Origin of the sequence: Mycobacteroides salmoniphilum (genome assembly GCF_004924335.1) — a bacterium.
Taxonomy (GTDB): Bacteria; Actinomycetota; Actinomycetes; order Mycobacteriales; family Mycobacteriaceae; genus Mycobacterium; species Mycobacterium salmoniphilum.
Genome location: NZ_CP024633.1, coordinates 1,590,891 through 1,702,985 on the forward strand (window position 1 = coordinate 1,590,891; position 112,095 = coordinate 1,702,985).

The window sequence follows — 112,095 nt, forward strand, 5'->3', positions numbered from 1 at the left end:
CGCATACTCTCCGGTGGATGCTGGCTCATATACCATCAACTGGGGTAGAGGCGAAGATATCCGGTTCTCCACGCCGAATGGAGTGGACTGCTCATTTTCCGCCACGCCGACCGAGGTTCCATACGTACACAATTCGGTAAGGTGCTCCGGGGATATGCCAGGAATACCGTCGAGTGCAGGAAATGGACCGTGCGCTCTGGTTAACAAATCCGGCGGGCCGGGCGGGTCGTATGTGTTTGATAAGTCAAGTGACGCGTGCCCTGGCGGAGGGTACAAGCTGCTAAGCGCCGGGCAGAAGATCTCGTCTGCGGGTATTACATGCCTTGTGGGGGAAGGGGACCTGACTGCATGCATTGAATCAGGTACAGGTCGTGGTTTCGTCTTGCAACCGTCAGGTTCTCGTGTCATCTAGTTGCGTCAGCGCAAGGTCGGATGCCTTCAGAAGTTGAGGCTGCCGTGGGCGACAGTGCTGTCGCTATTGGCGGAGCTCTCAGTTTCTTCGGGGTTGTCCGCTCCGGTGGACGCGGGCGCATATACCCATCATGGTGGACGTGCCAGTGGTGATTCCATTGGATTTACCGCTCCGGGCGGTCGGTACGGGTGTGGCTTCGTCCTCTCGGGCGGTTGACCTGGGAATGCGGCTCGTATTAATTGCAGTGGCGATATTCCAGGCGCCCCTGATGACCAAGTGTCTGCCTCAAACCCACCAGAATCATGCTCAATCAAGAGAATCAATTGGACGGGACCGGGTACGCCCTATGCCTTTGGCGGATTCAAGGGTCGTTGCGGCGAATATCAATCGAATGCCCCGGTGTTACCTGTAGGCAAGAAGATCCGGTACGGACCGATAGCATGTGCCGCAGAAGAAGGGGCTATTGCGTGTGTTGACACCACCAGTGGTAGCCACGGGTTCATTCTTCGCGAGGATGGCAATAGCACCGTCTTCTGACGAAGTCGTGGTCGTTAATCTGTTAGTCCATGGTTTGTCGATGGTCTGACGTCCAGGCGCGGCGAGGTTTCGGGCTCAACCCGCCGGTGCTCTGAGGAGTGGCTCGGGCGCCTGGTGTTCCTCGGCTAAGAGGTCGATGGTTCATGTTGGCTGGCGCCCACCCGAAGGATCCGCCGGCGGCCACACCGTATCCCGTATCGCCGGAAACCGTTGGTGCAGTTGCTTAATCAGCCGCTGCGCTTCGTAGATGTTCTTGCGCATGGCAGCCACGCGGAGTCGGTGGTGCCGGTGTGGGGAGCCGTGGCGCGGGGTACGTCGGATCAGGTGCTCGGCCTCGGCCATCGACTGCGCTACCTCGTTGACATGCTCGTAGAGCGCGACCAGCAGTGTCCGCGCCTGCGCCACGGACGAGTCCTCCGACACTGCAACATGCTCTCATCAATTTGCTCATCCCGCTTTATTGAACTCTGGGGAAATTATGTACGGTCGTTCTGAAAACTATGGGCTGATCGACACCGAGTTACCAGCAGGTCCTTCAGCTGAACCTTCTCCGTCATTAATGCAGCTTTTAACTGGTAGCTATCGGCTAGCGCAGCGATCGGTGGCCCGTGATTAAGATAGCTGTACGGAATCCTTTCCGTTGCGTAGCGAAATGGTGGTACTGCTAGTACGGTAACTTCGCCATGGTTGCTAGCCGATGGCCACACGCAGGCGGCCTTCGAGGCTGTCCGGGGAAGGGGAGTAGGTGGTACGCGCCATATGGGAGTTCGAACATCCGCGCACACAGGTGTGGGACGCGATCATCGATCCAGACCAATGGCCGGTGAGTGTGCGGGGATTTCGCCCAGAGCTTGGCGCGAAGTTTGTCATCGGATCGGTGCCGGCCGTGGGGACGGGATACGCGGGCACGCTGGAATGTCACGTTGTGGAATTGACGGCAGGCGAATTCATCTCGGTAGATTCCTTCGCGCCCAAGAACTGTGGACCCGGTACCCACTGGCGGGTGACTGGCGAGCTGTATGAGCGCGACTGCGGTACGTCAGCGGTCGCCAACATCTATGGGGTGGATACGCAGGATCCCGAGCAGCAGATCCTGCTACACCTCGTCAGCCGCGTCATCTTCTGGATCTACGGGCAGGCGGGGGAGGATTTGGACGAAATGAAACGGCCATCGCGCATGCTCCCCAACACGGTCCGATAGGCGACCAGAGTCACGCCAACGCCGCAGTCCGCGCGCGGGACCAGGTCTATTCTGGAGATATGAAGCGACCACGAAATGTGGCGCGAACTCTCTGCTCGGCACTCATTGTCGGAGCTCTGGCTTCAGCGCCATTGATATTGCCCAGCCCCGCCGCGGGTACCGCTCAGGCGACGGTTTGCGCCTCCGCAGGAAACACCGCCAAATGTGAGGGTGTGCCCAGCTCGGCCTGGTATGGCTACGGCTATTACCCGCCCGGCGCGTATTGGGGATCGCCCGGGTACCCGCCCCTTGCTGCGGGGGCGGGCATCCCGGTTCGGCCTATCCCTTAACGGCGTTGACGGCCTTCACGAAGACGTCAGACAGCTCGTTGCGGTCCACATCACCCATGCCGGAGACTGAAACAGCGTGGTGATCATCGAGCTGAGCGGAGTAGGCGATCTGCACCATCTCCTTCTCCATACCGGGCGCGCTGATCTTGATGTTCGTTGAGGTACCCGTCGTCTTCACGCCATCGATGGCAGGTGCGTCAATCTTCTCGCCGGTGCCCTCGGCCATGCCGGCGATCGACAGGCTGAACTTGTCGCACGCTCCGCCGGTGTTGTCCTCAGGGATCGCGCTGACCGTCTCCATGGCTGCGGCGATGATCATCGTCTTGGACATCGGGTCGCCATTGCCCTTGGCGCCGGTAACACCCTGCATGGACGTCCCGGTCACCTGGGGGAAGGCGCCCAGCATCTTGTCGGCGCATTCCTGCGGGGTGAAGGTGGCCTTGTCGAAGATGCCCTTCATCTGATCGAGCATTTCCTGGGTCACCGTGGTCTTGGGCTGTACCTCGACGGTGTACCCGGCGGGGAACTGGTCCTTGATGGCGTCGATCTTGGCGATGTCGAAGGCGCTTGCGGCCGCGGCTGAGGTGGTGGCGCTGCTGCTGGCCGACGAGCTCGCGGACTCGTCCTTCTTGTCATTGCTCGAACACGCAAGCATCAGCCCGCCGGCCAACACCGCGGTGCCGAAAACAGTCAATGAACGCTTCATATCGGTAATTCCCCTCTGAGCAGTGCGTTTTCAGCAACCTGGAAGTAGATTCAATCATCGTGGCACTCGACGGCTCTGCGGGATCTGCCGAACTACCGCATGAATTTGACCACACGCACCCAGACGTGTCCGGGGGATGGCTGCGTGCGGCCACGTTCGGCGCCATGGACGGCCTGGTTACCAACACGGCTCTGGTCGCCGGTGTGGGTGCCAGCGGGCTCGACACGCAGGCGATCGTGCTGACCGGGGTCGCCAGCCTGGTGGCGGGCGCGTTCTCGATGGCGCTGGGCGAGTTCACCTCGGTATCGACCTCCAATTCGCAGATCGAGCATGAGGTGGGCGTGGAACGTCGCGCCATCCAGCTGCACCCCGATGCCGAGAAGCGCGAGCTCATCGCCATGCTCGGCGATATCGGGCTCTCGCCGCAGACCGCGGCCGCGGCCGCCGACGAGATCCACCAGGACGAGAACACCGCGGTGACGATTCACCTCACCCGAGAGCTTGGCGTCAATCCCAACGAGACTCCGTCGCCGTGGGTGGCCGCGATCTCCTCATTCGTGACGTTTTCGGTGGGCGCGGTAGTGCCGCTGATCCCATTCCTGCTGGGATTCGCGTCACTTCTGGCCGGTCTGGTCTGCGGAGGAGTGGGTCTGGTGATCGCCGGATGGGTCGCCGGGCGCTTTACGGCACGAGCCCCGTGGCTGAGTGCCTTGCGGCAGTTGGCGTTTGGTGTCATCGCTATCGGCGCCACCTACGTGATAGGTCATTTGATCGGCGTCGCAGTGAATTAGCGGCGTGCCGGGCGAAGCTGAGAATGTCCTGAGAGCGGGCAAACCTGCTGGCAGAATTGTGAAGTGAATTTCACCAGGGTGCCCCTGAAACCCGATGAACTGGCTCAGGCGGCCGTCATGGCCGCGCTCACCGCCGCCATGGTCATCGTCGGGGTCGCCCTGCCGATCTTGGGTGCCGTGCAACTACTCGGTGCCGTACCCATGGGTCTGCTCGGATATCGCTACCGCGTCCGCGTGCTGCTAGCCGCCGCTGTGGCCGGCGGCGTCATCGCGTTTCTGCTTGCGGGGCTCGGCGGTCTGATCGCCATGGCCAATTGCGTCTACATCGGTGGCCTCACCGGCGTCGTGCGCCGACGCGGACACGGCATGCCCCTGCTGACGGTGCTCGGGGTCATCTGCAGTGCGATCATTGCGGCGCTGGCGGTCGGCGCTCTGGCCCTGCTGGACCGGATGCGCAACCTGCTCTTCGATGCGCTGCGCGCCTCGCTGGAGGGCCTGTTCAAGATGATCGGCCACCTCCCGCATCTGGAGGCCGTCGGTGTGAACGCGACGAGCGCGATCGACTTCGCGATACGCAACTGGGCGTGGTTCATCGGTGGCATCGTCTTTGTCTTCGTGCTGTTTAACGCGCTGTTCGGCTGGTGGGTGCTCTCGCGGGTGATCCAGCGCTTGGCGGTGATTCCCGATGTGCACCAGCTCGATCCGCCGACGCCGGCGGGTGCGGTAGGTCCGGTTCCCGCTCGCCTGCGGGATGTGCGATTCCGCTATCCGCGTGGTGAATCCGATGCGCTGGCGCCGCTGACGATGAGCATCGAGGTCGGCGAGCATGTCGCGATCACCGGCCCCAACGGTTCGGGCAAGAGCACCCTGATGCGCATCCTGGCCGGGCGTGAACCCACATCGGGAGAGATCGAGCGGCCGGGTTCAGTGGGGCTCGGCGCCATCGGCGGAACCGCAATCGTCATGCAGCACCCGGAAAGCCAGGTGCTGGGCACCAAGGTCGCCGACGATGTGGTGTGGGGCCTGCCCGCCGATCACGACGTGGATATCGAAGGTCTGCTGCGCGAGGTCGGTCTGGAGGGGATGGGCGAGCACAGCACCTCCTCACTCTCGGGTGGGGAGCTGCAACGTCTGGCGGTGGCCTCGGCCCTGGCGCGCGACCCCGCGCTGTTGGTGGCCGACGAGATCACCAGCATGGTCGATCCGAAGGGCCGCGAGGACCTGCTCGGCGTACTGTCACGGCTCACCGCGCAGCACCGGATGTCTTTGGTGCACATCACCCATTTCCAGTCCGAGGCCGCCGCCGCGGACCGCGAGATCGCCCTGCGCGCGGTCAACGGCAAGACGGCGCGCACGGCGATACAGACCGTGCCAGTGCCCGCCACCACGGCCGCGCAGCCCAATGTCGAGTCACCCGTCGTTCTCGAGTTCGATTCCGTCGCCCACCAGTACGCCAGCGGAACCCCCTGGGCCAAAACGGCATTGCATGACGTGTCGCTGGCGGTGCACGAGGGCGATGGTGTGCTGATTCATGGCGGCAACGGATCGGGCAAGTCGACGCTGGCCTGGATCGCGGCGGGGCTCACCAAGCCAACCTCGGGGCAGTGCCTACTGGACGGCAAGCCGGTGTCCGATCAGGTGGGGTCGGTGGCCATCAGTTTCCAGGCGGCCCGCTTGCAGCTGCTGCGTAGCCGCGTTGACTATGAGATAGCTTCGGCGGCAGGGTTTTCCGCCCGCGACACCGACCGCGTGGTGCGGGCGCTTGCCAGTGTTGGGCTCGATGCGGACCTCCTCAAGCGTCCCATCGATCAGCTCAGCGGTGGCCAGATGCGCCGGGTGGTGCTGGCCGGGCTGCTGGCGCGTTCCCCACGTGCCCTGATTCTCGATGAGCCGCTGGCGGGTCTGGACGCCGAGTCGCAGGCCGGTCTGCTGCGGCTGCTGGTTCAGGTACGGGAGCGCGAACGCCTCACCATCGTGGTCATCTCGCACGACTTCGATGGCATGCAGGAACTGTGTCCGCGGACCGTGCATCTGCAATCCGGGGTGCTGCTGGCCGAATCGGTGGGGTCGGGGAACCGCTCATGACGACGACACGTGCGCCGCGCCGCCCGGTGGTACTGCTGCGCCCGGTCCCCGGTACTTCCCCGATCCACGAACTGTGGGCCGGAACCAAACTTATTGCGGTCTTCCTTATTTCGGTGCTGCTGACATTGTTCCCCACGTGGACGGCAATCGGCGCGGTGGCGGCTCTGGTGGTCCTCACCGCGTGGTTGGCCCATATACCGCGCGGTGCGATGCCCACCATCCCGATCTGGATGGTGGCCCTGGTGATCGGTGGCAGCCTCACGGTGTTCTTCAGCGGCGGGGCGCCCTTCTGGCATATCGGCGGGATGACTATCGGATTCCACGGTGTGCTCGCGGTCGCGCGCACCACCGCGGTGGCGATTGTGCTGCTCGGCACGGGAGCCATGGTGTCGTGGACGACGAATGTTTCCGAGATCGCGCCCGCCGTGGCCATGCTGGGACGGCCGTTGAAGGTCTTCGGGATTCCGGTCGACGAGCGCGCCGCCACCCTGGCGCTCGCGCTGCGCTCCTTTCCCATGCTGTCCGACGAGTTCCGGGTGCTCATCGCGGCGCGCAGGTTGCGTCCGCCGCAGGTGCGCGAGGGCAGACGCGGGCTGCGATGGGTGGCCGAGGTGGTCGACATGCTGACCGCAGCGATCACCGTCGCCTTGCGGCGTGCCTCCGAGATGGGGGATGCCATCACCGCGCGTGGTGGCACCGGGCAGATCGCGGCACATCCGACACGGCCGGGACTGCGTGATGCGGTCGCGCTGCTGATCATCATCGCGATCGGAACCGCCGTCGTATTGTTCGAGGTGCTGTAGCGCGAACGCGTCTGGGCAGGGGGAAACGATGGCAGGCAAATACCGATGGATTGGCTCGGCGGTTGTTGGGGGAGCTGTTGCAGCCGGTGTCGTCGGGATTGCGTTAGCGATCAACGCACTGGCCCTGCGCGCGTCGGTCAACGGCGCCCCGGCACCCGTAGAAGCCGCGGGTGTCATCGCATTGACCGCATCGGGTGTGGCCCTGATTGGCGTGGGTGCGCGGCCCATTATTCGAAGACTGAATCTCTGGTCGTCTGCCATAGTGGCGATCAACCTCATTGTCGTGGGCCTGATTATCGGCGCGGTATGGCGGCTTGATGGCTTGTTTGGGGAGCACGTGCCGCTCCGGTTCGTAGACACCGAAGGTGTCGTTGTGCTGTCGCGCGCAGCAGTCGTGGTGGGGTTTGTTGCGTTGGCCTTGGCTGTTTTTGCGATGTTCCCGGTGGATAAGACGCAGCGGTTGGCGGCAACAGGCGCCTTTGTTGTTGTTGCTCTTGTTGTTTCGATGACAAGTTACGTCTTCGTCAACCGGTACCGTGCCGATGTCTGGTATCCCAGCACCACATCGCAGGCTACGTCTCCCGCGCCGCTACCCGCCACGGTCGGGAATCTTCGTTACAGGGTGCGGCTGTATGTGGGAGTTCCTCCCGGCTATGCCAGAACGGTGAGCGTTGCGTCCGTCGGTAACGGATTCATGACGTATACCGAAGATGGGCTGGCCGCGTATGACGGTCCAACGGGTCGTTTGCGTTGGCGTGTAGCCGGGTTTAGCGGATATAGGCAAGCGGTTCTCATACCGCGGGACGGCGGCGATGCTGCCGGCATTGTTGTTCTCGTTCGCGATGGTGCGTTGATCGCGCTCGATGGCGGCTCGGGAAAGGTGTTGTGGCGCCGCCCGTATAGCGGGGTAGCGGGAGATCTTGTGAGTGGGGCGGACTCGCTTGGATACAAGGACGGCGACGGAGAATTCACGTCGCTCGATCCCGCTAGTGGATCAACGCGCTGGAGCAAGCAGATATCCTGTCGGGGAGGGAGTGCTCCGCAATCGGTCTCTGGGCAATTTCTCTGTGACGGTGATCGCGAGACCACGTTGATCGTCGATGCGTACCGGGGGAACACCATTGCCGAGGTGGCTTACGGGGAGAGTGCCGCCTCTCCGGGTGGCGATGTTTATGTCATCGTTCACTACAATCGCGAGCGGCCGCTTGGGGTTGACGGTGTTTCTATCGTGGATTCTCGTGGGCTAACGGTCGATGAGATCCCCGGAGCCAGACCGATTTCGCCAGCGAGGCAAGGATATTTACTTCTCGCAGGCGGTGATGGTATGCCGTTCTGGCGCAACTATCGTGCTCGGCAGTCGAGTCCAGCCAAGTTCAGTAAGGTCCAATTCCCCGCACACTTCAATACCACCTGGGTCGGGGATCAACTTCTGATCGGTGTGCCCGAAAAGGGTTCACCGTTGCGGGTTCTCGATCCTGGTCGGCCGGCCGCGGAACCTATCGACATGGCTTCGCCCTGCATGGACTCCACATACCAGATTCAGGCAGTGCCCGGCGCGGTTGTCGTGTCGTGCAACGGCTACGACTCCGGGTCTGAGATCGTCGGGTTCGTCGAGTAAGAAAATCGAGTGTGCGGTTTGTGTCGAAATCCGGACGGAAATCGACACAAACCGCACACTCGGCGCGAAGCTAGCGCTCGATCGCCCTGTTCGCCGCCTGCTGCGCCTGTTGCAGCGCGGTATGGACATCAAGGCGTCCCAGGAACATCTCGGCGAAATACGGCTTCAGCGCGGCGAATCCGGCTCCGAATCCTTGCCCGCCCGGCGCGGCGATCTGCGCACCGTTCAATACCTGGAAGAACGGCGCGACGTCGACGCCCTTGCCGGTCCAATGCTCAAAGTACGGCTCACGCGCACCCAGCACGGCGGGTATCGCCGAGCCGCTGCGGCCCAGGAAGGCGTTGCCGTCGGTGCTACCCATCCAGGCCAGCACCCGCTGGGTGGCCTCGGGGTGGGGCGAGGACGAATTGGCGGCGGCCACAATGCCGTTGGTGACGCTGACCCGGCCTTCCGGCCCGGCCGGCATCATCGCCACACCCCACGGGAAGGTGGCGTTCGCCTGGATCTGGGCCAGGTTGTAGGTGCCCGATTGAAACAGTGCCATCCGCCCCTGCAGGAACTGGTTGCGTGAGAAGTCGTTGTTGGTGTTGGTGTCGGCGGCCGACGGCGCCACCTTGTCGACGTTGATGAGCTGGACCAGGTAGGTGAACGCCATCTCGGCCCGAGGATTGGCGAACGCGAACTTGTCGCCGGCCTGGAATACGGCACCCGCCGACCCGAGGTAGTTCAGGTAGATGCCCTGCAAGTCGTTGGCGGCGTTGTAGGCCCAGTGCCCGGGCCCGGTGAGCCGGTGCAGCATCGGGCGCAGGGTATCGACGGCAGGGTCGGCGTCCCACCGCAGCTCCGCCAGCTCAGCGGGATCCACCTGCGCCTGGTCGAGAAGATTCTTGTTGTAGTACAGCGCAATCCCGGCGTCGCTGAGCTGCGGGACGCCCCACAGCTTGCCGCCGCGGGTGAACTGGGTGACGACCGAAGGATCCCAATCCTCTTGCGGATCAACGGGGATAAGATTCCCAGTATCGGCGTAGTCGGACAGATAGGCGTTACTGAGCCAGAAGATGTCGTCGGCACCGTGCCCAGCCACGTCGGTGCGCAGGCTGTTGAAGTAGCTCGCATACGACGTCACCGCGACCGCGACCTCGATCTCGGGATCGCGCCGGGTGAACTCGTCGAACGAGCTGCGGTAGGCCTCGGCCACTCGCTCATCCCAGACCCGGACGGTGACGACCGTTTTCCCCTGCGGTGTTTTCGGAATTCCGAGCCATCCCGCGATGCCGAACAGCAGCAGGGCGATCAGCCCGAGGGTCAGGGCGGCGCGGGTGGAGGACTTCACTATTTGAGCCCGCTTAGGGTGATGGACCGGACGATGTACTTCTGGAACGTCACGAACAGAATCACCAACGGCACGATCGCCACGGTGGTCGCGGCCATCACGATGGGCCACTGCGCGTTGAACTGTGACTGCAGCCCGGCGGTCGCCACGGTGAGCACCCGCCAGTTGCCTCCGCTGGTGATCACCAACGGCCACATGAAGTTGTTCCACTGCGACACCACGGTGATGAGGGTCAGCGTGATGAGGATGGGCCGGCTGACCGGCACCACCACATACCACAGGATGTCGAGCGTGTTGGCGCCATCCAGGCGGGCCGCGCGAATCAGGTCGTTGGGAATGGTGCGGAAATGCTCACGCAGCAGGAAGATCGCGTAGGGCGATCCGAACATGAACGGGATAACCAACGCCCAGAACGTGTTCCGAAGCCCGACCTGCGTCAGCATCAAATACATCGGCACCACGGTCACCGTCGCCGGAATCATCAGCGTGGCCAGGTACACCCAGAACAGACCGTCACGCCCCGGAAACTGCAGTCGCGCAAAGGCATAGGCGGCCAGCACGGAGAACGTCAGCTGGCCGATCACGATGATGGCCGTCATCAACACCGTCACCAGCGCGGCGCGGCCGAACCCTGCATCGGTCAAACCGGTGTAGTTGGCGACCGTGAAGGGATTGGGCGGTGCCAGCGGAGAATCGGTCGCGAACTGTCGCGTCGACTTCAGCGACGCCGACAGGGCGAACAGGAACGGAGTGAGAGTGACGGCCGCCCCCGCTGTCAGCAGCAAATAAACTGCAATATTTCGAGAGCTGTTCTCGAGCGCTGCTAAGGCGCGGGGACGGTGATACGATCTCGTCGCCGACGTTCCTGTTGGCTTCATATAGAGGGGATTTCCAATGTTGTTTTGGGGGTGGGGTGGGCGCTCGAATCAGCTTGAGCTGTCGCCGACTCAAATGCTGGCATTCGCGTACCGCTACTTTCACTTGTTCTTCGTTTTTACGGTGACCTTCGGTGGCAGCTACTCGATACACACCTTGACTGAGCACGGATGGGCCGCGGCGTCCATCCCCAAGGAACAGGCCGAAGAGATCCTGGCTGGACGTTCATTGCAGCCCAATCCGTGGCGACGTTTCAGCCTGTACGGCTTGATCGCAGTGTTCGCGCTATTCATCGCCGTGAACTCGCTGCGGCACGGAGCCTGATACGCGTTTCTACACAAGGTCATAGCTGACCCGCGTCCGGAAGTAGCGGTGCTGAATCACCGTGACGGCGACCAGGATCAGAAACAGGATCAGCGACATGGCGGCTGAGCGCCCCACGTGGGCAGACTCGAACGCCTCGGCATACACGCGGTGCGCGGCCAGGTCGGTGCGGTTCTGCGGGCCACCGCCGGTGAGCGCGTACACGGTGTCGAAGGTCTGCACCGCACTCACCACCCCGGTGACGAGCACGAAGAAGAACGTGGGCCGCAGCATCGGCAGCGTGATGCGGCGGAACCGCTGCCATGCCGTCGCACCGTCCACCCGGGCCGCGTTGTGCACATCGCCGGGGATGGCCAGCAGACCCGCCATGAAGAACAGCGCCACGTAGCCGACGTTCGTCCACACACTGACCGCCGCCACCACCGGCAGCGCCAAGGCGGGATCGGTGAGCCATTCGATACGCGTGCCGAGCAGAGCACCAATGGCACCGTCGGTGGGCGCCAGCATCCAATGCCACAGCACGCCGATGGCCAGGGGCGCGCAGATCCAGGGGATGACGTAGATGGTCCGGAACAGCACGGTGCCGGGCAGGCCGCGTACCAGCAGCGTCGCCGCCAACAGTCCAAGCGCTGTCTGCGCCGGGATCACCAGCGCCACAAAAAGCAGCGTCACCAGCAAGGAGTGGCCAAAGGCGCCGTCGGTGAGCACCGAGCGCCAGTTGTCCAGGCCGATGAATTCGATGGGGCCCAGCAGATCCCAGCGGCACAGGCTCAGCCACACCACCACCAGGATCGGCAAAAGCAAAAACGCGGTGACGCCGAACAGGCTCGGGGCCAGGAGCCCGTACGCGAGCGCAGAACGTCGGAGACCTGCGCGGTGTTCCTGCACGGGGACATTAAACCGTGGACGCCACCGGTAGCGTTGAGCGCGTGACTCGGTCCGTAGATTCCGATTTCCTGGCGCTGCCTCGCGCCGCACTCGCCGACGCCGCCCTGAACGCAGCGCGTGCCGCCGGTGCCAGCTATGCCGACTTGCGCATCCACCGGCTGATCAACGAAGAGCTGGTGCTGCGCGACGAGCAAGTCGAGACCGCGGTATCCGGACGCACCATCGGTTTGGCGGTGCGGGTGATCGTCGACGGCACCTGGGGATTCGCCTCGCACGTGCAGCTCGACACCACCGCCGCGGCCGACACCGCGCGCCGGGCCGTGGCCGTCGCGCGCGGTCTGCGCAGCCTGAACCGCGAGCGTGTCGAGCTGGCGGCCGAGCCCGTGTATGCCGACGTTCAGTGGGTGTCCGAGTACGAGATCGATCCGTTCGGTGTGCCGCAGGCCGACAAGATCGCGGTGCTGCAGGAGTATTCGGCGCGGCTGTTGGCCTCCGACGGGGTGGATCACGCCTCGGCGACCCTGACAGCCGTCAAGGAGCAGACCTTCTACGCCGACACCTTCGGCTCATCCATCACCCAGCAGCGGGTCCGGGTCATGTCGCAGCTGGACGCCATCGCCGTCGATGCCGCCACCGGGTCCTTCGAGACCATGCGCACCCTGGCACCGCCGATGGGGCGCGGCTGGGAAGCGATCGGCACCGACGGCGTGTGGGATTGGAGCGCCGAGCTGCGCGAGATCCCGGAGCTGCTCACCGAGAAGGTGAAGGCGCCCAGCGTGGTCGCCGGCCCCACTGACCTGGTGATCGACCCGACCAACCTGTGGCTGACCATCCACGAATCCATTGGCCACGCCACCGAATACGACAGGGCCATCGGCTACGAGGCTGCGTATGCGGGCACCTCGTTCGCGACCCCCGACAAGCTCGGCGCCATGAAGTACGGCTCACCCGTCATGAACGTCACCGCCGACCGCAACGAGGTCCACGGCCTGGCCTCGGTGGGCTACGACGATGAGGGGGTGGCCTCGCAGCGCTGGGATCTGGTGCGCGACGGCATCTTCGTCGGTTACCAGCTGGACCGGGTGTTCGCGCCCCGGCTGGGGCAGGAGCGTTCCAACGGCTGCTCGTACGCCGACTCGCCGCACCATGTGCCGATCCAGCGGATGGCCAATGTGTCACTGCAGGCCTCGCCGCAGGAGCGCAGCACCTCCGACCTGATCTCCGGGGTGGAGGACGGCATCTACATCGTGGGCGACAAGTCGTGGTCAATCGATATGCAGCGCTACAACTTCCAGTTCACCGGGCAGCGGTTCTACCGCATCCGCGGCGGCAAGCTGGACGGCCAGCTGCGCGACGTCGCCTACCAGGCCACCACCACCGACTTCTGGGGGTCGATGGAAGCCGTTGGCGGCCAATCCACCTGGCGGCTGGGCGGAGCCTTCAACTGCGGTAAGGCCCAGCCCGGACAGGTGGCGGCCGTAAGCCACGGCTGCCCGTCGGCGCTGTTCCGCGGCGTCAACGTTCTGAACACCAAGCAGGAAGGTGGGGCCGCGTGATCCCCGCACAGCAGGTCGCTGAGGATGTCCTGGCCGAGGCCGCGCGGCGCGGCGGCGCCGACGACACCATCGTCTTGATCCAGGACAGCAGCGAGGCATCGCTGCGCTGGGCGGGCAGTTCCATGACCACCAACGGCGAGTCGGTGAAGCGCGGCATCGCGGTGGTATCGATTCTGCGGCAAGGGGATCAGACCCGAGTCGGTTCGGTACTCACCGAGGACGCCGATCCGGCCGCGCTCGCCGATCTGGTGGCGGCCAGTCAGGCCGAGGCCGCATCGGCGCCTCCGTCGCGGGATGCCATGCCGCTGCTCGGACCCGGTGAGGGTGCGGGGGAGAGCTGGGATGCGCCGATCTCACCGACCAGTGCCGACGTCTTCGGATCGCTGGCCGCCGATCTGTCGACGGGTTTTGACGGCCCCGACACCCTCTACGGCTACGCGCGCCACGAACGTCAGACCACGTTCCTGGCCTCGTCCACCGGGCTGCGCCGCAGGTTCACCCAGCCGACGGGCCAGGTGGAGATCAACGCCAAACGCGGCGTGGGCAGCGCCTGGGCTGGAGTGTGCACCCCCGAATTCGTGGATGTGCCCACCGAATTGCTGCTGCGCCAACTCAATGAACGGCTCACGGCCTCCCAGAATCAGATCGAGCTCAAGGCCGGTCGTTACGAGACGCTGCTGCCGCCGTCGGCCACCGGTGACCTGATGCAGTACCTGGTGTGGACGATGGGCGGCCGCGGTGCGCACGAGGGCCGCAACGCTTTCGCCGGGCCCGGCGGCACCCGGATCGGGGAGCGGCTCACCGAGCTTCCGGTCACGGTGTACTCGGACCCGTCGTACCCGGGGCTGGAAAGCAGCCCGTTCGTGGCGACCCCCATCTCCAGGGAATCGTTGTCGGTCTTCGACAACGGCGTGGGCATCGAGCGGGTCGACTGGGTGCGCGACGGTGTGATCAACGCGCTGAGCTACTCGCGCGCCGACGCCGCCGAATTCGGTGCCGCCCCCACGGTGGGCGCCGACAACCTCATCATGACCGGAGACGGCGGGGCGACGCTGGAGGAGATGATCGCCGCCACCGAGAACGGGCTGCTGCTGACCACGCTGTGGTACATCCGCGACGTGGACCCGACGACGCTGCTGCTGACGGGGCTCACCCGTGACGGGGTGTACCTGGTGCGCGACGGCCAGATCACCGGCGCCGTCAACAACTTCCGGTTCAACGAGAGCCCGATCGATCTGCTGCGACGGGTGACGCAGGTCGGCGTTACCGAGTACACGCTGCCGCGCGAGTGGAGCGACTACGCGACCCGCCAGGCCATGCCGGCGCTGCGGATCCCGGACTTTCACATGTCCTCGGTCAGCGCAGCACAGTAGGTCGCTCCCAGCACCTCCACAGAACCTTCACAAAAGGCTCCAGCGATCACCACAACCGTCAAATAGGCTGTTCATGTGCCCAGTCAGCGAAGAATCTTGGTTGTCGATGACGAGCCCACGATCTGTGCGTCCATATCCGCGCGGCTGCGCGCCGAGGGGTATGCGGTAGACACCGAGGACAACGGCCTGGACGCGGTGCGGCATTGCCGCGAAAACCCGCCGGACCTGATGGTGCTGGATGTCATGCTGCCCGGCCTCGACGGCCTGGAGGTCTGCCGCCAGGTGCAGGCGCACGCCCCGATCCCAGTGCTGATGCTCACCGCGCGCGGCACCGAGACCGACATGCTGGTGGGCCTGGGGGTGGGTGCCGACGACTACCTGCCCAAACCGTTCAGCATGCGGGTGCTGGTGGCCCGGGTGGCGGCGCTGCTGCGGCGCACCGAACGCGTGGCGGCGCCGAGCACCGATGTGCGGGTCGGGCAGGTGCGCATCGACGTCTCCGAGCGCCGCGTCTATCACCGTGACGACGAGGTGCATCTGACCCGCACCGAGTTCGATCTGCTGGCCTATCTGGCCGATAACCCGCGGGTGGCGATCAGCCGGGAGCGCCTGCTCGATCAGGTATGGGGCTGGAGCGAGGGGCTGCCGTCGGGCCAGCGCACCGTCGACAGCCACATCAAGGCGTTGCGCCGCAAGCTCGGTCAAGAGCTGATCCGCACCGTGCACGGCATCGGATACGCGTTGGAGGTACCACGATGAGCCCATTGCTGGAACTGCTGCCGCGACCGTTGGATCCGTTGCGCTCCTTCAAGTTCAAGACCGCGGTGCTGGTGGGGGTGGCGCTGCTGATCGCCACCTGCCTGCTGTGGATCACCGCCGAATGGAAGCTGCGGTACGCGCTCACGCTGGCGTTGTTCGTGTCCTTCGGGGTGACGTGGTTCCTGGCGCACGGCATGACCTCGCCGCTGCGCGATATGACGGCGGCGGCGCGCTCGATGGCGCAGGGCGACTATTCACGCCGGATTCGGTCGACCTCCCGCGATGAAGTGGGACAGCTGGCAACGGCTTTCAATCACATGGCCGCCGAGCTGCAGTCCGCCGAGAAGTACCGGCGTGAGTTGGTGGGCAATGTCTCGCACGAGCTGCGCACACCGATCACGGCGCTGCAGGCGGTGTTGGAGAACATTGTCGACGGGGTGGCTGAGCCTGACCCGGCGACACTGAAAACCGCACTGGCGCAGACCGAACGGCTGGGCCGGCTCGTGGACGACCTACTGGATCTGTCCAAACTCGAGAACGGATCGGTGCCGGTGCAACGCGAACCGTTCGCGGTGCGTGAGTTCGTCGACGGCGCGGTGGCCGAGGCCAAGACCACCGGACGTCAGGTGCGCTATCACGTGACGGTCGAGCCGTTCGATTTGCAAGCGGTCGCCGACACCGCCCGGCTGCATCAGGTGGTGGCCAACCTGCTGGACAACGCATCCCGGCACAGCCCGCCCGGGGGACAGGTGTCGGTGTTCGCGCGCACCGAGAACGACGCGCTGCTGCTGGAAGTCGCCGACACCGGGCCCGGCATCGCGCCGCACGAAAGATCACGAGTGTTTGAACGATTCACCCATGGGGGATCGCGTGATGGCGGCACCGGTTTGGGGCTGGCCATCGCGCAGTGGGCCGTCGATCTGCATGGCGGCCGCATCGAAGTCGTGGACGCACCCGGCTGCCGGGTGCGCGTCACATTGCCGCAGTTCGACAACGAGGAGGGGAATTCATGACCACTGGTTCGATAGTGCCGCCGCCGTATCCGATTCCGGGGGCGCCGGCCGAGGCTCCAGGGCGGCCCGTGCCGCGTCCGCCGGTCCCGATCTTCGGGCCGCCGACGCGGTTCCTGACGGCCTGGCCGCGCGACATCCGCTCGAAGATGACGCAGGGCGCGCTGCTCAGCGGTATCGGGGCGGGCCTAGTCGCGGCGCTGTGCTGGCGGTCCTCGCTCCCGGGCCTGGGCTGGACGCTGACGGCTTTCGCGGTGGCCCTTGCCGCCTTCGCCACGCAGAAAGTGCAGTGGACGCCGACGCGCATTGGCGCGCTAGTGCTGGCGCTGTGCCTGGCGGTGGTGCCGACCGTGCGGGATGCGGAATGGCTTGTGGCGCTGTGTGTCCTGACCTCGCTGGCGCTGTTCGTCTATGCGCTGGCTCCGGCCCGGACGTGGACGGGGCTGGTCTATGGGCAGTTCGTCATGCTGCGGTCACCTTTCCGGGTGGCGGGATGGATGCGCCGCGGTAGGCGAGCGATGTCGCGTGGCCACAAGATCAATCCGGACCGGGCGGCCATCGTGGTGTTGGTGACTGTTGGTTTGGTGGCAGCGTTTGGGGCGCTGCTGGCTGATGCCGATGCACGGTTCAGCGCATTGATCAGCGGGGTCTTGCCGTTCGTGTCACTCGGTGATGTTGCTGGTCGGGTGATCGTGGGCGTGCTGGTCGGCGGGTTCGCGCTGGCCGCCATCTATGTGCTGTCCAGGCCGCCGAGCTTTGATCGGTTGGCGCCTACGGAGCCCAAGAAGCTGCCGCGCTGGGAATGGAGCTTGCCACTGGCCGCGCTGAACCTGCTGTTCATCGCCTTTGTGGGCGTGCAGATTTCGGTGCTGTTCGGGGGAGATGAGCACGTGCAGGTCACTGAGGGGTTGACCTACGCGGAGTATGCGCGCCAGGGTTTTTGGCAGCTGCTGTTCGTCACCATCTTGGTGATGGGGGTGATCGCGGTGGCGATCCGGGTGGCGGGGCGCGAGGATGCCCGCGACCGATTGTTCCTGCGGGTGCTGATCGGTGGGCTGTGCGTGACCACCCTGGTGATCGTGGCCTCGGCCATTCACCGGATGTCGTTGTACGAGGGGGCCTATGGGTACAGCGTGGAGCGGCTGCTGGTGCGCTGGATCGAGCTGGGTATGGCGTTGGTGCTGGTGTTGATTCTGGTGGCGGGGATTCGGATGAGTGCCCGGTGGCTGCCTACCGCGGTGGTGGCGGTCGGCTCGTTCGGGATGCTGGGTCTGGCGATCTTCAACCCGGAAAGCTATGTGGCGCAGCGCAATGTGCAGTTCTTTGAGCAGACCGGCACGATCGACCAGTGGTACATGGCCAGATTGTCCTCGGATGCTTTTGAGGCGACGAAGTCGCTGCCCGAGGATGTGCGGGGATGCGTGCAGGACAAGATCGCCTACAAGGTGGGGCCGAGCGCGCCGTGGTACGAGTACAACGTGAGCCGGGCGAAGGTGCGGGCTGCCGACGTCAAGGAGGCGTCATGCAACCTGGAGTACGACGGTAGGTGACCTGGCTTCCAGGGGTTTGGCAGCCGATCGGCTAGAGTTCAGTGCTGCTAGGGGCGGTAGCTCAGTTGGTTAGAGCCGTGGACTCATAATCCATTGGTCGCGGGTTCGAGCCCCGCCCGCCCTACAAAACGGTGAGTATATTGATTCGGCCGACGGACGACGTGCGTCGTTCGCGCGTCATTTCGAGGTTGGCGAGTCAATTGGTTAGACGCTGACGTGCCAACATGGCAGACCTCTAAGTAGCACAGTTTTTGGTGCATAAGCCGCCGGTAGGAACCTGAGTATCGAGGAGCTTGCAGAGTTCTCAAAGGGAACAACTATGAGTTGGTGTCGTCTGCAAAATCGGTAACCGCCAACCAGTGGGCCAGACATAGATAGCGTGCGTAGGCGCTGAGTGTAGGCGACCTGTCTTCGCGTAATCAGTCCTCATCGAGCGTCCTAACCTTGGCCGGGCCCGGGTGGGCAACCGTTGGAACTGTTGGGTTAGCGTAGGAGAATCGTAGGTCTTGCCACCGCCTGGATATATCCGAGGGGATATCATTATCAGCTACTATTACTTGCATGTTTCTTCCGTATGTAGCCGCCAATGTATCGAGAACTCGGTACAGCTCGTCTACCATATGCGAGTTCAGTACACCGATTGACTTCCGAGGGGAGTCGATAATTAGTAACGTAGGATAATTTGTTTGACGTTCACGCAACGCCGTTGCCAGTACTGTGACCCAGTATGCGGTCACTAACGCCGTCGTAATTCCCCCAGTGCTAATTTTATCGAATCTATCATCATTTGCGAATGGTAAGTACGAGTTTCGGTCGATATGGGCATCCGTTACTGTCGGTACCCCTGTTCGCGCAATTATCTGACGATAATCAGAACTAAGTGCTTGAAGTAGGTGCTCTCGTGTCTCTTCCACGGCTTGCTCGGCCTGTTTTCGCTCGTTGCGTAGTTCATCCAGACTATGTTCAGCGCCAGTTCTTGCTGTTGCCAGATCCCCTGCTCTATCCCACTGTCTAAGGATCACCTCCATCGACTCCAGAATTGCATCTGAACTGGCGAGCTTCGCGGCTGCATCTGCATACTGCTCCAGTCGGGGGCTAACAAAGTAGCGGGTACGTTGATCCAACAGCCCTTCTAGATTTGCCAGGTTCTCTCGTGCTTTGACGAGATTGCTGGTTACTGCTACCCGCGCCTGCTGAGCCGATGTGAGTAGCGTCTCGACTTCCTGAGTTTGCGATGCAAGTCGCTCCGTCTCGTACATAGATCGATGGGTAAGGAACCGGTCGGGCAGTGGCTCAGGCTGAAAGCACAGAGTGCAAGCACCAGGTGGGTGCTCCCGCCCAGTGATGGACTGGGCGCAACGGGGGCAGATTACAAACTCGATCGGCGCGAGAATGCTCGCAGCTTCGTCTGTTCGTTCAATCTCTGCTTTACGGGTTTGAAGTCGCCTGAGTAGACGAGTTTGCTCTTCGTAGGAAAGCTCTACCTCGCGCAGTTGGTTCTGCAGGTAACCTACCTCGTCTCGTGCCTGCAAGACGAGGTCTCGTACCACGCCGACGTCACCTCTGATGGTTTCTGCCTCCTGATGCAAGGCCTCCATTTGACGTTGTGCTTCAGCCTTCCGTTCCTGCTCGGCGTGCACGACCTCCTCTACCTGCAGCCGTGTATCTGTCCGGCTGTCCTGCAGAAAATCAAGAACTGTACGCTCTTCCTTCTGGGAGGATTTCAGTATTTCTTCGGCCTCAAGTTCGGCTTTCTTCAAATGTAAGACGTGGGAATCCGTAAGCCCGAAAAGTAGCTCGAATGTCGTCCTTCGCGCAGGCTGACTCCAAGTGTCGTTGCTTCGTGCGATACTTCGATCGATTTCTCTTTGTTCGACGTATATGAATGACCAAACATTGTTGAAGGTAATGCGCTGCGTTTTTACTCTACCGGTGGAATAGACATCGATAGGCAAGCCCATCGCAGTCATCAAAAGAGCGTTGAGATTCTGATTGGGAAGTGAGTTCTTGGAATCATTTAATGGTAGTGGTCCATAGTCTATTCCGTTATTTATATCTACTACATTGACAGTGCTCGTATCGTTACCTATGTAACGTGTGAGCTGAAAAGTGCTTTCACCAACTTGAATCTCTAAGCGGACTTTATTCACATGATCGCGAATCACTGGGGCAATTCGCGCTTGGCCGCCGATTGCATACTTTGCGCATTCGAAGAGAGAGCTCTTTCCGACCCCAACCGGCCCGCTTAGTACAGTCAATGGACCAGAGAAGGAGTGTCGGACCAACCCAGATACCGTATCGAGCTCGATCGAATTGATCCGCATCTGGACGCTCATTGCAGCTCCGTTCTCAGAGGGACATCCATTCGGTCGGGAAGCGCTTCATAGATCGCGTCTTTAAGTGCAGAACCAGTGTGTCGCCCGTACCGATCTGCGATGGATTCGTAACGGTCAACGACAGAAGCCCATAAAGGATCCCACCGGAGTTGAGCCACTAGATCAGCGCCGAGAGCGGTTGGAGTTAGTCCTACCGAACCGCGTTTTCCGCGGACGTATCGGGCAAGCCCTCTCCCGACAAGCGCACCAAGTACAGGGTAGTACTGGTCATCCCACGGGCCGTATCGGTAGCGGATCATCGGAGCGTCGGTAATCCCGGTAGCGGGCAGGCTTTGGATTAATACTGTAGGAGTGTTTAGGATATTCGCGATTAAAGGTTCTAAATCTTGATAGCGAGCTATGAAGTCTAGTTTGGCCAATTTAGTAAGCCCATCAAGCTTCTTTGCGTTCCCGGCAATATCTGATACCGCCGTTATAAGTATTAACACGCGAAGTTGTTGATGTTCGAGATCTTCTGTTCGTAGACGAACTTCATTAAGGTGGTCAGTCATTGCTGACCTCCGACTCAATGGCACTAACCGCTCTATCTGGAAACATGTCTCTCGCGGCGCCTAAATCGAATGCGTCGCTAAACCAGATCCGACATTGGCTGGCGAGATCGCAAATCAGGCCTAAGGCCAAGTCTTCGTCGAGGGTCAGCAATGGATCGGCAATTTCTATTGTTGATAGGGACGTACGCAATGCAGCCCACATTTGCGGTCCGTAATCAGTACCTTTTGCCTCCAGGGCTGTTGATTCCTGAATTCCTGACGCTACGATCAATGCTCGAGTCTTGACTTTCTCGAGGTTGGCAGAGAGCCCTACTGTGGACAGTGCTACGTCGCTCTCGTACTCTCGCCAGAGTCTGGCGGCAGCCTCTGCGGCATGAATTGTAGTGTTCCGGCATCCGGAATTGTACAACTTTAACGCTAATCTGGTCGGAGCTAGCGGAAGATGCCGATCTAGAGGTGAAATCTCGATTTGTTGTACTACTTTTAGGACGTCAATAATGTCTGCGCAGGTGATTGTGCGCTCACTTATTTTTAGTTCCAGTAATTGTTCTTCACTGAGGTGCTGGATGTTGCGCATCGCGGCGAGAAAAGCATCGTCCGGAGGTGTATTTCGCCCCCGCATCCTTCGTCGAAATATGTTGCTGACCGCTTCCCAGAATGAATGAGCTAGTTCGACAGGATGGTCAATTGCTGTGAGAAACGGGACTGCGTACATGCTAGCGGCAGCGCTCGGGAGTATGTCGCGTGTAGGGCGCCCGCAGTCGAATAAAAGAGCCGACAGAAATTGTTGTATATGCCAGAGGAAAGCAGATGTCGGCGATTTATCATCGTTCACCCACTTGGTGATGTTCTCGTCAGTTAGTGTGTTGATAATACGCTTCGCGGTGGTGAGTATCAGTGCCCAATGCTCTGTGCGGTGAGGCCCGAAAGGGAATTCACGGAGATACTGGCACAATTTATGCAGTTGTGCTGGAGGTCCACTTGCTAGGCCCGCATTTGTTACGAGACGTGCGTAGGATTTGCCGCCCAACGCGGACCATCGGCTAAATAGGTGAGCGATTCCCCCTTCTGTAAACAATGTAGCGAAAGTCCATGAACCGCGACTTAGGTCGCGGTGCTTAACGCTTACAAGTTGAATTTCCTCATTAAGGCATAAGATGAAATCCTCATGGTGCTCACATATTATCTTGACATTATTCGAGCCCTGCAAACTTCCGTTCATTTCTTTCGCGACCGCAAGAAGGTAGTCAGCGGCGGCGGTTAGCGCTTGCCAATCGTATCGGTCAGCGGTTTCGGCGCCGGAATCATCCGGTGGTGGTGCCAAGAGCGTAACTGGAATCGACAACAGGCCCCCTCCCGAGCTCGGGTTTCGAGCTGTTGGCTGACCATAGAGATTGCCCGCTCTAACCAATCAGCTCGTCCTTCGATGCTTTCCCCGGATGCTATCTGACTCATTGTCAACCCGTGCTCGGTTCGATGCCGACTGTTTGCGCATCTTCGGCTGAAGGTCTTGCTTGCGTGAGCCCGCGCCGCCCTACTGCGCCCGTGGGTGGGGGGGAGACTCGGGCTTTTGGCCCGGTGTGCGTTGAGCACCTTCGTTAGGTGAGATTCGGTTCATCTTCCAGCCAGAGCGCTGCAAAGCCGACTGCTGCGGAAAGTAATGTGCAGGCGGCGGACGGAGCGAACGGTGCTTGCGCTCGTTACGGACACGTGAGTGGCCTTCCTCAGCCGAAGTCCCTGCCGTTACGCGATCATCGGGTCGATCGCCGCCCGGGGCACCAGCACCTGCAACGCCCCGTATGAGTCGGGCAATATCGCGCCCTGGTCGAAGAAGAACATCACCCCGTCGTTGAGCACCGCGAAATTCTGGTAGTTGGAGGGGTTGTACAGCGAAGCGGGAGCGAACGGCAACGGCGGAGGGGGCGGTGGCGGCGTAGTTGTGGTCGACGTGGTGGTGGTCGGCTGTCCGGAGGTTGTCGTCGGCGTGGGAGTCGCCACCGGCGGCGGGGCCAGCTGCTGCTGCAGCTGAGCCTGGACAATCGGCGCGACGGTCTTCAGCGGATCATCCACCCGCCACAGCGGCGCACTGTCTTTGTCGTCCTGCGCGACCGTGTAGAGAATCGGCTTGCGGTAGCTCTGGTCCCAGTTGTATGCCTTGAACGTCGTCTGCGCGCTGCCGGTGTTTTGGTACACCTTGAACACCACGGTCTGCGTGCCGCGCGGGGGAATCGCCGAGGTGTAGGCCGTCGGCTTGATGCTCAACTGATACGGCGTGCTGCGGGCGGTACTGGACTTAGCTGTGTTGAGGAAAGCGTCGCGCGTCTTGGCGACGTATTCGGCGATCGGCTTCTGTTCCGGGTAGTTCAGCGGAATGGTGATGTCGACGCTATACCCGGGGTCTGAGAGGCGGATCTCACACGTGGTGCCGGTGTTATTGCCCTTGAGGTCGACGCAGTAGTCGTGCGGCGCCGCCCCCGCTACGCCAGAAAAGCCGAAGATGGCGGCAGCCGTGGCCAGTACGGACACGCTTACCGAGCGTATGGATAAGTAGGGCACGTTTGCACTCTAACTTCGCAAGGTGAACCAAGTGCCCGGACTGCAGAACTGACGATCGGACTGAACTGCGCCTTTGAAGCTCCTGATAATCGGATGGAAGCCCCTCAGTGGCCCCGGCACCTCGCTACGATCACTGCGTCCTTGGATCTTGAACCCCTACGAGGGAGTAGCCATGACGGGATCACCAGACACCGGATTCAACGGCAAAATCGCCCTGGACATAAGGGATTCCGAACCGGACTGGACCCCGTACGCCGCACCCACCGCGCCCGAGGGCGCGCCCAACGTCCTGTATCTCGTGTGGGATGACACCGGCATCGCCACCTGGGACTGCTTTGGCGGGCTGGTGCAGATGCCCGCCATGAGCCGCATCGCCGAGCGCGGTGTGCGCCTCTCGCAGTTTCACACCACTGCGCTGTGTTCACCCACCCGCGCCTCGCTGCTCACCGGCCGCAACGCCACCACCGTCGGCATGGCCACCATCGAGGAGTTCACCGACGGCTTTCCGAACTGCAGCGGCCGCATCCCGTTCGACACCGCGCTGCTCTCGGAGGTGCTCGCCGAAAAGGGCTGGAACACCTACTGCGTGGGCAAGTGGCACCTGACTCCACTGGAAGAAGCCAATCTCGCGGCTACCAAACGGCATTGGCCGCTCTCGCGAGGCTTCGAACGGTTCTACGGATTCATGGGCGGAGAGACCGACCAGTGGTACCCCGACCTGGTCTACGACAACCACCCCGTCGAGCCGCCCGCGACTCCCGAAGAGGGTTATCACCTGTCCAAGGACATCGCCGACAAGACCATCGAGTTCATCCGCGACGCCAAGGTGATCGCCCCCGACAAGCCCTGGTTTTCCTACGTCTGCCCGGGTGCTGGGCACGCCCCGCATCACGTCTTCAAGGAATGGGCCGACAAGTACGCCGGTAAATTCGACATGGGCTACGAGTTGTATCGCGAGATCGTGCTGGAGAACCAGAAGAAGCTCGGCATCGTCCCGTCGGACACCGAATTGTCGCCCGTCAACCCGTATCTCGACGTCAAGGGACCCAACGGCGAACCCTGGCCGCTGCAGGACACCGTGCGCCCGTGGGACTCGCTCAACGACGAGGAGAAGCGCCTCTTCTCCCGCATGGCCGAGGTGTTCGCCGGCTTCCTCAGCTACACCGACGACCAGATCGGCCGCATCCTGGACTACCTGGAGGAATCGGGCCAGCTCGACAACACCATCATCGTGGTGATCTCCGATAACGGCGCCAGTGGTGAGGGCGGCCCCAACGGCTCGGTCAACGAGGTCAAGTTCTTCAACGGTTACATCGACACCGTCGAGGAGAGCCTGCGCTTCTACGACAACCTCGGCGGCACCGACACCTACAACCACTACCCAATCGGGTGGGCGATGGCGTTCAACACGCCTTACAAGCTCTACAAGCGCTATGCCTCTCATGAGGGCGGCATCGCCGATACTGCAATCATCAGCTGGCCCAAGGGGATCGCCGCGCACGGCGAGGTTCGCGACACCTATGTGAACGTCAGCGATATCACTCCGACCATCTACGAGCTGTTGGGCATCACGCCGCCGGACACCGTGAAGGGCATCGCCCAAAAACCGCTCGACGGCATCAGTTTCACGGCGGCGCTGAAAGATGCAAACGCTGACACCGGTAAGGACACTCAGTTCTATACGATGCTCGGCACCCGGGGCATCTGGCACAAGGGCTGGTTCGCCAACACCGTGCACGCCGCCACCCCCTCGGGCTGGTCAAACTTCGACAAGGACCGCTGGGAGTTGTTTCACATCGAATCCGACCGCAGCCAATGCCACGACCTCGCCGACACCCACCCGGAGAAACTCGAAGAGCTCAAACAACTCTGGTTTGACGAGGCCGCCAAGTACAACGGTCTGCCGCTGGCCGACCTGAATATCTTGGAGACCCTGACCCGTTGGCGGCCGTACCTGGCGGGGGAGCGGACGTCGTTCACGTACTACCCGAACACCGCAGAGGTCGGACTCGGTGCCGCGGTAGAGATTCGGGGACAGTCGTTTTCGGTGCTCGCCGAAGTATCCGTCGACACCGCCGATGCCGAGGGCGTGATCTTCAAGCAGGGCGGTGCGCACGGCGGCAATGTGCTGTTCATTCAGGACGGACGGCTGCACTACATCTACAACTTCATGGGGGAGAAGGAGCAGAAGGTGTCCTCGCCGGGCACGGTGCCGTTGGGCGCGCACGTGTTCGGGGCCCGCTTCGCCAAGACCGGCACGGTCGCGGGCAGCCACACCCCGGTCGGCGACGTGACGCTGTTCATCGACGAGCAAGCCGTCGGCTCACTCGCCGGAGTTGAAATCCACCCGGGCACATTCGGTCTCGCGGGTGCCAGCCTGTCGGTCGGACGCAATAGCGGTTCGGCGGTCTCGTCGGATTACGAGGTGCCGTATGCCTTCACCGGCGGAACCATCGCGCAGGTGGTCGTCGACATCTCGGGGGAGCCCTACGAAAACCTGGAGAAGAAACTCGCGATCGCCTTCGCGAAAGACTAGGCGGGCCACTCGGTGAGCTGTTCCCACTCACCGAACGGCGGCTTCTTCGCGGCCTGGATCACGATCTGGCCGGTGACGGCCGAGCCGGGGTGGTACTCGTCGATCGCGAATCCGCCCTGGCGGTCCTCGGGCGTGGTGCCGTCCCAGATGTAGATCGGGCCGGGTGCAGCGGCGGCCTCGGCGACTTCCTGACCGCACTCGGCGGCAGGCTCGTCGCGACCCACACCGGTGTGCTTGCCATCGATACGCCGCCAGATGCTCACGAATCGGATGCTACGCGCTGGCGTGCGCTCTGGGCAGCCACAACTTGACCAGGCGGTGAACTCACGGAACGAGTAGGTGTCTACTTGCGCCATCGCGGCCGCAGTGTGTCACCGTGGGGTGGTGATGAAAAAGTTTGGCGCGTTGGTGGTTGCGGCCGCGCTGCTGCTCGTGACGGCGCCGCTGGCCTCCGCCTGGGGTCCGCAGGGGCACAGCATTGTGGGCGCGGTCGCCGATGCGCAGCTCACGCCCGCGGCCCGCGCGGAGGTTTCGCGCCTGCTGACCGGCGAGACCACCCCAACGCTGGCGGGGGTGGCCAACTGGGCCGACCAGGTACGTCCGAGCCGGCCCGAGACCGCACCCTGGCATTACGCCGACATCGCCGAGAACAACTGCCAATATGTGCCTGCGATCAATGGCGACAACGGCAACAACGTCATCGAGGCCATTCGCAACCAGACCGCGATCCTGGCTGACAGATCCAAATCGGATGCCGAACGCCGGGAGGCCCTAAAGTTCGTCGTGCATTTCGTCGGCGACATTCACCAGCCGATGCACGACGCTTACGCCCGCGACCGCGGCGGCAACGACATCCCGCTGACCTACAACGGCCGGTCCACCAACCTGCATTCGGTGTGGGACAGCGGATTACTGAACACCCGTGGTCTCAAGGACGCTCAGTACACCCAGGTGGTCCAGGCGCTGCCCGCGCCCGATCTCGGCAGCACCGATCCCGTCGACTGGGCGCAGGACACCTGCCACATCGCGGTGGGCGCCTATCCCAACACGTCGACCATCGGCACGGACTACACCAACCAGTACCGCCCGATCGCCGAGGCGCAGCTGCGCCTGGCCGGTGATCGCCTGGCGCGGTTGATCAATGAGACCCTGGCCTAGCGCCTTAAAAGCCCGCTCTACAGGTACTTTCCAAAAAACTCGGCGAGCTTTTCGACGGCCGGACCAACATACTGCGGCCTGTCGTACAGGTCGATATGTGTGGCGCCCTCGATCAGAAAGAGCTCCTTGGGCTCCTGTGCCTTCTCAATGGCCTGTTCGCTGAAGTACAGCGTGTCCGCTTCGGTGCCCGCGATCATCAGCAGCGGACGCGGCGAAATGAGATCGACGTGGTCGTATGAGGAGTACGCCGCGATCGGAACGATGCTCGACGCCACATACCAATTCGGAGAGTTCGGATGCTGTGCCCGGGGTGTGCGGTAGTAGTCCGAGCCTTCTGCGAACAACACAGGGGTGTCGGCGGTGATTTCGTCCGATTCGGGAACCACATGTGCGAGTGCTGGTTTGGCGCCTTGCGCCTGGGCGGTGCGATCGGCGGCCGCCACGGCGAGCGCGTGTTGGAGCTGTTCCACACTCTGGCCACCGCCGAGCCCGTCGCGGTACAGCGATCCAATGTCGGCGCCGCTGACAGTCGCGACGGCCTTGATCCGCTGATCGGTGGCGGCGGCGTTGGGGACGTAGCCGCCGGATGCGCAAATGCCCAGAGCACCAATCCGATCAGGGTCTACCCGAGCCACGGTGGTCAAGAACGAGACCGCCGAACGAATGTCCTCGACCCGTGTGAACGGATCTTCCAGGAAACGTGGCTCGCCCTCGCTCTCACCCTGATAGCTCGCGTCGAAGGTCAGCGCCACGAACCCCTTTGTGGCCAATTCCTGCGCGTACAGGCCGGCAGTTTGTTCCTTCACTCCGCCGAACGGATGGCTGACCACGACGGCAGGTACGCCGTCTTCCGTGGACTCGGGGTAGTAGAGGTTCCCTGCGAGTTGAAGGTCCTTGCTGGTGAACCGGACGTTCTCGGGCATTGCGCGCATCCTTTGTCTGCTGTGGTCGGCGGTGAACCATCCGCTCTACTGCATTCTGGTGCGGCCCACGGGACATAACCAGTGACAGTCTTTCCTAGGTAGAAATTGCCTACCCTTAACCAAACAGTCACTCCGATCCCGGGTGGCATGCTCTGGTCATGGCACAAGCATCCAAAGCCAATGCCGAACTCGGTGCCTTCCTGCGAACTCGCCGGGCCGAACTGAGTTCCGATCTGGCCGGATTGCCGCGTTCGGTCGGTGCCCGACGCGTAACCGGGTTGCGCCGTGAAGAAGTGGCGCTGTTAGCGGGTATCAGTTCGGACTACTACGCCCGCATTGAGCAGGGACGCCTGGCCAGCGTCTCCGAGGGCACCGTCGAGGCGATATGTCGCGCCCTCCAGCTCAGTCCCGATCAGGAGGCGTACGTTCGCACGTTGGCCCGTAAGCCTACGGCTCCGCGAACAACACAGGACGCACCCATCGACCCGGTGACGCGCAACCTGCTCACCCACATCAACGAAATCCCTACCTTGGCCCTTGGCCCGTACTTAGACATCCACGGCTGGAACTCGTTGGCATCGTTGTTGTTCCTTGATTTCGCGGAGCTATCACACGAGCGCCGCAATCTCGTCTGGTTGGCGTTTCTGCACCCACAAATACGCGCTATGTATGTGGACTGGGAGGCGGTGGGCCGGGAATGTGTGGCATTCCTGCGCATGGACGCCGCACGTCAACCAGACAACCCCCGTCTGGCCGACCTCATCGGTGAACTATCCGCCAGCGACCGCGATTTCCGATCCTGGTGGTCATCACAGGACGTGTCGCACCACAACACGTCCGGGCGGAAGCGCTATCGGCATCACGCCGTCGGTGAATTCAGCCTTGACTGGCAGATCTATCACCGCGCGACCAGTTTCACGACCAGCCTTGCGTTCCTGGTCCCCTCCGACACGCATGCGGCTGCCGCGCTCACCGCGTTGAGTCGTGCGGGTCTGAACTACCAGACCCGCACGTAGTCGACGAGCATCTCCGCGGGGTAGGAACCACCCGACGGATCGCCACCACCGGAGCCGGAAACAGCCAGGTTCAGCATCGGCTGCAGCGTGTAGCCCGGGTCGTTAAACGGCCAATCGTCAAGGGAATTCGCGTCGACCGTCAGGTACGGCTCCGCGCCGTCGTGGTAGTCCATCCAGAAGTACAGCCCGGCCTCGGTCCAGGTGCAGCGCCAGGTGTGCCAGTTGCTGTCCACCGGCATCGGCAGCGTCTCAAACGAGGTGCCATCCAGACGTGCGTGCACCGTGGTGCCCGAGGGCCAGTCACGGTTGCCGTACCACTCCGCGAGGTCGATCTCGCCGCCACGCTCGGGGTTGTCGTTTAGCAGCCACCACGCCGGCCACGCACCGTCGGTCAGGCAGTTGAACTTGATGCGCGCCTCGAAGGTGTGGCCGATGCCGCCGCGGAAGGTGCCGTGCAGCTTGCCGCTGAAGTACTTGTTGCCTTCCTTCGTCGCACGGATCACCAGGTTGGAGTTACCGTCGAGGAAGATGTTGGTACGGCTGTCGCGGTACTCGCCCATGTTCTCGGGGCGGTCCCAGAACACCGGGTTCTTGATCTTCTCGCGGAACTTCGCGGCCACCCACTTGGAACCGTCGGGGGCTGAACCTGCGGGGCCGTCGAACTCGTCGCGGAACACAAAACCGGCCGTCTGGGCATCAGGCGGTGCCGCGGGCTGACGTCTCGGGTCGGCCTGAGCCGTGGCGAGAGGCAGGGCGGCTGCGGCAATGCCGAAGCCCATGGTCAGTATCAACTTGCGACGATCCATTTCGGGCACCCCGAAACGATAATGGTTGTACCTGGGCCACGGGCGCAGCCCCGGCCGTTTTGGCTGCTAGTGGCGCGGAAGCATTCTGGCCAGTAGTCCGTCCCGCAACCCGATCGTGTGAAACAGCACGGCGCTGACATGGGCAACTATGCAGGCGAGCAACGCGTAAGCGACCCACGCGTGTGCCTCGCGCAGCACGCCGTACCACCCGATGCTGGTGGGCGCGATCGACGGAAAGCGCAGTCCGGCGACCTGGACCGGAACCCCGGACGCCGACACCAGCGCCCATCCGATCACCGGTTGCGCCAGGAACAACGTGTACATCGCGAGCTCGGAACCGGCGGCGATGAAGCGCTCCGGCTGGGCGAGCGACAGCGGTGGCGGTTTATGCCAGATCCGGTTAGCGAGGCGCAGCACCGCGAGCACCAACACCAGCACGCCCACGGCCTTATGCCAGGCCAGCACTATCGGGTAGTCGCCCAGTGACCCGACGAGCAGCGCGCCCAGCACCAGCATCGTGATGATCGAAACCGCCATCAGCCAATGCAGAAGCTGCGCCGCCAATCCGAAACGCTCGACACCCGTGGATTCAGTCATCACATGTCCTGACCGAACTGCTCCACCGGCGCCGGAGTCTCTCGCGCGCGGCGCCGAAACGACTCGGCATAGACGGCCGCGCGGGCCGCAAGGATCGGATCATCGGATATCTCAATTCCCTTGGGCAGCACTGTCGGATCGAAGTTGGTATCCCGGATGCGTTCCTGCTCTTGGGCTATCGCGTGGCCAAGTACCAGTGTTCCGGCATCGATCTGCTCGCGGTCGGCAGGCCAGGGCAGTGTCGGATCATGTGTCTGATCCACACCCGGCATACCGATCTGAAGCAGCAGCCGGTAGCGCAGCTCACCGCGGCGCACCCGCTGGGCCAGCGCCTCGAACATCCAATGGGGCCCGTTCTTCGCCGGGGTCCCGGCCTCGTCCCCGTTGGGAATCACCCGCCACCGCACCGGAGTCCGGTCGCCGTTCTTGGTGACGAAGATGAAGGTGTTGAGGCTGGAATAGCTGGCCTGCGCGAACGACGAAGCCTTGGGTGCCGCCTCGATCAGCTTCTGCGCGGCCGCCGCAGCGGGGTTATCCCGCAGGAACGCCGCCACCTTCTCCTTGTCACCCGAGGTCCGCGCCGCGATCAGCCCGTAGAACATCTCCGGCGTCGGGGCCATGAACACCGGCGCAGCGGCCATCGCGGTGCGCCACTGCTGCCCGCCGGGAAGCGAAAACTCCAGGGCCAGCGCCTGTCCGGACCCGGTATCGGGCTGGTGCGGATTCTGGCCGCCCACCGAGAACCGCCCGACGACGGGATGCACGCCCTTGACGAACACCGACGCTGACGAGACTTCCGCTCCCGCTCCATTGCTTTCGAAACGGCCCGATACCGCAAGAGCTTTGGCGTGGTTGCGTCGATACCCGACGAACTTTCCACCGGTCGTCTCGAACAGGTCGATGAAGGAGCGCCCGGTCAGTCGGACGCCGCCCCGGCCCTCCAGAGCCACGAAGCCACCCAGTCCCGTCACGGTGACTGCCCCGGCGGCGACCAGACCCATGAACATGCGGCGGTCTAGCTTGTGTGCGACCACGAAACGAGCCTAATACGCGAATCTGTGAGCGCACCGGGGACAATGAAACGATGATGAAGCGTCTCATCCTCGGTCTCGGATACGCCGCCCTCGGTCTCGGGTGCGCTCTGAGTCAGTTCGCACCCGCCAGCGCCGACCCGGGAGTGCCACCCGTGAGCGAGGCCGCCCGCGCCGCCGGGCTGCTGGACGTGCGCAGCATCGTGCCCGACGCGGTCATCGACCTGCGCTACGCCACCACCAACAACTTCACCGGCGTGCAGCTGTACCCGGCCGATGCCCGCTGCCTGGTGCACGAGTCGATGGCGCCGGGCCTCAAGACCGCCGCCGACACGCTGCGCGCCAACGGTGAGCGGCTCGTCTTCTGGGACTGTTACCGCCCGCACGATGTGCAGATCCGCATGTTCCAGGTAGTGCCCAACCCGAACTGGGTCGCCAAGCCCGGCCAGTACGCCCGCAGCCACGAGGCCGGGCGCTCGGTGGACGTCACGCTGGCCAACGCGCGGGGTCTGGTCGATATGGGTACCGGATTCGACGATTTCTCCCCGCGTTCCCTGGCCTACGCCACCGACGGGGTCAGCGCCGAGCAGCAGGCCAACCGGGCCCGCCTGCGCGGTGCCATGCAGGCTGGCGGGCTTCAGGTGTACTCGGGTGAGTGGTGGCATTTCGACGGGCCCGGAGCGGGTGTGGACCGCCCGGTTCTGCAGGTGCCGGTCAACTGACCAGACGGTTGTTCCACTACCCGGGAGAAATTGAGTAGTCCAGTACCCGGTGCGATGGCGCTCTACCGGAGTAATTTCCCTTTCGGGTCGAATGATCCTGCTGGGAGGTTGCCATGCCTGCATCGCCGATTCCCGTGGGGACAGTGCGCCGCTGTGTCCCGCTCGCGGTGCTGGCCGGCGCCCTCGCGGTGGCCTGTGGCGGCACCGGTGAATCTGTCACGCGCACCGTGACCCAGACCGTCACCGATCAGACGACCATCACCCACGGGGGCGACGGTGGTTCGCACGGAAGTACCAGCGGCGGTGGGTCGTCCACGTCCGGGAAGACGCCCACGGACGACGGGCTCGCGTGGGTGCCCTATGGCCCCAAGGACCCTGCCTTCCCGACACCGGGCTGGGACGTCTACGTCTACTTTCTCAAACATGATTGCGACAGCCTCAAGAATGTCCAGAAACCCGAGGGCAACCTCTACGAGGCGGCGGTGGGTGTGTGCCGTGCCGCGGTGAACGGCGAAGAGAGCCAATGGGATGTGGCGGCCAAGGCCTTTGCGGCGCGCGGTGCGGGTGTCGAGATCGGCCCGGCGCAGTGCGTCGACGACACCATCGCGGCCATGGTCACCAAGCTCCTTGCCTGGCATGAGGAGCACCCGGGCGGCCAGCCCGCGCTGACGTTCCCGCAGACCGACGGCCGCACCGCATGCTCGAAGGACAACAACAGCTTCGTGCCCCCGGACGAGACCGATTCCTCCACAACCAGTTCCACGACGTCGAGCACCACCACATCGAGTACGACCTCCACCACGACCACTTCGAGCACGACAACCACCACCACACCGGCGCGGTGAGGTCAGTGCGAGAACTGCCAGTGCACCGACTGGTCCTCGTCCAGCACGATGATGCTGCCGTTGCGGACGGTCCACCCCTCGGTCATCAAGAACAGCCGGCCCCCGGACTCGGCGAGCAGCCGCAATCCCGTGGTGCGGTAGAGCTTTTTCGGCCCCGTGGTGATCTCCTCGGTGCGCACCACGGGAGAGTCGATGCCCAACGGGCTCTCGCTGACGGCCGTCGCCCGGGGCAGTGACGACACCGAGTCTTCGTAGCGCTGCGCATACCCGCGTCCGACGATATCGGCGTACCCCTGTACCGCCCAGAACATCGCTGCCGCAATCACAATGCCGACGAGCACGGCCTCGAGCACATCGGGGGGACGGGCAATGGCACTGCGTGGCCGCGTGCGTTCCTGCCCCTGGCGGCTCAGATGCCTGCCGTACACCGCCAGTGCCGTGCCGATCGCGATCATGAGCGGCCACACCACCGTCCCGGGTTCCCAGGCACGCGTCAGCGCGGGCATCACCACGCCCAGGATGGCGACAGCCAGCCCGCCGAGCATGGTGACCCGGCAGATCACCCGGATCGTATCGGTCACGCCGTCGCGCTCGATCTTCTCGGTCAACGCGCGATGCGCTGCCAGCCAGGCGATTCCGATGACCGCCATCGCCAGGATCGGCAGATACAGCGTGCTGATGCTGCGTAACACGTAGTCCTGAGTGGTGAAGCGGAACAGGCTTACCTCGATGCCCATCCACTGGGACTGCGCGTCGCTGCGGGCCCAGCCGAAGTACAGCAGCAGCGCGGTGATCATCGTCAACGGTGTTCCCACCGTGGTGATTACGGCGATGACGGGGCGAATAATCGACACCGGATCCGGTGAGTCCGCGGCGGCCGGAGCGTCGAGCTTCCCCGGCGCGTCGGCAGATTGACGCGCTGGCTCCTCCGACGCTTCTTCGGCCGGCATGCGAGCATGCTACGCGCGAGGGGCCTGACCAGGGAGGAAAATCCCCTTGCCGCTTCCATGTGCGGCGCCTATTCTGGCTGGCGTCCTGGTCCCCGACGAAAGGTACGACATGGATCTGTGAGGTCTGGCAATCCGCCGGCGCGCCCTCGCGCGTTTTCGGCGACCCCACCTCACAGGAAGTCCTTTCCATGTCTGCTGTCATATCCTCGAACGCTCTCACCTACGTACATCCCGACGGTTCCGTCGTTCTCGACGGGCTCGACATGCTGGTTCCGGCAGGGCGCTCCGGGCTGGTCGGTGTCAACGGCTCCGGCAAGTCCACCCTGCTCAAGCTCATCGCGGGTGAGCTACTGCCCACCTCGGGGATGGTCCATGCCTCGGGCCATATCGGTTACCTGCCACAGGATCTCACTATCCGCGCCGATCAGTCGGTTCCCGATCTGCTGGGTCTGACGCCCGTGCTGGCGGCCATCGCGGCCATTGAGCACGGGTCCACCGATCAGGCCGACTTCGACACCGTCGGCGACGACTGGGATCTGGCCGAGCGGGTGCGCGCCGAGCTGGATCGTCTCGGCCTGCCGGCCGCGGTGCTGGACCGCACGCTGGGCGATCTGTCCGGAGGCGAGGTGATTCGGCTCGGTCTGGCCCGGCTGCTGTTGCGGCGCCCCGACGTACTGCTACTCGACGAGCCGACCAACAACCTCGACGGCGAATCCCGCCGGCACCTGTACGACGTGGTGTCGTCTTGGCCGCGCACGCTGCTGGTGGTCAGCCACGACCGTGAGCTGCTGGAGCACGTGGAGCGCATCGGGGATCTGCGCGACGGCGGCGTGACGTGGTACGGCGGCGGATACAGCGAGTACGCGGCAGCGATCACGGCTGAACAAGAGGCTGCCGCGCAGGCGATCTCGACGGCCAAGGCTGAAGTGCGCCGCGAACGCCGCGATCTGGTCGAGGCCGAAAGGGTTATCGCGCAGCGGCGCCGCTACGGCGCCAAGATGCAAGCCAACAAGCGTGAGCCCAAGATCGTGATGGGGCTGCGCAAGCGATCCGCGCAGGAATCGGCGGCAGCGCTCACGCAGACACAGACCGATCGGCTGGACAAGGCCCGCGAGAATCTGGATGAGGCGCAGACCCGGCTGCGAGCCGACCGCTCCATCCGTATCGACCTGCCGGGCACCGAGGTTCCCGCCGGTCGCGTCGTCGTCACCACCGACAACCTGGTACTTCGTCACGGAGTCGCCGCGCACCTGGAGCTGCGCGGGCCGCAGCGGGTGGGCCTGGTGGGGCCCAACGGCTCGGGAAAGACCACGCTGCTGCACACCCTCGCGGGGCGCATCCCTGCCGCTGAAGGTGCTGTGACGGTACATGTTCCGATGGGCCTACTCCCGCAGCGTCTTGATCTGCTGGACGATGCGCGCAGTGTCGCCGACAACGTGGCACGCCGTGCTCCGCACGCCGATATGAACACCATCCGTGCCAGACTGGCGCGATTTCTGTTCCGCGGCAATGCCGCCGACAGGCTTGTCGGTGCGCTGTCCGGTGGCGAACGGTTCCGGGCGACGCTGGCCGCGGTGCTGCTGGCCGACCCTGCTCCACAACTGCTGCTGCTGGACGAACCCACCAACAACCTGGACTTCGCGTCCTACGACGCGCTGGTCTCGGGGCTAGGGGAGTACCGGGGTGCGGTGATCGTGGCCAGCCACGACCTCGGCTTTCTCGACGACATCGGGGCCCGGCATAGGGACTGGAGGACGGAGCCGGTAATCGGGTAGTGCGGTACGCACGTCAGGGGGATACCTCCACACGCACGCTGAGCTGGTCACGTTCCCACCCCGCGTACGCGCGGCCATGTCAAGGAGACTCACGATGTGTTTCATTATCCCCCAAGATGTCCTGCTGCGATTAGCCGACGATGACAGCGTCGCCGACGATTCGCGAACGGCCCTGGCGGCCACGGCCGCGTCCGAATCGGCCTGGCGCACATTGCGCGACGCGCACACCGAGGCCACCCAGGCCGGACTGCTGGCTCGCGCCGACGCATTCGCCGGCGTCGCCAAGGCGCTGGCCACGGCCCCCGGCACCCCGGTGTTCGACTGCAAGCACACCACCTCGCTGCCCGGTATCACGATCGCGAATCCAGGCACCTCCACCGATACCTCCGCCAAGCACGCGTTCACCGAAACCGCTTCGGTGGCGAAGTTTTACAAGGAATGCTTCGGGCGCAACTCGGTCGACGACGAAGGTATGACGTTGGTGTCCTCGGTGCACTACAGCGTGAACTACTCCAACGCGTTCTGGAATGGCTCGCAGATGACCTACGGCGACGGCGACGGCGAGATCTTCGTCGACTTCACCGGATCCAACGACGTGATCGGCCACGAGCTGACGCACGGCGTCACCCAATACACGGCGGGCCTGCTCTACAAGAACGAGGCCGGTGGCCTCAACGAGAGCATGTCCGATGTATTCGGATCGATGTTCCGGCAGTGGAGCGCCGGACAAACGGTCGGTCAAGCCGACTGGCTGATCGGCAAGGACATCATGGGTCCGCGGGCCATCGCCAAGGGCTTCACGTGCCTGCGCGATATGGCCGACCCGGGCGCCCGGCACTGCCTCGCGCCGCAGCCGTCGCACTATCGCGACTATGTGCCCGGCAGTGACCCGCATGAGAGCAGCGGCATCCCCAACTACGCGTTCTACCTCGCGGCGACCAAGCACGGCTCGTACTCCTGGCAGGGCGTGGGCACGGTCTGGTACGAGGCTCTGACCAGCTCGAAAGCCCGTCCCAACATGAAGATGAAGGCCTTCGCCAACCTGACGCGCGAGATCTCCGCAGCCAACGCGGCCGCCGAATCTGTACATAAGGCGATAGACGACGCGTGGACCGCGGTCGGGCTGTAGCGTCGCCGTCATGGTGGAGTACCTCATCGACAGACGGGGCGGATTCACCGGGCTTCCGGCCAGCGGTACGTGTACTGACCAGAGCTTGGACCCCGAGGCGCGACGCGTACTGGATGGATTGTTGGACAGCCCCGGGTCGCTTCCGGGCGACCCGGGTGCTGACCGCTTCACGTACACGGTGACCCGGGTCAGCGGGTCTGATCGGATCACTCGGGCCATCCCGGAGAGCCTGCTGCCCGACGCCGTCCGTCAGGTGGTCAAAGAACCGATCTGACGGCCGGACCTGACAGTTCACCGTTCACGAGCCGAGCGGGTATGCACGCTGCCCGGTAGGGTGATGTGTAATGTGCACGCGTTTCATCATCCCGCCGGCCGTACTGTCGCGACTGGCCGAGGATGGTGACATCGCCGAAGACTCACGGGTCGCACTCTTGGCCACGGCGGCATCCGAATTGTCTTGGCGTACCTTGCGCAATGCGCACACGCGAGCTACCCAGGCGGCAACCGGTAACACCATCAGTGCAGCCGCCACGGCGTTGGCCAAGGTCCCCGAAACGCCGGTGTTCGATTCCCGGCAGACCACCTCACTGCCGGGCGTGGCCGTCGCCGATCCGGCCGCGTCCAAGGACGCCACCGTCCAGCGGGCATTCGCCGAAACGGCCGCGGTCGTGCGCTTCTACCGGGAGTGCTTCGGGCGCAACTCTGTTGACAATGCGGGCATGACGCTGATCTCGTCCGTCCACTATGGCGTCAAGTACGCGAACGCGTTCTGGAACGGTTCGCAGATGGCCTACGGCGACGGTGACGGCCAGATCTTCCTGGACTTCACCAAGGCCAACGATGTGATCGGTCATGAACTGACACACGGGGTTACGCAATTTACCGCGGGCCTGAACTACGAGAACGAGGCCGGGGCGTTGAACGAGAGTGTCTCGGATGTCTTCGGGTCGATGTTCCGGCAATGGCAAGCAGAGCAGACCGCGGACGCGGCCGATTGGCTGATCGGCAAGGACATTCTGGGGCCGCGCGCGCTCGACAAGGGGTACACCTGCCTCCGGGATCTCGCTGACCCCGGTGCTGCGCACTGCCTCTCGCCGCAACCGGCTCACTACCGCGACTATGTTCCCGGCAGTGACCCGCACGACGGCAGCGGCATCCCCAACCACGCGTTCTACCTCGCGGCGACCACACACGGCTCAAAGTCCTGGGAGGCCGTGGGGACTGTCTGGTACGAGGCGCTGACCAGCCCGAAGGCAAGAAAGAACATGACGTTCAAGGCTTTCGCGAAACTCACCCGGCAGATCGCCGCGGCCCGGACCGGTGCTGAGTCACCCAAGGCGGCCATTGACGAGGCATGGACCGAGGTCGGGCTCTAGCGGCTTAGTCGCCGGTGTCCCAGTAGTTGGGGCAGGAGACGTCGACGTAGACGGTCGTGTTGGCCTTGACCTGCGTGCCTGAGCGGTCGGGATTGTTGATGCCGTTGACGGTGCAGAACTCCAGCGGGGTCAGGGTGTTGCCGTTGACCCAGTTGATCTGGACCTCGTACCCCTGACTTTCCAGTTCCGAGATGGTTTCGCTGGCAGAGCCGGATCCGGCGATCGGCCAGTTAGGGTCTGCGACGGCCATCGGCGCAAGTGACAGCGCCATCACTGCCGATGCGAACACTGCTGCGAACCTCATGGGAGACCTCCACCACCATGTTAGCTCGCGCGGCTGAGGCAAGATGGCTCCCAACACCGATACAAGGAGAGACCGATGCCGTTCTCGTCCGAGCACGACGACTTCCGCAGTACCGTCCGCCGGTACATCGAGGAGAAGATCAACCCCCACGTCGATGAGTGGGAACGCGAGCAGATGATGCCGCTGCACGACGTGATCGCCGATATGGCCACACTCGGATTGGTCGGCCTCGAATACGACCCCGAGTACGGCGGGCAGGGTGCCGATCACCTCTTCACGCTGGTGCTCGCCGAGGAACTGGGCCGGGTGGATCACGGCTCGTTCCCGATGGCCTTCGGCGTTCACGTCGCGATGGCGACCCCGTCGCTGCACAAGCACGGCACCGATGAGCTCAAGCGCGAGTTCCTGGCTCCGGCGTTGCAGGGCGAGCAGATCGCCGCGATCGCGGTGACGGAGCCGGACGCCGGATCCGATGTGGCCGCCATCAAGACCCATGCCCGCCGTGATGGCGACGACTGGGTGATCAACGGCTCAAAGATGTTCATCACCAACTCCGTTCAGGCCGACTGGTTGTGCGTGCTGGCCCGCACCTCCGATGAGGGCGGATACGCGGGGATGAGCCAGATCATCGTGCCGACCAAGACTCCCGGATACGAGGTTCGCAAGCTCGACAAGCTTGGCATGCACGCCTCCGACACGGGCCTGATCACGTTCGACGACGTGCGGGTGCCGGTGTCCAACACCATCGGCGAGGTCGGCCGCGGGTTCCAGCAGCAGATGTCCCAGTTCGTCATGGAGCGCATGTTCGGCGCCTACGGCATCCCCGCCAGTGTGAACAGGGCCTTGCAGCGCACCAAGGAATACGCGTTGGCGCGACAGGTGTTTGGCAAGCCGCTGACCAAGAATCAGCATCTGGCCTACCAGTACGCGGGCTTTGCCGCGCGGGCCGACATGTTGGAGGTTTACAACCGCGATATCGCCGGCCGGTATATGGCGGGGGAGAATGTGACCCGCAAGGTGACCATCGCCAAGCTCACCGCCGGACCGTTGGTTCGCGAGGCTGGCGACTGGTGCCTGCAGGTGCACGGCGGCATGGGGTACATGACCGAGACGTGGACGTCGCGATTCTTCCGGGATCAGCGTCTGCTCAGCATCGGCGGCGGCGCCGACGAGGTGATGATGCGGGTGCTATCCCAGATCGACGGATTCTCCTGAGTGATGGACCGAGTAGGGAGTCGGGCGGGAAGACACTTCGAAGTGCCCACCTCTGAGCGACAGCAAGTCACCGACCGTGTGTGACGGTTGCATCTCTAGAGGCCACGATTCCGTCAAGGCTACGAGACCCAACCATCGGCTATCTGTATGTGGCTTCCGTGCTGGGATATCTCAGACCAGCTGGCGCAGTCGCCAAAAGGTAGTTGCAACTCCGCTTCGTTGGTGATTGTTGTGTACCAATCTGCTTGGCCGTCGTACCCCGCGATGCGTATCGCTGCGAGGTACATACCGTTGATTGAGAAACGAACCACCGCGAGGTTTTCGCGAAGTCGTTGGTCCTGTGGTTTTAGGGCATCCCATCGCGAAACGACTGCGAAGGCTCGCAAACGTATCGCCAGATCGGTCCATCTCATCACTTCGTTGATCGAACCCCAGTTATCCGTTGCTGTTGTCTCCCAGTAACTTCCCCTTCGTACCGCGATGTAGTTGTATCGGCCCTTGCTTTTTGAGAATCGAATAACTGACCCATCTGCGGGCTCTGGTGGTATCGGTCGCGTTGCCTTGGGTACCAGCGGAAGTGGCGTCATCAACGATTGCAGGGGTGATGTGTTGTATTGACGCGGGTCCATCAGTTCTGGCGTAAGCGCTGGGATTGTGATCGGAGGGCCATCGAGGACATCCGTCGATGCTTCGTTGGCCTTTACAGCTGCGATGCGTAATTCAGCTGCGACAGCAGAGCCCGTGATGTCTGCCCAACATGCGGTAACAAGACCGCGAGCTTCGAGATGCCGGATCATCGGTATATACCGCTGGCTCATCTGCGGTGTCAGTTGCCCTACGCGTTGGTTGTCTATGCGGACTTCGACATGCGGCTTTGCTCGCCCACCGGGCGCGTTCTCGCAGAGGGTGGCGAACAGTACTCCGTATCCGCCAAGAGGAACGCATTTTGATAGGACATCGAAGTGCTCGTCCTCTTTTGTCACCTGGACGATCGACGATTGCGGAAGCATTGTGTAGGCGACTTTGGGTGGTTCGTTCACTGGGATTGCCTCGTTTGGTGCGCCAAGGCAAACGCGAACTGAACACCTCACCTCAACTCCGTCCCATCCATCCCACTCGCTTATCCAGATGCGGCCAGATGTCGTTGGTACAAAGCCTGATCCGATGATACGTAGAAGTATCGCTATCCATTTCGAGGTCTCGTCCTCGTCGAGGTAACCGACGGTCCGGCCGCCGGCTCTGACGGATACTCGAAACGTGCGACTTCCTTGGTCGAGCTCAGGTATCAGTTGGATTTCGAGTCGGAGCTCCTGTTGATCGTCCGGAATGTCAGCGGGGAACAGACTCCGGATCGCGGGGATGAACTGATCTTCGGTCTCGACTTCGCAGTCCGCCCATGACCGAGCGGCATTCCAGAGGTGATATGGAGCTGACATGCTTGCTTGATTCCCCCTACGTAGGCATATTGCAACCGCTCGTGATCTTGTCACTTTGGTGACCTGTTGTGTGTGAAATTGCAACGCCGCTTTGGAATCCCAATTTGGGCAACGCTTAGCTCAGTCCCAGTTCAGGCATCTGATATCAAGTTGTCGCTTACAGCCGGGCACTAGAGACATGTCCCGAAAATCGGGCCAAGCCTCAGGCCCGCGCCAGCTCCTGTTCCACCGATGCCACATCGGTCACGTTCACCCCGATGAGCGTGAGATCGTGCAGCCGCTCCGGGGTGACTTGCGAGGTGGCGTCCTCGACGATCACCGCGCGGTAGTCCCGCTCGGAAGCGTCGAACAGGGTGGCACGCGGGCAGTTCGGCAGATTGCAGCCCGCCACCACCACCGTGGTGATGCCCCGCGCACGCAGATGTTGCTCCAAGTCGGTCCGGTGAAAGGCGCTCCAGCGCGGCTTGAACAGGATGTGTTCCGCTGGCCCGACCTGCTGAAACCCACCCGCCAACAGCAGCTCTGAATCCAGCCGCTCGCCGTGCGGCAGCAGCTCGGCGGGGATCTGTGACCCGTCACTACCCGGCGCGGCGACCTCGCGGCCGGCGAGAATCTCTGCGCGACGGGGCAAATCGGTGTCGGTGCCGCCCGGTACATAGAGCCGCACCACGTGCACGATGGGCCGACCGGCCCTACGGAACGCCGCCACCAGCCGGCCGAGCTGGGGTATCCGATCGGCGGTCCCCGGCACCGTCATGGCGCCGGAGACGAACTCCGTCTGCACATCGATGACCACCAGGGCCGAGTTGTCCCATTCGGGGGCGATGAAGCTTGTCACGCCACCACAGTAGGGGCCCAATCCGGCGAACGCCCGAGGTGACGCAGGATGCGGTCGATGTCGCGCTCACCGTCGACCTCGTCGAGCGCCCGCGCGAACGGCGAGCCCTCGGCCGCTCGGAAGTCGCCGTCGGGTACCCCCAAGGCGATCGGAACCGCCGCGGTGATCACGTCGTCGGGGAGAGCGAACGGAGCGCCGATGCTGCGCGCCGCATCCCACCCGTGCGCCACGTAGTCGATGAAGTGGAAGCCGATGGCCGTCGCGCCGGGAAACGAAGCCTCGGCGCCGAACTCGGGCAGCGCGAACATCGCCTCCAGCACCCCGTCGGCGGCAAACGCATCCAGCACATCGTCCACGGCGGCGCGATAGGCGCCCGCGGGATCGGCCATCACCGCGTCGGCGACAGTATGGGGATTCCAGACAGTCAGGTCGCCGCCGGCACCACGAGCGGCGGCCGCGAATCCGCGATGTTGGACGGTCATGTGGGTCAGCAGGTCGGCCAGCGTCCACCCGGCGCACGGGGTCGGGCGTCGCAGGTCATCCACAGTGATGGCCGAGACAACATCGGCGGATGCCAATACCGCCGTTCTGTGCGCGGCACGAAGATCAAGTGGCGTGTTCATGTACACATCATATGCTCATACATATGATGTGCCAAGGTGTATATCCGGGAGTGGCTACACCTGCACGGTGACGGGCTGCACACCCCAGATCTCGTCGCAGTACTCGGCGATGGCGCGGTCCGAGGAGAACTTGCCGCCGCGCGCGGTGTTCAGGATCGACATCCGTGTCCACGCCGTCACGTCGTGCCAGGCCTGCGACACCCGCTCCTGGCACTCGATGTACGACGAGTAGTCGGCTAGCACCAGGAATGGGTCGTGACCGCGCAGCGAGTCCACGATCGGCGCGAACACCGACGGATCTCCATCCGAGAAGTGGCCGCTGGCAATCAGATCCAGCACGGTGCGGAGTTCTTCGTCGAGCCCGACGAAGTCCTCGGGCCGGTATCCCTCGTGCACCAGGCGCTGTACCTCATCGACCGTGAGCCCGAACAGGAAGAAGTTCTCGGCCCCGGCCTCCTCGAGCATCTCGACGTTGGCGCCGTCCAGCGTGCCGATGGTGAGCGCCCCGTTGAGCATGAACTTCATGTTGCCGGTGCCCGACGCCTCCTTGCCCGCCGTCGAAATCTGTTCGGACAGATCGGCGGCCGGGTAGATCAGGTGCGCGCTCTTGACATTGAAGTTCGGCAGGAACGCCACCTTGAGGAACTGGCTGACGTGGGGGTCGTTGTTGACGGTCTCGCCGACCGCATTGATGAGCTTGATGATTCGCTTGGCCATGAAGTATCCGGGGGCGGCCTTACCGCCGAAAATGAAGGCGCGTGGCGCGATCCGCAGATCCGGATTCTGCTTGAGCCGGTGGTACAGCGCGACGATGTGCAGCACGTTGAGGTGCTGGCGCTTGTACTCGTGGATTCGCTTGACCTGAATGTCGAACATCCAGGTGGGGTCCAGATCCACCCCGGTGCTCGCCAGCACATATTCGGCGAGCCGGGCCTTATTGAGGCGCTTGACCTCTCGCCACTGCATCCGGAAGGACGAGTCCTCGGCGTAGGGCTCCAGCTCGCGCAGCCGGGTCAGATCCGCCACCCAGCCCTCGCCGATGGCGTCGTCGAGCAGCTCCCGCAGGCCCGGATTGGCCAGCGCCAGGAACCGGCGCGGCGTCACCCCATTGGTCTTATTGCTGAACCGCTCGGGCCACAGCTCGTAGAAGTCCTTGAGCACGCTCTCCTTGAGAAGCTCCGAATGTAGCGCGGCCACACCGTTGATGGCGTGGCTGCCGACGGTGGCCAGGTGCGCCATCCGCACGCTCTTGCCGCCCTCTTCGCCGATGAGCGACATGCGCCGCACCCGCGCGTCGTCACCGGGGAAGCGGGACCGAACCTCGTCCAGGAACCGGCGGTTGATCTCGTAGATGATCTCCAGGTGCCGCGGCAGCGATTCGGCGAACAGTCCCAGCGGCCACGTCTCGAGTGCCTCGGGCAGCAGGGTGTGGTTGGTGTACCCGAAGGCCGCCACGGTGATCTCCCAGGCTTCGTCCCAGCCCAGGGCGCGTTCGTCGAGCAGCAGCCGCATCAACTCGGCGACACCGATGGACGGGTGAGTGTCATTGAGCTGCAAGGCGAATTGCTCGGCCAGCTCGTTGACCGGGCGCTCGGCCACGTCCTCCAAGATATGTAGCACGCGCTGCAGTGAGCAGGAGACGAAGAAGTGCTGCTGCAGCAGCCGCAGCCGCTTACCGGCTTCGGGCTCGTCATTGGGGTAGAGCACCTTGGTGACGGTCTCGGAGGACACCTCGTCCTCGACGGCCTTGTAGTAATCGCCGGCGTTGAAGGCGTCCAGTTCAAAGGACTGCACGGCGCGGGCGCTCCACAGCGTCAGGGTGTTGCAGGTATTGACGCCGTAGCCCTGGATGGGGGTGTCGTACGGAATGCCCTTGAGGAAGCGCTGCGGGATCCAGCGCGCCCGGAAGTTCCCGTTCTCGTCCAGATATTGCTCGGTGTGGCCACCCCATCCGACGAGGAAGTTGAGGTCGGGCTTGGCGATTTCCCAGGGGTTTCCGTTATCGAGCCAGTTGTCGGTCTTCTCGACCTGCCAGCCGTCGCGAATCTCCTGGTCGAAGATCCCGTATTCGTACCGGATGCCGTAGCCGATCGCGGGACGATCCAGGGTGGCCAGCGAGTCCATGTAGCACGCCGCCAGGCGGCCCAGGCCACCGTTGCCCAGCCCCGGCTCCTCCTCGCACTCCAGCACCTCGTCGAGGTCCTGCCCCAGCGCGGACAACGCGTCGCGGGCCTGCGCCTCGATCTGCAGGTTGAGCAGGTTGTTGCCCAGCTGCGGCCCCATCAGGAACTCCGCCGACAGGTACACCGCCACCTTGCGGCTCAGGTCCAGGTAGGTCTGCATGCTGGCAATCCAGCGCTGCTGCATGCGATCTCGGACCGCGAGCGCCAGGGCCCGGTAGTAGTGCGCGGGGGTCAACACGCTCGCCGGACGCCCGATCGAGTACCGCAGATGGTCGATGATGGCCCGTTGCAGCGTGTCGGCATTCAATCCGGTGCGGGAGTGTTCGTCGTGATCGAGCTCGGCGAAGTGCGTCATGTCCACACCGTGCCATCGAATGGCGCACGGGAAAACCGGAAATAGGCGACCGGCAGGTTACTAGGGAGTGACCACCACCCGCACCCCGGACGGCTCCTTTGTCGCCCAGACGGTTTCGATATCGGCCAACGGCCGGGCGAGTGTCTGCAACTGCAGGTCTCCGCTGTCGACCATGGCGAACAGCTTCGGCAGGGCCTCGGTGCGTGCCTGCAGCAGGGCTTCAGGCGGCACACTGCCGATCCCGACACCGGACAGGGTGATGCCGGTGCTGCGCAGGGTGGAGGCGTTGACGCTGACCGTCTCGCCGGTCATCGCGCCGATCTGGACGAAACGGGTGGCGTGGAAGTGCGCCGACGGGTGGCTGGCGGCCAGCGCGTTCAGGGTCTGTTCGGCGGGGGAGCCCCACAGGTAGTCCAGCACGGCGTCGAACGGGCGCACCGCGTGCTGTGCGGTGATGCTGTCGGTGAGGTCATCGCTGCCCAGCGTGATGACATCGTCGGCGCCCACGGTGCGCAGCCAGGCCAGCCGCTCGGTGTTGCGGCCGGCGACCGTCACATGTGCGGCGCCGAACACAGATTTGGCCAGCTGGACCGCCAGCGAGCCGGTCACTCCGGTGGCTCCCAGCACCAGCACATGCTGGCCGGGCCGCACCGAGGCGCCGTAGGACAGGGCCAACCAGGCCGATATTCCGGGATTGGGTATCGCGGCGGCGGTCACCGAATCGACATGCTCGGGCACCTCGACGGCCCCGGCGGGGTACACGATGGTGCGCTCGGCCATCAGGCCGTGCGGCGCGATAGACCCGGTGTACACCCGCTTGCCGCTGGCCAGCCGGGCGACACCGTCGACACCGGCGATCGCCGGAAGGGTGATTTCCTTGCTGCTGTAGTGCTTTCCGGAGATGACGGCCCGGGTCAGGTTGGTCAGGGCCGATGCCTCCACGATGGCGATCTCGGCGCCCTCGGGCGCCTGGGGGTCGGGGAAGTCGGTGTAGGCGGGCTGTTGTCCCCACGCGTGCACGACTGCTGCCTTCATGGCGTGCTCCTCAAGTTTCTGTGGAAATGGTTTCCATAGAAACCATGTAGACAATGTACGGCGCGACTCGCCGGATGGCAATATGGTTTCCATGAAAACCAAGTCGGCGTTGATCGGCAGCATCAACAGCCTGGTGGGCGCGGTGGGGGACAAGTTCGACCCGGACGAGGACGCGGATGCCGAGCGCGATTTCCTGGCCGAGCGGCTCCCGCGCCGGATGGAACACCTCATCAGGACACTGCCGACGCTGTCGCTACATCTGTTGGCGGCGATCGCCGACGGGCCGGTCAGCGTGGTGGGTCTGGCCGCGCGCTCGGGCCAGCTCAAGGGCACGGTGTCCAAGCATGTGCAGCGGCTGGTGGACGCGGGCTGGGTTGAGCGTGTGCCGATTCCCGGTAACCGTAAGGAGATTGAGCTCATCCTGACCGTCGACGGCGGCATCGTCGTCGATGTGCACAGCACCCTGCATGAGGAGATGGAGCATGGTGTGCGCGACTTCTTGCAGCGTTACAGCAATGCCGACCTGCAGGTTGTCGAGAAGGTGCTGCAGGACCTACTGGCCTCCGGTAGGGACGGGGTGCGGATCGTGGCGAAGAGCGGCTAGGCCGGGATCCAGTTGCCGTGAAACTGAAACGGTATCCGCGCTGGAAGGTGAATGGTGGCAAGCTTTTCCATCGACTGAGCATCGATGATCAACATATTGCTCAGCTGGGTGCTGCGATCGTATTCATATCCGATGAGCACCCCGTCGCCCTCCTCGGCGTCCTCGGAACGCGGCACGGGGGAGAACTCGCCCGGTATGTGTCCGGCCTCCAGTTTGTGTTCGGTGGTGCCGCCGTCGGTGAGGTCGTAGCGGAGTAGCGAGGCGCGTGCGTCATCGAGGCTTTCCAGGGTGTCGATGTCGGTGTCGCCGACACTGGTGGTGAAGCCGTATCGATGCGGCAGGCTGACCCGGCGCGGGTCGACCATGGGGAATTCCTGGAGGCGTTCGTCCGTCCATGATTCCTTGACTACTCCCGATTCCAGGTCGACTTCCCACCGGTGCAGCCGTGGCCGCCCCGCCCCCAACACGTCGGCGATGTTGTACGCCGAGTCATCGTCGGGGCCGGTGATACGGCAGGCATCGATGACGATGGTGCCGTTTTCCTCGTGGGCGTTGAGGGTGTGGAACACGTAGCACGGTTCGATCTCGAACCAGCGCACCGTGGCGGGACCCTGGCGGGGAATCACCCCAATTCGGCTGGGGTGTGAGCTCTTCCACCGCAGCGGCACTTCGGCAGTCTTGGGCAGGGGTGCCCGGGCCACCAGCGGGCCGAACAATGCGGGCGGCTCGAATCGGCCGAGCAGTCCCGCCGCCATCCGGGTGATGAACGGCGGTGTCGCCGAGGGCGCGACCTTGCGCGTCAGCAGGTTGAGGTCGATCACCAGCGGGCAGTCGAAGATCATCACGTAGTTCTCGCTCAGGGCGATGTCGTGCAGTAATGGCCTGCCCGGCACGTCGAGTGGCACGCTCTTGCGCACCGTGCCGTGGGGATCGATGACCACATAGCGGGCCACCGCCGGGCCGACGAGTTGGTAGGTGACAGCGTGCAACTCGCCGGTCACCGGATCCAGCTTGGGATGTCCGGTGTATCCGCCTTCCAGTGTTCGGCCGAAATCGCAGGTTCCGATGGTTTCCAGCTCATCGTTCAGCTCATAGGGTGCGACACCGCCCTCGGCGCTGACGATCGTCTTGCCGGCGAAGCCATACACATTCGTCTGCGGAGACACGGTCGTGACACCGGCGCGATAGTTGGCCGGCTTCGGCTTCTCACCCAGTAGTCTGGACACCTTCGGTGTGCGCACCCACCGGCTGCGATACCACTCGGCGCGGCCATCGCGCAGCCGCACTCCGTGCACCATGCCGTCGCCGGTCAGACCGAATACCGAGTAGTTGTCGGGGTCGTATTGCCCGGGAAGCGGATTGGGGCCGGTGCGAACGTAACGGCCATTCAGGAACTTCGGTATCTCACCGGTCACGCGCAGGGCGGTGGCCGTTGTCTCCCGATCGACGGGGAGCACATGCTCGTCCGCAAGCAGATCTATATCCATGTCGACATCCTTTGGCTGCATCATCAGAGCTAGAACGTAGAGTCAAGCTCGACGGTAGACCGCATGAATGGGTATGGCAAGAGCCAAATTCGGTGGCACCGCCACAGGGGTGTGAGTTAGGTGGGCTCCGGATAGGCGGCGCTGATGCCGGCGACGATATATGCCGCGCACGTGCGTACCGAGACCTCGGGGTCGATGTGGTGAGCGATGGCGGTCAAGACTCCCGACCTGATGGCCTGTGCGCTCATGGTCGCCAGCAGCAAGCGCCGGTGCGTCTCGGCCTCGTCGTGCACCGGCTCCCAGAGGTCGAGGATGCTCATGATCCGGGACACGGCATCGGTGAGCACCTGCTGATCAAATCCTGGGACATGCGGCGCGGTGGAGTCGGCCAGCAGCCGCATGCCCAGCGGGCGGGCGGCGGCATGGATGAAGAACGGCTTCAGGGCATCACTCAGCGAAGCCGCCGGGTCATTCAGGTCGACGTTCTCCGGCATCGACACGTCGTCGAAGATCGCGCGCATCAGGGTTGCCTCGCGCCCGACGAGTCGGATGAGTAATCCGTCCTTGGAGCCGAAGTGCGCGTAGAGCGTCTGTTTGGTCACCTGGCCGGAAGCCACTATCTGGTCCATAGTGACTGCCCCGCAACCCTGTTCGGCCACCACAGGTAACACTAAATCGAGTAGCTCGTCATCGGTGGGCCGATAGCCGGGGCTGCGTGACGTCACTGCAGTACCGTAACCGCTTGGGGTGGCGGTTAGTCGAGCACTTTGATGGATAGCGTGGGCTTCGGGGTGTCCCCGTGCTCCAGCCGGTCCCATACCGCGTCGATCAGGGGTTGCAGCAGCAGGGCGCCCATCTGCCGAACCATCACGGACACAACCTGGGTGGACTCGGCGCGATCAGTGGGGGCCATGCCCTCCTCGCGGAGTGTGGCGACCTCGTCGCGCGTCAGCTGAATCAACGCATTCAACATGCTGAGCTGTTCTCCGGAGGGCTCGAGGACCGCCCGGCGCACGTAGTTCACGATCGGGGGATTCGCCTTGAGCATCGCGATAACGGCGGCATCGCGGGCCGCGGCGAGCTTGCGCGGGTCCTTCTCCTCGTAGACGGAGCGCAACGCGTCGATGTGGTAGTCGACGACCAGCTGATCAACCGCCTCGCGCAGACCGGCCTTGGTCTTGAAATGGTGTTGCACCAACCCGAGTGTCACCCCGGCCTCGGATGCCACTGCGCGCAACGAAATTCGCTCCTCGCCGTATTGGGCATACAAATCCAGTGCGGTATTGCGAATGCGCGCCTTCGCGGTGAGGTCCTCGTCGGTCGCGCGCGGGTTTGCCATGAGCCTCATCGTACCGCACCCCTTTACAAACGAATCTGAAACGATACACTTGTATCGTTTCGACGAGGAGGTCAAGGAAGATGTCCGCACTATTCCCGTCCTATCGCGCGTCCTGGGAGACCGATGCGCACCGCGACCTGCGCAAGCATGCTGCCGAGTTTCTGCGCAAGGAGTCCACGCCCAACCAGGAACGCTGGAGCGCGCAGCACCAGGTGGACCGCGAATTCTGGAACAAGCTGGGCGACGCCGGTCTGCTCGGCCTGGACCTGCCCGAGGAATACGGCGGCGCCGGAGGCGATTTCGGATTCTCCGCGGTGGTCGCCGAGGAGCTGGCCCTAGCCCAGGACACCGCGACGGGCTGGGGTGTGCACTCGCCGATCGTCGCGCACTACATCAACACCTATGGCAACGCCGAGCAGAAGGCTCGCTGGATGCCGGGCATCATCAGTGGTGATCTGGTGCTGGCCATCGCCATGACCGAGCCCGGCACCGGATCCGACCTGCAAGGGGTGCGCACCAGCGCGGTCCGGGATGGTGATCACTACGTGATCAACGGCTCGAAGACGTTCATCTCCAACGGCACACACTGTGACCTGCTGGTGATCGTGGCCAAGACCGATCCGTCTCAGGGTGCCAAGGGGATATCGCTCATCGTCGCCGAGACCAAGGACCTGCCCGGATTCGAGCGAGGCCGGGTGCTGGAAAAGGTGGGGCAACACGGGCAGGACACCCGTGAGCTGTTCTTCAGCGATATGCGGGTGCCGGTGGCCAACCGGCTCGGTGAGGAAGATGGCCAGGGGTTCATCCAGCTCATGACGCAGCTGGCACGCGAGCGCCTCATCATCGCCTCGGGGAACGCCGGCATGGCCGAGGCTGCGGTGCTGGAGTCGATCAAGTACACCAAGGAGCGTGAGGCATTCGGCCAGCCGCTCATCAAGTTTCAGAACACCAGGTTCCAGCTGGCCGAGCTGAAGGCCGAGGTGCTGTCGATCAAGACGACCGTCGACTGGTGCATCCAGAACTACATCGACGGCGCCAATGACCCCGCGACGGCCTCCATCGCGAAGCTGGTGGCCACCGATAAGGGGGTTGCGGTGGTCGATCGGTGTGTCCAGTTCTTCGGCGGATACGGATACATGATGGAGTATCCGATCGCCCGGGCGTACGCCGCGGCACGCGTCAACAAGATCTACGGCGGCACAAGCGAAATCATGAAAGAACTCATCTCTCGGTCTCTGTGACCAGATGCGACAAGGAGCGGCAATGAAGCAGCAGAACAGGGCGTTCGTCGTCGGCGTCGGCATGACGAAGTTCGAGAAGCCGGGGAGTCGCGAGGGCTGGGATTACCCGGCGATGGTCAAGGAGAGCGGAACCAAGGCGCTCGACGACGCCGGGGTCCGGTACGAACAGATTGAGCAGGCCTTCATCGGAAACGTCTATGGGGATTCGTGTTCCGGGCATCGCGCGCTCTACGAGCTGGGCCACACCGGCATCCCGATCTACAACGTCAACAGCAACTGCTCGACGGGCTCGACCGCACTGTTCCTGGCGGCCAACGCTATTCGCAGCGGTCAGTCCGACGTCGTCATGGCCGCCGGGTTCGAAAAGATGGAGCGCGGCTCGCTGAGTATGAAGTTCACCGACCGCGAGTCGCCGTTGATGCCGCAGCTCAACCGGCTCGGTGAACTGACGCCGCCGCAAATGCCCATGACCGCATGGATGTTCGCCGCCGCGGCCGAGGAGTACATGCGCGAGTACGGCCTGACCGCCGAGCAGCTGGCGTGGATCGGCTACAAGAACCACAAGCACTCGGTGAACAACCCGTACAGCCAATTCCAGGACGAATACTCGTTGGAAGAGATCCTGTCGTCACGGAGCATCGTGGCGCCGCTGACCAAGCTGCAGTGCTCACCGACCTCCGATGGGTCGGCGGCGGCCATCGTGGCCAGTGAAGAGTTCGTCGACAAGCACGGACTCGCCGATCAGGCCGTCGAGATCGTCGGGCAGGCCACCGTCACCGACCGGGCCGACACGTTCGACGGGACCGCGGCGGGCATCGTCGGCGCGCACATGAACAAGGCGGCGATCGCCGCCGTGTACGAGCAGGCGCAGATCGGCCCCGAGGACATCGACGTGGTGGAGCTGCATGACTGCTTCTCGGCCAACGAGATCCTGGTGTACGAGGCGCTCGGCTTCTGCGAGCAGGGCGAGGCAGGCAAGCTGATCGACAACCAGGACACCACCTTTGGTGGCAAATGGGTGGTCAACCCGTCGGGCGGCCTGATCTCCAAGGGACACCCGCTGGGCGCCACCGGGCTGGCCCAGTGTGCCGAACTGAACTGGCAGCTGCGCGGGCAGGCCGACAAGCGTCAGGTCGCGAGCGCGGCCACCAAGGACAGCGTGGCCTTGCAGCACAACATCGGGCTCGGCGGTTCGGTGGTCGTCACGGCGTACCGCCCGGCTCAGCGCTAGGCGGCGCGCACCAGCCCGGACCGGGCGAACCGGCCGGCGGGGGAGAACCGCTCCAGGATGGCGTCGGCGGGTTCCCCCGCCCACTCGGTGATGAGCTCCTTGGCCGTCTCGATCGAGGTGACCCTCTCGAAGGGCTTCGGATCGTCGAGCAGGCTGAACAGTTTGGATGCGAATCCCTCGTGGACGTGACCCGCCGCGAAGAATAGGTCGCCGTAGTCGTGCAGCTCGTCATCACCGAGGTAGAGCCTCGTGACCAGCTGCGCGGCGCGTGCCCGCCGGTCGTAAAACTCCTCGAAAGCGGCAGAGAGCCAGGCGGTGTCGAAGGGTCCGTCATGCGCGGCGGCCTTGTGGACCAGTGCTGCGGCCTGGACCAGGCCGCCCTGCGCGCCCTGCCCGGCGATCGGGTCATAGGCCACCGCACTGTCACCGAGTGCCGCCACGGGATGTCCGCCGGCGGTGTGCCCCACGCCGTGCCGCACCAGCTGGGTGACCGCACCGGTGATCCACGAATGCGGGTCATCCTCGATGACGTTGAGCGACAACACTTCCGGCAGATCCCAGTCGATGTACTCGCGATGCACATCGGTGACGGCTTCCAACGCGGAGGCGGCGCTGTCGACGGCGGCGTACCGCCGTTCCCAGTCGCTACCGGGTTTGGCCCAGGTCAGGAACGACCAGGACGGTCCGGCGTCCTTGTGCAGGTACGGACCCCACCACGCCTCGCCCTGATCGGTAATGAAGGAGAACGCGCTGTGGCGCCCGCCGGCCGGTCCCCGGTGGGCGAAGACATCGGGCCCGTGCCCCAGGCCCGCGACCGTCAGCATCAGCAGCCGCCGTTGTGGGTGGTCGTACACCGTGCGGGAGGCATCCACCGGGAACAGCGAGGACAGCCCGCCGCGCCCGGTCGCCACCAAGGTCAGGTCGTGGCCGGCAGCGATCGAGTCAAGCTTTTCTGGATCCACCTGTTCCACGACGAAACGCCCACCGCGTTCCTGGAACTGGGTGAGGCGATCATCGGCCTTGAGCCGGGTGTCGACGGCGACCCCTCGGGTGCCGCGGTCGAAGTCGGCGTCGAAGGCGATGACCTCGGGGCGGCCGGGCTCGTTGCCGTCGACCAGGCGCACGCTGAGCCCTGTGGAGGTGGGGCCCGGCTCCAGGTAGTTGGTCAGCTCCAGGCTCGCCTCGGCACGCTGCGCTTCCCCGAAGATCAGCGCGGTGCCGGTCGCGGGCACATCTTCCCGCAAACTTCTCTGATCGCGGTCGCTATAGATTGTGACGTCAAAACCTTTGTCCAGCAGTCCCAGTGCGGCCGTGGCGCCGGTCTGTCCCGCGCCGATGATCGCCGCCCTGCGCCCGTGTGGTGTCGTCATGCCCGCCACTATCGGCCGTGCGACCTTGTGCGCGAAAGGCACCTGCTCATGGTGATTGCAAGGGCCATAATCGGGTGTGCAAAATCGGCAGCAGCTAGAGCCAGGGTTTCAGTACCTTCTGGTTACCGATGCGCTTCGCGGTGCCGGGCAGTTGAGGCAGCTCAAGGTGGGCATCGGGCTCTTGTGCTTCTCGATTGTGATTCTGGCGGGAGCCACCCAGTTCAACCCGCTGGGACCGCAGGGGCTGTGGCCTCGCACGATCCAGGCCATCGCGGCCGCGATAGCGGTGATCGTCGGCATGTGCTGGATCTTGTTTCCCTGGCCGAGCCGGCGCGGCATGGTGGCGTTCGTGGCGTGGGCAGACGTGACTCTGGCGATAGCGGCCGCCACGTTTTCCGACCCGACGGCCAGGATCTGCGCGGTCGCATACCTGGGCCTGGTGGGCCTTCTTCCCACCTTTTTCCTGGGTAGACGCGCCTTGGTGATCCACTGTGGGTTCGCCGTGGCGTTGTTCGGCGCGCTGGTGGCGATGAACGTCATGGTCGACGGAGCGACGTGGTCCGCGCAGTTCACCTACGGAGCACCTACGCTCGCCGCGGTGGTGCTGATGCCAGCCATCATCCAGCTGGTTCTGGAAGGAGGTCGGGACTCGATCCTGGCAGCGGCGGTCTCGGCAAACAGAGATCCGCTGACGGGCCTGTTGAACCGTCGCGGCGTGACGACGGCGATTGACCTGCTGCACCGGGGTCGCATCGACGCCGTCGACGTCGTGGTGGTCTTGATGGATGTGAACGGGCTCAAAGAACTCAACGACACCCGCGGTCACGGTGCGGGCGATGCGATGTTGAAAGCGGTGGCCGCCATGCTCACCGCGAGTACACGGGTCGGCGAGATCGCCGCGCGCATCGGTGGCGACGAGTTCTTGGTGGTGGCATTTCCCGGCCGTGCCGAGAACATCGACACCACCATTCGCCGTGTCAGCACTCCGCGCGCGGGGATTGACACGTGGAGCGTCAGCGTCGGCGCCGCCTGGCAGTCTCAAACCGGCGGCAAAGTCGACTTGGATTCGCTTGTCCAACAGGCGGATTACGAGTTGTACAAGGTCAAAAGCTCTCGCGGGATGCTTGATCCCCAACACTGAGTGCGGCTACAGCACCACGACGGAGCGCAGTACCTGTCCGTGGTGCATCTTGTCGAAGGCTTCTTCGATGTTGTCGATGCCGATGCGTTCGGTGACGAAGCGATCCAGTGGCAGGCGGCCTTGTTGGTAGAGGCTGACCAGAGTGGGGAAGTCGCGTTCGGGCAGGCAGTCGCCGTACCAGGAAGACTTCAACGATCCGCCGCGGGAGAAGAAGTCGATCAGCGGCATCTCAAGTTTCATGTCGGGGGTGGGGACTCCGACGAGCACCACGGTGCCGGCCAGATCGCGGGCGTAGAAGGCCTGCTTCCAGGTTTCCGGGCGCCCGACCGCATCGATGACGACATCGGCACCGAACTCGTCGGTGAGGTCCTGCACCGCGGTGATCACATCGTCGACCTCGCGGGCGTTGATGGTGTGCGTGGCACCGAAGTCCTTGGCCCAGGCCAGTTTTTTGTCGTCGGTGTCGATGGCGATGATGGTGCGGGCCCCGGCGAGTTTGGCGCCGGCGATGGCGGCGTCGCCGACTCCGCCGCAACCGATCACGGCCACGGTGTCATCGCGACCCACGTTGCCGGTGTTCACGGCCGCTCCTAGGCCGGCCATCACCCCGCACCCCAACAGGCCGACCACGGCCGGATCGGCCGAGGGGTCGACCTTGGTGCACTGCCCGGCGTGTACCAGTGTTTTTTCGATGAACGCGCCGATCCCCAGGGCCGGAGTCAGCTCGGTGCCATCGGTGAGCGTCATCTTCTGCGTCGCGTTGAAAGTGTCGAAGCAGTACTGCGGACGCCCACGCTTGCAGGCCCGGCACACCCCGCACACCGCGCGCCAGTTCAGGATCACGAAATCGCCCGGCGCCACGGTGGTCACGCCGTCGCCGACGGTCTCCACGATTCCGGCGGCCTCATGGCCGAGCAGGAACGGGAATTCGTCGTTGATCCCGCCCTCGCGGTAGGTCAGATCGGTGTGGCACACCCCGCACGCCTGCACCTTCACCACAACCTCACCCGGGCCCGGATCGGGAACCACAATGTCCACCAATTCCACGGGAGCCTTCACCGACCGAGCGATCACACCGCGCACCGTTTGAGCCATGCGCCAGACACTATCGTCATCCCTGTGAGTGCCCTCGATCTCGTCGCCGATTGGCCGGTGCCCGCCGTTTCCGCCGCGGTGGTGGGGCCGGAGGGGATCAGAGCCCGCATTGGCCCGGTGACGCACCAATTCGCCCTCGCGTCGGTGACCAAGCCTCTCGTCGCCCGGGCCGCACAGGTGGCGCTCGAAGAGGGGGCCGTCGATCTCGCCACCCCGGCTGGGCCTCCCGGCTCGACCGTCGAGCACTTGCTCGCACATGCTTCGGGGCTGTCGCTGCTCTCTGACGCCATCATCGCCAAGCCGGGCACGCGTCGCGTCTATTCGAACTACGGATTCGCGGTGCTGGCGCATGCCGTGGCCGCCGGGGCCACCATCGAGTTCGGTACGTATCTGCGCGAGGCCGTGTTGGAGCCGCTGGGTATGGGGGACACGGTGTTACCTGGCGGGGCAGACACCGCCGGGTATGGGGGAGCCTCCACGGTCGTGGACCTCGCGGCCTTCGCCGGTGACCTGTTGCGGCCGCGTCTTGTCACGGCCGAGACACATCATCGTGCGACGAACGTCGTGTTTCCGGGGCTGGACGGAGTGCTGCCCGGGTATGGCGTGCAACGCCCCAACGACTGGGGGCTGGGTTTCGAGATCAAGGGCACCAAGCTCCCGCACTGGACCGGCAGCGAGAACTCACCGGCCACCTATGGCCACTTCGGGCAGGCGGGCACCTTCCTCTGGGTGGACCCGAGCGTCGACCTGGCGCTCGTCGTGCTCACGGACAGATCCTTCGACGGCTGGGCCAATCAGGTGTGGCCGCAGCTGTCCGATGCCGTGCTGGCCGAGTTCGGATAAGGGCTCCCCACAAACTCTCAGGAAGCCGTTACCTCAAATTGGCCCCTAGGACTGGCGCAACACGCGCATCAGAAGGCACAATGGTGTCACAAGGCACATAGGTGTAATTCAGTAACACGCTCTAGAAGCTTCGCGAGCCGTTGGGGAAGACGTCCTCGTCGAAGACAAAGGAGCACTACGAATGCACGCGTCGCCTCAGTTCGCCGACTCGACAACCGGCGTGGTGTATGTCCATGCCTCACCGGCCGCAGTGTGCCCGCACGTCGAGTGGGCCTTGTCGTCGACTCTGTCGGCGATCACGTCCGGTCGCACCGCTGACGCGGTGAAGCTGCGCTGGCAGGCGCAACCCGCCATGCCGGGGCAGCTGCGCGCCGTCACCAACTGGGTGGGCCCGGTGGGTACCGGTGCGCGCCTGGCCAACGCCCTGCGCTCGTGGCCGGTGCTTCGTTTCGAAGTCACCGAGGATGCCAGTGACGGCGTGGACGGCCAGCGCTTCAGCCACGTTCCGCAGCTCGGCATGTGGAGCGGCAGCACGAGTGCCAACGGCGACATCATGGTCAGCGAGATGCGGTTGCGCGGTCTGATGGATGCCGATCCCGGCAGCATCACCGCCGAACTCGACACCATGCTGGGCAGCGCGTGGGATGACGCCCTGGAGCCGTACCGCAGCGGCGGCGACGGCGCCGAGGTCACCTGGCTCCGCGGAGTCGGATAGAGCCTCAGCTCTTGTTGGCGACCAGCCGGCTCACCAGGAAACCGATGTAGGCAAGGCCGCCAAGGCTACCCACGATGCGGGTACGCCGGAACGCCAGTGCGAGTCCGAGCAACAGCTCGGTGACGCCGTTCTGGTAGACCCAGCGGCGGGTGTCCTCCGGGAAGGCGACCTTGGAGATGGACTCGAACGGCTGGGGCGCGACGAAATGCGCAACGCCGGTGGCGGCCAGGCCCGCGCCGCCCGCCCGGAATCCGATACCGGTAAGGCGAACACCGAGGCGAACCAGAGTCTGGATGAGCGCCGACAGCCGCTGGAACAGGCTTGGGCCGACCTTGGTCGTGACGAGCGTCGCGGTCGGCTGACCGTCGACAAGCAACTTGAGTGCCTTCTTACGCCGCAGTGCCATTCCCCAGACTCCCTTGTCGATTATGTGAATGAAACGTCACTCTAACAGTAGGGAGGTGGCTAGGCATCGGCTTGTCGAGCGGTGACGTCGATGCCGAACGTCTCCACCAGGAAACTCACGATCGCGGGTGTCACCCGGCGCGGCCAGAACCGCAAGGTGGCCAACGTTCCGGCCGAAACTACTTGCGCACCAACGATATCGATGGCGAGGTTGTGTGCGTCGGCCGCCGGATGTAGCGGGTCCGCGGTGAGCGCGAGAATCATCGTCGGCGCAATCACGGCCCGGCGCACCGCGCGTGGCGGTGCCATCCGGCCCACCAGCATGCCCTTCATGAATGCCGCGGAACGTGACGGGGGAGCCGTCAGGAATTCGCGCAGCAAGCCGAGGGTGGGTTGTTCAGTTTCGGGGAAGGATCGGGCCACCGCGCCGACCAGCCACACCAGCGGCCGCCCAAGGGTGAAGAGGGTGAGCCCGGCAGACCACAGGTAACCGGCGGCGCCGATACCCCGCTCCAGGAATGGCCCCTCCAGCAGCAGGCCGGCCACCCGCTCGGGTGCCCATGCCGCCGCCTCCACCGAGATGTTCGCGCCGATGGAGGTGCCGCCGAGCACCGCGCGTTCGATGCCGAGGGCATCCAGCGCGCCAATGAGCTGGCGCCCCAGCGCCTGCGAGTTGTAGCGGTCGGGCTCCAGCGGGTGCTCGTCGGCGGTAGTGCCGAGTAGATCCAGGCAGATCACCCGAAAGCCGCGCTCGGCCAACTCCTTGGCCCAGGCGTGCTCCAAATAATGCGAGGTGAGGAAGGCGTGTGACAGCACCACAACACGGTCCCCGGAACCGAACTGGCGATAAGCCAGCCGGTGTCCGTCGACGGTGAGTGTGGTGCCGACCGTCACAGCGGGATGTTCTTGTGCCGGCCGCGCCGCGACGGCGCTTCGGCGAGTGCGCGGGTGAGGACGGCGCGGGTTTGTGAGGGTTCGATTTCTTCGTCGACGACGCCGATTTCGATGGCGCGGTCCACGCCGCCGGCGATGCGTTCGTGTTCGAGGGCGAGTTCTTCGTGGAGGGCTTCGCGTTCGTCTGCGGGGGCGGCGGCGAGTTGTTTTTTGTGCAGGATGCCGACGGCGGCTTTGGCGCCCATGACGGCGACTTCGGCGTCGGGCCAGGCGAAGACTTTGGTGGCCCCTAGTGAGCGTGAGTTCATGGCGATGTAGGCCCCGCCATAGATTTTGCGGGTCACCAGGGTGACGCGGGGCACGGTGGCTTCACCGAAGGCGTGCAGCAGTTTGGCGCCGCGGCGCACGACTCCGCCCCATTCCTGGCCGACGCCGGGTAGGTAGCCGGGTACGTCCACGAGCACGATCAGTGGGATGCCGAAGGCGTTGCATAGGCGTACGAAACGTGCTGCTTTTTCGGCGCTTTCGGAGTTCAGGCAGCCGCCCAGGCGCAGTGGGTTGTTGGCCAGGACTCCGACGCTGCGTCCGGCCAGGCGGCCCAGGCCGATGACCATGGAGGGGGCCCATTTGCCTTGGAACTCTTCGAACGGGTCATCGGCGTCGAGCAGGGCGTTGACGATGGGGTGTACGTCGTAGGCGCGTTTGGCTGATGCGGGCAGCAGTGCGCGTAGGTCGGTGTGATCGGATTCGGCGCGGCCGCGATCGAAAACGCCTTGCTGGCAAAAGAAGCCGATCAGTTTGCGCCCGCGGGCGTAGGAGTCCAGTTCGTCGTCGGCCACGATGTGGCAGACCCCGGATTTTTTGTGGTGGGCTTCGGGGCCGCCCAGGGTGGCCATGTCGACGTCTTCGCCGGTCACCGAGCGCACCACGTCCGGGCCGGTGACGAACACGCGGCTTTGGGGGGCCATGATGATGACGTCGGTCAGGGCGGGGCCGTAGGCGGCACCGCCAGCGGCGAATCCGACCACGATCGAGATCTGCGGGATGTAACCGGAGGCCCGGATCATGGCCTCAAAGACCAGCCCGACCGCGTGCAGGGCCGAGACCCCTTCGGCCAGGCGGGCACCGCCGGAGTGCCAGATCCCCACGATGGGGCTTTGCTCCTCGATGGCGGTGTCGTAGGCGTTCACGATGTGCCGGCAGCCCTCGATACCCATGGCTCCGCCCATGACGGTGCCATCGGTGCAAAAGGCGATGGTCCTGACTCCGTTGACCGTGCCAGCGGCGGCCAGCACACCCGAGCGATCACGCTCATGCAGCAACTCCACCGTGCCGTCATCGAAGAACATGTTCAGACGCAGCAACGGATCACGCGGATCGAGCGATTCGTCGATGGCCTCGGGAGCCAGGATCGTCATCTTGAGCCTCTCTGGTGCTTAATACTTGCCAAAGGCAAGCGCAACGTTGTGCCCGCCGAATCCGAACGAGTTATTGATTGCGTATTTAAAATCCCCGTGTCGTGGCTCGCCCGCAACGACATCCAGGTCGATTTCGGGATCAAGGTTGTCAAGATTGAGCGTCGGCGGGATAACGCCGTCGCGCAGCGCGAGCACGGTGAGCACCGATTCCAGGGCGCCGACGGCGCCAATCGAGTGACCCAGTGCCGACTTGGGCGCGTAGACCGCGGCGTGCTGCACACCGGCGACATGGATGGCGTTGGCCTCGGCGATATCGCCGATCGGGGTGGCCGTGCCGTGCGCGTTGATGTGGTCAATGTCCTTGGGGGACAAGCCTGCTGTCTGAATCGCACGGGTCATCGCCGCACCGGCGCGCACACCGTCGGGGCCCGGGGCCACCATGTGGTACGCGTCGGAGGTGATGCCTGCGCCCATCACGCGGGCCAGGATCTGCGCGCCGCGAGCCTTGGCGTGCTCCTCGGTCTCGATGACCATGAGCGCACCGGCTTCGCCGAACACGAATCCGTCGCGGTCCTTGTCGAACGGGCGAGAAGCCTTCTCCGGCTCGTCATTTCGTGTCGACATGGCACGCATCATGGAGAACGCGGCAATCGGCAGGGCCTCGATCATGCCCTCCACGCCACCGCAGACGACCATGTCGGCATCGCCCATCACGATCTGGCGCCATGCGTGTGCGATGGCTTCCGAGCCGGAGGAACACGCCGACACCGGCGTGATGACGCCCGCGCGGGCGCCGATCTCCAGGCCCACCACTGCGGCGGCACCGTTGGGCATACACATCTGTACGGCGAGCGGCGAAACCTTGCGAATGCCATGTTCATTCATGGTGTCGTAGGTTTCGACGATGCGCTCGCCACCGCCGAGCCCGGTACCGATGACGACCGCGAGGCGGTCCTTGTCGATGTCATCGGGCGTGCCGGCGTTCTGCCACACCTGACGGCCTACGAGCAGCGCCATGCGCTGCACGTAGGCCATCCGGCGAAGCTCCAGCCGGGTCATGTGGGTATCGATGGGCTCCTTGAGGTGCCCACCGATCCACACGGGCAGACCGAACTTCTCGACGAATTCGTCCTCGAGAACCTCGATACCGCTTTCCCCGGCGATGAGTCCCTTCCACGTGCCCTCGATGTCAGGCGCGATAGAGGTCGTTGCGGCGAGAGCCGTCACAACGACATTGGGGAAGCCACCGTTTGCAGTGGAAGGGGTTGTCACTGGTCCTAGCCCTCCAGCTGCGCGCGGATGTTGGCTGCGGCCTCGGGGTTTTCCTGCTCGAGCTTCTCGATGTAGTTGACGACATCGCCAACGGTCCGCAGACCGGCCAGATCCTCATCGGGGATCTTCACGCCGTACTTGTCCTCGGTCTGAACGGCGATCTCAACCATCGACAGCGAGTCGATGTCCAGGTCGTCGACGAACGACTTCTCGAGGGTGACCTCGGAGGGCTCGATACCGGTGACCTCTTCGATGATCTCGGCGAGACCGGCGACGATGCGATCTTTTTCTTCTGCGGTGGCCACTCGGTGGCTCCCTTCGGTGTTATGGACTGCAGGCGCAGCCCTGGGGTGAACTCTGATATTTGAAACTGGATGAGCGGGCGGCTCTGCCCACTCATCCGGGGGTACTACTTTTTGGTGGTTGGCCGCTTACAGCTCGGCCAGGGCGTCGAGGTCTTCGAGGGCTTTCAGTGCGTGATTGGTGACGCCACGCATCTCACGCTTGGCGATGCCGGACAACGCACCCGAGGGCGGCAGTTCGACGACGGCCTGTACGTCCGCCGTCTTGAAGTACTCGGTGCACAGGTCCCAGCGCACCGGCGAGGTGAGCTGGTTGATGAGCTTGTCCATGGCATCGGCGCCGGAGGCGACGGGAGTGCCGTCGAAGTTGGACAGCAAGGTGGTGACCGGTTCGGCCGGGGCGATCGCGGCGGCCGCGGCGGCGTAGGCCTCCTGCGCGGGAGCCATGAAGTGGGTGTGGAAGGCGCCGGCGGTGGCGAGCTGGCGGACACGCGCCTTGGCCGGGGGATCCTCGGCCAGCTTCTCCAGGGCCGTGATGCGTCCGGCGGCGACAATCTGTCCGACGGCGTTGCGGTTGGCGGGGATCAGTTCGAGGGCCTCCAGGCGCTCGAGCACCTCGGCCTCGTCGCCACCCAGCACGGCGGCCATGCCGGTCGGGTCCAGCGCGCACGCCTTGGCCATCTCAGCGCCGCGGGTGGCGGCAAGAGCGACGGCGTCGTCGGCGGAAATGACCCCGGCGATGGCGTAGGCGGCGATCTCACCGACGGAGTGGCCGGCGACCACGGTGGTCTTGGCGTTGAGGTGGCCACGCTTGGTCAGCTCGTCGTAGGCCAGCAGGGTCAGGGCGACCACCAGCGGCTGGGTGATGGAGGTATCGGTGATCTCCTCGGCGGTGGCTGTGGTTCCCAGGCGCACCAGATCGAGTCCGCTGACCTTCGACCACTGCTCAACCTGGTCGGTGGCACCGGGCAATTCGAGCCACGGGGTCAGCATGCCGGGAGTCTGGGATCCCTGTCCGGGAGCAAGCAGCGCGATCACGTGTTTAAGAGAACACTGTGAAGGGTGGTTTGCGCCGTGTAAGAGAAAATGAATCTTGTCTTAAGTATTTGTGGGAAGTCTACAAAAAGGCATCCATTGCGACCCGATCTATACCGTCTCGCAATGTGGGACCTCGCAGGTGACCGGTCAGTAACCGTTCTAAGCCTTGATGACGTTGATTGTGACTGGCGTGATTCCTGGTTCAGGAGTGAAAACATCCGCGTGGTCCTGGGCCAGTCTGCCGACGGTTGCCGCGACTCGCAAGACATAGGCATCACGCGGGGACGTTGGGTCTCTTCCGGTGAAATCGGTGATTCGCTTGAGTCGATAACGGACGGTATTCGGGTGAACAAACAGTGCGCGCGCGCACGCCTCGATGGCGCCCCCGGAATCTAAGTAAGCGTCCAGGGTTTCGGTGAGCGCCGGGCCGGCATCGGCGAGTGGGCGCATCACTTCGGTGTTGAGGGACGCGATGGCCGCCTTATCGCCCAGGAGCGCACGTTCGGGCAGCAGCTCGCGCGATGACACCGGACGAGGGGCGCCGCGCCACCCCGATACCGCGTCCATACCCGAAAGTGCCTCCACGGCGCTGTTGTGCGACGCGCTCAGCGTTCCGGAGGTGGGGCCCACGACGACCGGACCGTCGGAGAAGACCTTGATCAGGTCTGCCAGGAACTTGTCGTGTGTGGTGAACGTGCCCGACACGATGGTCAGCAGCCGGGTGCCCTGGATGACGGCGAGTGCTCCACGCCCGTGGCGCTGTGCCACCTCGTGCACCAGCGTTGTCGATGTCGCGATGTTTTCTGGCCGGGGGGTGCCGACGATGACGGTCGCCGGCGCGGTGGTGTCCCAGTTCAGGGCCGCCGCGCGCGAGAGCATGTCCGGTCCGGTGTCGCCGCGCACCACCGCGTCGACCACCGTCGCTTCCAGCCGGGAGTCCCAGGCGCCCCGGGTTTCCGCCGCCTCGGCGTAGGCGCTGGCAGCTCCGAAGGCAAGGTCACGGCTGTAGCGCAGGATGCCCTCGGTGAGCGTCACCAGCTGCTCGTCGTTGCGGGCGAGCAGGGGCAGCACCTCTTCGAAAAACTCCATCGCGGTGCGCACCATGTCGACGGAATGGCGCAACGCGATGCGTTTGGCGAGGTCCTGGGGTACCACCTCAAAGGCCTGCATGGTGAAGCCGACAGTGCCCTCGGGGTCGCGGATCCACTCGACGAAATTGTTGATCGCCGTCTGGACCACCAGCGCCACGCTGGAGCGTTGTGAGGCCTCCAGGTCGGCGAAGAACGGCAGCCGGTCCTCCATGACGTGTACGGCCTCGGTGGAGAGGCGTCCGGAAAACTGCTTGATCCGGTGCAGTAGCGCCTCGGGCACCTCGGCCCGCTCCCGCGGGGGCCGGGCGGCGCGAAACCCACGCAGCGCGCTCACCGAATTGTCGGCCATCCCTAAAAGGTACCCCGGATTCCTGGTGGGAACCGCTAAATGTCTGCACTTTTGGGTCAGGTGCGCAGTTTGCGCCGAATACCTTCGATGGCCAGCTCGAGGCTGTCGCGCAGGACGGTGATGTCCATGGTCGCCCGCCCCATCAACATGCCGCCCTGCAGGGTGGCAAGGATTGTCGCGGCCAGCCGCTGGGGATCTTCGGTGCGGTCAAGGTCGCCGCGATCCTGCATCCGGGTTAAACCGTCGGCAAGCAATGACTGCCATTGGTGAAACGCGGCGGCGAGCGCGGGCTGATACGCCGGATCGTTCTTGAGTTCGGCGGCCATGCTGCCCAACGGGCACCCGAACGGGCCATCGGGCACTTCGTGCATGGTCAAGATCGCCTGGGCCCACTGCTCAACACCCTCCATCGAGTCGATCTGGGCGAGTGTCGGCTGTGCCTGCAGGACGAGCTCGGTCTGACGTTCGAGGACGGCCTTCACCAAGTCGGACTTGTCCTTGAAATAGTGGTACAGCTGCGACTTGCCGGTATGGGAGGCGGCCAGGATGTCGTCGAGACTGGTTGCGGTGACGCCCTTTTGGTACATCATCTGGGCGGCCGCATCGACGATGGCCGCCCGGGTGCGGCGTCCGTGCGCGGTCGCGGGCAGCTTGGCGGCGCTTTGGGGTGACGACTTACCTACCATCCCGAACAACATTAGCTCTGACCTTGGCGCGTCTGAGTGGCCGTATGGAGTAGTGACCGCTTGCCGCCGGAAACGCGATGATCAGCGCCGACAGCGCCGCCATCACCGGATATTGGCTGATCAGTTGGTCTGAGGTCCAGTAGGTCACGAGCGTCAACAGCGAAATCATGGCCGCGGGTCGGGGAAACAGCCCCAGGATCAGGATTGCCCCGAGTGCCGTCTCCAACAGGGGGATGGCGACACCGAAAAGGCCCGGCCACGCGTACAGGGTGTTATCCGAGACTGCCGTGAAGTAGTCCGGTATGCGGGAGTTGGACCGGGCGCTGTGCGCGATGAGCAGGATGTCGACCCTGCCGAAGCCTGCGCTGTACTTGAAAAGGCCCTCGTGTAGCCACAGTGCGCCCAGCGCCACCCTTGCCACGCCGAGGGCGATCGGCGCGGCAAGGGCGATCCATCGTGCGGGGGTTCTCACATCAAGGCCGCCGCGCCGAAGGCCTCTTTGGCCTTATCGCAGTTGATGAGGACGGTGTCGTACATCGAGGTGTCGGTGCCGCTGAGGTCGAATGTCTGCGAGGCCGTGTCGGAGGCGACCGCGCCGAGCTGTTTCCCTGTGCCCACAGCGCTCTGGTCGGACCCCTTGGTGAGATGGATGTGCAGGTCGGGGCCCTTGTCTGAAGAGAATCCCGACAAGATGACCTTCCCGTCGGCGATCGTGACGGTTCCCGAGACGTGCTTGTCGTTGAGGCCGGTGAACGAACCCGTCCGTGTTGCACCGGCCGTGGCCGGCGATGTCATGGGCTGTGACGACATTGCCTGCGGTGACTGCATGCTCGGTTGAGTGTCGCGAGAGGGCGCGTTACACGCGGCAACGGCTAAGCCGATGCCCAGAAGTGCTGTGCCAGTGAGAACTGTGAACCGCATGGGGGATTCCTTTCCGAGGGTGTGAGCGAGCGATCTCGATTGTACCGATCGGTACAATTGATGTCGACGAGAAAACGCGAGCAGACACGCACTGCACTGACGATCTGCGATTTATGTGCAGTACATGTCTGCTCGCGCCAGAGGGGTTATGCGCTGCCGGTGTCCTTGAACGACACGTCGGCGGCCGCCACGTCATCGATCTTGTACTGGGCAGCCGCACGGATGGCGACATCGGCCCCCACGCTGCCTTCCTGGGCCAGTGCCTCCAGGACCGCGACCACGACCGACTCGGCGTCGGTGTTGAAGTACCGGCGCGCGGCGGGTCGGGTGTCGGAGATGCCGAATCCGTCGGTGCCGAGTGTCCGGTAGGTGCCGGGCACCCAGGGCCGGATCTGCTCGGGTACCGCGCGCATCCAGTCCGAGAAGGCCACCTTGGGTCCCTGTGCGCTCTCCAGTGCCTGCGTCACGTACGGAACAACCTTGGGGCGGTCCGGGTGGCGCAGCGCCTGGTGATCGATGGCGAGGCCGTCACGGTTGAGCTCACCCCAGGACGTCACCGACCACACATCGGCGGCCACATCCCAGTGCTCGGCCAGCAGATCGGCCGCTCGCAGTGCATCCGGCAGCGATACCCCGGAGGCCAGGATCTGTGCCTGATGCTTGCGCGCCTCGGGTGCCGCTCGGAACTTGTAGATGCCGCGCAGAATGCCCTCAACATCGACGTTCTCCGGCTCTACCGGCTGCACGTACGGCTCGTTGTACAGCGTGATGTAGAAGTACACGTTCTCGCTGTTCTCGCCGTACATCCGCTGCAGGCCGTGTTCGACGATATGGGCGATCTCGTAGGCGAACGCCGGATCGTAAGCCACCACAGCGGGGTTGGTGCTGGCCAGCAGCAGCGAGTGGCCGTCGGCGTGCTGCAGACCCTCGCCGGTCAGCGTGGTGCGGCCGGCCGTGGCGCCCAGGACGAACCCGCGGGCCATCTGGTCGGCGGCGGCCCACAGGCCGTCACCGGTGCGCTGGAACCCGAACATCGAATAGAAGATGTACAGCGGGATCATCGGCTCGTCGTGGGTCGAGTACGCCGTGCCCACCGCGGTGAACGTGGCGGTGGACCCGGCCTCGTTGATGCCCTCGTGCAGGATCTGGCCCTGCGCGCTCTCCTTATACGCCAACATCAGTTCGGCATCCACCGAGGTGTACAGCTGGCCGTTGCGGTTGTAGATCTTCAGCGACGGGAACCATGAGTCCATGCCGAAGGTGCGCGCCTCGTCGGGGATGATCGGGACGATGCGGTTGCCAATGTTCTTGTCGCGCAACAGTTCCTTGAACGTACGCACCAAGGCCATGGTGGTGGCGATCTCCTGCTTGCCCGAGCCCTTCTTCAGCGGGGCGTAGGTCTCCGGGCTCGGCAGGGTGAGCGGGCGCGACTTGGTGCGCCGCGCGGGCACGAATCCGCCCAGCGCACGGCGCCGGTCGAGCATGTAGCGGACTTCGGGCGCCTCCGGGCCGGGGTGGTAGTACGGCGGCAGGTACGGATTCTCCTCGAGCTGGGCGTCGGAGATCGGGATGCGCTGCTTGTCGCGGAAGTCCTTGAGGTCGTCCAGCGTCAGCTTCTTCATCTGGTGGGTGGCATTGCGACCCTCGAAATGCTTGCCGAGCGTGTAGCCCTTGATGGTCTTGGCCAGGATGACCGTGGGCTGGCCCTTGTGCTCGGTGGCGGCCCGGTAGGCGGCATACACCTTGCGGTAGTCGTGGCCACCGCGCTTGAGGTTCCAGACCTGGTCGTCGGTAAGGTTTTTCACCAGCTCCTTGGTGCGCGGATCGCGCCCGAAGAAGTGCTCGCGGACGTACGCGCCGTCGTTGGCCTTGTAGGTCTGGTAGTCGCCGTCGGCCGTGGTGTTCATCAGATTGACCAGCGCGCCGTCACGGTCGGCGTGCAGCAGGGCATCCCATTCGCGACCCCACACCACCTTGATGACGTTCCAGCCGGCGCCACGGAAGAAGGACTCTAGCTCCTGGATGATCTTGCCGTTGCCGCGCACCGGGCCGTCCAGACGCTGCAGGTTGCAGTTGACGACGAACGTCAGGTTGTCCAGGCCCTCCGTCGCCGCGATATGTGCCAGGCCGCGCGATTCTGGCTCGTCCATCTCGCCGTCGCCGAGGAACGCCCAGACCCGCTGATCGGAGGTGTCCTTGATGCCACGGTCGCGTAGGTAGTGGTTGAACCGCGCCTGCATGATCGCGTTCATCGGCCCCAGGCCCATGGAAACCGTTGGGAATTGCCAGAAATCGGGCATGAGCCGCGGGTGTGGGTAGGAGGGCAAGCCACCGCCGGGGTGGCTCTTTTCCTGTCGGAACCCGTCAAGCTGATCGGTGGTCAACCGGCCTTCCAGGAAGGCGCGGGCGTAGATGCCGGGGGAGGCGTGGCCCTGGATGAACACCTGGTCGCCGCCGCCCGGATGGGCATTGCCGCGGAAGAAGTGGTTGAACCCGACCTCGTAGAGGGCCGCCGACGAGGCGTATGTCGAAATATGGCCGCCCACACCGACCCCTGGCCGCTGCGCGCGGTGCACCATGATCGCGGCGTTCCAGCGGATCCAGGCGCGGAAACGGCGTTCGGTGTCTTCATCGCCGGGGAACCACGGCTCATTCTCGGTGGCGATGGTGTTCACGTAGTCGGTGGAGGTCAGTGCCGGGATGGCCACCCGGCCGGCATTCGCTCGTTCCAGCAGCCGCAGCATCAGGTACCGCGCGCGGGCCGGACCCGACCGGGCCAGCAGGCCGTCAAACGATTCCAGCCACTCGCCCGTCTCGTCGGGGTCGATATCGGGCAGATACGACGCGACACCTTCGCGGATCACCCGAACGCGCTCGGATTGATTTGCGGCGCTTGAATTTCCGGCCAGGTCTTGGCGAGCGAACTCCGTGGTCAACTTTTCTGCTCCTTAGGGGTGGGGGTGCAGATCTCAGTCACAATCAGATCGGTACCTCCATCGTGCCGCAAGTCACTTGCTACTAGCGAGTCTGGTCCAGTCACCAGGTCTGGAGCTGCCACAGCGGGTACCGTCATGAGATGCGTATTGCGGCGCTGTTCATCGCGCTGGCGGCCATCTGTGCCGCGGCGGTGGCGGGTTGCACCGTGACCACCGGAGGGCGGGCGTCGGCGCCCAGTGAATCGGTGTCGGAATACCGCACGTACGTCTCACAGTCCCTCGAGACGTCGCGCACCGAGGAGTCCAAGCGCCAGGAGACGTCCCGGGCGCAGGCGATAGCCGATGCGTGTGAGACCTTCGCGATGACATCGAACGCGGCCGTTTCCGCCGGTAATGACCTGATCTCCGTGATGAACGACGAGGGCGGTTACGGGTCGAGCGCGGAGTCCAAGGTGGGGCCGGTCGTCAATGCCCTCAACACCAGCGCCGGGCAAATCGACTCCGCCAAGGCGAGCGCTCAGACCGACGAGCTGCGCGACGCGTTCACGCAGTACGCCGAGCAGTCGCGAAAACTGGCCGGGGCGTTCGATAATCGGCTGAGTGGCAGCACTCTCAACTCGGTGGTCCGTACTTTCAACGATGCGCGGGAGCGTGCGGGGAAGATCTGCGAGCCGCTTCTCCAGACAAAAGGTCGATAGTGCCTGACGAGGATTGCCGGTGGCATGCGACGATGTGAGCATTCATCCCAAGTGCGAAAGCACGCATCTGTGAACAAGGAGGGGCCGAACGGTGGTCGCGGCGGCTGACGCCTCGAACTACGCCCACAAGCTGGGCGTCCAGCGAGATCAGCTTGTGCAGGAGCTGGGCTGGGATGAGGACACGGACGACAATATCCGGGCCGATGTCGAGGACGCGTGCGGTTCGGAGCTTCTCGACGAGAGCTCCGACGACGTCGTCGATGTGGTCTTACTGTGGTGGCGCGATGACGACGGCGACCTGGTCGACGCGTTGATGGACGCCATCACTCCACTTGCTGAGGACGGCGTGATCTGGGTGTTGACACCCAAGACCGGCTTGCCGGGCCATGTGCAACCCTCGGAAATCGCCGAATCGGCGCCGACCGCGGGCCTGGTGCAGACCTCGTCGGTCAACCTGGGGGACTGGAGCGCGACGCGTTTGGTGCAGCCCAAGACCTCACGCGGCGGGCGGCGCTAATGCTGCCCGTGGGCACCGTCGCGCCCGATTTCACCCTGCGTAACCAGAACAACCAGCTCGTCAGCCTGAGCGATTTCCGCGGCAAGAAGGCCGCGCTGCTGGTGTTCTTCCCGCTGGCGTTCACCGGAGTCTGTCAGGGCGAGCTGGACCATGTGCGCGACCACATCGGGGACTTCGAGAACGACGACGTGCAGATCATCGGGCTGTCGGTGAGTGCCGGGCCGATCCACAAGATCTGGTCGAGCTACAGCGGCTTCACCTTCCCGATCCTGTCCGACTTCTGGCCGCACGGGGCTGTTGCCGAGGCGTACGGGGTGCTCAACGAGAAGGCCGGCTATCCGAACCGCGGAACTTTCGTGGTGGACGCCGACGGAATCATCCGATTCGCCGAGATGCTGGATCCCGGGCAAGCCCGTGACCAGGGAGGTTGGGTAGAAGCGCTCGCCGCGCTACATTCGTGAGCTGATTCCCACGTCGGTGACGACGTGGACCGGGCGTGTAGCTCAGTGGTAGAGCTCTGGTTTTACACACCAGCGGTCGGGGGTTCGAAACCCTCCGCGCCCACCAACATTGTGCAGGCCAGCCCTATATTGGGCGGTCGTCGCGGGTCGGGTCTGGTGCCCGATAGAGGGGCAAGTTGCCAATCGCGTGTGATCCGCGCGGGGTAGGCGCTGTAGATGTAGGCGCTTCAAACATTCGGCGCGGTGAGGTCAATTTGTCCCGCGCGATAGATACGCTCAACCACTCAGTCTTTGGAAGGGTTAGGCGAATGCAGCCGACCCAAGACCACCTGGGTATGGATCCGGTCCAGGAGTGCCGCCCTCGATCTTGGCATCCTTGGCATCCTTGGCATCCTTGGCACCGTACCGGGCTCGGGGGGATCGGTGCGCGGCCCGGAGAGGTCCTTCTTCTCCTTGTCCAGCCGGTCCTTGGCGTCATCCTGGGTGACTTGCGATCGCCGTCATCAAGCATGTGCACCGTGCCGTCGCGGCCCGGGTGTCGAGCTTAATACCTTCTAACTCAGTGGCTTTGGTGGCCAGATCTTCGCCCACTTTCGTATCGGCTGCGACCAGGGCACCTGCGCGCCAGCGGATGAACGCGGCATGCTCCTTGGCGGCCTTCGCGCGCTGGCCTGTGCATCCTCGCCCGATGACGAGCTGGCGTCGGTGATAGACAGGTCATCGGCCACAGTGAAGCCCTTGCCCTCCGCATCAGCGATGGACTCAGGGCTTTGCGTTGTGCACCTCGAACGTCCTCGGCGCCCCTGGTTGCGGTGTCGGCAGCCTTCCGGAGCGCTTCGCTTTGCCTGCGCACCACCGACAGATCGGCGGTCACCCGATCCCACGCGGCGTCCTTGGCCGCACCTTTCCACTCGGTGCCACCGGGGGCCGCGATGTTCGCCTGGTGACATGGGCGGTTAGCTAGCAGCAAATACTTTGGTCGTATGATCGTCGCCATGGCTGACGGGTCCAGCTGCCAGCGCCGCTGGCGGGGTGTTCAGGCAGCTGCGGTGATCGCAGCGGCGACTGTCATTGGATGTCACACAGATGCGCCGCCAGCGGAGGCTGACCCGTTGCCGTCATGTGATCGGATCAGCACCTGGGATGAGGGCGATCAGAAGGATTGCCAGTTGACATCCAGCGACCGTGTGGGGCTGTTTTTCCAAGGACGGACGATCCAGAAAAATACTGGGGCACAACGTTTTGGCGATCCAATGGGGTATGAGGTCGATGTCCGTGTGATATCGCCGAGCGGGCGAGAGCAGCAGGTGATTGCCGAACCGGCATCCAGGCCATGCGGCAATGGGTTCTTCTTGCGTGACCTTGATGGTGATGGTCGAGACGAGCTGCTGACCATCACTGGCTGCGGCGGCACAGGTGGCGAGAACTTGGCAATCTGGCGAGCAACGGGGGATTCGACCCAGTTCGTACGTGCCGGGGAGACGTTCGGGTTTTTGAAATTTTGGCGTACCTCTGACGGTTTTTTCGCGCAGTATGCGCATTCGAGCGCCGCTTCTGGTGTGGTGTCGCTCTACGAGTTCGTTGATGATCGGCTGGTGCAAGCCGGCGCCCTTGAGGTCGCGGTGGCAAGTTTCGATGACCCGTATGTGACTCACTCGTGGATAGTGACCGGCAACACCAAATGTGCGTTGAGCCGTGAGGGCCGCCCGCCCAAGACGTTGGCAGCTGGTGATGAGCGGCTGAAGGCTCATGGGATCGATCCGGCTACCGCCGGACAGCATCTGTGCGCCGCGTTGGGCGACTATTACGCGAAAAAGTAGGCACCTGCCTCAAATGGATCGGATTATCATGACTACGCGAGTCTCATTACTGCATAGGATGATTGACGCGTTTCGCGCGGCCTTCCGCGTTCGGGAGGTCTCGCTCCATCTGGTGGCAACCAGGCCCCAGCGTTGGGCGCTCGGACTAACCGGGGTACTTCCGGTGCCGCTATGGTCGCAGTCATTTGGCTTCATCGCGGCTTTCGTGACAGCGTTGGGGTGTTTTGGGGTTTGCGCACCGCCAGCGCTGGCCGATACTTATGGCGTCAGGCACTTCGCCACGCCGTCGGGCAATATCTCCTGCATTATCGACAACGAATGGCCAAAGCCTTCCGTGCGGTGCGACCTCAATGAGGCCGGATTCACCCCGCCGCCAAGGCCGTCCACAGATTGTCATGGCGTCTGGGGGCGAAGTGTAACGATGACTATCGGCGAGAACCCTGCATTCCATTGCATCTCAGACTGGGCAGGTGGCGAGAACTTGTTCGTGCTGAAGTACGGCGACGACACGAAGGTGGGCCCATTCCAATGCTCGAGCCGAGTCGACGGCATCACCTGTGTCGACACCACCACCGGCCGCGGGTTCCGACTCGCACGGCAATCCTACGAATTCCTGCGTTGACAAGGCCAAATTCGTCCACTGCTTGAACAGCGAGAACGGCTATCGCCCGCTAGCCTGCGTGGGTCCGGGCCTTGCGGCGGATGTATTCGCGTCGGGCCCAGGCGATGGCGATTGCCCATCCGGCGATACCCAAAGCCGTTGCCGCCACAGCCATGATCCGGTTGTAGGTGCTCTGACGATGTATGTCGTATCCGCTGCTGGGCATGTGATCCGGGGAACCAGTGAGCAGTTGTTCTTTGGTTCTTCCGTAGTGGTTGCAGCGATCCCACTGGCTCATGGGTTTGTGATCGCAAGTCGCTGGGTGGAGGTACGTGGTGGGTGCGATTGCCAGAAAGAGTGTGCACATAGGTACTGCGATCACAAGGCGCCAGTCCGCGTAAGGGTTCTTCGACAGGAACGGACGCCGCCTGCTGTCTTCGGAATGTTTGCCAGCCATGGCCGGGCTATCTGGGCCCAGGCAGGTACGGGTACGGATTCCCGTACGGGTGCTGCGGTGGTGGTTTGCGTCGCCGTGACGCGGTGATGGCGACCACGATGGTTCCCGCTCCGACGAGCGTGATGCCGCCGATGGGGCCCGCGAAAGCCGCTGTGATGGCGCCGTTGCCTGCGCGGGGCCCAAGTCCGTAGGTGATGTCTGAGTACCCGGCGCAGCTAACGGTGTAGGTGCCTGCCTGGTGGGCGCTCACCACGTAGAGGGCATGCCATTGGTTGATACTCATGGAGCCGTTGTAGCGGCTGACGGTGGCGTCGTTGTTGTTCTCGTCGCGGGCCACGCAGCGTGTGTTTTGGGTCAGCTTCGGTACGGGTTCGACATCGGCGACGTAGATGATCATCGAGTCGCCTGATGCGAATTGTGCAGTGGCAGAGCCGTTTGCGTTGAACTGGCTGGTGGGTCCTTTGAGGGCGTAGACCAGCCCTGCGACGAATAGGCTAATGCCACCGATCAGGCCGGTCGCTATCAGTGCCGCGCCGATGGCGTACCAATAGCGCGGCATCTGCCGGTGCGGTGCAGCGGGAGCAGGTGCCGGCCACTGCGGAGGCGGTGGTGGCGGGCCCCAGGGATACGCGCCGGGTTGCGTGGGCGAAGCACCGTCAGGATTGTCGTCTTGCATCCTGTAACCCCCGATTGCATTGCACCTGTTCAGAACGAATACGAGGATAACTGACAGTCGGGGCGGATTGCGAGGGCCTGCATGACTTCGGCGCTATCGTGGGCTCGTGAAAAGCGGGCCTGTCATCGCATGGATACTGCGCATCGTTGATGCGGGATTTGTCATTGCGGTGGGATTCCTGTGTTGGACGCTGGTGTGGTGTGACAGCCCGTTTGAGCGCGTGAGCTGGCTTGGGGTGCTGGCATTCCTGGCTGGACCCCCGCTATTATTAATTGCCGCAGTGTATTTCGGTATCACTGCCTTGCGCGAGCGGCATGTGGCGGTACCGCTGGTTGTGATCGCATTGCTGGTGGGTTCGTCGGTGATCGTGATCGGCACGGGGGTTCTGCAGAAAATACGTTGGGCCCAAGCCAGGCCCGAGATACTGGCTGTGGCTGAGCATCCACCGGGCCCGGGTGAAACACAGCATCGTTGGCTGGGTACGTACGCGGCCAGTATCTATGGGCACAGGGACGGCACGGTGCTGGTCGTGTTCGGGGGCAGCTGGGACGGGCTGCTGTACGTGCCGCCGGGGCTGCCGGAACCGGAGCGCAAGAAGTACGCCGGTCGCGAAGTCATGCCGCATTGGCTCTGCTACGACACAGACTAAACGCCGCAGCATTTCGGGCACCTACCGAGCTTTTGGACAGGAGTCGGCGGCCCGGATCGCGGGTGCGGGACCCGGCATTATGAGGTTGCTGGACATCGCTATAGTTGTTGGTTCTGGAGCTAGTTGAGGGGGTGGACGAGTTGCTTGCTGAATAGGGCGTCGATGCTTTGCGCCTGGAACTTAATCCGGCCCTTCAGTGGTCTGGATCGAGAGTGTCGTGATGAGGGAGGAATCGGAATGACATATGGACAACCGCCCTACGGTGGGCCATGGGGAGCAGAGCCTGGAGACGGTGACCGTCTCGGCTATGGGCGCGGGCAGCCGCAAGGCAACCCGCAGTATGCAGGTCAGTCCTACCCGCCACCGATGTATCCGGCGCCGGGTGGCGTTTGGCCGCAATCGAATCCAGGGGCTCGTGACCCGCGAGACCTGGCCCTACCGCTGTACGGCGCTACGTTCGGGCAGGCAGTGAACAGGTTCTTTCGCAGCTACGCGAAGTTTTCAGGGCGGGCCTCGCAGAGTGAGTACTGGTGGTCGGTACTCGCCTATGTCCTCGTCCTCGTGGCGTTGTTCGCACTGGCAATCATCTCGGCGAACGTCGCCGATGGGGATACGGCCGCGGGCGTTTTCGGCATTGTGATCCTCTTGGTTGCGCTGGGGTTCGCTCTCCCGACGATCGCGGTGTCGGTGCGTCGCCTGCACGATGCGAACATGTCCGGTTGGTTGTACTTGCTGAACTTCATTCCGCTGGTCAACTACGTCGTGTGGATCGTGATCGGCCTACTGAGCACGAACCCCCTCGGCGCCCGCTACGACAACCCCTCGATTTCGGGGTAACACGCTTCCTGGATTGTGAGGTCGGTTGCGCGACGAGCACATTTGTTTTTCATTGGGGATGGAACACGGCGAGGAACTAACCACATGCGCATCTCCCAAGCCGCTATCACCGCGGTCTGCTTCTCGATAGTTGCTGTGGCCAGTTCAGGTTGCCAGACCATTGGGCAACTCTACGGCGATCTTCGTGGCACCAACCCCAACTGCATGCGGATCGCTGAATACACAGCCGATGTCCATGATAAGCGCGCTTTCGTGGGCGCGGCCGATAACGTCTTTGTCGGCAAAGTCGAGACGTCGGACGGGCAGCACGTTGAAGGCAAGGACATCTACTCGCTCTTCACAGTCCGGGTGCTGAAGAACCTCAAAGGCCAACTCTTGGGCCAAGTCACCGTCAGTCAAGTCGGCAGTAATCTCAATGGCCGCGAATGCTTCCAAAATAGCGACGAAATACTCAGCACCGGAATGACCTACCTCTTCGCGTCGTGCGGGGCAAGACTTACGGCAGTCCCATCGCGTCAGGATGAGGGTTGATTGCTGGTACGGCCCCATCCCAGCAATCCAACAAGTACCAGCCAGCAGGCCACCGCACTGAAGGCGAGCACCTTCTCTAATTCCAGGCTGGTATCGAGCAACTCGGGACTCCATCCGAGGATATTGATCAGAACGGATTCCTCGCGGCTTTGGTCATCCACATCGACGATCACAACACCGAGTATCAGCATGATCAGCCAAAACGTCGCCTGGGCGATTGCCTGGGCGGAGGAAAGTCGCACCGGTCTTCGGGGCTGCGAGAACGCAAGGGCTGTCGAGGCAATTAACGCTACGACGAGAACTGGGACGATGAACACCAGCATGAGTAGCGCGATCCAGCCCAGCGTTGCGCCGAACACGCCACGGCCCACCCACACCCACAGCGCCGCCATTACATTGAACGGGATCATCAAATCGAACACTGCCCGGCGGAATTTGATCATCTAGCAAACATTAACATCGGGGCAAGCCGCCAAGAGGGTCTCCTGCGCCAGCCACCTACCACCGGTATTGATGACCAACTGGTTCCTGGGGTGGAACTGCGGTAAAGGCTGCGAAGCAACGTCTTTCGAAGCATACGGAATTGAGCGGGACGCTGACCGGACGGATTGCCACCAACCGGCCCTGGGACGTCGAGGACTAGGCGTTGCGGGCATTGATGCGATCAACCTGGTTCTGGGCAAGGTCCTGCCACAGCGCAAGGTCAGCGGGCTCGTCCCCCGTGGGCTCCAATTCCAGGTAGCCGAGAATGCCGCCGGTGACGTACACAACTCCGGGAGTGGGCAGCTGTCCATCCTTCTTTATGGTGAAGATCTGGGCGACCTGTGCTTCGACTCCACGCAGCCTCATAGGGCTGGGGCGGGCGCCATACTCACCGGGCCGAAGGCCCGTGTCCGGACAGCTCGCCAGGATGGGGCCCAAACTTGCGATGGCGGCGCGGCCCACCTGTGGATCATCGAGGCTAACCAGCACCGAATACGCGGTCGTACGCCGCGATCCGTCCGCAGCGATGCGACTGATATCGCCCCGGTAGGCGACAGCATCCGTGGGCATCTTCGACACCGAATCGGCGATGGCGGCGCGGCACGCGGGATTCAACTCGTACTTGCCCAGCCCGCCGCCCAACTTGCTACCCGTTTCGTACACGTCGACGCTGTAGCCCGGCAGCCCATTCAGGACCAGGCTCGCTGTTGCCGTCGCGGCACTGGCCGATGGCAAGTGCCCAATGGTCACCAGTGCCCCCGCCGCAACCATGCTGATAGCTGTTTGCCCAAGATTCCGCATAAGCCACCGCCCCCTAGTCTGTTTCCTGCAGAAACCACTCGATGATAACTGACAGCCGGTCTCAGTAGACGTCAGCGGACATTTCTGGCACATTGAAGAAAATTCGCCACGTTTCCATGGCGGGGTGAAATCCGGCGGTGGCCGCCACACGATCGCTACTTTGAGGAGCTGTGTTGTCATCTCGTTTGCCACAGAAGTAGGCCGGTGGGGTTGGTGCGACCACCCGCTGTGGATATCTATCAGAAGACGCAGGAGTTGCCCGAACGGTTCGATGATCAAACTTCTGCTTGAGCGTGGCTAATCGGAACACGAGCGAGTCAGGCAGCCAGCCAGATTCCAGCCAGGAAGTAGCCCTCGGCGTCGTGCCCGTAACCGCCGCAGGGCCGATAAGGCCGCTCAGTACGCCGAAATAGCCACCGACAGAAGAGGTAGCTGATTAAGAAGGTTGTCACAGCGGTCTTGTTGCTCGTGGGGGTTACCGCGGGTATCTACTTGACCGGCGTCGGAATCGTATTGCAGGGCTGGGACGAAGCCATGCGCAGGTTCGAGCAGCAGCCCACTGCGCCGTCATACCTGTGGTGGGGACTAAGTGCCGTCGGGCTGGCTCTGATAGCGGCGTGCGTATGGGGCGGCATCCGAACGCTGCGCCGCCGGCACAGCGATGCCGATGTTCGGTGCGTGCACGAGCCCTGCGAGTAGTTGCGCGCGGGCTCAAGTGGTGGGGGATAGAGCCACCAAAAAACTGCGATGCCCGTGAAGGCGGCAGCATTGCAGACTGTGGAGAAGCTGATCGTTGCTCCGAAAGCTGAGATGCTCAGCTGGATAAGAACATTGACAGCCATGAATCCGATGAGAGACTTACGCACCGCGGGCGATATGACACGAGCTGACGTTCAACTGTGTTCTGGGCAAGCGTGCTGCCGATCATCCGGGTGATGGAAGCGCTATCCCGGCGACGCCCTATGTGGGCAGCGTGACAGACGGCCCGGTAGGCGCATGAGGTCTCCCGTAGATGGCTTGCGAAGGGCCGGGCAGATCGGACCCCGCAGCTGCTTGAGTCAACGAGCACCTGTTGTCCCCGTAGGCGGCGGGTGCGTTGGGTCTGCTGTCGTTGGGTATCTCGTCGGGCTTACCTGCCACCACGAAGTACTCCGTACCAATGTCGTACCCACGCCCGCAGGATGGCCCGAAGTTCTCGACCTTGACTGTTGTCACTGCACCGACATCACCCTTGTAGACCTCGCGGACTGCGAACTCGTAGATGGTGCGACCGGTGTCGGGGTTGCCGATCCCCAGAGTGTCGGTAGGTGTCCCGACGAAGATTGCTTGCGCCCGCCCGAGCCATTCCTTGACCGAGGTCGCGTCCTTGCGGACAGCGACGCATGAGCAAGCACACGCTACGCCCGGCGCTACAACAGCAGATGCGGTAATACCACCGGCTGCAAGTGTGAACACTGTCGCAGCGGATCCCATCCAGCGAATCATGAGCAAAGTATGCATGGAACAGTCCGCAGATGTAACCGCACACACAGATTTCAGGACAAAAGTGTGTGCTGTCGGCGTGGCGTTTCCACGGCTGCCAGTGCGAAACCCTTGCCGGGAGCTCGGTCTCGGGTTCCGTGAACGCACCATTGATCCGCGCGAGGGCGCTGAGAGTGGCGCGACGATCGGTGAGCCCGCGGTTCTGACGATCTAGTCGCTGCAACCAGGCCGCCAGGCGGCTTGGGTCCGTCTCGATACCGGGGAATGGCTCGCGCTGGTCTTCGTCGGCGTCCAGACCGCCGACGGCCGCTCCAAGCTCACCCTCCAGTTGTGGCTGCAGCGTCACATGTTCAGGCCCGTCTGATGGATGTCGATGTGGTCAGTGGAAGACGTTCTTGCAGGTATCGAGGACGGGCCGTGTTTCGTCGTACATTTGGTTGATGATTTTGTTGTAGCTGACTTGCCGTTCCGCTGTTTGTACTTCATTGGCGCCGGGGTCATTTCGGGTATCGCGTACGAGAGTGAGTGCCTGCTTGGATAGGTCGGCCACGTGGCGCATGGGCGCTCCGATATCACCTGCCGATATCGGAGCCGCGTATCGGTTGATCTCGTCGGACCAGTCTTGGTAGGCGGAGAGGCTGGGTCCGTTGGGCAGGATCGTTGGCCCCTCGACCATCTCTTTATGCTGAGTGAAGTAGTAGAGATCGTGGACAGCATTACTGCAGTCTCGCTTGAGGGTTCGATTCGGTAGGTCGGCGAAGTAGGTAACCGCACCGGCAAAGCTGGCGGTCGCCAGTGCTACTGCTATCGCGATCAGCACCTGCCGGCGCGGTGGCATCAGCGCCGGGTAGTCGACTTCAGCGAGAGGCGGAGCGGCTCCGGCAGCGCTTGCGGCGGAGTGTAAGAGATCGAGACGGTTCTGCATGCGGTGTCTGGCGTATTCGCTCCACAGCACTGAAGCTGCGAGCAGCACCGCGAATACGGCATAGGCCAGTGCGTGCTGCTGCTTTCCCTCGATGAAATCGCCAATTGCGAAGGCACTGAACAAGATCGGTGACATCCGCTGAAACCACTTGGCCCAGGCCGGTGCTCGGCGCTGGGCGCGGAGGGCAATGGTGCCCAGTTGAACGGCCGCAGATAGCACCGCGGGATCACGCGGAGTGTCGCCGCGCCAGATAGCCGTGGCGGATTGTCGCCGCTGGGCCCGGTTGAGTCCCGCAAGCGCTGCGGCGAACGAACGTCGAACCGGCCGCTGGATCAGTACAAACGTGGTCGCCAACCCCACGCTGAACGCAGTCACTTTAACGACGAAGAACCGCCATCCTGGGGTGTCGCTGTCTGACTGCATCAGCAGCCACATCGGCCCCGAGGCGGCCGCTATCAGGAACACCATCACAATCCAGTTGGCCCACCAGGGTGCCGCCGATAGACGAATCCACACAGCAAACATCCTTGCATATTGCTTGCAGGGTGCTTCTTGCGCTCAGGAAATGGGCTCCTTGCGGGGCCGAAGGCCGGGGAGAGCGCGCTGGGCGTCAAACCGCGTAGTCAGAGCCCGCCTGCGGTTGCATCCGGGGCGCCCTGGATGCCACCCTCGTTGATTATGCCGCTGTCGCGGTATTCGTCGAGGTACTCGGCGTGCCAGCGCGGCCAGTCGAGATAGGTCTCACCCGCGTCGTCGCGGTAACGCCGGTACTGCCCGCGAGCGGTGCGCAGCGAACGGCGAGACTGTCGCGCGGCTCGCCGTGCCGCGCGCCTGGCGCTCGACTCCTGCGCTGGTGTCAGAGCAACTGCCGGGTCACGGAAGATTTGCCGGTTGCTGAACATAGCGCGGAGTGTATGTCCCAGCGCCCAACGTTGCATGGAAGGCTGTAGCCCGACGGACCGAATGCGACGTGCTCGTAGCGGTTCTCGCGCAGCAATTCGCCGCGCACTACCACGCCAAGCACTAGCAATGGGCATAGACCTCAAGGCCTGATTAAGCTGTCGTTGGCTGCAATCCCGGTGCTGCAAAGACGGGCGATCGGGTAGTGGATACCGGGAGTTTCCCCTTCCTCGCGCCCGTACCAACATTCAGTGAGGTGCGCGATGAAGATCCTGCCCGCAACGTGTGTTGCCGGGGTGCTGCTGGCTGGTTGCTCCGTGCCCGCTCCACCGGAGAGTCCATCGAGTACCCCAGCAAAGTCCTCTAACGTGCAGCCCAAGGCCACTGCGGCTACACCGCCTCTGGTGGTCATGCCTGGTTTGACGGGGATGCAGTGGACAGATGTCGTGCCCGTTTGTTTCGATCTTGGCTTGGTCAATTTTCTGCCCAAGGAGGTCGCGGTCGGCGATCTCGACAAGGTCGGGCGAGTCATTTCTCAAGATCCTCCCGCAGGAGCCCATGTCAGGCCAGGCTCCCTCGTCACCCTCACTTTCGGGACCAATGCCGAGCCTGAACATAGTGGCGTCGAGAAGCGCTGACGCCTAGGGCTCCGCGTCCGTGCCCAGTGTCTGGATGTCCCAATCTGATCCGCTTCACCCGCTACTGTCCTGAGCACACTGAGGCGTGGAGCGGACCACGCACAGTTTCCAGTGAGGTGACGCGTCAGCGCCGATGGCGAGAGCTGGCCCCGAAGATCCTGGACCGAGACCGCTACCGCTGCCGCGTCCAGTACGAGGGCATCTGCACAGGGCGAGCCACTGTGGTGGACAAGGAGCAGCCAGCGTCGCGCCGGCCGGATCTGGCATTCGAGGCGAGGAACCTGCGTGCTGCATGCCAGCCATGCAATGACCACAAGGCCCGGGGTGAGGATCGAGGATGACTTCCCGTCAGAGGGCTTAGATGGTGTGGCTGCCGTTGGGGGACAGGACAAAACCCTCGCGCCAGTTCTCGCCGTCGTTGGTGCTTTCGACTACACAGATGGTGTCCAGAGCTCGCACGCCGCAGGTCACGTTGGCGCCAGGGCCTTGCGCGGACAGCTTCGACCCCGATGGCAACAGGTGGTACGCACTCGGGTCCACAAGATCGGGGCCTTGCCGCGGTTCGTAGCTGTAGACGTGGCGGGTCTCGAATCCGCTGATGTCGGCCAGTTTCTGCACGCCTGACAGCGGCTCGGAGTTGTCACCGCTCGATCTGTGCGCAATCGCGAACGCGTAGTTCTCGCCTGAATCGACACCTGGCAGTGAGCCCCAGCATTTTGCTTCTGGTGGTCCTGACCAGCGCATGTACGTCATGATTCGGCAATGAAACCCGCCAGGGGCGATGAACAGCCAGCCACCCGCACCGTAGGTCGAGTAGGTGTGAAACGTCTTGTCATCCACCTGACTCAAACCGTCGAGGCCTGGGTCGCTGTGAGCAACAGGGCTGAATGCAATGCCTAGACACAAAGCCATCACGCCGCCAGCCCACCGGCCAATTCTCCGCATAGCGACATTCTAGTTAGCTGATACGGTCTGTTTCCTAGTCTGAAACCCGAATGTGTTCGCCTGAGGCTTGATGAGAGCGACGCCGACAGCCATGCTGACCGCATGGCGCAGGGCATCGTGAAGTTCTTCAAGCCCGAGAAGGGCTGGGGTGCGATCACGTCACCTGAGCTGCCTGACGGGTCGGACGCCTTCGCGCACTACACGGCGATTGAGGGTGAGGGCTTTCGGATGCTCAATGAAGGGGAGCGCGTCGAGTTCGACTACGAGCAGAGACGACAGGACAGCTTCCAGTACGTCGTAACACGCGTGCGTCAGCTCTGAGCGCCGTCAACCCGATGGACTGTTGCGAACCAGCGCGCGTACATCCTCGTAAGGAACGCCTTGGTGATCGGATACCCCGAATCCTCGGCGAGCACGCTATCGATTCCACACTTCGGGCACAGAGCCGAGTCGTCATAGTCAGTCCACTCCGTGATCGCGCTTGGTGAGTAGATCGCCAGACAGTAGAAGCAGCCGCAGACGTTTGACCTGCTTAGTGCGACGCGGTTGTTCCTGCAGTGAGCATGCGCCTTCTCGACCGACTTTCGTCCCCACATGGGGCGATCGTCGCACACGCTGACGCACACCCCAGGCCACCACCCCTTCCCCGGGCCACCCTGGACAGCCGGAATGCACTGTGAATCTCGCCGTGTACGGATCCCCATATTTTCCGGATCTACCCAAGTCGCGCGCATTCGATTGTCGCGCAACGACATTACCGAAATTGGAGTCAATCATCCTGGCATAGGAGTTCGGCCATGCCGCGTCAGCCTAAAGACCCCTCTCTACGTGCTCGGCGGAACACGGCAACTATTCGTGCAGTACTCAAACCGCAGGCCAACCCGACCCTCCCGGAGTTGCCCAAGGGCGCTCGGTGGCATCAGCAGGTGCAGGACTGGTGGAGCCGCCGGCATCTACGGAAACGATGACAGCACCGTGCTGATTGCATTCGAAAACAGTTGGGGTGGAATGCTATACGTAACGCGAGGGCTGTCCGGGTCGGAGACGTAAGAAGTGCGCCGGTCGTGAGGTGATGCCGCGCTGGGTGCTACGACATGGACTCACACGTAGGGTCGTTCAGGGGCCGCCTGAGTTTCGAGACATGGATGCGGTGCAAATCCTTGGATGCGCCCGGATGCGGCGAAGTTGCTGGTCTTCGCTATAGTTCGTGGTTATGGGGATTCTGATGGGGTCCGATGAGTTGCTTGCCGAGTTGGGCAGTGATGTTGTCAGTCTGGAACCTGAGCCGAGGGCCCTCACCGAACTCCGACTAATCCCGCAGAGGCACCTGTGACGCACACCGAACCATCGCCGCCTGAGACGAACAGCCAAAGCGTCTCCAAACCCCTCGGCGCGACCGATCCACGCGATTTGACGCTCCCCTTGTATGGGGCAACGTTTGGCCAGGCGATAACGCGGTTCTTCCGTAGTTACGCCCGGTTCTCTGGCCGCGCGTCTCGCAGTGAGTACTGGTGGGTGATGCTGATGCAAATGGTGGCCGCAGGCCTTCTTGTGTCGGGAGTGGCCCTCGGCACAGACAGCGCGCTCCAGCTTGCGTGCGTGACAGTGCTCATCGGATTCGTTCTGGTGTGGGCGATCGGGGCCTGGGCACTGACGGTCCGCAGGCTCCACGATGCCGACTTCTCGGGGTGGATGGCCTTGCTGGCGGTCTTGCCCTACGTAGGGTCCCTGATGCCGATTATCTTCGGCTTCTTGCCCTCAAAGCCGCGTGGAGAATGCTTCGACCGTCGTTGAAGACAGCGCGTGCTGGCTGTGGCAGCGGCTTTGACGACATCGCCGGATGCTGCCCTTCTGTATTGCATACGCACATCAGTAGTGACCAATGGTTTGGCTTAGCAAGGGGATTGTTCGATGGCGACTAGGCGGCAGTGGCAGGAGTTGATCGATGCGTTTGTCGTGGAAGCACGGCGATACGCTGAGTTCAGTGAGTATTTCGAGCTGACTTTGCCTCGGCCGGGTGCATCGGAGGCCGAGTTGGCTGAAGCCGAGCATCGTCTCGGGTATCGGTTGGATCCGGACTATCGCACCCTGTTGTCGATCGCGAACGGTTGGGACGGCTTCTTCTTTGTTGATCTGTTGGGCACTTCTGATCTCGGTCAAGGGGACCGGTCCGCAGATTGCCTTGAGACAGTCGAGGTCTTTGCCGACAACTGCACAGATTTCGCAGAGCGAAAGGGCGTGGGCGACGATTGGTCGGCATGTCTGCCCGTGCTCTACGACGACAACGGCTACAGCGGACAGACCTGCATGTTCATCTCCGACGGGCCCGGCCGCCAGCGAGCCGGCAGCCTCTTTTGTCTGGGTGAGGAGCCCGAGGATCTCTGGCCGGACCTGTACTCGTATCTGTCCGACGACCTGAGCGCCAAACGCAAAATGGTCGAATACGAGGTCCGCGGGCAGTGGTCCGATCCATGGGATCGCAACATCCGAACAGATCCACCGACACTGCCGAGCATCCTCGACAAGCTCGATGAGCAGCTGCGAGCCACCGGGCAACCGTTGATGACACGCCACCCCGGAGCCACAGAGACCGCGCTGCAGGCCACCAGCCAACACCTGACACATGCGTTGCATCCCGAGCATCGCGCTCTTCTTCACATCAGTGACGGCCTGGACCTGCCCGGCTTCGGGCACATCCTGTCCACCACAGAACTCGCGGATACAGCCCGCTGGCAAGAGCTTCTGGAGCTTGCCGTGCTCCATCAGCAAGATGCACTCGACCACCACAAGAAGACGGGAGTGATGCTGCCCGACGAACTCTATTCCGAGCCAGTCGCTGCACGGATCGGGCGGATTCCCGCTATACCGTTCGGTTACAGCATCATTCAGCGTGAAGTATTCGGCTATGAAGGCGTGTCCTACAACCTCTACGGGATAGACGTTCGTGACGGCAAGGTCCGCCACCTCATCCAGGACGCCGCGCCCACATCTCCCAACACATACCGCCCGGACAACGCCTGCACTGTGCAAAACCACCTCCTCAGATTCTGCGAAAAGTTGTGGACCACAAGCCAAAACACTCAAGTCCAAGGTCGGAAGACACGCTGACTACCGCAGCCCGATCACGTCCGCGCCCACCAACGCCGTAGCCCAAGCAGCGCAACGGGCGCGCGATAGAGGTGGGTGTGACGGAGAGCCCGTCGCCGAACCAGCCGGATTCGCCGTGCCTGCTCGGCTACGAATTCAGATTGCCGTACGGGTGCTGTGCGTGATGCCTTGTAGCGGTTCAGTCGGCGCGTAGTTGTTCCAGCATTCCGGGTCGGAGTTGGTCGGCGATCCGCGCCCATGGCACCACGATGGGGGCGTAGTCGCCGGCGGCGTGCGCGATGGGCACGTACACCTCCAGGCCGTGGGAGGTTGGTAGCCACGCATCGGCGAAGTGGGTACCCATGACTGTATCCACGCGTTTGGTGGGGTCCAGTTCGGGGAGCAGGCTGCGCAGGCGGTCCAGCGCGGAGGAGCGGTCGTGGTACAGGTCGTCGACGGTGATAGGGGTGGCCGTCGTGGTTGCGATCACCACGGTGCCCAGGCTGCGGTTAGGGTGCGCTGCGCCCTTGCCGTACCAGAGGAGCACGATCCGGCCCGCGACGGCACCGGCGCCGATCCGGGTCACCCCGCTGCGATAGCCGCCGAGGAGCTCGGTGTCGCTCACGCTGGTCTCTTCCGAGGCTAGGGGCATCCCGGCGCGCGAGGCCCTCATTGACTCGTTGAATCTTTTCGTGACGGCGGGGTCACCGCCCGATAGTGTCGGTATCGAAACCTTTTGTCCCTGCGGTGTTCCCGGGGTTGCGGTAAGCGACGGAATGTATCCGTGGGTGGGGGAGGCGAGGGCTCCTGTGGGCGTCGGGCTGATCCAGTGCGGCGATGATCCGGAAGCGACAGACGCAGTGGGAGAGGCCGCCGACGGCGATACCGAGCCAGGGGACGTTGCGGGAGTGGAACTCTGACCGCAAGCGACCGCCGCAAGGAGCGCTGCGGCGCTAGCTGCCGCCACGGCGATCCGCGGGCTCACAGGCGATTCTCAATGGCGGCGCGATACTCGCCGGATTCAGGCAACGGTGCGTACACGGGCCCCGCCAGTAGCTGTGCTCGGGCTTCGAGCAGCGGAGGATAGAGCCACCAGAACACACCCAGCCCGGCGAACAGAACGGCTGTATAGAAATCGACAAAGGTGGTTGGCTGGCCGAAAGCTGAATTCCCCAGCCGGAATAAGACATTGACAATCATGATCCCGATCAGGAACCTGCGCACCAAGGGTGTTGTGATGGCGAGTTGACGTCGAGCAGCGTTCTCGGCCAGGCGTGCAGCTTTACGCCGGATCGCGGGATCGGCCGGTATCGGCCCTAACAGGATGGCCTTGGATGCTTGCCGATACTGGGCTGGTGTGAGTCCGTCGAGCAGCTGGTGCAATTGGGGTGCTCTGGACCGTGAGGTCAGCGAGCACACGAGCCCGCCGACGAGTGCCACGACGGCGATGCCGATCCACCAGCCGAGCCATTGCCCCTGTTCGTTGCGGTTGATGACCGCCACAGGAACGCCCGCTGCGATGAAAATCATGGCCGCATACGCGAGCCACTGGATCCACCACCGGGCAAGCGCAAGTTTTATCCACACCAGCACAGTGTAAGCAGACAGCAAACCGGTGGATGTGGGAGGATGGCAAGGGTTGGGTGATACACCGCGAACTCGGTGCGGGGGAGGAGTCGGCATGAGAAGAGCAGGTAACGCCGTTCATTGTGTGGCCAGAGCATTCGCAACGGGATTGGTTGGTGTGGTCGCGTTCTCGCTGCTACAACTCGTCTCGCCATCGAATGCAGATGCGGCACCGCCGATTCCGGACATTGACTGGCTGATCGATGGCAGCGGCCCGCCGCCATCGAGCGTCGAAGACCTCAACGCAATACCCGAACTGTGGTTCAGCCCAGCAACCGGGCTCCTGTGTAGGGAGCGGACCGTCAAGATTGCGCATCAAGTGGCATGCGCAGGCGACCTACCGGGACAGCCGCCGGGAACACATGTCGTGACGTTGGACTCGGCCTACCAGTACGGACTTGGCCCGGCCCGGTTCGTCGCCAAAACTTCTGAAGAGTTCTTCGGTGTTACCGGTGGCACGGCGCCTATCGTGCCCGCGCCGGGTCACAAGATCGCGTTCTGGAACTTTTCGGCCACGGAGTCACTCATGTGCGGTGTGCCGGCATCAGCGGACCTGGTCTGCATACTCGAAGCTCCGCACGAAATCAGCTCTGAGGCAGGCCCCCCGGTGACTCACGGCTTCGTGATCGCGGCACCCAAAAGCTGGGCCTTCTAGATTCCGCGTATCGTATGAAGGAGTATTCCTAATGAGCGGTCGATCATTGCGTTATCAGAGTATTTGCACTGCAACGATATTCGCATTGGTTGGTGTGTGTGTTCTGTGCGCGTGTGGTCCGACTCCAGAAGAGATGCTCGCCGAGGAGCTCAATGACATCTATCGCGAGGTCGCACAAGCAGTGCAGAACCAGAATGTTCACGCGTACAACGTGTTAACTTGCACGCGACAGCATTGGGATGGGATCGATTCGATTAAGAGCAACTCTTCAGCCGATCTACCTGCAACTGGTGCTCTCACCGACGTATCGGTGCATGGCGATGCCGCACTGGCCGCACTCGTAACCCCGCCGGGGATAGCGCCCGAGCTGCCCGAGCGCTACCGCGTCGTGTTCCGTAAAGAGAATGAAGGCTGGAAGTACTGCAGCGGCAGCTATGCCGTGGGGATTGTGTCGGCGCACTCAAGTGGCCAGCGCTGATAGGGGGAATGAGACATGACGGTTCCTGAAGGCCAGTCAGTCTGGCTGCCTGGTTCGGAACTTGAGCGGAGTGGTTCTGCTGGGAAATTGGTGACGAGGCTCTCCATGCTGGCCACGGTCGTGGCGACGTTTCTGTTTGGAATGTACTGGGGCTTTTGGCGTGTCGCTGTGGTGTTCGTTGAGGCTCAGAGTCAAGCCAACGACGATCCTCGTGACTATCTGGACCAGATTCATACTGCCGGTCTCTGTGGAAACCTGTGCCGTTGGGTCGGCTCTCTTGTGGTGACCCTCGCTGTTGGGCTGGCGGTAGACGGTGTCGGGAAATCGCCGCCTGTACGCAAATTCCTGGCTCGCTATGCCTTGGTTGCGGCCGCAGCGGTCGCTCTAGGCTACGTCGCCGGATGGGGCTTCCAGATCGCCGCTGAGATGATCGGCGAATGAGCGCTCCCAAGGCGGTTCTGAAACCCTTTGGAAGCTGGACGTTTTGAGTACCAGATCAGCCGTCTTTACATTCGCGGCGTTCGCAGCGGGGATCGTGCTGAGCGTGCTGTTGTGGTTCGTGTTGTCGGCGGTGCTGTTCCAATTCTTCTGGTCCGAGGGCTTGTACTTGGGATTCTGGATCACCTTGGTTATCAGCGTGATACTTGCGATCGTGGCCGTGGCCCGCATGATTCGGTTTAAGGAAAAACTCTGCTACTGGCACGCCGTGTTGGCTGGTCTGTGTTCCCTAACATCGCTCGTGGCAGCCGATGTGGCAGTGGAGTTCGGCTTACAGACCCTGCACCGTTGAGCATCAACAGAATTATGTTGCCTTCCAGACGGATTGCCGAAATGTCGTGCGATGGTGCCTCATTGTGGTTCACATATGGTGTTAGGCGATGAGAGCGCTGGAGCCCGACTTCTACATGGCCTTGATGGCGGCTGTGATCGGAGGCGTATCCCTATTCGCAGAGCCTCGCGAAAGCACTGTCCAGAAGTGGCTTTACTGGGTAGTCGCTCCCGCGGTAGCCATCGTATGTATCTCGTTGGTTTTCAAGAGCGTGCTTGTCGGGTTGGGGCTTGGCGCGTTTGTGGTCCTCTTTCTTGCCATGGCGTATCTCCGCTACAAGCTCTAGTACCGCCGAGCGGTGACGGGCTAGCGTGCGTCACCAGATGTTAGTTCGCCTCCTAGTGCATACTTGTCCGTGAGCAAGGTACGGGTTCTGCGGCTTAGGCCCCACGATTCGTCTGACCCCGGTTGATGGCTACGGCGCGCCGGGGTTGCTCCGTCGGCTCACACCGGGCCCGTACCGCTGCATCATTCCTTCGAGCCACTGTCTCCCAACGGGATTGGCGGTATGGACGTACACACGCTCTGGCCAGCTGTTGCGTTCGGCGAGCCAGCGCACCACAGGCCGCGTCGTGCATTCGCCACCGAGATCAGCGCGTCAGCAGAGGTTTTCGCCCAAACCCAGCAGTCGGGAGCCTCACGCTCGTCGTTCACCCATAGCTTCATAAGCTGATCCTGCCGGGTGCCCGCCCAGACCAGTGCCGATTCTCCGCACTGCGCACGCGCACGTCGAGTAGGTCGATGATGGTTGGACACGGCTCCGCGTGTTCATAAGATCTTCGAAGTATCCAGGTACACATTTGATTTCGCGACGTAGAATGCATGAAACCCATGCGGCGCTTGAGGGCCTGAGCACCAGATCGAACGTTGGACGTGGAGTCGTGTGAGTATCGAGAAGCGTACGAGCTGGGAGACCTACGAGGACGTAGCCCGCTTGCTGTTGGACAAGATCGGCGATGCACTCGGCCTTGGGCTCGAAAGCATTGAGGGGAAACAGACACTTGTCGGCGCGTCGGGCACCAAATGGGAAATCGACGCCAAGGGCGTCAGTGCTGACGGTGAAGCGGTAGTCGTCATTGAATGTCGGCGGTACCCGAAGAGCAGTCTGAAGCAGAGCGACATGGCAGCGTTGGCCTGGACCATCAACGACCTCGGTGCGTCAGGCGGGATTGTTGTCACTCTCTCCCTGGACGCCGGCGGTTACGTCACCGAACACTTGGTGCGGGAGTACCCAGCTGATGCGCTCGCCGAGGTTGAGCGGCTGCATGCCTACGCCGGGATATGCAAAGTGCTCCGCAACCACATCCACGACCGGATCTTGCGCGTTGATCAGCATCCGGGACGCGGCTACGGCAGCGCGAAGAACATCGCCCTGAACCTCGACGCGATGCCGGAGCTGCTCCCCGGTGCCAGCCCGAAGTTGACACAGGCCCACTACGACAGCCTCGGTGTGGTGGCGCGCGGATCCAGCTGAGGTGTTCGGTACCCGGCACACTGTCGCCGATCTGGCGACGGCGGCTGTCACACTGATGAGTGCTGGCACTGGGCTGATCGAGGCGTTCACCGAGCTGATCTTGCGGAACAAGCCACTGGCGGCGTCGGCTCCGCATGCGATCCTCGGCTGCGTGCAGATGAAGCCCGGCGAGCCCGAGCCTCAGCCCGACGCGCGTGAGCTGTTCTACCGGTCGCTGTTCGCGTGGCCGGAGGTGTGACCGCTTCGCTAGCCGCTGTCCGGGTCCGCCATCTCATGCCTCGCCGAGTGCCGTCTGTCCGGGCATCCCATACTCGACCTGTCGCGAGGTGGCGAAGTCGAAGGTGACGGCGCGGCTTCCCGCCCATCAACGGCCCGCTAGTCGCGGCCACGCGGCGGTGACGGTCGGCTTCGCCTGCGAGGGATCATGGCGCGCGACGACGCACACGTTAACCAACTCGCCGGGTTCTATCGCCTCGATGGTGTTGCTCCACAGCGGGTAGTCGGCCTCGATCGGTTGCCCGGCATAGGGCTTGACACCAGAGTCTCCGATCCACACCCGCGGCCGGCACTGCTCGCCGGTCAGCTTTACGGCGTGCGCTGTCCCGTCGCCGTGGTTGGTGAGGCGCACTCACCCCAGCGGCATCCAGTCCATAGCGGTGAAGTTGCCTTCGTTCTTTCGCGTGACGCGCTCCATGTCCTCGACGAGTGCCGTCGACGAGGAGAGCCGCAGGTCCCGCAACACCACGAACTCGGCATCTGACCACCATCGCACCCCACGCACCCCACGCGGCCCAGCCACAGGCCAGAAGTCTACTTCTGCGCCTCCGTGCACACCGTGAACCGACGCACCGGATGAGCGAAACCACCTTGGCTACAGTTCAAGGTGTTATCTGTCGACATAATGATCGCTTCCACCCTCTCAGAGTCAGGCGTTGCACAATCAACCTTCCGGACGGGCTGGCCCTGTTTAACTATCAGGCAGCGATCTGGAGACCAGTCGTAGTCGAGACACGCCACATAGCGCTTAGTGACCGATGAGTAGGTTAGGTCTGCGTCATCGACACACTTTTCCTTTATAGATACGACTTGAATGACGCGGAACGCGCTTGTATCACCACATTGAACCTTGTTGAGTCGAGTCCTTCCTAGTTCCTGATCAAGATTAACGCAGTCCCGTTGCTTAAGCTCTGCTCCCGCCTTCTCTGTGACGATAGGAAACTCGTTCGGAATTTGCCCGGCGCGCATTGCAGACAGAATATCCGAAGGACTTGCTGGGGTTGGGTTCTGGGATGACAAGATCGTCAACGGAAATATTGCTACTAGGTATATAGCTGCAAATTTTGCTGTTTGATGAACGAGTTTGCGGTTACTTCCCATGCGAAAAGCGATCGCAGTGGCCAACAGGGTTAGTGCGGCTACTCCCCAAAGGAGTATATGGTATATTACTTCATTTTTTTGTGAGAGAAGCAGCAGAAATAGGACTCCGGCTATCGCGGTTAGAACGATCTTTAGAACATCGTTGCCGTCTATTTTGTTCTTTAGGTATCGTAGCTTGGCTTGTTGCCGTGAAATGCGGTAAGCGATGACCCCAGAGTAAAATAGCAGGAGTGTGAGTAACAGAAAGTATGCTATTGCCCAGATCACTTGAGCTATAAGTCCGATTGACACTGTTCAGTACCGGGCTATTTATGCTTGGCTTCTGAAGAATAGATCCTAAGCACAACAAGTGCGGTACCAATTAGGATGCAGTACGAGGCTATCTCAATAGGGATGGCGGCATATATCGACTTAACTGAGAATGCAGAGTAAAGGATGCCATCAGCCGCATCCGAGACGATTAGTGCGATTAATACCGAAATAGCGAAGGCCTTCTTATCGCGTTGGAAAGGGCCATGCACAAGTCTATGGCGCGCAAGGTAAACGAGCAAAGCGAAAGATACTAAAGCGCTCGCGACAAACCCTACCACCATCCAAGTAGGGAGTCCCGGCTTCTCGAAATTTAGAGATTTAAATACTGCATTTACCGCAAGCATGAGAATAACGTATACGGGCATTAATACTACAATTCTTCGGATGTTCATGGTCTACGTATCCCCTTAGCTATCGGCAGTTCCATGCGGATTTTATACCAGTCTTTATGGGGGATAGCACTATCCCCTTGACAAAGCCTCCCACAAAGCCCATCACGAAACCTCCAACTGCACCTCCGACACAACCGGCAGTTGTAACAACACATCCAACTACGGCGCCCTTGATGCCGTCCTTTACGGCTGACGTGAATCCATCCTTGACCATATTTTCACCGACGTTCTCTTTGAAATTCTGGCCAACACAGTCCCCGAAGTCCTTCTCATTTTCGGAGTCTTTGGGCGTTGTCGTTGACGTAGGTTCCGACGTTGCGGTTTGTGTGGGTACGGACGTTTGTGTGGGTACGGACGTTTGTGTGGGTACGGACGTTTGTGTGGGTACGGACGTTTGTGTGGGTACGGACGTTTGTGTGGGTACGGACGTTTGTGTGGGTACGGACGTTTGTGTGGGTACAGACGTTTGTGTGGGTTGACCGGTTTGTTGCTGTGGTGGCTGCTGACTAGGCGGCTGTTGCGGCGAATTCTGCTGCGGTGCCTGATAATTGGGATTGGGCTGAGCAGGACCTTGGGTGTATCCGGGATTGGTTTGATAGTCCGGGATCTGGGTCCCGTGAGCGGGCTGGTCCGAGCCTTGCTGGGGCTGTTGTCCGCCCTGCTGACCTGGAACCTGTTGCGCCCCAGGTGATCCGCTGTTGTAGATACTGATACCCGAGTTCTGATCCATCGGCGGCTGGCTGTTGCCGCCCTGATAATCGGGCATCGAGTTAGGCATCGAAGGCGGTTGAAATTGACTCCCGTTCATTCCGCCGTCGCCCCCCGGGCCACCGGTGGGGCCCGTCGGGTCCGCGGCGGCGGTCTGGACAGTGGAAAACCCAGCACCGGGCGCCGCGTAATCGCCGGCGACTTTCGCCCCACCTATTGCGAGCGTCACGATAGCCACCACCGCCGATGTTCGGCGCAAACCTGGTGACATGCGCCAACGATCACTCATAACCATGTGCAGAAGACCCTCCCGATAATTGCTACACGCCGCCTGCGCGTATAGCTGATGGGAGGATCATGACAGACATAATCTAGTTTTGTCCAGACGAAATGAAGATAAATATGTTTGCTACAACTCGGTCGCTCCCAGCGAGGTACGCCGGGTCAGTGAGTAACCGGCTGCCACCTGGCAATGCTATAACTGTCACGTCAGCCCCGGTGATGGGCCTACTCTCGGCTGATTATCGGGGTCCCGGGAGTCTTGGGCGCGCGCCGGGAGTTCGGCGCGGTGTTTTCCGGTGAGCTGATCGCTTTCCTGGGCCTGGCGCCATCGCAGCTCAGCCCGAGCCCCGGGGCGGGCCTGGCGCTGCACCGCAGCCATTCTGGTTGCGCACTGGCTTGGTGGCCCGGCGCTGATTGGCCAGCAGACTGTTTCCCGCGCCACCGGCGCTGGCGCTCGATAGCCTCCTGCTGCCGTTGCTCACGTTCGGCGCGGCACAAGCGCCTGCTCACGTTCCTGGCGACGCCGCTCGCCTTCGAGACGGGTCAGGCTCTGGCCACATCACGGCGCTCCACGACAGCGACGGCACCTATCCGCCGAAATGGCCTGCGGAACTGCCGATAGTGGTTGTACAGACAGTAAATTTTCGCTGGGGATGTGTCCATCCACCATCTGGACATCCTGCGGGCGATTCCGAGTTCAGGATGACGAAATGGGGCTTCTCCAATGGAAAATGTGGAATATCACTGCAGTCGGCCACGGTCGCGTTCCATGCTGTTTTCGCGGCCATCTTCACGCATTTGGAGGCTGTCCAATTATAGTCAAGGCAGAATGTGCTTTCATCACGTCCATTTTTTGAATAGTAGCGCTGATCTGCATCGCTGACACACTCGTTGCGCGATTTCGTTACCTGAATAATCTTGTAGTTAGCCTGAGGGGAAGTGCAGGGCACTGCATCGGCAACGGGACTATCTACCGTGTCGCCATGGAGATGTACGCAGGTGCCAACCAGTTTATCATTGCCGATTATCTGACCCGGGATATTGTCAAAGCTTGAGGTAATACTATTTCGTGGAGCCTCGGGAGACGAAGGGCCACTGGTGCACCCCTTGATAATCCCACCTACAACGAAGGCAATAATAACACCGAGCGCGACATAGATGTACTTTCGTTGGCGTTTCCCTAACCAGGATACCTGCGCAGAGCCCCAAGTAATAGTCGGAGTAACAAAAACGCCAATAAGAGCTAGCAGCCAAGAAAACAGCCGAACTATACCCGTACCGATATCAGGTCCTGCGGAATCTCTTAACGCAACGGTACTGGCCGTATCTAGGGTAAGCGACAGCACTAGTAATGCTAGTGAAACGCCATATGCCGCACGGTTCGCTTCGGCACGACGCAACCGATACACGTATCCAGTCACAAGTATTGCGATAGTTACGAATGCCCACCGCACCCATACGGCGTGAACCGATAGGCTTAAGCTGATAGCTCCGTAGCAGAGCAGTGCCGCCGCGAGGCGATATATAAAGTTCATAGGATATCTACTCTCGTCAACTCGGCTTTATTTGTGGGACTCTTCAACTGCGGAGTAATAGAGTCTCGCCTGGTTTCTGCATCCTACGCGCGATGGCCCACCCATTATTCCTGAGAGAGTGTTGCAGGCATTTATTAGATCCTCTTTAAAAGCAAGATTGCAACCATGGTATTTCAATCCTGGCCCATTTGGGTCTGCTTTATCGACTGAGTCATAACACATGTCATGTCTAGCGCACGAATAGGCAAAATCCACAGTGCCTGACCAGCCAGCGTATTGATCAGGGCTTGCTGCCGAGCAATAGTCGTGCCGGGCCTTGTCCTGGGGAGGGGTTGCCTTGCTGTCCGGGTCGTATATGTAACCGCATGGCATGGCAAACAGGTTGTCGGTGCTGACAGGGGTCTGCGGAGCGAACTTCGTGTCGCAGTTCCTGTCGTACTGTTTGGTGCGCTCGTCATCGCACTTTCTGCATTTTCCATCTCCGCTCGGAATCCTTGGGGCGAAGGATCGCGGCAGCGTCTGTCGGTAACTGGAAGGAGTAACTATGCCCAAAGCGGGCGTGCATTCATCGTCTCTGTTGGTCTGATCCAGGTTCTCGTCGCGTGGTTCTTCCTGCTTTTCATCGGGCTGCTGTGTTTGTGTCGGCGCCTCGCTTGGCTGTTGGCTCGGTGCCTGTGAGGGGCCCTGCTGCGGTTGTTGGCCTTGTGGTGATTGCTGCTGCGGCGCTTGGAAATCGGGATTGGGCTGCCCCGGGCCTTGCGTGTATCCAGGCGGGGTGCTGTAGTCGGGTGGTTGGGTGCCGTGGGCAGGTTGATCCCAGCTTTGTTGGGGCTGCTGTCCCGCTTGCTGCCCGACCTGTTGTGGTGCGTCTTGTGCGCCCGTGTTGTAGATGGAGATCCCGTTACTTTGATCAAGAGGCGGCTGATTGATGCCGCCCTGGTAGTCGGGTTGTTGCGGCGGCGATCCGGGGGGTTGGAATTGGCTTCCTCCGCCTGGAGGGCCGGTCATCCCACCGCCACCGGTAGGGCCGGTGGGATCGGCCGCCACGGTCGCTACCGTGGAAAATCCGCTGCCAGCCAGGGTGTGGTCGCTGGCCACCTTTGCGCCCCCGATTGCGAGTGTCATGATGGCGACAAATGCTGATGTTTGGCGCAAACCTGACGACATGCGCCAGCGGTCACTCATAGCCATATATGAAGGCCCCTCCCGTTCATTCCCCATATGCGCTGTGCGCGCGACAGATGCGGGAATCATGGCAGATAGGCTGCCGGTATGTCTAGACACCCGAGGCATTTAGCGATTTGCTGAAGGAGACGTCGGGCCGGGATTTCAACACTTCTCCTGCAAGTAACCGGCCACAACCTGGCAATATAATGAGCTAGGTGTCAGTGGCGAGGCCGGTCGAGCAACTGTGTAGCTCCGCGTGGCCCGATGCGGCAGTTTCTGGGCTAACTGCTGGGCATCTCAGTTTTGGTCGATGGGCAAGGCTATCTGCGCTGCCGAGCCAAGGTTGGGGTAGCCACAGCTGCATGGCTGATCTAACGGGCTGAAGGTGGTTGAGTGCCGAAGGTCTGTCAGGGCCTGGCTTGCCGATCCGCTGACAAGCGATATAGGAAGGTTCGTGTGGATCAGACGTCTGCACTCCAGATAGGGCGAGTTCAGGATCTTGTCTCCATGACCGGTGAACGCCACACCTGTTGCACTCACTGAGCGGACGGTCCACGCGATGCTTTTGCTTCCAGAGTGGTGGCCCCTGGGGGTTCGGCGAAAAATCCCGCGAAGTAGGACACGAATGGCGCCTTGTCATCCCGGCACATCGGGATTGTGCTGCAGGTGGCCGTCGGCCACCACCTCGGCGGCCTTCTGTGCCTCGTGCCTGTTGAAGAACCGGTTGTAGAAGTCCCAGAACGGTTGGCCTCCAGGCGTCTAATGTTTGGCCCATTGGATGTAGAAGCGCCGGAATTGCGCATGCGGATACAAGCCCGCCAGCGCCGGACAACGTCAGCGCCAGTGCGATTTGGTCACGGGCAGGGGTCTTTTCATCTCTCGTGCTCTGGCAACTGGCATTCACTGCCCAGACGGAGAGTTAGCGCTCTCGGGTTCGAAACCCTACGAGCCAAATGTTTTTTAGCCCCGTTGCGCTCAGTCCAAGTCAGCGAGAGCCTTGCGCGCGGCTTCGAGTTCGGCTTCGAGTGCGGCTACCTTGGCGGCCTGCTGGGAGCGCGCTTCCTCGATGACCGCGTCGATCGGGGTAGACAGATCCTCGTGCAGCTCCTTGGCCGCGCGTGAGACGGCGGCGGCGGCGATGGCGAGATTACGGGCCAGATATGAGCTGCCCTGCTTGAGCTCGGCGTGCCATTCGCCGTCGGCGGTACCGGTCACGGTGAGGGTCAGCTCGATAGTCTTGGTTCTCTTGCCTGTCGCCTTCTTGGCCGGTGCCTTCTGTGGCTTCTCTGCGGCGGACGTTTCAGAGATGGGCGCAACAGTGCTCGTGGGGACGTCGACGGGACTCATCGGGACGTCGGAGGTGTCAAAGTCGGTGTCCAATACGTCTGCTGTTGGAGTGTCTACAGTCATTGTCACGGTGAGCTCCTTTGAAATTCGCGCGCAGTGGGCGGGCAGTGACAGTCATTAGAACACATGTTCGATGTGCCGGGTCAATCTGACTCGCGCGTCATGGGCCCGCGGGGGATTGGGGGCGAAACCCTCGGCGGCTACCAACACTAGTTAGCAGGCAAACGACTCAACATTGCCTCCCAGCAACCATTCACTCGACTCGCTTTCGGTGCTTCAGCCGTCACCTCGGCGATCATCTGCCATCTTTCTGCAGATCTGACGTGCGTCGGTGGCCTAATCCTCTGGCGTAGCGTCAAGTCTGCTCCGATGTGTTCGCTATCGATGATCTTGAAATGTTTCCTGTAGCCATGCTCACACTCTTTTGCTCCAGCCCGCAGTGACCTCGGAAAAGTTCGCGATCTTGATCACGCAAACTGTGACGACTCGGTCTCAGTGTTGACAAGAGAGTGTCTCGGCCTTAGATTCTCCAGCATTGCCATGCAATGTATTTTCCCAGGAAGATGCAGTTGATGGCATTGCCTACGGATAGGCGGGCGTACGGGGGTCCGGCCCGATCGGGTTAGGACGGGACACGGAGGGGTTCGGTTCATGAAGTTGCCAAATCTGGCACGTCGAAGCTGTGTCGCTGCCATCGCAACGTCTGTGACTGTTGCGATGGGGCTGATGGTGGGCGTTTCTGACGCTGCCGCGGATCCGCAGGGGATGCCGGACCAGTACCAGCAGTTCGTGACGGATGACGGCTGGACCGTCGGGTTGACGCTGACCAACGAGGTCATTGATCACATCGACAACATCGCCGGTGCGAGCAACTCTTGGCAGGCGCGCGTTTCTTACCGTGCCGAGGCCACGATCACCGGTAACGGTGGTGCCGTGATCCAGGATGCGCAGCTGGAGACGGGGTATTTCGTGGGGTGCCGCACCGACTCCTCGTCGGGAGTTGAGCTGGGCGGTGACCTCGGTCTGACCTTGTCCCAGCAGGTCAATGGCCAGGTGTATGGCGGCGGCTACGGACAAGGTAGTCAGAGCGGTGGTGGCGGCGGTGGTTTCGGTGGTGCCTCGGCGGGCGGATCCTTGGGTGCCCAGGAGCACATCGGCGGCTACATGCGCGTGCTGCTCAAGCCGGGTGGCTTGGCTCAACTTCCGATGGACCGGATCAACTTCCGGAACATGCGGGCGGTCTCGCAGGTGCGTAACCAGAACGTCGAAGCCGACGGGTGCGGCGGCCAGGTGAAGATCCAGTCCTTCGCGACATTCCGGATCCGCACCGAGAACGGCAACGACACCCAGACCATCTACGGCGAGCCCAAGGATCTGTGATGACTACCCGTACTCGTGGTGCGGTACTGATGGCCGCGCTGGCATTCATGTTCTCAATCGTGATGGGTTCTGCGCCAAGAATTTTGGCGGATCCCATCCAGCCGCCACCCCCGAAGCCCATTCCGTATCCGGTGGCGCAGCCCGATGATCTGCCGCGAATTTCGCCGATTGGTGGCGCCCAGGTCAAAACCAACACTCCGCTGGGTCTTGGGCCAGGGACGGGTCGGCCGTTGGCGGCCGGCCGCGAACGTTCCAACGCCACCATCTCGCCATCACCCACCGATGGCACCCATCTGCCGACGGCGATCGCCGGTAAGGATGTCGTACTGCATCTGCCTCAGGAGCGAGAGCTCACGCCGGCGCAGTGGGGCGACGGTGGTTCGGCGACCTTTACCTCTCGCGACACCGATTACCGGATTTCGCCGTTCGCGGGTGGTGGTGTCGACGTGAACATCATCCGGCGCACCATCTTCACGCCGGAGAACTTCACCTTCGGCCTGCGGGTTCCGGAGGGGACTCACGTGCGTCAGGGCAGCAATGTGGTGTTGGTCGAGTCCGACGCCGCGCCGGGTCTGCCGGCCACGACGATCGCCACGTTGTCGGTGCCGGTGGCACGCGATGCGAAGGGCAACCCGGTGCAGGTGAACCCGGTGATCCACGGTGACTACATGTATCAGCAGTCCAACCTCGCGTTGGATCTCGGACCTGCCGACATCTTCGCGTTCCCCATCACGATCACGTTGTCGTATCGTGCGTCGTCGATCCCGGCCAGCGGTCAGCTGACCAGTGACTGGGATGGGCTGCCCGAGGGCGGTGGCCCGCCAGAGGCGAAGAAGGCGGCCCAAATTATTGGTGCGCCAGGCGATTATGTTGTCGACCCGGGTGGCGCTCACCGGCCGGGGAATGTTGATCCGGTGCTGTATGCCCAGCGGCATGCCGATCGGTGCCTGTCTGGTCCGAACGACTTCCGATCCGAGGACGGACGGACAGCTGATTTCTGGAGTTCGTGCCAGCGGCAGGCAATGTGCCTGGACGTCACGCCGGCGCAGATGTCAGTAGACGTGTGCAAGAACCAGGCATTCGCGAACATGTCGGCGCAGTGCACGGCCACGTTTGGACAGACCGGTCCCGACTACGAGGCGTGCCTGAATGTGGCCAACGGACATGCGGCCTGGTCCAAGGAGAACTTGCTGGGCGGCGGGCTATGCCAGCCAGCAGGTCCGGGTACCAACACCAGGTTCTTGCCCTCAAACAACAACCGTTATTGCAGTAGCTGATCGGTAGGGGAGGAAGGGGGCCACTGATGACTCCGATGAAGAAGGGATGCATTCCTGCCGGGCTGCGGCGAGCGCTAGCTGCCGTGGCGATTACTGCCGTGGCGATGTCGGGGTGGCATCTAAACACGAACTCCCCGCCGGTGATTGGTGTGATGGGTCTGCCGGGGGCCACTGCTGATCCGACGGGTCCTCCGGGGCCAACGGGTGGTCTGGAAAGCGGTGGCGGCTCGCAATTCCAGCCGCCGGGTCTGCCGCCGCAACAGTCGGACTATCAGGGTGGTATTAACCAACCTCCGCTGGACCAGAACAACGGAATTTCGATCTACAACACGGGCGCACAGGGTGCGCCTCAACAACCGGGCCAGCAGGGCGCACAACAAGCTGACCAGGGGCAGCAACCCCGCCATGGGAACCAGATCCCGAACTATCAGACTGCGACGCCTTACACGCAGGGACCTGGTAAGACGAATCCGGATTATCAGGCGCCACAACAGGGGAATCAGGGCCAACAACCCCAGCAAGGGCAGCAACAACAGCCGAGCCAGGTTCCTACGCAGACTCAGCAGCCGAGCAGGGCTCCGTCTCAAACGCTTACACCAACAAGTGCAACGCAGTCGCAGCCGTCGCCATCTGCATCGTCAACCGCGACTACACCGCCGACCTCATCGACGAAGCCAAAATCGGACAAGGACAGCCTGTTAAAGCTTGAGGACGATTTTGACGGCGTGAACAAGATTCTTGAAAAATCCAATCCTCTTCAGCGGGACCTCACTCAGCTTCGTCAGCAAAACTGGAAGATCAGGTTCTCAGGTCCAGGCGACGAGGCGGGATCATATACAAGCTATGGCGATCGGCCGGAAATTGTGATCGATAGCAGCGAAAAAGGACAGCCAACTGCAATTGCGCAGACCATATCGCATGAGGTCGGACACGCCATCTATGGTCCGCACTACGATGTGAGTTCGAAGACTGCCTATCTCAACGGCACCCTGGACAACGAGGGTGCTGCGACAATGGCTAATGTTCGAGATCAGCAGTTCATCTTGTCGCAGGGTGGTCCAGACATAGGTATTGCTGGAAATCAGGCCAATAGGTCCGATTACCTGGTTATTTATGACAATTACAAATATGGGTCCGTCACCTATGAGCAGGCGATAAGGCAGATTGGGCAGATATTTGGGACCAAGGAACATCCGTCGGGAGACCCAGCGCTTACGTACTCCCAATATTTTGGCGACTGGTATGATAAAGCCTTCCCGCCTGCCAAAAAGTAGAATAGTGAGAATTAGTGCGATGTTTCTACGAGCTATACCAATAGCAACATTGGCGTTCATGATGGCTGCGTGTGGAACGAGTTCAGCTAAGGAGCCGCCCTTGCCGGAGTCTGGCCTCTCATGGTGGGATTTGGTAAATAAGGTCGGAAGTCAAATACCTCTCACTGCAGAGAAGATTCGTGGGGCCTCAGGAATCGAGCTTTCGGCAGAGGACTCGATCACTTGGATGAATGGTCCGTCCAAGCTCGCTGATGACGTAAACATTATTCGTGGCGAGCTGCGCACCGGGGACAATGGTTGGTCGAAGTACAGCTACTACGCGATAGATCTTGGTGGAAGATGTATTTCGCTCGACGAAGTCAAGGCACATTTCCCTGACGTGCACGTAACGGCAGGGCCAACGGGACACTCGCGAGACGAGAAAACGGTCTATACTTCCGTGCAGTCTTGGGGCATCACTCACCTTGGCTTCCGTGAGAAGAATCCCAATTGCATGACGGACATCACCATCCGATCCGAACCAATCCGCTAACGCGTGCTGCGATAACTCCGACAGATCATTTGGCTAGGGAAATAGCGCGGGTGCACCGTATTCGAAGGGTGGCCCGTTTCCGGGGAGGTTTGTTGGATTTTGGCTACACGAAAGTCCGTAACCTCTGTAGAACGGTGTGTCCAGGCGATTAGGCTGAGTCGGTGACTAGGGCAACTCGATGGATGTTGGCAGTGGCGTGCGCTGCGACGATGCTGGTATCGGGATGCACGGTGACCGTCGGCGGTGACGCCATAGCCACTCCCGGCGAAGAGGGCAAGCGGCTTACCAACCCTAAGTGCAGCTCGGTGACGGTTCCGCTCTTGGAAATGCCGCCGGATGACGACTCCGAGCCGCGCGTCGAGGTTCCGCAGCCCTCGGGCTGGGAACGCATCAAGCGGTTCGAAAGCGGTGTGGTGCGTGTCTACTTGGCGGCTCCAGAACTCCGGGCCAACGGGTTTGTTCCGAACGCGACGGTCGCCATGGCCGACTTGACGGGCAAGGTGTCGAGCGAGGACGCCGCGTTCGCCGCCGAGCGTGACGGCTTGGAGATGTTCGGCATTACAGATCTTGTTGAAGCGTCGGGCACCATCTGCGGGTATCCGTCGAAGACGTTGACCTACAACATGGGACTGGGAAAAATCCCTGTTCACCGGGTCACCACCACCATTGTAGTGGTGAAGAATGGCAGCAAGGTGTTCACCGTTGGGGTATCGGTACAGGCGTTGGATGACACCGTGCGGGGTTTCGACAGCGCTCGTGAAACCATCCTTGCGGGGCTGCAGGTCAGTCCGCCGGCAACATCCTGATATCGGTTGCCGGAGTGGCCCATTGGGCGTCGACAATGGTGGTGTGTTCCGGTAGCGGTGGGCGGAAGCTCTTGTCTTCCGCCATACGGTCGGCAACACTGGCGTGAATCCAGGCGCCGTCAGGGATGTGTCGGCGGCGGAAAATTAACAGCGCCCAGAACCAGTTGACCCGATGAATCTTGCCCATGGCATAGGTGGGTTCAACCGAGCAATACCGTTGGTATTTCTCAGTATTGACTAACAAGCCATGTTCGGCGGCACCCTCGATCACCCACTTGAGTGCGATATCGGAGAGTCTGTCGTCATCGGCGTAGTCGCCGCCGATATCGGAATGGATGCCGGCGAACCACGCTTCGTCGACGGGCCGTTCATCGCCCAAGGATTTGATGAGGTACTCGCGGTAGGGTCGGCGTTTTTCGTCGATAGACACCGCGTGCCGTCCGGCCTGTGCGTTGGGAACACTTGGTGCATAAGGCCATTGCATGTTGCGTTTGAAGATGCCGGGCGCGCTGACGGTATCCCACAGGCCCAGATACGTGATAGGGATGGCGAACTTGCCATCCTCGCGACGAGCGAGGGTTCGTGAAAACGAATGCAGCTGGTCCCAGCGCTCCGGAGACCAACTTGCACACGACCGGGCGTACAGGCTCACCGCATAGGGCACGAGGTTTTGCGAGCCCGGACGCAGCATGCCGACCGAGTTGAGAAGCCCGGCAAGGCCTCTCGCGCAAAACGCACCGCGGCTGAATCCGAAGATGAAAATGCGGTCTCCGGGCTGCCACCGTTCGATCAGATAGGTGTAGGCCCGAGCCAGTTTGGCGCGCAAGCCAATCCCGAATGCGAAACCCAGTATTCGGGCGACGAATTGACCTGCTGGGGCATAGGTGCCGATGGCCGGATCGGTGCCGACGCCGGGGTCGTAGTACGAGATCTGACGGTCGGTCTGATCGTGGATCACCATGTCATAGCCGCGCACGACGTTTGTGTTCCCGGCGGCGCGAATCTGGTTACCCGTGCCGTCGAAGCAGATGACGATGTTCTTGCCCATCGTCATCTGGCGTTAGTCCTCGCCGTCGTATGGCTTCGGGTCGTACGGCGATGCGTGCGGATTCTGGTAGTCGACATGCTCCTCGTTCCACACACCAATGACGGCGGGGGACACCTTCGGCAGTGGGCCGACAAGTTCGTTGCCGTTGTCGAGGCTCACGAGGAACTCAGGGGTGAAGTGCTGGTCCTCGTCCTCCTGGTGATGCTGGCCCGCAGCCCCCGCTGTCATCATGGTCGGCGGCTGGGCAATTCCCATGCCCGACATCGGCGAAGCGGTCGGCGCGGCCGAAAGCCCCATGCCAGCACCCGCGGTGTAGGAGCCCGCGATGATCGGTCCGGCGGCGAGGGGAGTGAGATCCGCGTTCTGATCCTTGTCTTTTTCGTCCTTGTTGGTGGTCGGCTTGCCCCACCGGCCGATGCCGTAGGTGCCTGGGACTGATCCAGTGTTAGGGCCGGTCGCGGTGGTACTTCCACCCGAGGATGGTCTGGTGCCGGCCCCGGCGCCCGCTCCGGCAGCAGCGGACGCTGCGGCCGCTGGGCCACCAGCGCCAGCTCCCGAACCACCACCCGCCGCACCTGCGGCGGCCGCGGCAGCACCTGCGGCGCCGGACCCGCCAGAGGCGGATGCCTGTGCCGGATCTGCCAGAGCCGCGGCTGCAGCCGCACGGACCGCGGCCTCGTCGATCGGCTTGATCTTGTCGGGCTGGATGTCCTTGCCGCCACCCCAGTTCGAAGCAGCATTGGTGATTGCGCTTACCGCGGAAGCGTCCCCGAATTGTGGTGCCGCTGGGAGGGCCGGGAGTCCGGACCCCGCCTGCTGCGAAACGGGGGACCAGACGTTTCGCATGATCATGCGGGCTTCATCTTGCTTCTGCTGAGCCAGCGCTTGTTGGGCGTAGTGCTGCTCGTAATCCGCCCGGGTGTTTCCTTTGAGTTCTTGTACTTGGACGACGTCGGGCATGAGGCTCTTGATCTGCGTCATCGCCGTCTCGACTTCGGAGGGCTTGGTGGCCATGAGCGACAGTCCGTCACTGATCTTTTCGGCGTGACTCTTGTAGTCGGAGATGCCTTGTTTGGCTGCGTCTGCTCCTTCTCCGGTCCATTGCGCGCCTACAGCGGTATCAAAGGTCCGCTTGAAATCGTCCAACGCCTTGCTGAAACCGGTAGCCAGCTTTGCCCAGTCTTCAGAGGCATGGATCGCCTTAGCGGGTTCGAATGCGTCAGATGCAGCCTTGATATCCGTGTGAGACCAACCGCCGAAATCCTCTGTTGGAACTCCGACGGACTCGGTTCCGCCATCGATGTTTGAGCCATGCTGGCGCTGCTTCGCGTAGACGACTTCACGTTCGCGGTTGCCCCTGGTCCAGCCGTCTTCTTCTCCAGTCATGGCCCCTCCTTAGTGTCGTAGCGTGCAACTGCTCTTTTGGTTCAGACGTCGCCCGCGGCGATTCGGTTCCATCTTTTTTCGGAGATCTCAAAGCGGGAAGTAGGGGAGGAGTGCGTCGAGGTTCGAGCGAACCGCGGTCATACAGTCGGGGTATGGCGTGAAGTCCTCATGTGATGTGTCGACTGCGACCCCGTACACGCCTGTGGTTGCTTCCACGTTGATCACGCAGGAATCCTTTTGCGGTGGTGTGGCACGGTAGGCGAAAAGGGCCTTTCTGCCGCCAATTTCTAGGTCCTGGTATCCCCAGTGGTTGTTGGCCTTCTTGAGCATGTCAAGTGTGTAGTTCGACGCGGCGACGGTCAGGAGATATCTGGTTCGCGGATAGTACTTGCAGAAGACGGTCTCGATATCGCCGTCAGTTTGGGAGTCTGGGCGCGGAGGTTTTCTGTCCAACTGCAGTTGCTCGACGATGCTTGTCGGAATGTCTTTGCAAGGGTCAAATGTGATGTGAACACGACCCTTAGAGTTCGTGGGGAGTGGTGATGTCACAGGCGACCCAGTAACTGCGCTAGAACAACCTGTAACGAAAAGCATTACTGATATCAAAAACACGACACGTGACATTCTGTGCGGCCTCTAACGGCCAGGCTGCCCAAAACTGTTCGCGTTGTTCGCATCTGTCGCCTTGTAGCCCTTCCGTAGCGCAGCGAACAGGGTCTTCATTTCCTCGACTTGGTCGATGTGTGACTGGAATGTGTTGTCAGCGCTTGTCGCGCTGCCAGACGCCTTGTGCTGAAACGCCTGCGCTAGCGTGGCGCCTGAGGGGAGCTTCGCTTCAGCGAATCCCAGGGGATATCCTGCCAAGTCGCGTGCATCCCTGCGAAGGTCCTCGAGCGCCTGAACGTAGTCCCCGCACGCGGCGATGACCGCGTCGATCGCGCCGTCTTCGAGGTGTAGGACGAGCCGTCCGTCCTTCGCGTTCTCGATCAGCTGATCCACCGACATAGCGCCCCCTCAGGTCATGGCCGGATTTGGCCAGGTCAGATTCATCGTATGTGTATAGGACGTCGAACGTCCCGGATCGGTTCCATCGAAATTTCGCCAGGTGCGACAAAGTCGCGTTACCCGCCCCAGCGCCTACGCACTCCGGTGTACCGCCAGCCCAGGGCCGCCAACGCCCACGTCACGATGAACAGCGCCACGATCACGTAACCCATCGCTGCCAGATCCAGTTCGCCCACCGCGGCCAGCGGACCCGTCGTGATATCGAGCTTCTCGGTGAGAATCGAAATGATCTCCTGCGATCCGATCAGCACCGCCACTGCCACCGACAGCCCGGTGACCACCAGGTTGTAGTAGATCTTGCGCGCCGGCTCCTGGAACGCCCAGTCGTAGGCGAAGTTCATCAGCGATCCGTCGAGCGAATCGAACAGCGACATTCCGGCACTGAACAAGATGGGCAGCACCAAGATCGCGTACCAGGGCAGCCCGGTCACCGCGGCACCGCCGGCGATCACCAGCAGCGACACCTCGGTGACCGTGTCGAACCCCAACCCGAACAGCAGGCCCACTGGGTACATCTGCCAGGGCTTGCGGATCGCGGCCATCAATGGCCCGAAAAGCCGGTTCAGCCCGCCGCGATGGGACAGCTCGCGCTCCAGCGCCGCCTCGTCCACCTCACCGCCGCGCATCCGCTTGGCAATGCGGTAGATCCCGATCAGCGACACCAGATTGAGCAGCCCGATGAGCAACAGAAACGTGCCGGAGACCGCTGTCCCGAAAACGCCCGTCCACTGCTGCAGCGACGACTGCTCGTCGGAAACATTGGCCGCCAATGCCTTAACGCCAAGCGCCAGCAGCCCAACCATGATGAACACGATCGACGAATGCCCCAGGGAGAACCAGAAACCCACCGACATTGGGCGTCGCCCATCGGCCACCAGCTTGCGGGTGGTGTTGTCGATGGCCGCGATGTGGTCGGCATCGAAGGCATGCCGCATGCCCAGCGTGTACGCCGTGACACCCAGGCCGACCCCGAACACGCTGCCCTGCACCGTGAAATGTGCCGGAGCGACCAGGAATACCAGCATGCCCCAGCCAAGGACGTGCAGTACGCCCACCGCCACACTCATCCCGACGACGCTGCGCCTCTGACCTTCGTCCAAACGACGCCAGCCGGTGAGAATCCGCACGCCTGCGAGCCTAGACGACAGGCTTACCCATGCGCTCGCGCAATCGCATGTCCCAGATGAGCACGGCATACGACAACGTCCACAGCTGTGCGGGCACCATCCGATCGGCGATCCGCAGCGCGCTCAGCAGCGCATCGAAGCGGCGCTGGTCGCCATCGGTCCACGAAACCTGCAACAGCTCACGGAACTGCGGGGGCAGAAATCCTTTGGTTGCAAACAGATTGAACCGTCCGGCCATCCGTAGCGGCCACGGCAGCATCTTGAACGACGCGACCCCCAACAGATGCTCGCGTACCGGCGCGTCGATCCGCAGCTCGTCCAGGGAGCGTTTCCAGTAGTCGTTGAACGCATCCCGGTCCGGCGGCCACTCCTCGGGTCGCACCTGTAATGCGGTGCCGATCCGTGCGCCGTCGCGATAGATCTGATCGGCCGTCGCATCATCGAGCGGGCCGTGCAACGACTCATAGGCCTGCACGTAGTACTGGTACAAGCACGCCGCCACCCACAGCTGCAGTCCCGGATCGAAGGCGTTGTACTTCACCGGGCTCTTGGGCGTCGAACGGACCTGCCGGTGCACCGCGTCAACACCGCGCTTCATCACCTCGCGGTCGCTGCGGCTGCCCATCGTGGCGACCGCGAGAAACATTCCGGTGGTCCGGGCCCGTTTGAACGGATGCTTGTAGACGTTGCCGCTGTCGACGGGACTCTCCACCACGCCATATCCGACGCCCGGATGCGACAGCTGCATGATCACATTCGAGGCAGGCAACAGCAGCGAAGCGGGATTGACCAGGTCCACAAGCCTGGCAGGGGAGTGCTTCATTGCACAGCAAATTCTATAGGGTGTGTGCGTGTCGCGCCGAGGATTCCGCGCCGCGGGTATAGCCCTCGGTTACGCCCTGGACCGGGCCTTCGGCGACCCGCAGCGGTTCCACCCGGTTGCCGGGTTCGGTCAGGCTGCTGCGGCGCTGGAGACGTACACCTACCGGGACACCAAGCTCGCCGGTGCCGCTCACACCGCGGCACTGCTGACCGTTGTCACCATCGCCGGATACGCAGCCGAACGCGCGGCACGCCGCTCCGCGACCGCCACCATCATCGTGACCGCCGTCGCGACCTGGGCGACCCTGGGCGGAACGTCCCTGGTGCGGGTGGGTACCCACATGTCGGAACACCTGTACGACGATGAGATCGACGACGCGCGTGCGCTGCTGCCGTCCCTCTGCGGCCGGGATCCGGGCCTGCTGGACGTCGACGGCATCGCCCGCGCCACCGTGGAATCCCTGGCAGAGAACACCTCCGATGCCCACACTGGGCCGTTGGTATGGGCGGCAATCGCGGGAGTGCCTGGCGTGTTGGCCTACCGCGCGGCCAACACCCTCGATGCGATGATTGGCCACAAATCGGCCCGTTACCTGCGATTCGGCTGGGCGGCAGCACGGTTGGACGACCTGCTCAATCTGCTGCCCGCCAGGATCACCGCGTTGGCCACGGCGGTGGCGGCCCCGTTTCTCGGCGGTTCAGCCGTCGCGACGCTGCGCGTCTGCCTGCGCGACGGGCAGCGTCACCCCAGTCCCAACGCAGGCGTCGCCGAGGCGGCGTTCGCAGGTGCGCTCGGCGTGCGTCTCGGTGGCCCCGTTCGGTACCCGTACGGCGAGGAGATCCGTCCCACCCTGGGGCGCGGTGCCGCACCCAGGATCGGGGAAGTGCATGAGGCAGCCCGGCTTTCGCGTGCCGTCCAGAACGTGACGGCCGTCGCCGCGGTGATTGCTGCGCTGCGTCAGTGCCGTCCGTAACGGTCAGCCAACCGTTCCTCGGTGGTCTGTGGTGTCCCGGGTTTCACGGCTTTTACCGCAGCGGCCGCCGCGCGACGCTGCCTGATCTCGGAGAATGCGAAGTACCCCAAACCAAATGGCGCCAAAATTCCGAACGCGATCCACTGGATGCCGTAGGACAGGAACGGTCCGGCGTCCAGCTGCGGCAGCGGGATGGCCCCCAAGCCGCCCGGCTGATCCTCCGAGAGCTGCAGATACGGCCCGGCAAGCGGAGTCTTCAGCAGCGTCGACACCTGTCCCGGAACGATCGAATACACCTGGTATTCACCGTTTTCCAGGAATGGCGCCTTGTCCGATTGCTGTTCGGGCTCCCGCAGCCGCGCGTTGATGGTCACCTGCGCGGTGGGCGCTACGGGTACCGGGGGCGCGCTGGTGCCCTCTTCGGGTCGCACATAGCCGCGGTTCACCAGAATCGCGGGACCTCCATCGACCTGGAACACCGTCAGCGCCTCATAGGCGGGTTTGGCATCGACCACGCGCAGCCGGGCCAGCACCTGACGGTCCGGCAGATAGTGGCCGGTCGCCGTCACCCTGCGCCACTCGGAGTCCTCGGGCATCGAATAGTCAGGCCGTAGCTCATCTTTCAGCGGCACCGGGTCGGCGCTCACCGAATGGGCGATGCGGTCGTTCTCTCGCGAAGTCTTGGTGTTCTTACCCAGCTGCCACGGAGCCAACACCGTGAAACATAGGTACGCGAATGCGATGACTACCAGCGCCAGGGCAATCCATCCCGGGCGCAGTAGAAACGCGAGCCGTCGCATCAGCTGTTCTCGCGCTCCGCGAGCGTCTTATCGACCCACGCGTGCAGGCCGGGCATCGCGGCCTCGATAACCGACAGCACGTCTGCGAAATCCTTGCGGTCGCCGTAGTAGGGGTCCTCGACATCCATTGCCGCCCGTCCGGCCCGCGGATCGAAGGACCGCAGCAGCCGTACCCGCTCCGGGTCGGCTCCCAGATGCAGCAGCATCCGGGAGTGGTTGCGCGCCAGGGCAATGATGAGATCGGCGCTCAGATGATCACCGTCCACTTGGGCCGCTCTGTGCTGCGTGGGGTAGCCGTACTCGGCCAGCACGCTGGCCGCGCGTTCGTCGGCCGGCTGTCCGGAATGCCAATCTCCGGTGCCGGCGCTGGTGACGCGTACTCGATCGCCCAGACCGCGCTCGGCGAGTTGGTGCGCCAGCATCTTCTCGGCGATGGGGGAGCGGCAGATGTTGCCGGTGCAGATGAAGGTGACGTGGAGGGGCTCAGACATGAAGCTCCTCCCGCAGTTGTTGTGGGGTGCCGACTCGGCCGATGATCCATGGGGAAAGATCGCCGGAATTCGGCGCATCTTCGTCGAAATCCGTTGCTCCGTAGCCCCAGTCGACGACGACGGTGCCGATACCGTGTGCGGCCGCGCCTTCCACGTCGTGCACGCGGTCGCCGACCATCACCACGCCGGTCAACGGAACCTCATCCAGCTGGGACAGCGCGTGCTCGATCACATCGGCCTTACTGGACCGGACACCGTCTGGGCTCGCTCCGGCGATCACCTGGAAAAACTCGGCAAGCCCGAAATGCTCCAGGATGCGCGCCGCGATCGGCTCGGACTTGGACGTCGCCACCACCATGGGCACCCCCGCCTCGCGCAGCCCGGTCAGCACGTCGTGGATACCGTCGAACATCTCGTTGACGGCCCATCCGCGTTCGCCGTAGTCGGCTCGGTAGGCCGCTATCGCGTCGTCGGCACGGTCGCCGAGCCCCATCGAGCCCAAAGTGACGTGCATGGGTGGTCCCACCACCCGCGACGCGATATCACCGGTCGGTTCGGGGGCGCCGACATGACTGAGCGCGTGCCGGAAACTCGAGACGATCCCCGGTGCAGAATCGGTCAAGGTGCCGTCGAGATCGAAGATCACCAGCATCGGAGGAGCCACCCCCCTACATTAGTGTCGAGACATGAGTGGGCCGCGAAAGGGAGTGCGCTATCACGGCGACCAGGCGCTGATTCCCGGCGTTCTGGACTTCGCTGTGAATGTGCGTGCCGCCGCGCCACCGCGCTGGCTGCGTGATCGGCTCGCCGTCCGGCTCGATGAGCTGGGCAGCTACCCGCGCCGCGCCGATGAGGAGCGCGCCGTTTCCGCGATCGCCGAACGACATGGCCGAACGTCCGATGAGGTGCTGTTGCTGGCGGGCGCCGCGGAGGGCTTTGCGATGCTGCCCCGGCTGAACCCGCGACAGGCCGCCGTGTTCGCGCCCGGCTTCACCGAGCCCGAAGCCGTGCTTGCCGAGGCGGGTATCCCGATCGACCACGTGGTGTTGCCGCCACCGTTCACCCTCGGCGACGTCACAGTCCCCGAGGAAGCCGACCTGGTGGTTATCGGGAACCCCACCAACCCGACCTCGGTGCTGCACCGTCGTACGGATCTGCTCGCGTTGCGTGGCCCCGGACGAATCGTGGTGGTCGATGAGGCCTTTATGGATGCGGTGCCCGGCGAGCCGGAGTCCTTGGCCGCGCAGCGGCTGCCCGGCCTGGTGGTGCTGCGCAGCCTCACTAAAACGTGGGCACTTGCGGGATTGCGCGCGGGCTACGCCGTGGGCGATCCGGAGGTGTTGGGCAGGCTCGCGCACGGCCGTGCGCATTGGCCCTTGGGCACACTGCAACTCGAAGCCCTGATCGCGTGCAATACCCCCGAGGCGGTCGCGCTGGCCGGGCAGGACACCCAGCGTCTGGTCAATATGCGGCGCCGGCAGGCCGATGCGCTGCGCGGCCTGGGATTGACGGTCACCGAAGGATCGGCGCCGTTCCTACTGGTGGCCGTGCCCGATGCCAAACTGATGCGAAAACACTTGGAGATCAAGAATATCGCC

The 112,095-nt window shown here is 62.7% G+C and carries 115 protein-coding genes, 2 tRNA genes and 1 pseudogene (1 of these 118 cut by a window edge); 55 read left to right on the forward strand and 63 right to left on the reverse strand.

Annotation, left to right across the window (positions count from 1 at the left end):
- Positions 1-1,090: 1,090 nt before the first annotated feature.
- Complete coding sequence (locus DSM43276_RS07915; RefSeq protein WP_234802990.1) at positions 1,091-1,372, reverse strand: hypothetical protein; 282 nt, start codon at positions 1,370-1,372, stop codon at positions 1,091-1,093.
- A 322-nt stretch (positions 1,373-1,694) separates the two neighbouring features.
- Between DSM43276_RS07915 and DSM43276_RS07920 the strand changes: the two genes are divergently transcribed.
- On the forward strand, positions 1,695-2,150 hold the full coding sequence (locus DSM43276_RS07920) for an SRPBCC family protein (RefSeq protein WP_078329018.1): 456 nt from the start codon (positions 1,695-1,697) through the stop codon (positions 2,148-2,150).
- Between the two features lie 318 nt (positions 2,151-2,468).
- Here DSM43276_RS07920 and DSM43276_RS07925 read toward each other — a convergent pair whose 3' ends face one another.
- The gene (locus tag DSM43276_RS07925) at positions 2,469-3,185 is read right to left on the reverse strand and encodes a DUF5642 family protein (RefSeq protein WP_078329019.1); all 717 of its coding nucleotides are present in this window, start codon (positions 3,183-3,185) and stop codon (positions 2,469-2,471) included.
- Positions 3,186-3,244: 59 nt separating this feature from the next.
- Between DSM43276_RS07925 and DSM43276_RS07930 the strand changes: the two genes are divergently transcribed.
- The 4 genes from DSM43276_RS07930 (at position 3,245) to DSM43276_RS07945 (ending at position 8,482) form a co-directional block, all read left to right on the forward strand.
- Positions 3,245-3,976 (forward strand): VIT1/CCC1 transporter family protein, encoded by a 732-nt coding sequence (locus DSM43276_RS07930; RefSeq protein WP_078329020.1) that lies wholly within the window; start codon positions 3,245-3,247, stop codon positions 3,974-3,976.
- Between the two features lie 84 nt (positions 3,977-4,060).
- Positions 4,061-6,061: an ABC transporter ATP-binding protein gene (locus DSM43276_RS07935; RefSeq protein ID WP_078329044.1), complete on the forward strand. Its 2,001-nt coding sequence runs from the start codon at positions 4,061-4,063 to the stop codon at positions 6,059-6,061.
- The gene (locus DSM43276_RS07940) at positions 6,058-6,864 is read left to right on the forward strand and encodes an energy-coupling factor transporter transmembrane component T family protein (protein ID WP_078329021.1); all 807 of its coding nucleotides are present in this window, start codon (positions 6,058-6,060) and stop codon (positions 6,862-6,864) included. Before DSM43276_RS07935 ends, DSM43276_RS07940 begins: the two co-directional genes overlap by 4 nt.
- Positions 6,865-6,892: 28 nt before the next feature.
- Entirely contained in the window at positions 6,893-8,482 is a 1,590-nt protein-coding gene (locus tag DSM43276_RS07945; protein WP_078329022.1) for an outer membrane protein assembly factor BamB family protein, read from the forward strand.
- Positions 8,483-8,552: 70 nt separating this feature from the next.
- Here the strand turns inward: DSM43276_RS07945 and DSM43276_RS07950 are convergent, their stop codons facing one another.
- Positions 8,553-9,815, reverse strand: coding sequence for an extracellular solute-binding protein (locus DSM43276_RS07950; protein WP_078329023.1), 1,263 nt, complete (start codon positions 9,813-9,815; stop codon positions 8,553-8,555).
- Entirely contained in the window at positions 9,815-10,600 is a 786-nt protein-coding gene (locus DSM43276_RS07955; RefSeq protein WP_078329024.1) for a carbohydrate ABC transporter permease, read from the reverse strand. The genes DSM43276_RS07950 and DSM43276_RS07955 overlap by 1 nt, the downstream gene beginning before the upstream one ends.
- Before the next feature lie 109 nt (positions 10,601-10,709).
- Here DSM43276_RS07955 and DSM43276_RS07960 point away from each other — a divergent pair, with 109 nt between their 5' ends.
- Positions 10,710-11,015, forward strand: a complete 306-nt coding sequence (locus DSM43276_RS07960) for a hypothetical protein (RefSeq protein ID WP_078325524.1) — start codon at positions 10,710-10,712, stop codon at positions 11,013-11,015.
- Between the two features lie 9 nt (positions 11,016-11,024).
- On the opposite strand, the gene DSM43276_RS07965 is transcribed toward DSM43276_RS07960, so the two are convergent.
- Positions 11,025-11,903 carry a carbohydrate ABC transporter permease gene (locus tag DSM43276_RS07965; protein WP_078329026.1) on the reverse strand — a complete coding sequence of 293 codons (879 nt, stop codon included), beginning with the start codon at positions 11,901-11,903 and terminating at the stop codon, positions 11,025-11,027.
- Positions 11,904-11,944: 41 nt separating this feature from the next.
- Here DSM43276_RS07965 and DSM43276_RS07970 point away from each other — a divergent pair, with 41 nt between their 5' ends.
- From DSM43276_RS07970 to DSM43276_RS07995, 6 genes are all read left to right on the forward strand, one after another.
- Positions 11,945-13,459 carry a TldD/PmbA family protein gene (locus tag DSM43276_RS07970; RefSeq protein WP_078329027.1) on the forward strand — a complete coding sequence of 505 codons (1,515 nt, stop codon included), beginning with the start codon at positions 11,945-11,947 and terminating at the stop codon, positions 13,457-13,459.
- Complete coding sequence (locus tag DSM43276_RS07975; protein ID WP_078329028.1) at positions 13,456-14,832, forward strand: metallopeptidase TldD-related protein; 1,377 nt, start codon at positions 13,456-13,458, stop codon at positions 14,830-14,832. The genes DSM43276_RS07970 and DSM43276_RS07975 overlap by 4 nt, the downstream gene beginning before the upstream one ends.
- Positions 14,833-14,928: 96 nt before the next feature.
- Positions 14,929-15,591 (forward strand): response regulator transcription factor, encoded by a 663-nt coding sequence (locus DSM43276_RS07980; protein ID WP_078329045.1) that lies wholly within the window; start codon positions 14,929-14,931, stop codon positions 15,589-15,591.
- Complete coding sequence (locus DSM43276_RS07985) at positions 15,588-16,604, forward strand: sensor histidine kinase (RefSeq protein ID WP_078329029.1); 1,017 nt, start codon at positions 15,588-15,590, stop codon at positions 16,602-16,604. Before DSM43276_RS07980 ends, DSM43276_RS07985 begins: the two co-directional genes overlap by 4 nt.
- Positions 16,601-18,151, forward strand: a complete 1,551-nt coding sequence (locus DSM43276_RS07990) for a DUF4153 domain-containing protein (RefSeq protein WP_078329030.1) — start codon at positions 16,601-16,603, stop codon at positions 18,149-18,151. Before DSM43276_RS07985 ends, DSM43276_RS07990 begins: the two co-directional genes overlap by 4 nt.
- A 50-nt stretch (positions 18,152-18,201) precedes the next feature.
- Positions 18,202-18,275: transfer RNA gene (locus DSM43276_RS07995), tRNA-Ile, on the forward strand.
- Positions 18,276-18,570: 295 nt separating this feature from the next.
- Here DSM43276_RS07995 and DSM43276_RS08000 read toward each other — a convergent pair.
- From DSM43276_RS08000 to DSM43276_RS08015, 3 genes are all read right to left on the reverse strand, one after another.
- Positions 18,571-20,487, reverse strand: coding sequence for an AAA family ATPase (locus tag DSM43276_RS08000; RefSeq protein ID WP_078329031.1), 1,917 nt, complete (start codon positions 20,485-20,487; stop codon positions 18,571-18,573).
- A 543-nt stretch (positions 20,488-21,030) separates the two neighbouring features.
- Positions 21,031-22,383, reverse strand: a complete 1,353-nt coding sequence (locus DSM43276_RS08010) for a hypothetical protein (RefSeq protein WP_136629006.1) — start codon at positions 22,381-22,383, stop codon at positions 21,031-21,033.
- Positions 22,384-22,781: 398 nt separating this feature from the next.
- Positions 22,782-23,594, reverse strand: a complete 813-nt coding sequence (locus DSM43276_RS08015; protein WP_078329033.1) for an RsiV family protein — start codon at positions 23,592-23,594, stop codon at positions 22,782-22,784.
- A gap of 172 nt (positions 23,595-23,766) precedes the next feature.
- On the opposite strand from DSM43276_RS08015, the gene DSM43276_RS08020 reads away from it, so the two are divergent.
- On the forward strand, positions 23,767-26,130 hold the full coding sequence (locus tag DSM43276_RS08020) for an arylsulfatase (RefSeq protein ID WP_078329034.1): 2,364 nt from the start codon (positions 23,767-23,769) through the stop codon (positions 26,128-26,130).
- Here DSM43276_RS08020 and DSM43276_RS08025 read toward each other — a convergent pair.
- Entirely contained in the window at positions 26,127-26,393 is a 267-nt protein-coding gene (locus DSM43276_RS08025; RefSeq protein WP_078329047.1) for a hypothetical protein, read from the reverse strand. The two genes, DSM43276_RS08020 and DSM43276_RS08025, sit on opposite strands and share 4 nt — an antisense overlap.
- Before the next feature lie 124 nt (positions 26,394-26,517).
- Here DSM43276_RS08025 and DSM43276_RS08030 point away from each other — a divergent pair, with 124 nt between their 5' ends.
- Positions 26,518-27,288 (forward strand): S1/P1 nuclease, encoded by a 771-nt coding sequence (locus DSM43276_RS08030; protein WP_169053096.1) that lies wholly within the window; start codon positions 26,518-26,520, stop codon positions 27,286-27,288.
- Positions 27,289-27,305: 17 nt separating this feature from the next.
- Here the strand turns inward: DSM43276_RS08030 and DSM43276_RS08035 are convergent, their stop codons facing one another.
- Positions 27,306-28,211 (reverse strand): alpha/beta hydrolase, encoded by a 906-nt coding sequence (locus DSM43276_RS08035; RefSeq protein ID WP_078329049.1) that lies wholly within the window; start codon positions 28,209-28,211, stop codon positions 27,306-27,308.
- A 158-nt stretch (positions 28,212-28,369) separates the two neighbouring features.
- Between DSM43276_RS08035 and DSM43276_RS08040 the strand changes: the two genes are divergently transcribed.
- Entirely contained in the window at positions 28,370-29,227 is an 858-nt protein-coding gene (locus tag DSM43276_RS08040; RefSeq protein WP_078329050.1) for a helix-turn-helix transcriptional regulator, read from the forward strand.
- On the opposite strand, the gene DSM43276_RS08045 is transcribed toward DSM43276_RS08040, so the two are convergent.
- The 3 genes from DSM43276_RS08045 to DSM43276_RS08055 all read right to left on the reverse strand — a co-directional run bounded on the left by DSM43276_RS08045 (position 29,209) and on the right by DSM43276_RS08055 (position 31,664).
- Positions 29,209-30,033, reverse strand: coding sequence for a glycoside hydrolase family 16 protein (locus DSM43276_RS08045; protein ID WP_078313801.1), 825 nt, complete (start codon positions 30,031-30,033; stop codon positions 29,209-29,211). The two genes, DSM43276_RS08040 and DSM43276_RS08045, sit on opposite strands and share 19 nt — an antisense overlap.
- Positions 30,034-30,099: 66 nt before the next feature.
- Positions 30,100-30,630 (reverse strand): cytochrome b, encoded by a 531-nt coding sequence (locus DSM43276_RS08050; RefSeq protein WP_078329051.1) that lies wholly within the window; start codon positions 30,628-30,630, stop codon positions 30,100-30,102.
- On the reverse strand, positions 30,630-31,664 hold the full coding sequence (locus DSM43276_RS08055) for a catalase family peroxidase (RefSeq protein ID WP_078329052.1): 1,035 nt from the start codon (positions 31,662-31,664) through the stop codon (positions 30,630-30,632). Before DSM43276_RS08055 ends, DSM43276_RS08050 begins: the two co-directional genes overlap by 1 nt.
- 50 nt (positions 31,665-31,714) lie before the next feature.
- Here DSM43276_RS08055 and DSM43276_RS08060 point away from each other — a divergent pair, with 50 nt between their 5' ends.
- Complete coding sequence (locus DSM43276_RS08060) at positions 31,715-32,383, forward strand: M15 family metallopeptidase (protein ID WP_078329053.1); 669 nt, start codon at positions 31,715-31,717, stop codon at positions 32,381-32,383.
- A 113-nt stretch (positions 32,384-32,496) separates the two neighbouring features.
- Positions 32,497-33,228 carry a hypothetical protein gene (locus DSM43276_RS08065; protein ID WP_078329054.1) on the forward strand — a complete coding sequence of 244 codons (732 nt, stop codon included), beginning with the start codon at positions 32,497-32,499 and terminating at the stop codon, positions 33,226-33,228.
- A 2-nt stretch (positions 33,229-33,230) separates the two neighbouring features.
- Here DSM43276_RS08065 and DSM43276_RS08070 read toward each other — a convergent pair whose 3' ends face one another.
- Entirely contained in the window at positions 33,231-34,178 is a 948-nt protein-coding gene (locus DSM43276_RS08070) for a hypothetical protein (protein WP_234802996.1), read from the reverse strand.
- Between the two features lie 188 nt (positions 34,179-34,366).
- On the opposite strand from DSM43276_RS08070, the gene DSM43276_RS08075 reads away from it, so the two are divergent.
- From DSM43276_RS08075 to DSM43276_RS08090, 4 genes are all read left to right on the forward strand, one after another.
- Positions 34,367-35,953, forward strand: a complete 1,587-nt coding sequence (locus DSM43276_RS08075; RefSeq protein ID WP_078329055.1) for an ABC-F family ATP-binding cassette domain-containing protein — start codon at positions 34,367-34,369, stop codon at positions 35,951-35,953.
- A gap of 94 nt (positions 35,954-36,047) precedes the next feature.
- Positions 36,048-37,082, forward strand: coding sequence for a M4 family metallopeptidase (locus DSM43276_RS08080; protein WP_078329056.1), 1,035 nt, complete (start codon positions 36,048-36,050; stop codon positions 37,080-37,082).
- A 10-nt stretch (positions 37,083-37,092) separates the two neighbouring features.
- Positions 37,093-37,356, forward strand: coding sequence for a protealysin inhibitor emfourin (locus DSM43276_RS08085; RefSeq protein ID WP_078329057.1), 264 nt, complete (start codon positions 37,093-37,095; stop codon positions 37,354-37,356).
- Positions 37,357-37,426: 70 nt separating this feature from the next.
- On the forward strand, positions 37,427-38,458 hold the full coding sequence (locus DSM43276_RS08090; RefSeq protein WP_078329058.1) for a M4 family metallopeptidase: 1,032 nt from the start codon (positions 37,427-37,429) through the stop codon (positions 38,456-38,458).
- Between the two features lie 4 nt (positions 38,459-38,462).
- On the opposite strand, the gene DSM43276_RS08095 is transcribed toward DSM43276_RS08090, so the two are convergent.
- Positions 38,463-38,762: a hypothetical protein gene (locus DSM43276_RS08095; protein ID WP_078290884.1), complete on the reverse strand. Its 300-nt coding sequence runs from the start codon at positions 38,760-38,762 to the stop codon at positions 38,463-38,465.
- Between the two features lie 75 nt (positions 38,763-38,837).
- Here DSM43276_RS08095 and DSM43276_RS08100 point away from each other — a divergent pair, with 75 nt between their 5' ends.
- The gene (locus DSM43276_RS08100) at positions 38,838-39,977 is read left to right on the forward strand and encodes an acyl-CoA dehydrogenase family protein (protein ID WP_078329059.1); all 1,140 of its coding nucleotides are present in this window, start codon (positions 38,838-38,840) and stop codon (positions 39,975-39,977) included.
- A gap of 119 nt (positions 39,978-40,096) precedes the next feature.
- Here DSM43276_RS08100 and DSM43276_RS08105 read toward each other — a convergent pair whose 3' ends face one another.
- The 5 genes from DSM43276_RS08105 to DSM43276_RS08125 form a co-directional block, all read right to left on the reverse strand.
- Positions 40,097-41,017 carry a hypothetical protein gene (locus DSM43276_RS08105; protein WP_136629007.1) on the reverse strand — a complete coding sequence of 307 codons (921 nt, stop codon included), beginning with the start codon at positions 41,015-41,017 and terminating at the stop codon, positions 40,097-40,099.
- 598 nt (positions 41,018-41,615) lie between these two features.
- Positions 41,616-42,251 carry a cysteine hydrolase family protein gene (locus tag DSM43276_RS08110; RefSeq protein WP_078329060.1) on the reverse strand — a complete coding sequence of 212 codons (636 nt, stop codon included), beginning with the start codon at positions 42,249-42,251 and terminating at the stop codon, positions 41,616-41,618.
- The gene (locus DSM43276_RS08115) at positions 42,248-42,874 is read right to left on the reverse strand and encodes a TIGR03086 family metal-binding protein (protein WP_078329061.1); all 627 of its coding nucleotides are present in this window, start codon (positions 42,872-42,874) and stop codon (positions 42,248-42,250) included. The genes DSM43276_RS08110 and DSM43276_RS08115 overlap by 4 nt, the downstream gene beginning before the upstream one ends.
- Before the next feature lie 54 nt (positions 42,875-42,928).
- Positions 42,929-45,412 carry a glycogen/starch/alpha-glucan phosphorylase gene (locus DSM43276_RS08120; protein WP_078329062.1) on the reverse strand — a complete coding sequence of 828 codons (2,484 nt, stop codon included), beginning with the start codon at positions 45,410-45,412 and terminating at the stop codon, positions 42,929-42,931.
- 60 nt (positions 45,413-45,472) lie between these two features.
- Positions 45,473-46,447 (reverse strand): quinone oxidoreductase family protein, encoded by a 975-nt coding sequence (locus DSM43276_RS08125; RefSeq protein WP_078329063.1) that lies wholly within the window; start codon positions 46,445-46,447, stop codon positions 45,473-45,475.
- Between the two features lie 91 nt (positions 46,448-46,538).
- On the opposite strand from DSM43276_RS08125, the gene DSM43276_RS08130 reads away from it, so the two are divergent.
- Complete coding sequence (locus tag DSM43276_RS08130) at positions 46,539-47,051, forward strand: MarR family winged helix-turn-helix transcriptional regulator (protein ID WP_078329072.1); 513 nt, start codon at positions 46,539-46,541, stop codon at positions 47,049-47,051.
- On the opposite strand, the gene DSM43276_RS08135 is transcribed toward DSM43276_RS08130, so the two are convergent.
- The 3 genes from DSM43276_RS08135 to DSM43276_RS08145 all read right to left on the reverse strand — a co-directional run bounded on the left by DSM43276_RS08135 (position 47,048) and on the right by DSM43276_RS08145 (position 49,877).
- The gene (locus DSM43276_RS08135; protein WP_157896025.1) at positions 47,048-48,538 is read right to left on the reverse strand and encodes a carotenoid oxygenase family protein; all 1,491 of its coding nucleotides are present in this window, start codon (positions 48,536-48,538) and stop codon (positions 47,048-47,050) included. The two genes, DSM43276_RS08130 and DSM43276_RS08135, sit on opposite strands and share 4 nt — an antisense overlap.
- A gap of 116 nt (positions 48,539-48,654) precedes the next feature.
- Complete coding sequence (locus DSM43276_RS08140; protein WP_157896026.1) at positions 48,655-49,263, reverse strand: TetR/AcrR family transcriptional regulator; 609 nt, start codon at positions 49,261-49,263, stop codon at positions 48,655-48,657.
- 29 nt (positions 49,264-49,292) lie between these two features.
- Positions 49,293-49,877 (reverse strand): TetR/AcrR family transcriptional regulator, encoded by a 585-nt coding sequence (locus DSM43276_RS08145; RefSeq protein ID WP_078329073.1) that lies wholly within the window; start codon positions 49,875-49,877, stop codon positions 49,293-49,295.
- Positions 49,878-49,957: 80 nt separating this feature from the next.
- On the opposite strand from DSM43276_RS08145, the gene DSM43276_RS08150 reads away from it, so the two are divergent.
- Positions 49,958-51,118: an acyl-CoA dehydrogenase family protein gene (locus DSM43276_RS08150; RefSeq protein ID WP_078329066.1), complete on the forward strand. Its 1,161-nt coding sequence runs from the start codon at positions 49,958-49,960 to the stop codon at positions 51,116-51,118.
- Positions 51,119-51,140: 22 nt separating this feature from the next.
- Positions 51,141-52,349 carry a lipid-transfer protein gene (locus DSM43276_RS08155; protein ID WP_078329067.1) on the forward strand — a complete coding sequence of 403 codons (1,209 nt, stop codon included), beginning with the start codon at positions 51,141-51,143 and terminating at the stop codon, positions 52,347-52,349.
- Here the strand turns inward: DSM43276_RS08155 and DSM43276_RS08160 are convergent.
- On the reverse strand, positions 52,346-53,719 hold the full coding sequence (locus tag DSM43276_RS08160) for a styrene monooxygenase/indole monooxygenase family protein (RefSeq protein ID WP_078329074.1): 1,374 nt from the start codon (positions 53,717-53,719) through the stop codon (positions 52,346-52,348). The two genes, DSM43276_RS08155 and DSM43276_RS08160, sit on opposite strands and share 4 nt — an antisense overlap.
- A gap of 76 nt (positions 53,720-53,795) precedes the next feature.
- On the opposite strand from DSM43276_RS08160, the gene DSM43276_RS08165 reads away from it, so the two are divergent.
- Positions 53,796-54,860: a GGDEF domain-containing protein gene (locus DSM43276_RS08165; RefSeq protein ID WP_078329068.1), complete on the forward strand. Its 1,065-nt coding sequence runs from the start codon at positions 53,796-53,798 to the stop codon at positions 54,858-54,860.
- Between the two features lie 6 nt (positions 54,861-54,866).
- Here DSM43276_RS08165 and DSM43276_RS08170 read toward each other — a convergent pair whose 3' ends face one another.
- The gene (locus DSM43276_RS08170; RefSeq protein WP_078329069.1) at positions 54,867-55,955 is read right to left on the reverse strand and encodes an S-(hydroxymethyl)mycothiol dehydrogenase; all 1,089 of its coding nucleotides are present in this window, start codon (positions 55,953-55,955) and stop codon (positions 54,867-54,869) included.
- Between the two features lie 24 nt (positions 55,956-55,979).
- Between DSM43276_RS08170 and DSM43276_RS08175 the strand changes: the two genes are divergently transcribed.
- Together DSM43276_RS08175 and DSM43276_RS08180 are read left to right on the forward strand one after the other, a co-directional pair.
- Positions 55,980-56,798, forward strand: coding sequence for a serine hydrolase domain-containing protein (locus DSM43276_RS08175; protein WP_078329070.1), 819 nt, complete (start codon positions 55,980-55,982; stop codon positions 56,796-56,798).
- 181 nt (positions 56,799-56,979) lie between these two features.
- A complete protein-coding gene (locus DSM43276_RS08180) occupies positions 56,980-57,513 on the forward strand; it encodes a DUF3145 domain-containing protein (RefSeq protein WP_078313780.1) in 534 nt (177 codons plus the stop codon).
- A gap of 4 nt (positions 57,514-57,517) precedes the next feature.
- Here the strand turns inward: DSM43276_RS08180 and DSM43276_RS08185 are convergent, their stop codons facing one another.
- The 11 genes from DSM43276_RS08185 to aceE all read right to left on the reverse strand — a co-directional run bounded on the left by DSM43276_RS08185 (position 57,518) and on the right by aceE (position 68,825).
- Complete coding sequence (locus DSM43276_RS08185; RefSeq protein WP_078327536.1) at positions 57,518-57,919, reverse strand: DoxX family protein; 402 nt, start codon at positions 57,917-57,919, stop codon at positions 57,518-57,520.
- A 59-nt stretch (positions 57,920-57,978) separates the two neighbouring features.
- A complete protein-coding gene (locus tag DSM43276_RS08190; protein WP_109556015.1) occupies positions 57,979-58,812 on the reverse strand; it encodes an alpha/beta fold hydrolase in 834 nt (277 codons plus the stop codon).
- Positions 58,809-60,230 carry an acyl-CoA carboxylase subunit beta gene (locus DSM43276_RS08195; protein ID WP_136629008.1) on the reverse strand — a complete coding sequence of 474 codons (1,422 nt, stop codon included), beginning with the start codon at positions 60,228-60,230 and terminating at the stop codon, positions 58,809-58,811. The genes DSM43276_RS08190 and DSM43276_RS08195 overlap by 4 nt, the downstream gene beginning before the upstream one ends.
- An 18-nt stretch (positions 60,231-60,248) precedes the next feature.
- Entirely contained in the window at positions 60,249-61,502 is a 1,254-nt protein-coding gene (kasA, locus tag DSM43276_RS08200) for a 3-oxoacyl-ACP synthase KasA (protein WP_078291330.1), read from the reverse strand.
- A gap of 5 nt (positions 61,503-61,507) precedes the next feature.
- Positions 61,508-61,807, reverse strand: a complete 300-nt coding sequence (gene acpM, locus DSM43276_RS08205) for a meromycolate extension acyl carrier protein AcpM (RefSeq protein WP_030095371.1) — start codon at positions 61,805-61,807, stop codon at positions 61,508-61,510.
- Between the two features lie 126 nt (positions 61,808-61,933).
- Complete coding sequence (locus tag DSM43276_RS08210) at positions 61,934-62,842, reverse strand: ACP S-malonyltransferase (RefSeq protein ID WP_078329327.1); 909 nt, start codon at positions 62,840-62,842, stop codon at positions 61,934-61,936.
- A 159-nt stretch (positions 62,843-63,001) separates the two neighbouring features.
- Entirely contained in the window at positions 63,002-64,282 is a 1,281-nt protein-coding gene (locus tag DSM43276_RS08215) for a PucR family transcriptional regulator (protein WP_078329326.1), read from the reverse strand.
- A gap of 56 nt (positions 64,283-64,338) precedes the next feature.
- On the reverse strand, positions 64,339-64,968 hold the full coding sequence (locus tag DSM43276_RS08220; RefSeq protein WP_078329325.1) for a TetR/AcrR family transcriptional regulator: 630 nt from the start codon (positions 64,966-64,968) through the stop codon (positions 64,339-64,341).
- Positions 64,958-65,440 carry a DoxX family membrane protein gene (locus tag DSM43276_RS08225; protein WP_078329324.1) on the reverse strand — a complete coding sequence of 161 codons (483 nt, stop codon included), beginning with the start codon at positions 65,438-65,440 and terminating at the stop codon, positions 64,958-64,960. The genes DSM43276_RS08220 and DSM43276_RS08225 overlap by 11 nt, the downstream gene beginning before the upstream one ends.
- Positions 65,437-65,889 carry a DM13 domain-containing protein gene (locus DSM43276_RS08230; protein WP_078329323.1) on the reverse strand — a complete coding sequence of 151 codons (453 nt, stop codon included), beginning with the start codon at positions 65,887-65,889 and terminating at the stop codon, positions 65,437-65,439. Before DSM43276_RS08230 ends, DSM43276_RS08225 begins: the two co-directional genes overlap by 4 nt.
- 146 nt (positions 65,890-66,035) lie before the next feature.
- A complete protein-coding gene (gene aceE, locus DSM43276_RS08235) occupies positions 66,036-68,825 on the reverse strand; it encodes a pyruvate dehydrogenase (acetyl-transferring), homodimeric type (RefSeq protein ID WP_078327529.1) in 2,790 nt (929 codons plus the stop codon).
- Positions 68,826-68,965: 140 nt separating this feature from the next.
- Between aceE and DSM43276_RS08240 the strand changes: the two genes are divergently transcribed.
- From DSM43276_RS08240 to DSM43276_RS23985, 6 genes are all read left to right on the forward strand, one after another.
- The gene (locus tag DSM43276_RS08240; RefSeq protein ID WP_078329322.1) at positions 68,966-69,523 is read left to right on the forward strand and encodes a hypothetical protein; all 558 of its coding nucleotides are present in this window, start codon (positions 68,966-68,968) and stop codon (positions 69,521-69,523) included.
- Positions 69,524-69,614: 91 nt separating this feature from the next.
- A complete protein-coding gene (locus tag DSM43276_RS08245) occupies positions 69,615-70,040 on the forward strand; it encodes a DUF3052 domain-containing protein (protein WP_078327527.1) in 426 nt (141 codons plus the stop codon).
- The gene (locus DSM43276_RS08250) at positions 70,040-70,501 is read left to right on the forward strand and encodes a peroxiredoxin (protein WP_078291349.1); all 462 of its coding nucleotides are present in this window, start codon (positions 70,040-70,042) and stop codon (positions 70,499-70,501) included. Before DSM43276_RS08245 ends, DSM43276_RS08250 begins: the two co-directional genes overlap by 1 nt.
- Before the next feature lie 31 nt (positions 70,502-70,532).
- Positions 70,533-70,607: transfer RNA gene (locus DSM43276_RS08255), tRNA-Val, on the forward strand.
- Between the two features lie 877 nt (positions 70,608-71,484).
- Positions 71,485-72,321, forward strand: coding sequence for a hypothetical protein (locus DSM43276_RS08260; RefSeq protein WP_136629009.1), 837 nt, complete (start codon positions 71,485-71,487; stop codon positions 72,319-72,321).
- 58 nt (positions 72,322-72,379) lie between these two features.
- Entirely contained in the window at positions 72,380-72,943 is a 564-nt protein-coding gene (locus DSM43276_RS23985; protein WP_337678159.1) for a DUF6636 domain-containing protein, read from the forward strand.
- A gap of 49 nt (positions 72,944-72,992) precedes the next feature.
- Here DSM43276_RS23985 and DSM43276_RS08270 read toward each other — a convergent pair whose 3' ends face one another.
- Positions 72,993-73,220 carry a hypothetical protein gene (locus DSM43276_RS08270; RefSeq protein ID WP_078329319.1) on the reverse strand — a complete coding sequence of 76 codons (228 nt, stop codon included), beginning with the start codon at positions 73,218-73,220 and terminating at the stop codon, positions 72,993-72,995.
- A 166-nt stretch (positions 73,221-73,386) separates the two neighbouring features.
- Complete coding sequence (locus tag DSM43276_RS08275) at positions 73,387-73,938, reverse strand: hypothetical protein (RefSeq protein WP_078329318.1); 552 nt, start codon at positions 73,936-73,938, stop codon at positions 73,387-73,389.
- 223 nt (positions 73,939-74,161) lie between these two features.
- On the opposite strand from DSM43276_RS08275, the gene DSM43276_RS08280 reads away from it, so the two are divergent.
- The 3 genes from DSM43276_RS08280 to DSM43276_RS08290 all read left to right on the forward strand — a co-directional run bounded on the left by DSM43276_RS08280 (position 74,162) and on the right by DSM43276_RS08290 (position 76,072).
- Positions 74,162-74,704 (forward strand): hypothetical protein, encoded by a 543-nt coding sequence (locus tag DSM43276_RS08280; RefSeq protein ID WP_078329317.1) that lies wholly within the window; start codon positions 74,162-74,164, stop codon positions 74,702-74,704.
- Between the two features lie 237 nt (positions 74,705-74,941).
- Positions 74,942-75,541 (forward strand): DUF805 domain-containing protein, encoded by a 600-nt coding sequence (locus DSM43276_RS08285; RefSeq protein WP_234803010.1) that lies wholly within the window; start codon positions 74,942-74,944, stop codon positions 75,539-75,541.
- Between the two features lie 84 nt (positions 75,542-75,625).
- Positions 75,626-76,072 carry a hypothetical protein gene (locus DSM43276_RS08290; RefSeq protein WP_078329315.1) on the forward strand — a complete coding sequence of 149 codons (447 nt, stop codon included), beginning with the start codon at positions 75,626-75,628 and terminating at the stop codon, positions 76,070-76,072.
- On the opposite strand, the gene DSM43276_RS08295 is transcribed toward DSM43276_RS08290, so the two are convergent.
- Complete coding sequence (locus DSM43276_RS08295; RefSeq protein ID WP_078313146.1) at positions 76,057-76,515, reverse strand: hypothetical protein; 459 nt, start codon at positions 76,513-76,515, stop codon at positions 76,057-76,059. The two genes, DSM43276_RS08290 and DSM43276_RS08295, sit on opposite strands and share 16 nt — an antisense overlap.
- A 196-nt stretch (positions 76,516-76,711) precedes the next feature.
- The gene (locus DSM43276_RS08300) at positions 76,712-77,326 is read right to left on the reverse strand and encodes a hypothetical protein (RefSeq protein ID WP_234803009.1); all 615 of its coding nucleotides are present in this window, start codon (positions 77,324-77,326) and stop codon (positions 76,712-76,714) included.
- 498 nt (positions 77,327-77,824) lie between these two features.
- Here DSM43276_RS08300 and DSM43276_RS08305 point away from each other — a divergent pair, with 498 nt between their 5' ends.
- Positions 77,825-78,055: a hypothetical protein gene (locus DSM43276_RS08305; RefSeq protein WP_234802782.1), complete on the forward strand. Its 231-nt coding sequence runs from the start codon at positions 77,825-77,827 to the stop codon at positions 78,053-78,055.
- A gap of 261 nt (positions 78,056-78,316) precedes the next feature.
- Here the strand turns inward: DSM43276_RS08305 and DSM43276_RS08310 are convergent, their stop codons facing one another.
- From DSM43276_RS08310 to DSM43276_RS08320, 3 genes are all read right to left on the reverse strand, one after another.
- Positions 78,317-78,841, reverse strand: a complete 525-nt coding sequence (locus tag DSM43276_RS08310; RefSeq protein ID WP_078329312.1) for a hypothetical protein — start codon at positions 78,839-78,841, stop codon at positions 78,317-78,319.
- A 376-nt stretch (positions 78,842-79,217) separates the two neighbouring features.
- The gene (locus DSM43276_RS08315) at positions 79,218-80,288 is read right to left on the reverse strand and encodes a hypothetical protein (RefSeq protein WP_078329311.1); all 1,071 of its coding nucleotides are present in this window, start codon (positions 80,286-80,288) and stop codon (positions 79,218-79,220) included.
- 98 nt (positions 80,289-80,386) lie between these two features.
- Entirely contained in the window at positions 80,387-80,665 is a 279-nt protein-coding gene (locus DSM43276_RS08320; RefSeq protein ID WP_078329310.1) for a hypothetical protein, read from the reverse strand.
- A 261-nt stretch (positions 80,666-80,926) separates the two neighbouring features.
- Here DSM43276_RS08320 and DSM43276_RS23780 point away from each other — a divergent pair, with 261 nt between their 5' ends.
- The gene (locus DSM43276_RS23780) at positions 80,927-81,301 is read left to right on the forward strand and encodes a PASTA domain-containing protein (protein ID WP_234803008.1); all 375 of its coding nucleotides are present in this window, start codon (positions 80,927-80,929) and stop codon (positions 81,299-81,301) included.
- Between the two features lie 357 nt (positions 81,302-81,658).
- Here DSM43276_RS23780 and DSM43276_RS08335 read toward each other — a convergent pair whose 3' ends face one another.
- The gene (locus DSM43276_RS08335) at positions 81,659-82,246 is read right to left on the reverse strand and encodes a hypothetical protein (protein ID WP_078329308.1); all 588 of its coding nucleotides are present in this window, start codon (positions 82,244-82,246) and stop codon (positions 81,659-81,661) included.
- A 102-nt stretch (positions 82,247-82,348) separates the two neighbouring features.
- Here DSM43276_RS08335 and DSM43276_RS08340 point away from each other — a divergent pair, with 102 nt between their 5' ends.
- The 3 genes from DSM43276_RS08340 to DSM43276_RS08355 all read left to right on the forward strand — a co-directional run bounded on the left by DSM43276_RS08340 (position 82,349) and on the right by DSM43276_RS08355 (position 85,354).
- Positions 82,349-82,567, forward strand: coding sequence for a cold-shock protein (locus DSM43276_RS08340; RefSeq protein WP_078329307.1), 219 nt, complete (start codon positions 82,349-82,351; stop codon positions 82,565-82,567).
- Positions 82,568-83,575: 1,008 nt separating this feature from the next.
- Complete coding sequence (locus DSM43276_RS23935; RefSeq protein ID WP_078329305.1) at positions 83,576-84,040, forward strand: DUF805 domain-containing protein; 465 nt, start codon at positions 83,576-83,578, stop codon at positions 84,038-84,040.
- A 117-nt stretch (positions 84,041-84,157) separates the two neighbouring features.
- Positions 84,158-85,354 carry an SMI1/KNR4 family protein gene (locus DSM43276_RS08355; RefSeq protein WP_078329304.1) on the forward strand — a complete coding sequence of 399 codons (1,197 nt, stop codon included), beginning with the start codon at positions 84,158-84,160 and terminating at the stop codon, positions 85,352-85,354.
- A 178-nt stretch (positions 85,355-85,532) separates the two neighbouring features.
- On the opposite strand, the gene DSM43276_RS08360 is transcribed toward DSM43276_RS08355, so the two are convergent.
- Positions 85,533-85,958, reverse strand: a complete 426-nt coding sequence (locus tag DSM43276_RS08360; RefSeq protein ID WP_078329303.1) for a hypothetical protein — start codon at positions 85,956-85,958, stop codon at positions 85,533-85,535.
- 356 nt (positions 85,959-86,314) lie between these two features.
- Positions 86,315-86,920, reverse strand: coding sequence for a hypothetical protein (locus DSM43276_RS08370; protein WP_234803006.1), 606 nt, complete (start codon positions 86,918-86,920; stop codon positions 86,315-86,317).
- Positions 86,921-87,014: 94 nt separating this feature from the next.
- Here DSM43276_RS08370 and DSM43276_RS08375 point away from each other — a divergent pair, with 94 nt between their 5' ends.
- The 5 genes from DSM43276_RS08375 (at position 87,015) to DSM43276_RS23990 (ending at position 89,207) form a co-directional block, all read left to right on the forward strand.
- Complete coding sequence (locus DSM43276_RS08375) at positions 87,015-87,614, forward strand: hypothetical protein (protein ID WP_078329301.1); 600 nt, start codon at positions 87,015-87,017, stop codon at positions 87,612-87,614.
- 31 nt (positions 87,615-87,645) lie between these two features.
- Positions 87,646-88,092 carry a hypothetical protein gene (locus DSM43276_RS08380; RefSeq protein WP_078329300.1) on the forward strand — a complete coding sequence of 149 codons (447 nt, stop codon included), beginning with the start codon at positions 87,646-87,648 and terminating at the stop codon, positions 88,090-88,092.
- A 15-nt stretch (positions 88,093-88,107) separates the two neighbouring features.
- Positions 88,108-88,533 (forward strand): hypothetical protein, encoded by a 426-nt coding sequence (locus DSM43276_RS08385; RefSeq protein ID WP_078329299.1) that lies wholly within the window; start codon positions 88,108-88,110, stop codon positions 88,531-88,533.
- A 43-nt stretch (positions 88,534-88,576) separates the two neighbouring features.
- A complete protein-coding gene (locus tag DSM43276_RS08390) occupies positions 88,577-88,882 on the forward strand; it encodes a hypothetical protein (RefSeq protein WP_078329298.1) in 306 nt (101 codons plus the stop codon).
- An 88-nt stretch (positions 88,883-88,970) separates the two neighbouring features.
- Positions 88,971-89,207 carry a hypothetical protein gene (locus DSM43276_RS23990; protein WP_078329297.1) on the forward strand — a complete coding sequence of 79 codons (237 nt, stop codon included), beginning with the start codon at positions 88,971-88,973 and terminating at the stop codon, positions 89,205-89,207.
- Positions 89,208-89,336: 129 nt separating this feature from the next.
- Here the strand turns inward: DSM43276_RS23990 and DSM43276_RS23995 are convergent, their stop codons facing one another.
- Complete coding sequence (locus DSM43276_RS23995; RefSeq protein ID WP_337678160.1) at positions 89,337-89,483, reverse strand: cyclic-phosphate processing receiver domain-containing protein; 147 nt, start codon at positions 89,481-89,483, stop codon at positions 89,337-89,339.
- A gap of 321 nt (positions 89,484-89,804) precedes the next feature.
- On the opposite strand from DSM43276_RS23995, the gene DSM43276_RS08405 reads away from it, so the two are divergent.
- Entirely contained in the window at positions 89,805-90,395 is a 591-nt protein-coding gene (locus DSM43276_RS08405; RefSeq protein WP_078329296.1) for a hypothetical protein, read from the forward strand.
- A 55-nt stretch (positions 90,396-90,450) separates the two neighbouring features.
- The gene (locus DSM43276_RS08410) at positions 90,451-90,633 is read left to right on the forward strand and encodes a hypothetical protein (RefSeq protein ID WP_136629010.1); all 183 of its coding nucleotides are present in this window, start codon (positions 90,451-90,453) and stop codon (positions 90,631-90,633) included.
- Between the two features lie 126 nt (positions 90,634-90,759).
- Here the strand turns inward: DSM43276_RS08410 and DSM43276_RS08415 are convergent, their stop codons facing one another.
- From DSM43276_RS08415 to DSM43276_RS08440, 7 genes and pseudogenes are all read right to left on the reverse strand, one after another.
- Positions 90,760-91,023, reverse strand: coding sequence for a hypothetical protein (locus DSM43276_RS08415; protein WP_078329294.1), 264 nt, complete (start codon positions 91,021-91,023; stop codon positions 90,760-90,762).
- Complete coding sequence (locus DSM43276_RS23540) at positions 91,024-91,194, reverse strand: hypothetical protein (RefSeq protein ID WP_157896028.1); 171 nt, start codon at positions 91,192-91,194, stop codon at positions 91,024-91,026.
- An 11-nt stretch (positions 91,195-91,205) separates the two neighbouring features.
- Entirely contained in the window at positions 91,206-91,772 is a 567-nt protein-coding gene (locus DSM43276_RS24080; RefSeq protein ID WP_420359332.1) for an LppU/SCO3897 family protein, read from the reverse strand.
- A gap of 1,134 nt (positions 91,773-92,906) precedes the next feature.
- A pseudogene (locus DSM43276_RS23795) lies at positions 92,907-93,479 on the reverse strand (hypothetical protein); the annotation flags it as partial.
- A gap of 574 nt (positions 93,480-94,053) precedes the next feature.
- The gene (locus DSM43276_RS08430; RefSeq protein ID WP_136629012.1) at positions 94,054-94,887 is read right to left on the reverse strand and encodes an LppU/SCO3897 family protein; all 834 of its coding nucleotides are present in this window, start codon (positions 94,885-94,887) and stop codon (positions 94,054-94,056) included.
- 141 nt (positions 94,888-95,028) lie between these two features.
- Positions 95,029-96,192, reverse strand: coding sequence for a phospholipase A2 (locus DSM43276_RS08435; protein ID WP_078329287.1), 1,164 nt, complete (start codon positions 96,190-96,192; stop codon positions 95,029-95,031).
- A gap of 951 nt (positions 96,193-97,143) precedes the next feature.
- Positions 97,144-97,584: a DUF6319 family protein gene (locus tag DSM43276_RS08440; protein WP_078329286.1), complete on the reverse strand. Its 441-nt coding sequence runs from the start codon at positions 97,582-97,584 to the stop codon at positions 97,144-97,146.
- A 582-nt stretch (positions 97,585-98,166) separates the two neighbouring features.
- Here DSM43276_RS08440 and DSM43276_RS08445 point away from each other — a divergent pair.
- From DSM43276_RS08445 to DSM43276_RS08460, 4 genes are all read left to right on the forward strand, one after another.
- Positions 98,167-98,895 (forward strand): MspA family porin, encoded by a 729-nt coding sequence (locus DSM43276_RS08445; RefSeq protein WP_078329285.1) that lies wholly within the window; start codon positions 98,167-98,169, stop codon positions 98,893-98,895.
- Entirely contained in the window at positions 98,895-100,172 is a 1,278-nt protein-coding gene (locus DSM43276_RS08450) for a protein kinase family protein (protein WP_078329292.1), read from the forward strand. Before DSM43276_RS08445 ends, DSM43276_RS08450 begins: the two co-directional genes overlap by 1 nt.
- Positions 100,173-100,198: 26 nt before the next feature.
- On the forward strand, positions 100,199-101,446 hold the full coding sequence (locus DSM43276_RS08455) for a hypothetical protein (RefSeq protein WP_136629015.1): 1,248 nt from the start codon (positions 100,199-100,201) through the stop codon (positions 101,444-101,446).
- Between the two features lie 741 nt (positions 101,447-102,187).
- Positions 102,188-102,784 carry an LpqN/LpqT family lipoprotein gene (locus tag DSM43276_RS08460; RefSeq protein ID WP_078329283.1) on the forward strand — a complete coding sequence of 199 codons (597 nt, stop codon included), beginning with the start codon at positions 102,188-102,190 and terminating at the stop codon, positions 102,782-102,784.
- Here DSM43276_RS08460 and DSM43276_RS08465 read toward each other — a convergent pair.
- The 6 genes from DSM43276_RS08465 to DSM43276_RS08490 all read right to left on the reverse strand — a co-directional run bounded on the left by DSM43276_RS08465 (position 102,762) and on the right by DSM43276_RS08490 (position 108,233).
- Complete coding sequence (locus DSM43276_RS08465) at positions 102,762-103,832, reverse strand: DUF2235 domain-containing protein (RefSeq protein ID WP_078329291.1); 1,071 nt, start codon at positions 103,830-103,832, stop codon at positions 102,762-102,764. The two genes, DSM43276_RS08460 and DSM43276_RS08465, sit on opposite strands and share 23 nt — an antisense overlap.
- 12 nt (positions 103,833-103,844) lie before the next feature.
- Complete coding sequence (locus DSM43276_RS08470; protein WP_078329282.1) at positions 103,845-105,218, reverse strand: hypothetical protein; 1,374 nt, start codon at positions 105,216-105,218, stop codon at positions 103,845-103,847.
- Between the two features lie 87 nt (positions 105,219-105,305).
- Positions 105,306-105,842 carry a DUF3558 domain-containing protein gene (locus tag DSM43276_RS08475; protein WP_078329281.1) on the reverse strand — a complete coding sequence of 179 codons (537 nt, stop codon included), beginning with the start codon at positions 105,840-105,842 and terminating at the stop codon, positions 105,306-105,308.
- 12 nt (positions 105,843-105,854) lie between these two features.
- Positions 105,855-106,223, reverse strand: a complete 369-nt coding sequence (locus DSM43276_RS08480; RefSeq protein WP_078329280.1) for a hypothetical protein — start codon at positions 106,221-106,223, stop codon at positions 105,855-105,857.
- A gap of 116 nt (positions 106,224-106,339) precedes the next feature.
- Positions 106,340-107,383 (reverse strand): Nickel transporter NicT, encoded by a 1,044-nt coding sequence (nicT, locus tag DSM43276_RS08485; RefSeq protein WP_211196761.1) that lies wholly within the window; start codon positions 107,381-107,383, stop codon positions 106,340-106,342.
- A gap of 37 nt (positions 107,384-107,420) precedes the next feature.
- Positions 107,421-108,233, reverse strand: coding sequence for an oxygenase MpaB family protein (locus DSM43276_RS08490; protein ID WP_078329278.1), 813 nt, complete (start codon positions 108,231-108,233; stop codon positions 107,421-107,423).
- Positions 108,234-108,261: 28 nt separating this feature from the next.
- Here DSM43276_RS08490 and DSM43276_RS08495 point away from each other — a divergent pair, with 28 nt between their 5' ends.
- Complete coding sequence (locus DSM43276_RS08495; RefSeq protein ID WP_078329277.1) at positions 108,262-109,206, forward strand: cobalamin biosynthesis protein; 945 nt, start codon at positions 108,262-108,264, stop codon at positions 109,204-109,206.
- Here DSM43276_RS08495 and DSM43276_RS08500 read toward each other — a convergent pair.
- Genes DSM43276_RS08500 through DSM43276_RS08510 form a run of 3 tightly spaced genes read right to left on the reverse strand, consistent with a single transcriptional unit; the run spans position 109,191 to position 111,149 of the window.
- Positions 109,191-110,006, reverse strand: a complete 816-nt coding sequence (locus DSM43276_RS08500; protein WP_078329276.1) for an SURF1 family cytochrome oxidase biogenesis protein — start codon at positions 110,004-110,006, stop codon at positions 109,191-109,193. The genes DSM43276_RS08495 and DSM43276_RS08500 overlap by 16 nt on opposite strands.
- Complete coding sequence (locus DSM43276_RS08505) at positions 110,006-110,497, reverse strand: low molecular weight protein-tyrosine-phosphatase (protein ID WP_078326507.1); 492 nt, start codon at positions 110,495-110,497, stop codon at positions 110,006-110,008. Before DSM43276_RS08505 ends, DSM43276_RS08500 begins: the two co-directional genes overlap by 1 nt.
- The gene (locus DSM43276_RS08510; protein ID WP_078329275.1) at positions 110,490-111,149 is read right to left on the reverse strand and encodes an HAD-IA family hydrolase; all 660 of its coding nucleotides are present in this window, start codon (positions 111,147-111,149) and stop codon (positions 110,490-110,492) included. The genes DSM43276_RS08505 and DSM43276_RS08510 overlap by 8 nt, the downstream gene beginning before the upstream one ends.
- Positions 111,150-111,183: 34 nt before the next feature.
- On the opposite strand from DSM43276_RS08510, the gene cobC reads away from it, so the two are divergent.
- Positions 111,184-112,095 carry the 5' portion of an Rv2231c family histidinol phosphate aminotransferase CobC gene (gene cobC, locus DSM43276_RS08515; RefSeq protein WP_078329274.1) on the forward strand. Its footprint extends 105 nt past the window's final position, so only the first 912 of its 1,017 coding nucleotides appear in the window; it begins with the start codon at positions 111,184-111,186; the stop codon falls past the right edge of the window.

What these genes read in the sequence shown, in the direction of transcription:
- DSM43276_RS07925 (WP_078329019.1), bottom strand. Translation starts at nt 3,185, where the DNA reads ATGAAGCGTTCATTGACTGTTTTCGGCACCGCGGTGTTGGCCGGCGGG.
- DSM43276_RS07940 (WP_078329021.1), top strand. Translation starts at nt 6,058, where the DNA reads ATGACGACGACACGTGCGCCGCGCCGCCCGGTGGTACTGCTGCGCCCG.
- DSM43276_RS07945 (WP_078329022.1), top strand. Translation starts at nt 6,893, where the DNA reads ATGGCAGGCAAATACCGATGGATTGGCTCGGCGGTTGTTGGGGGAGCT.
- DSM43276_RS07960 (WP_078325524.1), top strand. Translation starts at nt 10,710, where the DNA reads ATGTTGTTTTGGGGGTGGGGTGGGCGCTCGAATCAGCTTGAGCTGTCG.
- DSM43276_RS07985 (WP_078329029.1), top strand. Translation starts at nt 15,588, where the DNA reads ATGAGCCCATTGCTGGAACTGCTGCCGCGACCGTTGGATCCGTTGCGC.
- DSM43276_RS07990 (WP_078329030.1), top strand. Translation starts at nt 16,601, where the DNA reads ATGACCACTGGTTCGATAGTGCCGCCGCCGTATCCGATTCCGGGGGCG.
- DSM43276_RS08000 (WP_078329031.1), bottom strand. Translation starts at nt 20,487, where the DNA reads ATGAGCGTCCAGATGCGGATCAATTCGATCGAGCTCGATACGGTATCT.
- DSM43276_RS08020 (WP_078329034.1), top strand. Translation starts at nt 23,767, where the DNA reads ATGACGGGATCACCAGACACCGGATTCAACGGCAAAATCGCCCTGGAC.
- DSM43276_RS08030 (WP_169053096.1), top strand. Translation starts at nt 26,518, where the DNA reads ATGAAAAAGTTTGGCGCGTTGGTGGTTGCGGCCGCGCTGCTGCTCGTG.
- DSM43276_RS08035 (WP_078329049.1), bottom strand. Translation starts at nt 28,211, where the DNA reads ATGCCCGAGAACGTCCGGTTCACCAGCAAGGACCTTCAACTCGCAGGG.
- DSM43276_RS08040 (WP_078329050.1), top strand. Translation starts at nt 28,370, where the DNA reads ATGGCACAAGCATCCAAAGCCAATGCCGAACTCGGTGCCTTCCTGCGA.
- DSM43276_RS08045 (WP_078313801.1), bottom strand. Translation starts at nt 30,033, where the DNA reads ATGGATCGTCGCAAGTTGATACTGACCATGGGCTTCGGCATTGCCGCA.
- DSM43276_RS08050 (WP_078329051.1), bottom strand. Translation starts at nt 30,630, where the DNA reads ATGACTGAATCCACGGGTGTCGAGCGTTTCGGATTGGCGGCGCAGCTT.
- DSM43276_RS08060 (WP_078329053.1), top strand. Translation starts at nt 31,715, where the DNA reads ATGATGAAGCGTCTCATCCTCGGTCTCGGATACGCCGCCCTCGGTCTC.
- DSM43276_RS08065 (WP_078329054.1), top strand. Translation starts at nt 32,497, where the DNA reads ATGCCTGCATCGCCGATTCCCGTGGGGACAGTGCGCCGCTGTGTCCCG.
- DSM43276_RS08070 (WP_234802996.1), bottom strand. Translation starts at nt 34,178, where the DNA reads ATGCCGGCCGAAGAAGCGTCGGAGGAGCCAGCGCGTCAATCTGCCGAC.
- DSM43276_RS08075 (WP_078329055.1), top strand. Translation starts at nt 34,367, where the DNA reads ATGTCTGCTGTCATATCCTCGAACGCTCTCACCTACGTACATCCCGAC.
- DSM43276_RS08080 (WP_078329056.1), top strand. Translation starts at nt 36,048, where the DNA reads ATGTGTTTCATTATCCCCCAAGATGTCCTGCTGCGATTAGCCGACGAT.
- DSM43276_RS08085 (WP_078329057.1), top strand. Translation starts at nt 37,093, where the DNA reads ATGGTGGAGTACCTCATCGACAGACGGGGCGGATTCACCGGGCTTCCG.
- DSM43276_RS08090 (WP_078329058.1), top strand. Translation starts at nt 37,427, where the DNA reads ATGTGCACGCGTTTCATCATCCCGCCGGCCGTACTGTCGCGACTGGCC.
- DSM43276_RS08095 (WP_078290884.1), bottom strand. Translation starts at nt 38,762, where the DNA reads ATGAGGTTCGCAGCAGTGTTCGCATCGGCAGTGATGGCGCTGTCACTT.
- DSM43276_RS08100 (WP_078329059.1), top strand. Translation starts at nt 38,838, where the DNA reads ATGCCGTTCTCGTCCGAGCACGACGACTTCCGCAGTACCGTCCGCCGG.
- DSM43276_RS08115 (WP_078329061.1), bottom strand. Translation starts at nt 42,874, where the DNA reads ATGAACACGCCACTTGATCTTCGTGCCGCGCACAGAACGGCGGTATTG.
- DSM43276_RS08120 (WP_078329062.1), bottom strand. Translation starts at nt 45,412, where the DNA reads ATGACGCACTTCGCCGAGCTCGATCACGACGAACACTCCCGCACCGGA.
- DSM43276_RS08125 (WP_078329063.1), bottom strand. Translation starts at nt 46,447, where the DNA reads ATGAAGGCAGCAGTCGTGCACGCGTGGGGACAACAGCCCGCCTACACC.
- DSM43276_RS08130 (WP_078329072.1), top strand. Translation starts at nt 46,539, where the DNA reads ATGAAAACCAAGTCGGCGTTGATCGGCAGCATCAACAGCCTGGTGGGC.
- DSM43276_RS08135 (WP_157896025.1), bottom strand. Translation starts at nt 48,538, where the DNA reads ATGGATATAGATCTGCTTGCGGACGAGCATGTGCTCCCCGTCGATCGG.
- DSM43276_RS08145 (WP_078329073.1), bottom strand. Translation starts at nt 49,877, where the DNA reads ATGGCAAACCCGCGCGCGACCGACGAGGACCTCACCGCGAAGGCGCGC.
- DSM43276_RS08150 (WP_078329066.1), top strand. Translation starts at nt 49,958, where the DNA reads ATGTCCGCACTATTCCCGTCCTATCGCGCGTCCTGGGAGACCGATGCG.
- DSM43276_RS08155 (WP_078329067.1), top strand. Translation starts at nt 51,141, where the DNA reads ATGAAGCAGCAGAACAGGGCGTTCGTCGTCGGCGTCGGCATGACGAAG.
- DSM43276_RS08160 (WP_078329074.1), bottom strand. Translation starts at nt 53,719, where the DNA reads ATGACGACACCACACGGGCGCAGGGCGGCGATCATCGGCGCGGGACAG.
- DSM43276_RS08170 (WP_078329069.1), bottom strand. Translation starts at nt 55,955, where the DNA reads ATGGCTCAAACGGTGCGCGGTGTGATCGCTCGGTCGGTGAAGGCTCCC.
- DSM43276_RS08180 (WP_078313780.1), top strand. Translation starts at nt 56,980, where the DNA reads ATGCACGCGTCGCCTCAGTTCGCCGACTCGACAACCGGCGTGGTGTAT.
- DSM43276_RS08185 (WP_078327536.1), bottom strand. Translation starts at nt 57,919, where the DNA reads ATGGCACTGCGGCGTAAGAAGGCACTCAAGTTGCTTGTCGACGGTCAG.
- DSM43276_RS08195 (WP_136629008.1), bottom strand. Translation starts at nt 60,230, where the DNA reads ATGACGATCCTGGCTCCCGAGGCCATCGACGAATCGCTCGATCCGCGT.
- DSM43276_RS08215 (WP_078329326.1), bottom strand. Translation starts at nt 64,282, where the DNA reads ATGGCCGACAATTCGGTGAGCGCGCTGCGTGGGTTTCGCGCCGCCCGG.
- DSM43276_RS08220 (WP_078329325.1), bottom strand. Translation starts at nt 64,968, where the DNA reads ATGGTAGGTAAGTCGTCACCCCAAAGCGCCGCCAAGCTGCCCGCGACC.
- DSM43276_RS08230 (WP_078329323.1), bottom strand. Translation starts at nt 65,889, where the DNA reads ATGCGGTTCACAGTTCTCACTGGCACAGCACTTCTGGGCATCGGCTTA.
- DSM43276_RS08240 (WP_078329322.1), top strand. Translation starts at nt 68,966, where the DNA reads ATGCGTATTGCGGCGCTGTTCATCGCGCTGGCGGCCATCTGTGCCGCG.
- DSM43276_RS08250 (WP_078291349.1), top strand. Translation starts at nt 70,040, where the DNA reads ATGCTGCCCGTGGGCACCGTCGCGCCCGATTTCACCCTGCGTAACCAG.
- DSM43276_RS08260 (WP_136629009.1), top strand. Translation starts at nt 71,485, where the DNA reads ATGATCGTCGCCATGGCTGACGGGTCCAGCTGCCAGCGCCGCTGGCGG.
- DSM43276_RS23985 (WP_337678159.1), top strand. Translation starts at nt 72,380, where the DNA reads ATGATTGACGCGTTTCGCGCGGCCTTCCGCGTTCGGGAGGTCTCGCTC.
- DSM43276_RS08270 (WP_078329319.1), bottom strand. Translation starts at nt 73,220, where the DNA reads ATGAGCCAGTGGGATCGCTGCAACCACTACGGAAGAACCAAAGAACAA.
- DSM43276_RS08275 (WP_078329318.1), bottom strand. Translation starts at nt 73,938, where the DNA reads ATGCCGCGCTATTGGTACGCCATCGGCGCGGCACTGATAGCGACCGGC.
- DSM43276_RS08285 (WP_234803010.1), top strand. Translation starts at nt 74,942, where the DNA reads ATGACATATGGACAACCGCCCTACGGTGGGCCATGGGGAGCAGAGCCT.
- DSM43276_RS08290 (WP_078329315.1), top strand. Translation starts at nt 75,626, where the DNA reads ATGCGCATCTCCCAAGCCGCTATCACCGCGGTCTGCTTCTCGATAGTT.
- DSM43276_RS08295 (WP_078313146.1), bottom strand. Translation starts at nt 76,515, where the DNA reads ATGATCAAATTCCGCCGGGCAGTGTTCGATTTGATGATCCCGTTCAAT.
- DSM43276_RS08300 (WP_234803009.1), bottom strand. Translation starts at nt 77,326, where the DNA reads ATGGTTGCGGCGGGGGCACTGGTGACCATTGGGCACTTGCCATCGGCC.
- DSM43276_RS08310 (WP_078329312.1), bottom strand. Translation starts at nt 78,841, where the DNA reads ATGATTCGCTGGATGGGATCCGCTGCGACAGTGTTCACACTTGCAGCC.
- DSM43276_RS08315 (WP_078329311.1), bottom strand. Translation starts at nt 80,288, where the DNA reads ATGTTTGCTGTGTGGATTCGTCTATCGGCGGCACCCTGGTGGGCCAAC.
- DSM43276_RS08320 (WP_078329310.1), bottom strand. Translation starts at nt 80,665, where the DNA reads ATGTTCAGCAACCGGCAAATCTTCCGTGACCCGGCAGTTGCTCTGACA.
- DSM43276_RS23780 (WP_234803008.1), top strand. Translation starts at nt 80,927, where the DNA reads ATGAAGATCCTGCCCGCAACGTGTGTTGCCGGGGTGCTGCTGGCTGGT.
- DSM43276_RS08335 (WP_078329308.1), bottom strand. Translation starts at nt 82,246, where the DNA reads ATGCGGAGAATTGGCCGGTGGGCTGGCGGCGTGATGGCTTTGTGTCTA.
- DSM43276_RS08340 (WP_078329307.1), top strand. Translation starts at nt 82,349, where the DNA reads ATGGCGCAGGGCATCGTGAAGTTCTTCAAGCCCGAGAAGGGCTGGGGT.
- DSM43276_RS08355 (WP_078329304.1), top strand. Translation starts at nt 84,158, where the DNA reads ATGGCGACTAGGCGGCAGTGGCAGGAGTTGATCGATGCGTTTGTCGTG.
- DSM43276_RS08375 (WP_078329301.1), top strand. Translation starts at nt 87,015, where the DNA reads ATGAGAAGAGCAGGTAACGCCGTTCATTGTGTGGCCAGAGCATTCGCA.
- DSM43276_RS08380 (WP_078329300.1), top strand. Translation starts at nt 87,646, where the DNA reads ATGAGCGGTCGATCATTGCGTTATCAGAGTATTTGCACTGCAACGATA.
- DSM43276_RS08385 (WP_078329299.1), top strand. Translation starts at nt 88,108, where the DNA reads ATGACGGTTCCTGAAGGCCAGTCAGTCTGGCTGCCTGGTTCGGAACTT.
- DSM43276_RS23990 (WP_078329297.1), top strand. Translation starts at nt 88,971, where the DNA reads ATGAGAGCGCTGGAGCCCGACTTCTACATGGCCTTGATGGCGGCTGTG.
- DSM43276_RS08410 (WP_136629010.1), top strand. Translation starts at nt 90,451, where the DNA reads ATGAGTGCTGGCACTGGGCTGATCGAGGCGTTCACCGAGCTGATCTTG.
- DSM43276_RS24080 (WP_420359332.1), bottom strand. Translation starts at nt 91,772, where the DNA reads ATGGGAAGTAACCGCAAACTCGTTCATCAAACAGCAAAATTTGCAGCT.
- DSM43276_RS08435 (WP_078329287.1), bottom strand. Translation starts at nt 96,192, where the DNA reads ATGGCTATGAGTGACCGCTGGCGCATGTCGTCAGGTTTGCGCCAAACA.
- DSM43276_RS08445 (WP_078329285.1), top strand. Translation starts at nt 98,167, where the DNA reads ATGAAGTTGCCAAATCTGGCACGTCGAAGCTGTGTCGCTGCCATCGCA.
- DSM43276_RS08450 (WP_078329292.1), top strand. Translation starts at nt 98,895, where the DNA reads ATGACTACCCGTACTCGTGGTGCGGTACTGATGGCCGCGCTGGCATTC.
- DSM43276_RS08455 (WP_136629015.1), top strand. Translation starts at nt 100,199, where the DNA reads ATGACTCCGATGAAGAAGGGATGCATTCCTGCCGGGCTGCGGCGAGCG.
- DSM43276_RS08460 (WP_078329283.1), top strand. Translation starts at nt 102,188, where the DNA reads ATGCTGGTATCGGGATGCACGGTGACCGTCGGCGGTGACGCCATAGCC.
- DSM43276_RS08465 (WP_078329291.1), bottom strand. Translation starts at nt 103,832, where the DNA reads ATGGGCAAGAACATCGTCATCTGCTTCGACGGCACGGGTAACCAGATT.
- DSM43276_RS08470 (WP_078329282.1), bottom strand. Translation starts at nt 105,218, where the DNA reads ATGACTGGAGAAGAAGACGGCTGGACCAGGGGCAACCGCGAACGTGAA.
- DSM43276_RS08475 (WP_078329281.1), bottom strand. Translation starts at nt 105,842, where the DNA reads ATGTCACGTGTCGTGTTTTTGATATCAGTAATGCTTTTCGTTACAGGT.
- DSM43276_RS08480 (WP_078329280.1), bottom strand. Translation starts at nt 106,223, where the DNA reads ATGTCGGTGGATCAGCTGATCGAGAACGCGAAGGACGGACGGCTCGTC.
- DSM43276_RS08490 (WP_078329278.1), bottom strand. Translation starts at nt 108,233, where the DNA reads ATGAAGCACTCCCCTGCCAGGCTTGTGGACCTGGTCAATCCCGCTTCG.
- DSM43276_RS08500 (WP_078329276.1), bottom strand. Translation starts at nt 110,006, where the DNA reads ATGCGACGGCTCGCGTTTCTACTGCGCCCGGGATGGATTGCCCTGGCG.
- DSM43276_RS08505 (WP_078326507.1), bottom strand. Translation starts at nt 110,497, where the DNA reads ATGTCTGAGCCCCTCCACGTCACCTTCATCTGCACCGGCAACATCTGC.
- DSM43276_RS08510 (WP_078329275.1), bottom strand. Translation starts at nt 111,149, where the DNA reads ATGCTGGTGATCTTCGATCTCGACGGCACCTTGACCGATTCTGCACCG.